The following is a 110868-nucleotide window of genomic DNA, read 5'->3' on the forward strand; positions in this document are numbered from 1 at the left end:
CGCGTTTCCGGCGAGGAGCGCCATGTCGAACTCGAAGGCATCTTCGTCCAGATCGGCCTCTTGCCGAACACCGACTGGCTGAAGGGCACGCTCGAGCTGTCGAAGTTCGGCGAGATCGTCATCGACGCCAAGGGCCACACCTCGGTGCCCGGCGTCTTCGCCGCCGGCGACTGCACGACGGTGCCCTACAAGCAGATCATCATCGCCATGGGCGCCGGCGCCACCGCATCGCTCAGTGCCTTCGACCACCTGATCCGCAGCTGACCGGCGCCGTTACAGATCACCTCTCTTCCCCCGTCATCGCTGCGGCGACGGCGGGGGCTTTTTCGTCTACCCTGCGTTTTCCCCAACCCGAGTGACCCGACCATGAAATACCTGATTGCCCTGCTGGCCTGCGCCGGCACCCTTTCAGCCCAGGCCCAGACGACCCCGCTGCGTGCCGGTGACGCACTGCCGACGCTGGCCCTGACCGACCAGCACGACAAGCCCGCCTTCGTTCCCGCCGACTTGCGCCAGGTCATCTTCGCCGGCGACAAGGCCGGCTCGGAACTGGTCACCGACTGGCTCGACGCGCAGCCGAAGGACTGGCTGACGCGCAGCAAGCGCGTGTACCTGGCCGACATCCACAAGATGCCCGGCCTGATCACGCGGATGTTCGCGCTGCCCAAGCTGCGCGACAAGGCCTACCCGATCGTGCTCGGCCGCGAGGCCGGCGATCTCGCCGCCTTCCCGCACAAGAAGGACTGCGTGACCTTGCTGCCGGTCGACGGCGGCAAGGTCGGCCAGGCGGCCTTCGCCTGCGATGCGGCGGCGTTGAAGGCGGCGCTGCAATAAAAAAAGGGCGGGGATGACCCCGCCCCAACGACGCAAGCTGCTTGCCCGCTTCAGGGCTTGTGCTGTGTCCCGTCGACTTCCTCCCAGCCGGTGATCATCGCCTTGATGTGGGCGAAGACGGTGTGGCCGGTGGTCGTCAGGTAGACGTGGATGAAGAAGAAGGCGGTGATCAGGAAGGCGCCCAGCGTATGGGCGACGGCGACCCATTCGAGGTTGAGGTAGGCGTCGATGCCGAGGCGCTGCCAGTCGCCGTAGAACAGGTAGAACAGCCCGGAGACCCAGATCAGCGGCGAGATCACCGCGAGCAGCGCGAGGTAGGCCAGGCGCTGGAGCGGGTTGTGTTTCTGCACGACGGTCTTGCGGAAGGGATGCGGCGCGTCGCGGAAGATGCCGATCAGGTAGTAATTGACCATCGCCAGCACGTTCTTCAGCGACGGGATGTACTGCCGCCATTCGCCGGTGGTGAACTGCCAGAAGATGGTGAATGCCCACAGCGTCAGCAAGGTCCAGGCGGCCAGCGTGTGCAGCCGGACCGCGCTCTCGAAGCCGAGCAGCGTGTAGCTGCCATGGACCTCGAAGCCGGTGATCATCATGCCGATGATCAGCAGGGCTTGCGACCAGTGCCAGAAGCGCTCGTAGCGCTTGTAGATGTAGATGCGTTCGGCGCTCATTGTGCGTTCTCCTTGCGACGGGTGAGGATGCGGACCAGGCCGTGCACCAGCCCGCCGCCGATGGCGCCGGCGATGGCCAGGCTGCCGAAGAGGTCGACCCAGGCGTTGCGGTCGCGGCCGGGCAGGTAGAGATCGGTGATCACGGCCAGTCGGCCGTCGTTGCCGCGCGTGTGGCATTCGGCGCAGGGCACGGCCTTTTCCTTGGGCGCGACCATGTGGGTGATGAACCAGTTCATCCGCGTCTCGATGAAATCGAACTTGCCGCTGTAGGGCAGGCCGGCGTAATCCATCCCGGCCTGGATCGACTTGGCGAAGTCGTAGTTCTTCCACAGCGCGGTGTCGTCGTCGCCGAACACGTGGTTGACCACCAGCGTGTCGTTGACCGGATCGTAGGCCTGCTTGCCGCGCATCACCTTGAACGGCCAGATGCGGGCGTTCGGGTCGGCGGCCGAGCCGTCGACGCGGTTGAGCTCGAGCACGCCGTCGGCGGCACGGTGGCCGGCCAGCTTGTCGGTGATCGTCACCTGGCTGACGCTGCCGTTGTACCACTTGTATTCCGGGCGGACGTTCTCGCCGTAGGCGAAGTCGCCCTTGGCCGCGGAATACTTGAGGTGGCCGTGCTCGTCCTTGACGAACAGCGGCTTGCCGTCGGCGTCGCGCTTGCCGGCCGTCGACCAGTCCCAGCGCATCTTGGTGGCAACCCCGCCGCGCGCGAATTCGGGGATGTGGCAGGTCTGGCAGGCAACCTTGCCGGCGTGGTGGTTGATCTTGGCTTGCCGGTGCGGTGTCAGGCCGTGGCAGGACTCGCAGGTGGCGCGGTTGTGGTCGTCCTTGGGCAGGTCGAGGCCGTGCGTGTCCCGGGCGGTGACCGCGTAGCGGCTGCCCGACGGCTGGTGGGCGTTGAAGGTGTGGCAGTCGGCGCAGACCATGTTGGCGCCGTCCCTGGCCATGTGCACGTCGACGTCGCGCGGCGGGTTCTTCAGCGACGAATCGAGGTCGCCGTGCTTGACCGCATCGCCGCCGCCGCCGTTGAAGTGGCAGTTGCCGCAGTTGTCGCGGCCGGGACGGCCGACGTGCTGGGCGATCCGGGTCAGGTCCGGGGCCTTGAACAGCTTCTTGCCCGGCGGGCCTTCCATCGGTTCGAATTCGCGGTCGGCGTAGAGCGGGTGGCCGGCGTCGGTGCTGAACTTGCGGTAGCTGCCGGTGTTGTCGTGGCAGGCCAGGCAGTCCACGTTGTCCTGATCGGCGAAGTCGAAGCTCTTGTCGTGCCAGCCGTAGCCGGCGTGACAGCTGGTGCAGCGGGCTTCGTTGGAGAGCGGCGAGCCGCAGAAATTGTTGGCCGCCCATTTCTTGCCGAGCAGCTTGCCGTCCGTCTTGCTCGGGGCTTCCCAGGTCCAGTGCACGCTCTTCATCACCTGGTGCCCGGCCATGTTGTGGCAGGAGAGGCAGGCCTTGGTCACTTCCGGACCGGTCTTGAACGGGCCTTTCAGTGCTTCAAGCTGGCTGTGGTCGGTGGTCGAGTGCGATGCGGCCTTGGCGGCGAGGGCAGGGGGCGGGGCATCGGCCGCGCTGGCAATGGCAACGCAGAAGGACAGGCAGAGGCCGGCGAACAGGGGCACATGAGCTTGCATGTGGTCTCCAGGATTTTCTTGGCGCGGGGGCCGGCCTCCCCAAGCCGGATGATCCCGCAAGCGCAGGCTTGCCAGGCGGCATTATAAGGATGTGCTGATATTTGGCAACCGGTAGCCCGGAATTTGGCGAAATTTGACGGTCGACCGTGCGCGGGCTTGAAAAACCGGCCGGGCGGCCGTAAATGAAGTCGTGACAGCAGAAACAAGGAGCCTCGTCATGAACCTCGTGTACAACAGCGAACATTTCACCGTCGTCGCCTACCCGGCCTGGCAGGGTTTCGAACTGGTCGACAAGGAAAACGGGCGCATGCTCTTCCTGCACGGCGCCGAGGCGTCGTGCTTCCGCGCCGCGATCGACGGCATTCCGGAAGCGACGCGCGACGTCGAGACCATCGACGCCTTCCTCGACGACTACTGCGCCGGCACGGCACAGCCGATCGTCCTGCACTGACGTGCTAGAATCGCGGCCATCGCAAATCAGTCCGAGGTTCGAGAAAATGGGTGTCGTCGATAGTGGTTACGTCTCCGATCACACGCGCTGGATCAACGAGCAACTGGCACAGAACCCGCAGTGGGTCGAGGACCAGAAGGCCGGCCGCGCACTGTGGTGGGACAAGAAGCAGGAAGTCGAGACGAGCGCGCGCAACGCCGAGTCGAAGGTGGCCCAGAAGCCTTATCCCTACGACGTCAATTTCTTCGGCGAATAAATCCCGCCGGACGTAAAAAAGCCGAGGTCGCTGCCTCGGCTTTTTTGTGCCCGGTGAACCGGAGATCAGCCGGTCAGCGGCTTGACCACGCGCTTGACGGCGGTGTCGTCGGGGTGCGGGTGGATGGTGAAGCCGAGGCTGGTCATCAGGCGGAACATCTTGCTGTTGGTCGACAGCACATCGCCGACGACGGCGCGGTAGCCCTTCAGGCGGGCGCAGTCGATCAGCGCCGTCATCAGCTTGCGGCCGACGCCGCACTTCTGCCATTCGTCGCCGACGGCGAGCGCGAACTCGACCGATTCGCCGTCCGGGTTGAGCACGTAGCGGGCGACGCCAAGCTGCGATTCCTTGCCCGTGGCTTCGTCGATCGAGGTCGCCACCAGCGCCATCTCGCGGTCGTAGTCGATCTGCGTGAAGCGCACCAGCATCGTCTGGGTCAGTTCGCGCAGCGTGTCCATGAAGCGGTAGTAACGCGATTCGTCGGACATGTTCTTGACGAAATCCTGCGTCATCTCGGCATCTTCCGGACGGATCGGGCGGATGGTGACGATCTTGCCGTCGTTCATCGTCCATTCCTGGATCAGGTGCACCGGATAGGGGTAAATCGCCATGTGCGCGTAGCGGTCGCCGCTGCTGTTGGCCGCGTGGTCGATGACGATGCGCGCGTCGGCGGCGATGGCGCCGTGCTCGTCGACGATCAGCGGGTTGAGGTCCATCTCGATGATCCACGGCAGTTCGCAGACCATTTCCGAGATGCAGAGCAGGACTTCCTTGAGCGCCTCGCGGTTGACCGGCGGCATGTTGTGGAACTGGTCGAGGATCTTCGAGGTGCGCGTCGAATCGATCAGGTCCTTGGCCAGGAACTTGTTCAGCGGCGGCAATGCGACCGAGCGGTCGCTGAAGATCTCGTTGTCGAAACCGCCGGCGCCGAAAGTGATGACCGGTCCGAAGATCGGGTCGCGCAGCACGCCGATCATGATTTCACGGCCGTTCGGACGCGACAGGAAGGGCTCGATCGAGACGCCGTTGATGCGCGCCTCGGGATGGCGCTTCTGCACGGTGTCGATGATGTCGTGGTAGGCGTTGCGGACCGCCGGCGCATTCTGGATGTTGAGGCGGACGCCGCCGGCGTCGGTCTTGTGCGGCAGTTCCGGCGAATCGACCTTCATCGCCACCGGGAAACCGATCTGCTCGGCGAGCAGCAGGGCCTCGGTGGCGGTGCGGGCGACCATGGTCTGGGCGACCGGCACCTTGAAGGCGCGCAGGATCGCCTTCGATTCCATTTCCGAGAGCACCTTGCGCCGCTCGGCGAGCAGCGCCTCGATCAGCATCTTGGCGCCCTCTGCCTCGGGCCGGCCGTGCTGGCGGGTCGGTTCCGGCGTCTGCAGGAGCAGCTTCTGGTTGCGGTAGTACTTGGAAATGTGGTGGAACAGCTCGATCGCGGTTTCCGGCATGCGGAAGGCGGGGATGCCGGCATCCTCGAGCAGCTTGCGGGCGGCGGCGACCTGGGCTTCGCCCATCCAGCAGCAGATGATGCGGCGGTTGAGCTTGTCCGAGATCGAGATGATCGCCTCGGCGACTCCCATCGGGTCGGTCATCGCCTGCGGCGAGAGCATGACCAGCGTGGTATCGACATTCGGGTCCTGCGAGATCGACAGCAGCGCGTCGCGGTAGCGCTCCGGTGTCGCGTCGCCACCGATGTCGATCGGGTTGCTGTGCGACCAGCTGGACGGCAGCACCTTGTTCAGGTTGCCGACCGTCTCGGCCGCCAGCTCGGCGAGCGGGATGCCGAGGTCGCCGGCGCGGTCGGCCGCCATCGCGCCCGGGCCGCCACCGTTGGTGATGATCGCCAGGCGGTCGCCTTGCGGGCGGAACTTGGACGCCAGCGCCTTGGCGGCGTAGAACAGCTGACCGACGTTCTTGACGCGGACGACGCCGGCACGGCGCACGGCGGCATCGAAGACGGTGTCGGAGACGGCGGCCATGCCCGAGTGCACGCGCGCGGCGTGCGAGCCGGCCTCGTGGCGGCCGGCCTTGAGCAGGATGATCGGCTTGATCCGCGCCGCCGAACGCAGCGCGCTCATGAAGCGGCGGGCGTGGCGGATGCCTTCGACGTACATCAGGATGTAGTGGGTGCGGCTGTCGTAGATCAGGTAGTCGAGGATCTCGCCGAAATCGACGTCGGCGGTCATGCCCAGCGAGATCACCGAGGAGAAGCCGACCTGGTTGGCCGTCGCCCAGTCGAGCACGGCCGAGCACATGGCGCCCGATTGCGAGACCAGGGCGAGGTTGCCGGGGGCGGCGGAGGTCTTGGTGAAGGTGGCGTTGAGGCCGAGTTCGGGGCGGATGATGCCGAGGCAGTTGGGGCCGAGCACGCGGACGTTGTAGGAGCGCGCGATTTCCATCGCCTTGCGCTCGAGCGCGGCACCGACATGACCGGCTTCGGAGAAGCCGGAGGCGATGACGATGACGTTGCGCACGCCGCTGCGGCCGCATTGCTCGATCAGTTGCGGCACCGTCTGCGGCCGGGTGGCGATCACCGCCATCTCGACGCGGGCGCCGATTTCCTCGATCGACTTGTAGGCCGGCTGGCCCTGGATCGTCTCGTGCTTCGGGTTGATCGCGTAGAGGCGACCCTTGTAGCCGGAGCCGAGGATGTTCTTGAAGATGATGTTGCCGACGGAGTTCTCGCGGTCGGAGGCGCCGATCACGGCAACCGATTTCGGCTCGAAGAGCGCGGTGAGATAGTGCTGTTCCAACATGGCGTTTCCCGCTTTAAGGCGATTGTTTTATCTGGATCATCCGGTGCGCGATTCTCCCACAGTCATGCCGGCAATACCATGCGGCGACCATGGGGAATACCCTCAGCCGGCCAGTGCGCAGTTCAGGACGAAGGATTGCGACAGGGCCCGATGCACCGGGCACTTGTTGGCGATCTCGAGCAGGCGCTGGCGCTGTTCCGGGCTCAGCTCGCCGTCGAGCGTGATCCGGCGCTCGATGCAGTCGCGGCTGACGCCGTCGATGTCGACCTTGTGGTGCGCGAGTTCGACCGAGACCCGGCGCAGCGGCAATTCCTTGCGCTCGGCGTACATCCGCAGCGTCATCGAGGTGCATGCGCCGAGGCCGGCCATCAGGTAGTCGAAAGGTGCCGGGCCGGCATCACCGCCGCCCATGCTTGCCGGCTCGTCGGCGAGCAGCCGGTGCTGGCCGGCGACGACGTCCTGCTGGTATCTTCCCTGTCCGTTTTCGCTGACTACGACGGTTCCCGACATGTCTTCCTCCTCGAATGATAGCCACGGCATCATACGCCCATCGCGCTGGGTCGAACATTACAGCGCCCTGTTGCCGGATTTCGCGCCGGTGCTCGACCTGGCCTGCGGCGGCGGGCGCCACGCGCGCCTGCTGGCGGCGCAAAATCGCCGGATTTTTGCGGTCGACCGTGATCTTTCGGCAATTTCCGCGCTCGACGGCCTGCCTGGCGTCGAAACCGCCTGTCTCGACCTCGAAGCCGGCGACTGGCCGCTGGCTGGGCGCCGTTTCGCCGGCATCGTCGTCACCAATTACCTGTGGCGGCCGCGGCTGCCCGACCTGCTGGCGACACTGGCGCCCGGCGGCGTGCTGATCTACGAGACCTTCATGGACGGCAACGCGGCCTACGGCAAGCCGTCGAATCCCGAGTTCCTGCTCCGCCCGGGCGAACTGCGCGCCGTCGCGACGGCGGCCGGGCTCGAGGAAATCGCCTGCTTCGAGGGTTATGCCGGCGAGCCGAAACCCTGCGTGCGCCAGGCCATCGTCGCCCGCCGGCCTACCTGAGCAGTGGCCGCAGCGCCGGCCAGAGATGGTCGAGCAACAGCGGCTGAGCCTCGGCGGTCGGGTGCAGGCGGTCGGCCTGGAACAGTTCCGGGCGGGTCGCCACCGGTTCGAGCAGGAACGGCAGGTAGGCGGTTTTTTCCGCCTTGGCGACCTCGCCGAAGCGCTGGAAGAACTGCTCGGCGTACGGTCCGTAGTTCGGCGGCAGGCGCATGCCGGCGACCAGCACGCGGGCGCCGGCCTTCCTGGCGGCGGCGATCATCGCCGCCAGGTTGTTTTCCATCTGCTGCAAGGGCAGGCCGCGCAGGCCGTCGTTGGCGCCCAGCGCCAGAACCACCACCGCCGGCTGGTGTTCCTTGAGCGCGGCGGCAAAGCGGGAACGGCCGCCGGCGCTGGTTTCGCCGGAGATCGACAGGTTGGCAACGCTATAATCGAGGCGCAATTCGCGCAGACGCTCCTGCATGAGCGACGGCCAGGCCTGCTGCGGCCGGATGCCGTAGCCGGCGGAGAGCGAGTCGCCCATGACCAGGATGGTCCTGGCGGCGAAGGCCGACGGGGCGACAACAAGCAGCGACAACAGGAACAGGATGGTACGCATGGCGGAAAAACCGGTGGTTGAGGTGAATGGACTGGGCAAGACCGTCGATAACGGCGGCGTGCCGCTGACGATTCTGCAGGATATTTCCTTCACGGTCATGCCGGGCGAGACCGTGGCCATCGTCGGCGCTTCCGGTTCGGGAAAATCGACCTTGCTCGGACTGCTCGCCGGGCTCGACGTTCCCACGGCCGGCGAAATCCGCCTCGACGGCGTGTCGCTTGCCGCGCTCGACGAGGATGCGCGCGCCGTCCAGCGCGGCCGGCTGCTCGGTTTCGTCTTCCAGTCCTTCCAGCTGCTGCCGGCGCTGACCGCGCTGGAGAACGTCATGCTGCCGCTCGAACTGGCCGGCCGCAAGGACGCGGCAACGTTGGCGCGCGACTGGCTGGAACGCGTCGGCCTCGGCCATCGCCTCAAGCACTACCCGAAGCACCTTTCCGGCGGCGAGCAGCAACGCGTCGCCCTGGCTCGCGCCTTTTCGCCGGCGCCGCGGCTGGTGCTGGCCGACGAGCCGACCGGCAACCTCGACGCGGCGACCGGCCAGCAGGTCATCGAGCTGATGTTCGACCTCAATGCCAAGCAGGGGACGACGCTGGTGCTGGTCACCCACGACGAGGCGATTGCCGCCCGCTGCGGTCGCGTGCTGCGGATTCAGGCGGGGAGGCTGGCCGACTGAAGGACGGTCGCGGCGGCGCGCCGGCCGCTCCTGACGGCGCCTTCGAGCGTCGCCGGGTAGTCGGCCCAGGTGTAGTCGCCGGCGAGGATGAGGCGCGGGTCGGGCGTGCGCCAGTTGGGCCGTGCCTGTTCGGGGCGGCAGGAAAAAGTCGCCCTTTTTTCGCGGATCACCTGTTGCGATTGTGCCGGACCGAGGCCGAGCGCGGTTTCCATGCTGGCCGCCAGTGCTGCGTCGGACCAGGCATCCCAGTCGCCATGGCCGCTGATCGCACAGCCAAACAGGCCGTTACCGCGGTCGATCGCCCAGGCGCCGGTGGTGCCGCCGAGATGCAGCAGCGGGAAGTCGAGCCTGGTTTTTGCCGAAAATTGCAGGTAGACCGTGACAATCGGCTCGTACTCGAAGCAGGCGTCGGCTTCCGGCAGCAGCGCTTGCAGATGTTGCGGCGCGACGGCGATGACGACTGCATCGTGGGCTTCGCCATCGACGCAGGTGTCGGCGACGCTGCGCACCCGGTGGCCGAAGCGCAGCGTCGCGCCGTGTGCCGCCAGCCAGCGGCAGGCCGGTTCCGGCAGCAGTTCGCCGAAGGGCACGCGCGGCAGTAGCAGGTCGGTGTCGGCGCGGCGTGGGCTGCCCAGGCTGTCGCGCAGGACGTTCGCAAACAATTGCGCCGACGCGCGTTCGGCCGGGGTGTTGAGTGCCGCCAGGCAGAGCGGCTCCCACAGTTTCCGGCGCAGGACGCCGGTCTGGCCGGCGGCGTCGAGCCAGTCGGCGACGCTCTCGTCGCGCCTCAGGCGAAAGCCGCGCCATTTGACGCGCTGCATCCAGAGCGCGGTTTTCAGCTTTTCCGGCAGGTCGACCGTGGCTGCCGTGAGCAGCCCCCAGGCGACGTTGAGCGGCGCCGGCCAGGACGGCAGCGCCAGGCGGAAGCCGTCGCGGTCGACGACCTGCAATGGGTGGCGCTCGAACAGCGCGTCGGGGTCGGCGCCGACGCTGCGCATCAGCGCCAGCGTCTCGCGGTAGGCGCCGAGCAGCAGGTGCTGGCCGTTGTCGAGCGTGCGCCCGTCGATATTGACCGAACGCCCGCGACCGCCGGCGACGCGGCCGGCTTCGTAGAGGGTGACGGCGGCGCCGCGCCGGGTCAGGTCGACGGCGGCGGCAAGGCCGGCCCAGCCGGCGCCGACGACGGCGACCTTCATTCCCGGCGCGACCGTGTCGCCGCCGCCTGCTTCAGTCCGGGGTGGCGTTTTTGCCCGTCAGGCGGCGTCGACCGCAGCATTCGTTCAGCCCTTGATCCAGGTCTTCGCCGCCAGCCACAGCTTGCGCGTCGCCGGCAGCGAGATGCGCTGGTGCAGCACCTGAAAGTTCTCGCCGCGGATTTCCTCGAGCAGGGTGCGATAGATCGCCGCCATGATCAGGCCGGGGCGCTGGTTCTTGCGATCGACCGCCGGCAGCAGGGCGAATGCCTGTTCGTAGTAGCGCTGGGCGCGCTCGTACTGGAACTGCATCAGCGCCGTGAAATTGTCCGAATAGCGGGCGTTGAGGATGTCGGCGGCGGGGACGTTGAACTGCTTGAGTTCGTCCATCGGCAGGTAGATGCGGCCGCGCCGCGCGTCCTCGCCGACGTCGCGAATGATGTTGGTGAGCTGGAAGGCCATGCCCAGGTCGTGCGCGTACTTCTGCGTCTGCCGGTCCTGGTAGCCGAAGATTTCGGCGGCGAGCAGGCCGACGACGCTGGCGACGCGGTAGCAGTAGAGCGATAGCCCTTTGAAGTCGAGGTAGCGCGACTGCTGCAGGTCCATCTCCATGCCGTCGATGATTTCCAGCAACTGCTCGCTCGGCAGGTTGATGCCGGGGGCGACCGCCTGCAGTGCCAGGCCGACCGGGTGGGTGGCCTGTTTCTCGGCGATGCGCTGCACCTCCATCCGCCACCAGACCAGCTTGGTCGAGGCGAGCGAAAGGTCGGAGCATTCGTCGACGACGTCGTCGACCTCGCGGCAGAAGGCGTACAGCGCCATGATCGCCTGGCGGCGTTCGGGCGGTAGGAAGAGGAAGCTGTAATAGAAGGAGGAGCCGCTCTTGGCGCACTTCTCCTGGCAGTATTGGTCGGGGCTCATGGGCTCACATTCTAATGGAACGGGCGAGCAGCACGAACCAGTCGGCCTTGCCCAGCTTGGGCCGGTGGCGGAAGACGTCGCCGCGCACGCGGGCTATGCGCTCCAGGATGCGCAGGCCGCCCTGCACGGTGAGGCGGATTTCCCAGCCGATCCGCCCGGGCAGCGCATGGACCAGCGGCGCGCCGCGCAGCATCAGGGTGCGTGCACGGTCGACCTGGAAATCGATCAGTTTTTCCCAGCCATCGCCGCAGCGGCAGGCGGCGATGTCGTCCTCGCCGACGCCGAAGCGCTGCATCTCGACCTGCGGCAGGTAGATCCGGTCCTTCTGCCAGTCGATGGCGATGTCCTGCCAGAAGTTGATCAACTGCAGCGCGGTGCAGATGCAGTCGGACTGCATCAACTGCGTGTCGCCGGTGCGCTTGAACAGCGCCAGCACCAGCCGGCCGACCGGGTTGGCCGAGCGCCGGCAGTAATCGACCAGCTCGGGGTAGTCGGCGTAGCGCGTCTTGACCACGTCCTGGGCGAAGGCGTCGAGCAGATCGCGAAAGAGCTGGACGGGCAGGGCGTGGGCGGCGATGACCTCGGCCAGATCGACGAACAGCGCTGTCTGCGGCGGGGTGCCGGCGGCGATGCGGTCGAGTTCGGCCTGGTAGGCGGCCAGTTCGGCCAGACGCTGCTCGGGCGGAGCGTCCCCCTCGTCGGCAATGTCATCGGCGCTGCGCGCGAAGCGGTAGATCACCTCGATCGGCCGGCGCAGCGGCGCCGGCACGAGTAAGGAGGCGACCGGGAAGTTCTCGTAGTGATCGACGGGCATGGGCGTTACTCCGGGGCGGTGTTAGAATGCGCCCCGCCCGCCCAGGTGGCGAAATTGGTAGACGCACCAGATTTAGGTTCTGGCGTAGCAATACGTGGGGGTTCGAGTCCCTTCCTGGGCACCAGGCCTAGCACTTCCTCAAGGAATTGCCCGGCCGGCAGGCGAAAGCCGGCGGCATTGCGGTGACCGCCGCCGCCGTAGCGAACGGCAATCGCGGCGACGTCGTAGTCGCCATTCGAGCGTAGCGAAATCTTGGCGTCGCCGTCGGCGGATATCTGCCAGATCATCCCGAAACTTCCCGATTTTTCTGCCAGCAGGTTGCCCAGTTCGGAGGCGAACAGGCCGTTTGCGTTGACCGCCAGCCCTGTGCAGGCCAGCCAGCTACCGGCAGCGTCACTGATGATCTCCTGGCCGTGGCGAAGGGCTTGCACCCCGTCCACCGGCTCACCGCGCAGGCGGGCGCGACACAGCAGCTGGCTGTCGGCCAGGCGGGCGGATTCGATGCGGAAGAACTGGTCGATGGCTTCGCCTTGCAGCACCATCTCGCGATAGCGCGGCGTTTCCGTATTTTCCGTGGCTTCGACCAGTGCCTGCCAAACGGAGAAGTCGAAAGGCAGCAGACGCAACTGGCGGCAGAAGGGCCGGGTGTTGGCCAGCGCAAAGCGCCACAGGTCGAGGTCCTCGATGTGCTGTAGCAGCAAGGGCATGTTCCCGGTGGGGTGGAAATGCTCCCAGGCCAACCGGGCCCCCGATTTTTCCATGTGGAAGCGGACATCGAGCCCTTTGGCCGCATCATAGTGGCCTTGCATGCCGCCGGCCTGTGTCTGCAAGCGGCCGGCCCAGTGCCGCATGGCCGAGGCGTGATGATCAAGCTGGGTGACCGAAGCGGCGAGCGTGCTCATTTCGCCGAGGGTTTCCGGCGTGAAGGAAAAGTCCAGTATGTAAACGTCGCGTCCGCGGATTTCGTCGGCCAGCCAGCCTTCGCCATGATGCAGCGGGCGGTAGATGGCCTTGTCGCCAAAGTGCCGCCAGGCAGCGAAGGCTGCGCCGAAGCCGTCGAGGCAATCGGCGTGATAGTAGATCGTCCCCGGCATGCCTAGTAATGCGGGGGAATCTCGTCGCGCAGGCTGCGGAACTCGGCCGGCTGCAGGCCATTGACCTGCTCGCGCAAGGTCCGGACTTCGTTGACCAGTAGTTCGATCTGCTGTTGCTGGCGGTAAACGATCTTGTTCAGCTCCTCCAGCTGATCCTCAGTGAAGCTGATCTTGATTTCCAGATCGGTCAGGCGTGATTCCATGTTGTTCTTCCGTTGGGCTGGCCGGTGGCCGTTGGTCATCCTTGCGCCGCATCTGGCGTCGTTCGTGCAGCAGCGGCAGGGTTGCACCGATCAGCGTCAGCGCGCACAGTCCGAAGATCAGCCAGCCGGTGTTCATGTATCGATACGATGGTGTCGGGAAGGGCGCATGTTACTTCGGATCAAAATAGTTCGCGCAAAATGTTGACAAATCCCTTGGTGGGTCTATAATGCGCGCTTCTTCAGGCGGTTAGCTCAGTTGGTTAGAGCGCCACGTTGACATCGTGGAGGTCGTTGGTTCGATTCCAATACCGCCTACCAAATTCCTGACGGAGTCGTTTTGATCACTTTCCGAACTTGCACTGCAGTTCAGAAACTCTAATCGAGTCGGCTTTCGTTCATCCAAAAAAAGTGCGGCTCAGCCCGCACTTTTTTTTCGTCCAGAGAATCCTGTCATGCCCGATATCAAACTTCCCGATGGTTCCATTCGTTCCTTCGAGCAGCCGGTCACCATCGCCGAAGTCGCTGCCAGCATCGGCGCCGGTTTGGCGCGTGCGGCGCTGGCCGGCAAGGTCAATGGCAAGCTGGTCGATACCTCGTACCTGATTGAAGAAAATATCGATCTGGCCATCGTCACCGATCGTGACGCCGATGGCCTGGAACTGATCCGCCACTCGACGGCGCACCTCCTGGCTTACGCGGTCAAGGAATTGTTCCCGGAAGCCCAGGTGACCATTGGCCCGGTTGTCGAAAACGGCTTTTATTACGACTTCGCCTACAAGCGCCCGTTTACGCCGGAGGATCTGGTTGCCATTGAAAAGCGCATGGCCGAACTGGCGAAAAAGGATATCCCGGTCAGTCGTGAAGTCTGGAATCGCGACGACGCGGTCAATTTCTTCCTTGGTCAGGGTGAAAAGTACAAGGCCGAGCTGATTGCTGCGATTCCTGCCGATCAGCAGGTCTCGCTGTACCGCGAAGGCGATTTCATCGACCTCTGCCGCGGCCCGCACGTGCCGTCGACCGGCAAGCTCAAGGTGTTCAAGCTGATGAAGGTGGCCGGTGCCTACTGGCGCGGCGATCATCGCAACGAGCAGCTGCAGCGTATCTACGGTACCGCCTGGGCGAAGAAGGAAGATCTCGATGCCTACCTGCACATGCTGGAAGAGGCGGAGAAGCGCGATCACCGTCGTCTGGGCAAGCAGTTCGACCTGTTCCACATGCAGGACGAGGCTCCCGGTCTGGTCTTCTGGCACCCCAAGGGCTGGTCGGTGTGGCAGGAAGTCGAGCAGTACATGCGCAAGGTTTACCGCGACAACGGCTATCAGGAAGTCCGCTGCCCGCAGATTCTCGACCGTTCGCTGTGGGAGAAGTCGGGGCACTGGGATCACTACAAGGACAACATGTTCACGACCTCGTCGGAAAATCGCGATTACGCGGTCAAGCCGATGAACTGTCCGGGGCATGTTCAGGTGTTCAATTCCGACCTGCGTTCCTATCGCGAACTGCCGCTGCGTTACGGCGAGTTCGGCTCCTGCCACCGCAACGAACCGACCGGCGCGCTGCACGGCCTGATGCGCGTGCGCGGTTTCGTTCAGGACGACGGCCACATCTTCTGTACCGAAGACCAGATCGAGTCCGAAGTGACCGCGTTCAACGCGCTGGTCAAGCAGGTTTATGCCGATTTCGGCTTCAACGACGTTGCCGTCAAGCTGGCGCTGCGTCCGGAAGGACGGGTCGGTTCCGATGAGGTCTGGGACAAGGCCGAGGATGCGCTGCGTCAGGGCTTGCGTGCTTCCGGTCTGGAATGGACCGAATTGCCGGGCGAGGGCGCCTTCTACGGGCCGAAGATCGAATTCCACATCAAGGACGCGATCGGTCGCTCCTGGCAGTGCGGCACCATGCAGGTCGATTTCTCGATGCCGGGCCGGCTCGGTGCCGAGTACGTGGCCGGCAATGACGAGCGCAAGGTGCCGGTTATGCTGCACCGGGCCATCCTCGGTTCGCTCGAGCGCTTCATCGGCATCCTGATCGAGAACTTTGCCGGTGCGCTGCCGCTGTGGCTGGCGCCGGTGCAGGCCGTGGTGCTGAATATTTCGGAAAAGCAGGCGGATTACGCTGCCGATGTTGCGCAAAAGCTGCACCGGGCAGGCTTCCGGGCCGAGGCGGATTTGCGCAACGAGAAAATTACCTATAAAATTCGCGAACATAGCTTGAACCGGCTGCCTTATCAGCTTGTTGTAGGCGACAAGGAAAAGGCGGACGGACTGGTAGCCGTGCGTACACGCGGCGGTCAGGACCTCGGACAAATGACGGTCGAGGCACTGATCGAGCGACTCCAAGGGGAAGTCGCGGCGCGGAGTGGCACGGCTTAATTATTGATATTTCGGGGGTTTTACCATCGCTCAGAACAAGGCCCATCGTTTAAACGATGAGATTACGGTGCCGGAGATTCGTCTCCAGGGCTTGGAAGGTGAACAGCTTGGCATAGTCAGCATCCGGACTGCGCTGCAGATGGCCGAAGAGGCTGGTGTCGATCTCGTCGAGATCGCGCCGACGGCGAAGCCGCCGGTCTGTCGCATCATGGACTACGGCAAGTTCAAGTACCAGGAACAAAAGCGCGCACACGAAGCCAAGCTGAAGCAGAAACAGGTGCAGGTCAAGGAAATCAAACTGCGCCCGGGTACCGACGAAAACGATTACCAGATCAAGCTCAGGAACATGACGCGTTTCCTGGAAGAAGGCGACAAGGTCAAGGTGACCCTGCGCTTCCGGGGCCGCGAGATGGCGCACCAGGAATTCGGCATGCGCCAGCTGGAACGGATCAAGGCAGATCTCGAGGCGATTGGTGCTGTCGAGCAGATGCCGAAGATGGAAGGGCGTCAGATGATCATGATCATCGGGCCGGCCAAGAAGAAGTAAGTGCAGTAAAAGCAGTTATTAGTGCTTTCGGGTAGTACAAGCGTTCCCGCCGGGAACCACCTGACGGCATGACATTAAGGAGCATCAAAATGCCCAAGATGAAGACCAAGAGCGGCGCCAAGAAGCGCTTTTCGGTCCGCGCTGGTGGTTCGATCAAGCGTGGCCAAGCCTTCAAGCGTCACATCCTGACCAAGAAGACCACCAAGAACAAGCGTCAACTGCGCGGTGCAGTTGGAGTTCACGAGCGCGATGCAGCATCCGTCCGCGCCATGATGCCCTACGCGTAAGGAGATAGCACATGTCCCGAGTCAAACGTGGTGTAACCGCCCGCGCCCGTCACAAGAAGGTCCTGGCCCAGGCCAAGGGTTATCGCGGTCGTCGCAAGAACGTCTATCGCATCGCCAAGCAGGCGGTGATGAAGGCCGGTCAGTACCAGTACCGTGACCGTCGTCAGCGCAAGCGTCAGTTCCGTTCCCTGTGGATCGCCCGTATCAATGCCGCCGCTCGCGAGCTGGGCATGAAGTACAGCACCTTCATGAACGGTCTGAAGAAGGCCAACATCGAAGTCGACCGCAAGGTCCTGGCCGATCTGGCCGTCTTCGATCAGCCGGCTTTTGCCGCCCTGGCTGCGCAAGCCAAGGCCAAGCTCGGCGCCTGAGCTTAAGCTCTTGAAGAAAAAGGAGGCGCAAGCCTCCTTTTTTGTTTGAATATCGTGCAGTCACGTTGGTAGAAGTCCATGGACAATCTCGAGCAGATCGTTAGCGAGGCGTGTGCCGCCTTCGCCGCCATTTCCGACCCGGATGCGCTGGAACAGGCCAAGGCCCGTTTCCTCGGCAAGAGCGGACAGATCACCGAACTCCTGAAGGGCCTCGGCAAGTTGCCGCCCGAAGAGAAGAAAACCGCCGGCGCCGCGATCAACGTCGCCAAGACCGCCGTCGAGACGGCACTCAACGAGCGCCGCGAGGCGATCCGCAAGGCAGCGCTCGATGCGCGCCTGGCCGAGGAAGCGCTCGACGTGACGCTGCCCGGTCGCAGCGAAGCCCGTGGCGGCTTGCATCCGGTGACGCGTACGCTGGAGCGCATCGAATCCTTGTTTGCTTCGATCGGTTTCGAGGTCGCCGACGGCCCGGAAATCGAGGAAGACTTCTTCAATTTCACTGCCTTGAACACGCCCGAGGATCACCCGGCGCGTTCGATGCACGACACCTTCTACCTGCAGAACCCGGACGGCAGTCTTGCCGACAAGGTGTTGCTGCGCACGCATACCAGTCCTGTCCAGGCGCGTTACATGCAGGCGCACGTGGCCCGTTACGGTCAACAGGAAAAAATGCCCGAAATCCGCATCATCGCCCCGGGTCGCGTCTATCGCGTCGATTCCGATGCGACGCACTCGCCGATGTTCCACCAGGTCGAAGGCCTGTGGGTCGGGGAGAACGTTTCTTTTGCCGACCTGAAGGGCGTGATCGCCGATTTCCTCAAGAGCTTCTTCGAGACCGACGACCTGACCGTGCGTTTCCGTCCGTCCTTCTTCCCGTTCACCGAGCCGTCCGCCGAGATCGACGTGGCCTTCATGAGCGGCGCGCTCAAGGGCCGCTGGCTGGAAATCGCCGGTTGCGGCATGGTGCATCCGACCGTCCTGCGCCACGCCGGCATCGACCCGGAAAAATATACCGGCTTTGCCTTTGGCATGGGGCCGGACCGCCTGACCATGCTGCGCTATGGCGTCAATGACCTGCGCCTGTTCTTCGAGGGCGACCTGCGCTTCCTGCGCCAATTCGCCTGATCCATTTTTCGAGACAAGCCCATGAAATTCTCCGAATCCTGGCTGCGTAGCCTCGTCGATCCCAAGCTGTCGAGCGAGGAACTCTCCCATCTGCTGACCATGGCTGGCCTCGAAGTCGAGGAACTGGACGCGGTCGCCCCGGCCTTCACCAGCGTTGTCGTCGCGCAGGTGCTGGAAGTCGTCAAGCATCCCGACGCTGACCGCCTCAACGTCTGTCAGGTCGATATCGGTAGCGGCACGCCGCAGCAGATCGTCTGCGGTGCGCCCAACGTCGCCGCCGGCCTGAAAGTGCCGTGCGCGCTGCCCGGAGCCGAACTGCCCGGCGACTTCAAGATCAAGGTCGCCAAGGTGCGCGGCATCGAATCCTCGGGCATGCTCTGCTCGGCCAAGGAGCTCGGCATTGCCGAGGAAGCCTCCGGTCTGCTCATCCTGCCGGCCGACGCGCCGGTCGGTCAGAGCATTCGCCAGTATCTCGACCTCGACGACCACGTCTTCGAACTCAAGCTGACGCCGAACCGTGCAGACTGCCTGTCGTTGCTCGGCGTGGCGCGCGAAGTCGGCGCCATTACCGGTGCCGCGACCAGTCTGCCTGTCGTCGCAGAAGTGCCGGCCAGCATCGCCGACAGCCGCGCCGTCGTCCTCGACGCGCCGGCGGCCTGCCCGCTCTACTACGGCCGCATCGTCAAGAACGTCGATGCCAAGGCGCCGACGCCGGAGTGGATGAAGCGCCGCCTGGAGCGCAGCGGCATCCGCTCGATTTCCGCGCTGGTCGATATCACCAACTACGTGATGCTCGAACTCGGGCAGCCGCTGCACGCCTTCGACAACACCCGCCTGGACGGTGCCGTGCATGCGCGCATGGCCAAGCCGGAGGAAAAGCTGCTGCTGCTCAACGAGCAGACGATCACGGTCGACGCCGATATCCTGGTGATTTCCGACGACGCCAAGCCGCTGGCCATGGCCGGCATCATGGGTGGCGAGGAGAGCGGCATCACGCTCGAAACCAGCGAACTCTTCCTGGAATCCGCCTTCTTCGCACCGAAAGCCATCGCCGGGCGTGCCCGCCGTTACGGCTTCGGCTCCGATGCCTCGCACCGCTTCGAACGCGGCGTCGATTTCGGCGGCACCCGCCGTGCCATCGAGCGGGCCACGCAGCTGATTCTGGAAATCTGCGGCGGTCAGGCCGGTCCGGTCGTCGAAGCCAAGGCCGAGTTGCCGGCGCGGCAACCGGTGCGCCTGCGTACCGCCCGTGCCGAAAAGGTGCTCGGCCTGCCGCTCGGTGCCGATCGCATCGCCGGCCTGTTCAAGGGCCTGGCGCTCGATTTCGTGCAGCAGGGCGACGATTTCCTGGTGACGCCGCCGTCCTGGCGCTTCGACATGGAAATCGAGGAAGACCTGATCGAGGAAATCGCCCGTCTCTACGGCTACGACAACATCCCGTCGCCGGCGCCGCAGGCGCGCATGGCCATGCTGCGTCAGCCGGAAGCACAGCGGCCGGCTTACCGCGTCCGCCAGATGCTGGCCGACCGCGGCTACCAGGAAGTGGTCAATTTCGCTTTCGTCGAAACCCAGTGGGAAGCTGATTTCGCCGGCAAGACCGCCGAGGCGGACCTGATCCGTCTGGCCAACCCGATCGCCAGCCAGATGGCGGTGATGCGTTCGAACCTGTTCGGCGGCCTGATCGCTAACCTGGTCACCAACCTCAAGCGCAAGCAGACCCGCGTCCGCCTGTTCGAGGTCGGTCGTACCTTCCATCGCGATGCCGCTGCCGTACCGGTGGCCGGTTATCGCCAGCCCTGGCGTCTCGGTGGTCTCGCCTTCGGCGGTGCCTTGCCCGATGGCTGGGCGAGCGGCGGCCGCAAGGTCGACTTCTTCGACGTCAAGGGCGACATCGAGGCGCTGCTGGCGCCCGCCGCGCTGCGCTTCGAAAAGCTGGTGCATCCGGCGCTGCATCCCGGTCGTGCCGCGCGCATCCTGCTCGATGGCGTCGATATCGGTTGTGTCGGCGAACTGCATCCGGAATGGGTGCAGAAATACGACCTGACCGCCGCGCCGGTGCTCTTCGAACTCGATTTCGCCGCGATCAAGGCAGTTGTCGTTCCCGTCTACACGGAGCTGTCGCGGTTCCCGGCGGTGGTTCGCGACCTGGCGGTGGTGGTTGACCGCGACCTTGCCTTGCAGGCCCTTTTCGACGGTCTGAAACAGGACCTTCCGGGGCTTGTCACCGACCTCCAGCTGTTCGATGTATACGCTGGAAAGGGTGTCCCGGAAAACAAGAAAAGTCTTGCGCTACGCATAGTTATGCAAGATACTCAACGCACTTTGCAAGATTCGGAAGTTGATGCTGCGATGCAGCAACTGATCGCCTGTCTGGAGAAGACGTTCGGCGCCCAACTGCGAGCCTGACGAAAGAATTGATAACGATGACGCTGACCAAAGCCGAACTCGCCGACCTGCTGTTCGAAAGAGTGGGACTCAACAAGCGCGAGGCCAAAGACATGGTCGAGGCCTTTTTCGAAGAAATCCGCAACGCCCTGGAAACGGGTGATGGCGTCAAGCTGTCGGGCTTCGGCAACTTCCAGTTGCGCGACAAGCCCCAGCGCCCGGGGCGCAACCCCAAGACCGGCGAGGAAATCCCGATCACTGCGCGGCGCGTGGTGACCTTCCATGCCAGCCAGAAACTGAAGTCCGATGTCGAGCTCGCTTTCGATGGAATCGCGGCCTAAAGCCCCGGGCAGCGAAGATCTGCCCCCGATCCCCGCCAAGCGCTACTTCACCATCGGCGAAGTCAGCGAGTTGTGTGGCGTCAAGCCGCACGTGCTGCGCTACTGGGAGCAGGAATTCAACCAGCTCAAGCCGGTCAAGCGGCGGGGCAACCGTCGCTATTACCAGCACCACGAAGTCCTGCTTGTTCGTCGCATTCGCGAACTTCTTTATAATCAGGGTTTTACGATCAGTGGCGCACGTAATCGCCTGGATGAAGGCGGGGCTGTCGAGTCGCGTTCGACGGTCGACACCGAACACGAGGTAAAAATGCCGGCCAGCCTGCGTGGCGAATTGAAGGCAATTATCGAGATGTTGGCGGTTTGAATTCTGCCGAAATGCAGTATAATGCTCGGCTTGTCGGGGCGTAGCGCAGCCTGGTAGCGCACTTGCATGGGGTGCAAGGGGTCGCGAGTTCGAATCCCGCCGCCCCGACCAAAGAAAATAAAGAAACCGGCCTTGGCCGGTTTTTTTATTTGAATGTTGAAAAATATATTCGGGCAAATTAAATTACACTGCTGATTTGATTATCAACCAGGAGATTATTATGGATTTGTCTACGCTTTCCCTCGTCGAACTTCGTGAATTGCAGGAAAAGATTCCGGCTGAATTGAAGCGCCGTGAATCCGCTGAAAAGGCGAATGTCCTGAATGAAGTCCGCGCTTTTGCCAAGGCCCGTGGTTTTGCAATCGAAGATCTGATCGGCAAGGAAACCAAGATCAAGGTTGCCAGCGGCGGCAAGGTCAAGGTCAAGTATCGCCATCCGCAAAATGCCGAACTCGAGTGGACCGGTCGCGGACGCAAGCCCAAGTGGGTCGAAGCCTGGCTCGCCGAAGGTGCTTCCCTGGATGCACTGCTGGTCTGATCGATGCGCATCCTGCTCAGTAACGACGACGGCTATTTCGCGCCCGGCCTGGCCGCCCTGTACGAGGCTTTGCAAGGGCTGGGCGAGATCGTCGTCGTCGCACCCGAGCAGAACCGCAGCGGTGCCAGCAACTCGCTGACGCTGGACCGGCCGCTGATGCTGAAACAGGCTGCCAGCGGCTTTTATTTCGTCAATGGCACGCCGACGGATTGCGTCCATCTGGCGGTGACCGGCATGCTCGAGGCACTCCCCGATATTATCGTTTCCGGGATCAATTCCGGTGCCAATATGGGCGACGATACGATTTATTCCGGGACTGTCGCGGCGGCGACCGAGGGTTATCTGCTCGGCATTCCTTCAATTGCCATTTCAATGACCAGTTTTGAGGGGCTGAATTTCGCCACTGCCGGTCGTATTGCCCGTGAACTGGTCGAGCGCCATATTGCCAATCCGATTGGCGGGCCGGTATTGCTCAATGTTAACGTGCCAGATATTCCCTACGCCGAATTGCAGGGGCTCGAAGTGACCCGGCTTGGGCGTCGGCACAAGGCCGAACCGGTGGTCAAGATGACTTCGCCGCGCAAGGAGACGGTGTACTGGATCGGCGCCGCAGGCGCCGCCGCCGATGCCGGACCGGGTACGGATTTTCACGCAATCGAGCAGAAGCGGGTCTCGGTGACGCCGCTGCAGATCGACTTGACTCACACCAGCCAGTTGCCGGCGATTCGTCAGTGGGTCCGATGACGGCATTCGGCTTGCAGGGAATCGGCATGACCTCGCAGCGGACCCGGGCGCGCATGGTCGAGCGGCTGCGCGAGAAAGGAATCCGCAGCGAGGCCGTGCTCAAGGCGATGGCAGCCGTGCCGCGCCATGTCTTTGTCGAGGAAGCCCTGGCCTCGCGGGCCTATGAGGATACGGCGCTGCCGCTGGGCATGGGGCAGACGATCTCGCAGCCTTACATCGTCGCCCGGATGATCGAGCTTCTGCTCAACGGTCGCCCCGGCCTTGGCAAGACTCTCGAGGTCGGTGCCGGTTGCGGCTATCAGGCGGCGGTTCTGGCCCAGTTGAGCAAGGACGTCTATGCCGTCGAACGGATTGCGCCGCTGCTCGAGAAGGCGAAGGCCAACATGCGCACGCTGCAGCAGTTCAACGTCCGCCTGAAGCTGGCCGACGGCCATTTCGGCCTGCCCGAGGCGGCGCCTTTCGACAGCATCATCGTTGCCGCCGCCGGTGCGGCGATTCCGCCGGAACTGCTCCGCCAGCTCGCGCCGGGCGGCCGCATGGTCTTGCCTGTCGGGGGCCATGAGCAGTATCTTTGCCTTGTCGAACACACCGCCAACGGTTTCATCGAGACGCGCCTGGACCCCGTCCGCTTCGTCCCGTTGCTGCCCGGAACACAATGACCAGACTTCTAGCCCCGCTTTTCCTGATCCTTTCACTCGGCGCCTGTACCCAGGCGCCGGCCCCGACGGTGGAGCGCTCGCCGAGCGCCCAGGCACGAGCGGCCGGTCCGGGCGAGTACATGGTCAAGCCGGGCGACACGCTGTATCGCATCGCCAAGGAAAACGGCCTTGATCATGTCGAGCTGGCGGCGCAGAACAACATCGACAACCCGGCAGCACTGCGGGTCGGCCAGATTCTCCGCTTGCGGCCGGCCAACGCCGCGAGCACCAGTGCCGCGGCGCCTGTCGCGACGCCGATCGGGGTCGCCACCGGCGTCGAGGCGCGCAGCCTCGACGGCAAGCCGGCGGCACCGGCAGCGGTCGCCGGCGGCAGCCTGCGCGAGCCGCGTGGCGGCAAGGAAGCCTATTCCGACGAAGCCTACGCCCGCCTGAACAACCAGGCGCCGGCCGCGGCGACCCCGCCGGCCCCGACGCCGGCCGCGGCGGCGAGCGAAGCGCCGGCAGCCGCAGCAGCGGCCGGGCCGGCCGAAGTCGAGGGCGTCGTCTGGGCCTGGCCGACGAAAGCCACCATCAAGGCTGCTTACAACGGCAGCAGCAACAAGGGGATCGATTTCGCCGGCAAGCAGGGCGATCCGGTACTCGCCGCCGGCGAGGGACGGGTTCTCTACGTCGGTGACGCGCTCGCCGGTTACGGCAAGCTGGTGATCGTCAAGCACAGTACCGACCATCTTTCGGTCTATGCCCACAACAGCAAGATCCTGGTCAAGGAAGGCCAGCCGGTCAAGCTGGGGCAGAAGATCGCCGAGATGGGCAACAGCGGTACCGACAGCGTCAAGCTGCACTTCGAGATCCGCAAACAGGGCAAGCCGGTCGATCCGACGCCCTTCCTGCCCAAGCGATGAGCGGCATCGACGACGAAGGCGAGGAAACCGTCCTGCCCGTCGTCGGCGACGGCGAGGAGGCGGCCCCCGCCGCGCCCGAGGTGGCACTGGCCGAGGCCGGCCTGCTCGAGGATGTGACCCAGGTCTATCTCAACGAGATCGGTGCCAAGCCGCTGCTGACGCCAGCCGAGGAGCTGGCTACCGCACGCCGGGTCTGTGCCGGCGATTTCGCGGCGCGGCAGAAGATGATCGAGCACAACCTGCGCCTGGTCGTGAACATCGCCAAGCATTACCTGAACCGCGGCATCCCGCTGCTCGACCTGGTCGAGGAGGGCAACCTCGGTCTCATCCATGCGCTCGAGAAATTCGATCCCGAGCGCGGTTTCCGTTTCTCGACCTACGCGACCTGGTGGATCCGCCAGAGCATCGAGCGCAGCATCATGAACCACTCGCGGACGATCCGCCTGCCGGTGCATGTGGTCAAGGAAATCAACCTGGTCCTGCGCGCCATGCGTCATCTGGAATCTGCCGACAGTCGTGAGTCGACCGTCGAAAAGGTGGCCTTGCTGCTCGACCGGCCGGCCGATGACGTCCGCCGCATCCTCTCGCTCAACGAACACATCGCCTCGCTCGATGCGCCGCTCGACATCGATCCCAATCACACGATGGCCGAGTTCATTGCCGACGAAAGCGCCAGCGCCGATCCGGAGAGCCTGCTTCAGTCGAGCGAGGTCGGTTCGCTGCTCGGCGAGTGGCTGGGCGAACTGAGCGAGCGCCAGCGTCAGATCATCGAGCGGCGCTACGGCCTCAACGGCTGCGACATCGCCACCCTCGACACGATCGCCGGCGACCTCGGGCTGACCCGCGAACGCGTTCGCCAGATCCAGATCGAGGGCCTGGAGCGCCTGCGCAAGATCATGCGCCGGGCCAACGTCAGCCGCGACTCGCTGCTCTGAATCTGACGGTCAACGGCCCGCCAGGGCCATTTTTGCCGTGCGGATTTCCTCGGCCAGCTGGAATACCGACATCGCGTAGAAGCTCGAGCGGTTATAGCGGGTGATCACGTAGAAGTTCTCGAAGCCCAGCCAGTACTCGGTGGCGCGTTCGGGCGAGACGAGGTCGACCAGCGTCACCGTCGATTCCGGCGCCGCCGCGGCGACGATGCCGCGCGCGTACAGGTCGCCGGCGCGCAGGCTGGGGCGGATGCCGGCCTGCAGCAGGCCGGCGTCGGGCGTGCCCGGCAACTGCGCCGGTACGGCGACCGGCTGGCCGGCTTGCCAGCCGTGCTGTTCGAGAAAGCGGGCAACGCTGCCGATCGCGTCGTCGACGCTGCCGGCCAGGTCGACGCGCTGGTCGCCGTCGAAATCGACGGCATAGCGGCGCTGGCTGCCCGGCATGAATTGCGGGATGCCGATGGCACCGGCAAACGAACCCTTGACCGCCAGCGGATCGAGGCCGTTCTCGCGCGCCAGCAGCAGGAACTGTTCGAGTTCGGCGCGGAAGAACTCGGCGCGCCGCGGATAGTGGAAGGCGAGCGTGGCCAGCGCCTCGAGCACGCCGAAATTGCCGGTGATGCGTCCGTAGGCGGTTTCGACGCCGATGATCGCGACGATCACTTCCTCGGGCACGCCGTAGAGGGCGCGCGCGCGCGCCAGCGCGACCGCGTTGTCCTGCCAGAAGCGGACGCCACCGTTGATCCGCTGTTCATTGAGGAAGCGCGGCCGGTAGCGCTCCCAGGAGCGTTGCGCCGGCGTGCTCGGCGGCGCGATCAACTGCAGGACGCTGGCGTTCGGGCGGACCGCGGCAAACTGGGTGAGGACGCTGCCGGCATCGAAGCCGTGGCGCTCGGCGATGTCGCGGGCGAAGGCCTGGGCCTCCGGGCTGTCGGCGATGCTCGCCGGGGCGGCGGCGGCAAACGGGGTGGCGAGGGTGAGGCTGAGCGTCAGGGCGGCCAGGAACTTGTTCAAGCGGATCTCCGTCGGGGCAGTCGGGCGACGGCGGCGCGCAGCGCCGCCAGGTACAGGTTCGGGGTGGGCGCGTAGCGGGCGAGCAGGAACAGGCGGACGACCGGGTCGAAGGCCTCGGCGCTCGCCGGGTCGCTGCGGCGCAAGCGCGCGGCCAGTGCCAGCGGCGTTTCCCCGGGCGCGCAGTGTACCCCGATTCGTCGCTGCGCGCGCAGCCACAGGCGCAGCGCCGGCGGCTGCCGGTGCTGCCGGCGCAGGGCGAGTGCGGCGATCAGCGCGAGCGCAGCGGCGCCGGCAAGCGACAGGGCGATCGCCAGTGTCCGCCAGTCGGCATCGGGCAGTCCGAGGTCGGCCAGCAACTGGCGCTGGCGTTGCGCGTCGAAGCCGATCACCCGCTGGTTCCAGGCGTTGTTCAGGGCTTCCCAGCGGTGGCGCATGCCGCGCAGCCAGTCGGCGTGGCGCTGGATGAACAGCGGCAGCGGCTCGCCGGCCGGCAGCGCCTCGGCAATGCCGCGCTCGATCCGTTCCGGGGCGACGGCGGCGGTCGGGTCGACGCGGACCCAGCCGCGTTCGGCCAGCCAGACCTCGGACCAGGCGTGGGCCTCGGACTGGCGGACGACCAGGTAGCCGTCGAGCGGGTTGAACTCGCCGCCCTGGTAACCGGTGACGACGCGGGCGGGCACGCCGGCGGCGCGCATGAGGACGACGAAGGCCGCGGCATAGTGCTCGCAGAAGCCGCGCCGGCTGCGGAAGAGGAAGTCGTCGATGGCGTCGCGACCGAGCAGCGGCGGCTGCAGCGTGTAGTGGAAGGGCTCGTTGCGGAAATGACGCAGTGCACGGTCGACGATGCCGGACGGCGATTTTTCCTCGTCGCGCCAGCGGGCGGCCAGCGCCAGCGTGTGCGGGTTGCCGGTCGGCGGCAGCGCCAGGTTGGCAGTCAGCGTAGCCGGCTGCTCGTGGCGATTGAGGCGGTAGGCCGGGGTCGAGCTCAAGCGGAAGCGTCGGCGTGCCTCGACCGGCTGCGCCAGCTGGGCACTCAGACGGCCGTCGAGGGTGGCGCCGGCGGGCAGCGTGGCGGCTGCGTCGAGGGCCAGCAGCCAGCGCTGGCCATGTGCTTCCAGCGTCGTTTCGTAGTCGATCGCCGGCCCCAGCGCCTCGATCGTTTCGGCCGGCCGGCGCTGCGGCCAGACCTGCCAGCTGGTGCCGTCGTAGCGCTCGAGCACCGGGCCGCGCCAGTAGAGCAGCGGGCGGGCCGGCGGCGTGCCGTCGAAGCGGACGCGGAAGGCGATCTCGCCGCTGCGCACGAGTTCGCCAATGCTGCCTGGCGACATGCTTTCCGACAGGCCGCTGCGCGCCTGGAAAGCGTCTTGCGGCAAGCCCCAGAGCGGACCGCCGACGCGCGGGAAGAGGAGGTAGAGGACGAGCATCAGCGGCAGCGCCTGCAGCCCGATCTGGCCGGCGTAGCGCAGGGTCTCGCCGGGGCCGATGCGGCCGGCGTGGAGGCGGATCAGGGCGGCGGTGACCAGCCACAGCGCGAGTAGCAGCCAGAGGCCGGTGGGGATGTCCTGGGCGTGGAAGTAGTGCGTCAGCAGCAGGAAGTAGCCGAGCATCACGACGACGATGGCGTCCCGCCGCTGGCGCATTTCGAGCAGCTTCATCGCCATGAACAGGACCAGCATGGCGACACCGGCGTCGCGGCCGAACAGCGTGCCGAACTCGGCCACGATCGCCAGACAGCCGCCGATCGCCAGCGGCAGCAGCAGCCAGCGGCCGGGCAGGCGCTGGTCGCGCTGCCACAGCCAGGCGGCCCAGGCCAGCAGCAGGCCGGCCAGGCCACTCAGCCAGGCCGGCTGGTGCAGGGTGTGCGGCAGCGTTGTCGCCAGCGCCACGGCGAACAGCCAGGGCGGCTCTTCGCGGCTGAGCAGGTCGTCGCTGGCGCTCATGGCAGCAAGGCCAGGGCTTCCAGGCAGCGGCGGCAGTGTGCTTCGCCGCTGGCGGCCGGGATCGTGACGCCGGGCAGGGCCAGGCTGTAGTGCAACTGTCGGCGGGCGGCCTCGAGCACCCAGCCGGTCAGGATGGCGATGCGTGTTTCATCGTCCTGTGCCGGATCGGCGGCCTGCCAGGCGAGCGCCAGTTCGGTCTCGCTGCCGCCGGCAAACTGCTTGACCAGCAGGGGCCGCTGGCCGCCGTCGCGGGCGCTGGCCTTCCAGGCGACGTGGCGCAGCGGATCGGCCGGCTGGCGTCGGCGAAAGCCGGCGAAATCCTCCTGGCCGCCGTTGCCGGCGCCGCTGCCTGGCGCCGCGCTGGCGCTCGCCTCGGGCAGCGGAGTGGCGAGCGGGCGCGCATAGACCAGGCAGCGCATTTCGGGCTGCAGGTAGCTCCAGGCGGTGAACAGGCCGAGCGGATAACGCGTGCTCAGGCGCACGCGCGGCAGCACCAGCCAGCCACGCCGCCGGCTCGGGACCGGGATGGCGATTTTTGCCTGCTGGCGGCCGTCGACCGTCAACGTCGCCGGGTGTCCGGGATCCGCCGCGAAGACCAGCATGCGCCGGGCGAGCGGACGCGGGTTGTCGACCAGCAGTTCGAATTCGGCGGTTTCGCCGGCGAATACCGGGGCACAGCGTCCCGGTGTCAGGCGCAGGCCGTGCAGGTTGCGAAAGCCGTGCACCATGCCGACCATGCCGATGCCGGCGAGCAGGAAGACCAGGGCATGGCCGAGCGCCAGGTTGTAGTTGATCGCGCCGAGCAGCATCACGACCAGCGCGGCGGCGAACAGCAGGCCGCTGCGCGAGGGCAGGATGTAGATGCGGCGGCGGTCGAGGACGATCGCCGCGGTGCCGTCGGAACGCCAGCGGAACAGCCAGCGGTGCAGCGCGTCGAATCGGCGCATGTGGCGGTCAGGGAATGGCGACGGCGGCGAGCAGGGCGTCGATGTCGCTGGCAGTCGCCGGGCCGCCGCCCTGGTCCGAGTGCAGGCGATGGCGGGCGACCGCCGGGAAGACTGCCTGCACGTCGTCGGGCAGGACCAGGTCGCGGCCGGCCAGCCAGGCCCAGGCGCGCGCGGCGGCAAGCAGCGCCAGCCCGGCGCGCGGCGACAGCCCGTGGCGGAAGGCCGGCGTGTTGCGGCTGGCCTCGACCAGGGCCTGGACGTAGTCGATCAGCGCCGGCGCCGCGTGCAGGCCGGCAATCTCGGCCTGCAGCGCGGGCAGGTCGGCCGGCGCCAGCAATGGCGTCAGGGCTTCGCTGGCGGTGCGCCGGCCGCCGGCGGCGAGCAGTTCGCGTTCGGCGTCGCGGCTGGGATAGCCGATCTCGATGCGCATCAGGAAGCGGTCGAGCTGCGATTCGGGCAGCGGGAAGGTGCCGATCTGGTGGGTCGGGTTCTGGGTCGCGATGACGAAGAACGGCGAGGGCAGCGGCCGCGTCTCGCCCTCGCAGGTGACCTGGCCTTCCTCCATTGCCTCGAGCAGCGCGCTCTGCGTCTTCGGCGTCGCCCGGTTGATTTCGTCGGCCAGGACCAGTTGCGCGAAGACCGGCCCGGGCACGAAGCGGAAGCCGGCGCTGCTGCGGTCGAACACCGAAACGCCGGTGATGTCGGCGGGCAGCAGGTCGGCGGTGAACTGGATGCGGGCGAACTGCAGTCCGAGCAGGCGGGCCAGGGTGTGCGCCAGCGTCGTCTTGCCGAGGCCGGGCAGGTCCTCGATCAGCAGGTGGCCACCGGCGAGCAGGCAGGCGGCGGCCAGCCGGACTTCGTGCGCCTTGCCGAGGATGATCCGGTTGGCGGCATCGAGGACGGGCACGAAGGCGTGCGGTCGACTGCCCAGCGAGGGGATTTTTGTGGTGGTCATGCAGCTTTCCGTCAGGGGAGGCAGTTGCCCGTCATTCTAATGCTTGAAGCGCCTTGCGAAATAAGACGATAATGATTCTTCGACGAGCGCCCGCCAGGCGCCGCTTCGCAGAGAGAGAACAAGTGACGACCACTGCCTTCATCACCCATCGCGACTGCCAGTTGCACGACATGGGGACGCATCACCCGGAATGCCCGCAACGTCTGACCGCCATCAACGATCACCTGATCGCCCAGGGCATCGACGCCTATTTCGTGTACTACGACGCGCCGCTGGCCACCTTCGAACAGCTGCTGCGCGTCCATCCGGCCTCGCATCTCGAACGCATCAAGCGCGCCTCGCCGGAAATGGGGATCGTCCATCTCGATCCCGACACCGCGATGAATCCGCATACCTGGCAGGCGGCCCTGCGTGCCGCCGGCGCCGGTTGCATGGCGGTGGACCTGGTGGTCGGCGGTGAATGCGAGAATGCCTTCTGTGCCGTCCGCCCGCCCGGCCATCACGCCGAGAAGGCAACGCCGATGGGCTTCTGCTTCTTCAACAATGTCGGCGTCGCGGCCATGCACGCGATCAAGGCGCACGGGCTTGAGCGCGTCGCCATCATCGATTTCGACGTGCACCACGGCAACGGTACCGAGGACTGCTTCGCCGGTAACGATCAGGTGCTGATGTGCAGCATCTTCCAGCATCCCTTCTATCCCTATTCGGGGACCGACAAGCCGGCCGCCAACATGTGCAACGTGCCGCTGGCCGCCGGTTGCGGCGGCGAGGAGTTCCGCGATGCCGTGCTCCAGGTGTGGACGCCGCGGCTCAAGGAGTTCCAGCCGCAGATGATCTTCATCTCGGCCGGTTTCGATGGTCACTACGAGGACGACATGGGCGGCCTCAAGCTGGTCGAGAAGGATTTCGCCTGGTGTACCGACCACCTCAAGAAGCTGGCCGCCGAAATGTGCGGCAAGCGCATCGTCTCGATGCTCGAGGGCGGCTACGTGATGACCTCGCTGGCGCGCAGCGTCGGCGCCCACCTGCGGGTGCTGGCCGATCTCTGACGGCGTCTTCCTTGGGAAAAAGGGCGGGCTGGGGTAAAATCCGGCCCTCATTTTTCGTGTTTCCAACGTTTTTACGGATGAATCCATGGCGTTGATTGTTCAGAAGTACGGCGGCACTTCCGTCGCCAATCCCGAGCGCATCAAGAATGTCGCCCGGCGCATCGCCCGCTTCAAGGCGCAGGGTCACCAGATCGTCGTCGTCGTCTCGGCGATGAGCGGCGAAACCAACAAGCTGATCGCACTGGCCAAGGAAATGCAGGCGGTCCCGGATCCGCGCGAACTCGACGCGGTGGTGTGCACCGGCGAACAGGTCACCACCGGCCTGCTGGCCATGGGCCTCAAGGCCATCGGTGTCGATGCCAGGAGCTATACCGGCGCCCAGGTCAAGGTCCTGACCGACAGCACCTTCACCAAGGCGCGCATCCTGTCGATCGACGAAGCCAACATCCGTCGCGATCTCGATGCCGGCAAGGTGGTCATCGTCGCCGGCTTCCAGGGTGTGGACGCCGACGGCAACATCACCACGCTCGGCCGTGGCGGTTCCGATACCTCCGGCGTGGCGCTGGCCGCGGCGCTGAAGGCCGACGAATGCCAGATCTACACCGACGTCGATGGCGTCTATACGACCGATCCGCGCGTCGTGCCGGAAGCCAAGAAACTCGACACCATCACCTTCGAGGAAATGCTGGAAATGGCCAGCCTCGGCTCCAAGGTGCTGCAGATCCGCTCGGTCGAGTTCGCCGGCAAGTACAAGGTCAAACTGCGCGTGCTGTCCAGCTTCCAGGATGAAGGCGAGGGCACGCTGATTACTGTTGAGGAAGACAAGAACATGGAACAACCGATCATTTCCGGTATCGCCTTCAATCGCGACGAAGCCAAGCTGACCATGCTCGGCGTTCCGGATACCCCGGGCATTGCCTACCAGATCCTCGGCTCGATCGCCGACGCCAACATCGACGTCGACATGATCATCCAGAACGTCGGCCACGACGGCACCACCGATTTCTCCTTCACGGTCAACCGCGGCGACTACGCCAAGGCCCAGGGCATCCTGGAAACCGTCAAGCAGAAGCTGGGCGCCCGTGAAGTCACCGGCGACAACAAAATCTGCAAGGTCTCCGCCGTCGGCGTCGGCATGCGTTCGCACCCGGGCGTTGCCTCGAAGATGTTCAAGGCCCTGGCCGACGAAGGCATCAACATCCAGATGATTTCGACTTCCGAAATCAAGATTTCCGTCGTTCTCGACGAGAAGTACCTGGAGCTCGCCGTGCGCGTGCTGCACCGGACCTTCGGTCTGGATCAGTAAAGGTTTGACCAAAGGGCGCCGAGGCATTATCATCCGCGCCTCATTGCAGTTCGGGAGACGTGGCCGAGAGGTCGAAGGCACTCCCCTGCTAAGGGAGCATACGCGCTAAAACGTGTATCGAGGGTTCGAATCCCTCCGTCTCCGCCAGTACGCTGGTGGTCGACTGCGATGGAAGGAAAGCCCCGGTGATCCGGGGTTTTTTTTCGTCCGCAGATTTGTCGCCGGTTGAAAAATCAGCTTTGGCAAGAGGGGTTTCCCCGATTGTCAGTCTTGCAACAAAAGTTCCTAATCCAGGTTGCTGATTTTTAATGGATATATCCTGGCGCTTTTATTGCTTTTGGCGGACGGGGTGGCGCGCTGTCGGGCGCTGTCGGTTTTCTTGGTGTTTGTAAGTTTTCATTAAGTATCGAGTCGGCTAAAATCGGCGACTTTGTACAATTCTGCAAAGATTGCGCGGCGCTTCGCCGCGTGTTGTTGAACCTCTCTTCGGACTAAGCGAATGATCAGAATTAAACGCGGTCTGGACTTGCCCATCGCCGGTGCGCCGGCGCAGCGCATCGAGGCCGCCAGGCCGGTGCGCAGCGTTGCCGTGATCGGTTTCGACTACCCGGGAATGAAGCCGACGATGGCGGTCCAGGTGGGCGATCGGGTCAAGTTGGGCCAGGTGCTGTTTTCCGACAAGAAAACGCCTGGCGTGCATTTCACCGCACCGGGTGCCGGCGTGGTCAGCGCCATCCATCGCGGCGAGCAGCGGGTGCTGCAGTCGGTGGTGGTGGACCTCGAGGGCGACGATGCGGTCGAGTTTGCCAGTTATCCGGATGCGCAGATCGACGCCCTGAGTCCCGCACAGGTTCGCGACAACCTGCAGCAGTCGGGTTTGTGGACTGCGCTGCGGACCCGGCCGTTCAGCAAGGTTCCGACGGTCGACAGCGTTCCGGCATCGATTTTCGTCACTGCCATCGACACCCATCCGCTGGCTGCCGATCCGGCCGTGATCATTGCCGAGGCGGCCGACGATTTTCGTCGCGGCCTGCGCCTGCTGGCTCGTCTGGCCAAGGTCTTCCTTTGCGTCGGCGAAGGCGGTGCGATTCCCGGTGACGGCCTTGCCAACGTTCATGTCGAATCCTTCGCCGGTCCGCACCCGGCCGGTCTGCCCGGAACCCATATCCATTTCCTTGATCCGGTCAGCGCCCACAAGACCGTGTGGACGATCGGCTACCAGGACGTCATCGCCATCGGCCGCCTGTTCGCCACCGGTCGGCTGCCGGTCGAGCGCGTCGTCGCTCTTGGCGGCCCGGTGGTCAATCAACCGCGGCTGCTGCGTACGCGCCTGGGCGCCTGTCTGAGCGAACTGACCGCTGGCGAAGTGACCGTCGACCAGCCGCTGCGCATCATTTCCGGTTCGGTCTTCGGCGGGCGCACCGCACGTGGTGCCTGCGCCTGGCTGGGGCGCTATCACCAGCAGGTTTCCTGCCTGGCCGAAGGGACCGAGCGCGAGATGCTGCACTACCTGCGGGCCGGCACCGACAAGCATTCGGTGATGAACCTCTACGTCTCGAAGCTGATGTCGGGCAAGTTGTTCAATTTCACCACCAGCACCAACGGCAGCCCGCGAGCGATGGTACCGATCGGCAATTACGAGGCAGTGATGCCGCTCGACATCCTGCCGACCCAGCTGTTGCGCTACCTGATCGTTGGCGACACCGAGATGGCCCAGAAACTGGGTTGCCTCGAGCTCGACGAGGAAGATCTGGCGCTGTGCAGCTACGTCTGTGCCGGCAAGTACGAATACGGTCCCATCCTGCGTGACAACCTCACGCGCATCGAGAAGGAGGGTTGAGCATGGGGCTGCGTTCCTGGCTCGACAGCATCGAGCACCATTTCCACAAGGGCGGCAAGTACGAGAACTGGTATGCGCTTTACGAAGCCGTCGATACCGCACTCTACAAGCCGGCCAATGTGACCCGGACGACCGCCCATGTGCGCGACGGCCTGGACCTCAAGCGGATGATGATCACCGTCTGGCTGTGCACTTTCCCGGCGATGTTCTTCGGCATGTGGAACGTCGGCTTCCAGGCCAATACGGTTTTTGCCGCCAACCCGGAACTGCTCGCCGCCCAGGACAACTGGCGGCTGGCCCTGATCGCGCTGTTTGCCGGTTTCAACCCGGGCAGCGTCTGGGACAACCTGGTGCACGGCGCCGCCTACTTCCTGCCGATCTACGCCGTCACCTTCATCGTCGGCGGCTTCTGGGAAGTCCTGTTTGCGGCGATCCGCAAGCACGAGGTCAACGAGGGCTTCTTCGTCACCTCGGTGCTGTTCGCGCTCACCCTGCCGCCCTCGATTCCCTTGTGGCAGGTGGCGCTCGGCATCAGTTTCGGCGTCGTCATCGCCAAGGAAGTTTTCGGCGGTACCGGCAAGAACTTCCTCAACCCGGCGCTGGCCGGCCGTGCCTTCCTGTTCTTCGCCTATCCGGCGCAGATCTCGGGCGACGCGGTGTGGGTGGCGGTCGACGGCTTCACCGGCGCGACGCCGCTGGCGGTTGCCGCGGCCGGCGGGATCGAGGCGGTGATGGCCGGCGGCCTGAGCTGGACGAATGCCTTCTTCGGCCAGTTGCCCGGCTCGATCGGTGAAACCAGCACGCTCGCCATCCTGTTCGGCGGTGCCGTGCTGCTGGTGATGAAGATCGCCTCCTGGCGCATCGTCGCTGGCGTCATGCTCGGCATGGTCGCGACCAGCCTGCTGCTCAACGGTATCGGTTCGGCGACCAATCCGATGTTCGCGATGCCGTGGTACTGGCACCTGGTCGTCGGTGGTTTCGCCTTCGGCATGATGTTCATGGCTACCGACCCGGTGTCGGCGTCGATGACCAACACCGGCAAATGGATTTTCGGTGCCTTGATCGGCCTGATGGTGGTGCTCATCCGCGTCGTCAATCCGGCATTCCCCGAGGGCATGATGCTGGCGATCCTGTTCGCCAACCTCTGTGCCCCCTTGATCGACCACTTCGTGGTTACGGCCAACATCAAGCGGAGGGCGGCGCGCCATGTCCAGTAACAAAGAATCCACCAGCCGCACGCTGCTGGTTGCCCTGACCGTCAGCCTGGTGGCTGCGGTCTTCGTCGCCGGCGCGGCGGTTTCGCTGAAACCGGTGCAGGTCGAGAACCGTCTGCTCGACAAGCAGCGCAGCATCCTGTCGATCGCCGGCCTCGGTGACGAGCTGAGCTCGGCCCAGGTCAAGGACTTGTTCAACAGCCGGATCAAGGCGCGTGTCGTCGACCTGGCGACCGGCGACTACGCCGAGGGCTTCGACCCGGTCAGCTTCGATCCGCTGAAGGCGGCGCGCGACCCGAAAACCTCGAAGGCGCTCAGTGGCGATCAGGACAAGGCGCTGATCAAGCGGCGCGAACAGTACACCACGGTGTACATGGTCGAGCAGGACGGCAAGATCGCATCGCTGATCCTGCCGATCCGCGGCTATGGCCTGTGGTCGACGCTGCACGGCTTCCTTGCCCTGAAGGCCGATCTCAACACCGTGGTCGGTCTCGGCTTTTATCAGCATGCCGAAACCCCGGGTCTCGGCGGCGAGGTCGACAATCCGAAATGGAAAGCGCTGTGGCCCGGCAAGACGCTGTTCGACGATGCCGGCAAGCCGATCATCAAGGTGGTCAAGGGTGGTGTCGATCCGGCCAGTCCGGATGCCGGCCACCAGGTCGATGCATTGGCCGGCGCGACGCTGACCAGTAACGGTGTCGACAAGCTGCTGCAGTTCTGGCTCGGCGAGCAGGGCTTCGGGCCCTATCTCGCGAAATTGCGTCAACAGGGGGTGTGAGCGTGGCACAACAACCTACCGTCAAGGAAGTCCTGTTCAATCCGGTCTTCAACAACAATCCGATCGCACTGCAGATCCTCGGCATCTGCTCGGCGCTGGCCGTCACCTCCAACCTCAAGACGGCGCTGGTCATGGCCATCGCCCTGACGCTGGTGACCGCCTTCTCGAACCTGTTCATCTCGCTGATCCGGGCGCAGATTCCGGGTTCGATCCGGATGATCGTGCAGATGGTCATCATCGCCTCGCTGGTCATCGTCGTCGACCAGCTGCTGCGCGCCTATGCCTTCAGCCTGGCCAAGCAGCTGTCGGTGTTCGTCGGCCTGATCATCACCAACTGCATCGTCATGGGCCGGGCCGAGGCCTTCGCCATGCAGAACCCGCCGCTGCTGTCCTTCTGGGACGGGATCGGCAACGGTCTGGGCTACAGCACGATGCTGGTCGCGCTCGGCGTCATCCGCGAACTGTTCGGTGCCGGCAAGCTGCTCGGCGTCGAGATCCTGCCGCTGATCAAGGACGGCGGCTGGTACCTGCCGAACGGCCTGCTGCTGCTGCCGCCGTCGGCCTTCTTCCTGATCGGCCTGTTCATCTGGGGGCTGCGTACCTGGAAGAAGAACCAGGTCGAGCCGGCAAGCTTCCGCATGGCGCCCCAGGTCAACGAAAGGGAGGCCTACTGAGATGGAACACCTGCTGAGTCTTTTCGTCCGTTCCGTGTTCATCGAGAACATGGCGCTCTCCTTCTTCCTCGGGATGTGTTCGTTCATCGCCATCTCGAAGAAGGTCGAGACTGCCATCGGCCTCGGCATCGCCGTCGTCGTCGTCCAGGTGATCACGGTGCCGGCCAACAACCTGGCCTACACCTACCTGCTGCGCGAAGGTGCGCTGGCCTGGGCCGGCATGCCCGATGTCGACCTGTCCTACCTCGGCCTGCTCACCTACATCGGCGTCATCGCGGCGATCGTCCAGATCCTCGAGATGCTGCTCGACAAGTACGTGCCCAGCCTGTACAACGCGCTCGGCATCTTCCTGCCGCTGATCACCGTCAACTGCGTGATCATGGCCGGTTCGCTGTTCATGGTCGAACGCGACTACAACTTCTCGGAGAGCGTGGTTTACGGCTTCGGTTCCGGCGCCTCGTGGGCGCTGGCCATCGCGCTGCTCGCCGGCATCCGCGAGAAGCTGAAGTACAGCGACGTGCCCGCCGGCCTGCAGGGCCTGGGCATCACCTTCATCACCATCGGCCTGATGTCGCTGGGCTTCATGTCCTTCTCGGGCATTCAACTCTAAGGGGCGGGAATGAACATCCAGGAAATCCTGCTCGCCATCGGCATGTTCACCGGCATCGTGCTGGCGCTCGCGGTCTTCATCATCGCCGCCCGCGCCAAGCTGGTGTCGTCGGGCGATGTCGAGATCGAGATCAACGGCGAGCGCACCATCACCGTGCCGGCCGGCGGCAAGCTGTTGCAGACGCTGGCCTCGAACAACATCTTCCTGTCGTCGGCCTGCGGCGGCGGCGGTACCTGCGCCCAGTGCAAGTGCCAGGTGCACGACGGCGGCGGCGAAATGCTGCCGACCGAGGAATCGCACTTCACCAAGCGCCAGGCCAAGGAAGGCTGGCGCCTGTCGTGCCAGACGCCGGTCAAGCAGAACATGAAGATCGAGGTGCCGGAAGAGGTCTTCGGCGTCAAGAAGTGGGAGTGCACGGTCGAGTCCAATCCGAACGTCGCCACCTTCATCAAGGAACTGACGCTGCGCCTGCCGGAAGGCGAGAGCGTCGATTTCCGGGCCGGCGGCTACGTCCAGCTCGAATGCCCGGCGCACGTCGCCAACTACAAGGACTTCGACATCCAGCCCGAATATCGCGGCGACTGGGACAAGTTCAACATGTGGCGTTTCGTGTCGAAGGTCGACGAGCCGGTCATCCGTGCCTACTCGATGGCCAACTATCCGGAGGAGAAGGGCGTCGTCAAGTTCAACATCCGCGTCGCCTCGCCACCGCCGAACCGCGACGACATCCCGCCGGGCAAGATGTCGTCCTTCGTCTTCAACCTCAAGCCGGGCGACAAGGTCACGGTCTATGGCCCGTTTGGCGAATTTTTCGCCCGCGACACCGAGGCCGAGATGGTCTTCATCGGCGGCGGCGCCGGCATGGCGCCGATGCGCTCGCACATCTTCGACCAGCTCAAGCGTCTCAAGTCGACGCGCAAGATCAGCTTCTGGTACGGCGCCCGCTCGATGCGCGAGGCCTTCTACGTCGAGGAATTCGACAAGCTGGCCGCCGAAAACCCGAACTTCAAGTGGCATCTGGCGCTGTCCGATCCCTTGCCGGAAGACAACTGGACCGGCTACACCGGCTTCATCCACAACGTGCTCTACGAGAACTACCTGAAGGACCATCCGGCGCCCGAGGATTGCGAGTTCTACATGTGCGGGCCACCGATGATGAACGCCGCGGTGATCAAGATGCTGCTCGATCTCGGCGTCGAGCGCGAGAACATCATGCTCGACGACTTCGGCGGCTGAGCGGCGGGGGGCACCATGGAAACCTTCCTCGTCACTTTTGGCGTGATCGCCCTGCTGGTGCTGCTCATGGCCGTCGGCGTGATCTTCGGGCGCAAGCCGATCGCCGGCAGCTGCGGCGGCTACAAGGCGCTCGATCTCGATTGCGCGGCCGGTTGCAAGGAACCCTGTGAAAAGCGCCAGGCCAGGATGCAGGCAGAAGCCGATGCCCTGGCCAAGGCGCAAGCGGAGAACAAGGCATGCTGAAATCGCTGCTGGTAAAAGACTACATGACCGCCGATCCCCTGGCGTTCACGCCGGAGATGGATGTCCTGACCGCGGTTCACCAACTGCTCGAACACCAGCTCAACGGGGCGCCGGTGGTTGATGCCCAGGGGCACCTGGTCGGCTATTTCTCGGAGCGCGACGGACTCAAGGTCGCGCTCAACGCCTCCTACTACGAACAACCGGGCGGCCCGCTGGCGCAACACATGTCGCGCGACGTCGCGACGCTGGCCGCCGATGCCTCGATGGCCGATGCCGTCGAGCGCTTCGTCGGTCACCATTTTCACTGCTATCCGGTGGTCGACGGTGGACGACTGGTCGGCCAGCTGTCGCGGCGCGACGCGCTGAAGGCGCTGGAAAAGCTCTGGTAAGCGGCGCCGGCCGGCGGCCATGAAAGCCCTTCGCCGCTTGCGCATCATCGGTGCCGCCAGCGGCATCGGCGCGCAGGATGCGGCCTGTGCCGACGGCCCGGTCGCCTTCCATCGTTCGCAGGCCTGGCGCGAGCTGGCCGAGCATCCGGCGATCGACTGGGGGCGCACGCTGTTCGCCCCGGCCGCCGACGGGCAGGGGCGGAGCGCCCGCATTGCCGCGCTCTGCCGCCATCTCGCCGACGAAGTCGAGGCGACACTGGCGGCCGGTGACTTTCCCCTCGTCCTCGGCGGCGATCATTCGGTTGCGATCGGTACCTGGAGCGGGCTCGCGCGTTTTCTCGGGGTGCCGTCCGGCTTGCTCTGGATCGACGCCCACCTCGACAGCCACACCCCGGAAAGCAGCTATTCCGGCGCCGTACATGGCATGCCGCTGGCCTGTCTGCTCGGGCGCGGCGACAAGCGCCTGCTCGCCATCGGCCGGCCGGGGCCGCAGATCAGCGCCGCCCATACCGTCGTCCTCGGTGCCCGCAGCTACGAGCCGGAGGAACGCCAGTTCCTGGCGCAAGCCGGCGTGCGCGTGATCATGGCCGAGGAGATCGAAGCTCGCGGCTTTGCCGCCTGTCTCGACGAAGCCGCCGCCATCGTCGCCGCGGCGCCGGCCGGTTTCGGCGTCAGCCTCGACCTCGACGCGGTCGATCCGGCGCTGGCGCCCGGCGTCGGCAGTCCGGCACCGGACGGTCTGCTGGCCAGCGACCTGCTCACCGCCTGGCGTTGGCTGGCCGGGTTGCCCGGTCTGCGGGGGCTGGAAATCGTCGAGTACAACCCGGATCGCGACCGGCACGGGGCGACCGCCCAGCTGATTGCCGCCTTGCTGGCCGAGGCGGCGGCCGCCTGATTCGCCGAAATCCATTCTGGCGCAATGGATTTGCGCGCGACCCGCTTGCCTGATCAGGGGCGGATGACGGAGAATGCCCGGTCTGGCGAAAAATGACCGTTGCAAGTCGTTCGCCCCGCCTTTCCCTTCCGCTGACCTTCAAGGAGCTGGCTGTGACCCCGAACAAGAAGCTTTTCCTGATCTGTAGCGCCGGCCTGCTGGCCATGCTCTCCGGCTGTGCCACCGAAACCTCGCGCGCCATCGAGGCGCCCCAGACCGTTGCCGCCGCCCGTCCCTACGCCGGCGAGCGCCAGCCGATCTCGGTCGGCAAGTTCGACAACCGCTCGAGCTTCATGCGCGGCGTCTTCTCCGACGGTGTCGACCGGCTCGGCAGCCAGGCCAAGACGATCCTGGTGTCGCACCTGCAGCTGAGCAACCGTTTCTCGGTGCTCGACCGCCAGAACATGAACGAAACCAGGCAGGAAGCCGAGATCGCCCGCAAGCAGCAGGCGCTCAAGGGGGCCCGCTACGTGATCACCGGCGACGTCACCGAATTCGGCCGCAAGGAAGTCGGCGACCACCAGCTGTTCGGCCTGCTCGGCCGCGGCAAGCAACAGGTTGCCTACGCCAAGGTGGCGCTCAACGTCGTCGACGTCGATACCTCGGAAGTCGTCTACTCGACCTTCGGCGCTGGCGAATACGTCCTCTCCAACCGCGAGGTGATCGGTTTCGGCGGCACTGCCAGCTACGATTCGACGCTCAACGGCAAGGTCCTCGACCTGGCCATCCGCGAGGCGGTCGACGGCCTGGTCAAGGGCGTCGAGTCCGGCGCCTGGCGTCCGGCCCGCTGAGCGGACGGAGCATTGCGATGATCCGGACGAACCTGCTGGCCGGCGCCTGCCTGGCCCTGCTTGCCGGCTGCGCCAGCCAGCCGCAGTCGTTGTACCACTGGGGGGCTTACCCGGCGGTCCAGTACGCTTATTTCAAGGGCGACAAGGGGCCGGAGGAGGGCATCCTGGCGCTCGAGAAGGTGCGCGAGGAAGCCAAGGCCCAGGGCCGTGCGCTGCCGCCCGGGCTGCAGGCGCACCTTGGCCTGCTCTATGGGATGACCGGGCGCGGCGACCTGTTCGAGCAGAACCTGCTGGCCGAGAAGCAGAGCTTTCCCGAAAGCTCGGTCTATCTCGATTTCCTGCTCAAGCAGAAGACGCCGGGCGGCGAGAAAGCGCAGGGGGCAAAATGAAACTGCGCTGCCAATTCCTGCGTACTCCCTTGCTGCTCGCCGCTTTCCTGTTGCTTGGCGGCTGCGCCACGACCTCGCGTCCGGCCTACGACTATTCGGCCTTCCGCGCGGCGCGGCCGGCATCGATCCTGGTGCTGCCGCCGGTGAACCAGTCGCCGGACGTCAAGGCCAGCCCCAGCATGCTCGCGCATGCCACGGTGCCGCTGGCCGAAGCCGGTTACTACGTGTTCCCGGTGACGCTGGTCGATGAAACCTTCCGCCACAACGGCCTGACCTCGCCGGAAGACATCCACGACGTGGCCCCGGCCAAGCTGCGCGAGATTTTCGGTGCCGACGCCGCGCTCTACATCACGGTCAAGCAGTACGGCACCTCGTACGTCGTCGTCTCCAGCGAAACCCGCGTCACCGCCGAGGCCCGTCTGGTCGACCTGCGCAGCGGCCAGCAACTGTGGTCGGGCAAGGCCACGGCGTCGAGCGCCGAAGGCGACAACAACAGCGGCGGCGGCCTGATCGGCCTGCTGGTCAAGGCCGCCATCCGCCAGATCGTCGAGACGGTCAGCGACCAGGGCCATGTCATCGCCGGCATCACCAGCGCCCGCTTGCTCTCGCCCTACGCCAACGGCGGCATCCTGCGCGGGCCGCGCGCGCCGCAGGTGAAGGACGGCGTGCGCTGAGCGCGCGCCAGTCCCGGGAAACGGCAGCTGCGGCTGCCGTTTTTTTTTGCCCTGGAAAATCGCGCAATTTGACGGTCGACCGTCAAATCCCGGCATTTTCCGGGCGCCTTGCCGCTTGCCGGAAGGCGCGGGATACTGCGGGCAACGACAGGAGGCAGCATGACTCATGATCAAATCCGCCAGGCCATCCGTTCCGGCTGGCCGTTTTTCGGCGTCACCCGCCAGGGCCAGGTGATGGCGCGCTATGTGCCCTATGGTCCGGTATTCCGCTGGCAGCGCAACCAGATGATCCCGACGCCGCTGCAGGGCGAGGATCTGCTGTGGTGGCTGCAGGCCAGCGACGAGGGCGCCGGCGAGGAGCCTTGAGCCGTCTTCAGCCGCGCGGTTGCGGCACGAATTTGTGCTGTTTTTGCAGGTCGACCGTCAAGGTCCGCGTCAGCGGCAGGTCGCGCCAGCGTACCGCCGGTGTGCCGTCGGCGAGGAAGGCGAGCAGGGCGGTTTCGTCGTCCGGCGAGCATTCGGCCAGACAGGCGGCGAGATCGCGGTCGTCGACCAGGCCGATGCCGAGCGCGGTGTCGAGCAGGAAGCTGCCCTCCTCGTCGACCAGCGCGGCGCGGATCTCACCGGCCGGCGCACCGGTATGGGCGACAAAGCTCTCGCCTTCGCGACGGAAAATCCAGGGCGTGCAGGCAAGATCGACATAGACCCGTTGCGGGCCGTTCTGGACGAACCAGCGGCCGGTCTCGTCGGAACCGTACTGCCGGTTCATGAACTCGACCAGGCCGCGGTGCGTCACCCGTTCTCCCTGCAATCGCCAGTCCCCGCGCCGGTCGAGCGAGAGCCACTCGAAACAGGCGGGGACGTTGGGCCATCTGGCGATTGCCGAGAAATCGACCATCAGTCCTCGTACGCCGACAGCGGCGGGCAGGCGCAGTTCAGGTTGCGGTCGCCATAGACGTCGTCGATGCGGTTGACGCTCGGCCAGAACTTGTTGGCGGCCACCCAGGGCAGCGGGAAGACGGCCTGCTGGCGGCTGTACGGATGCAGCCAGTCGGCGTCGATGACGTCGGCCTGGGAGTGCGGGGCGTTCTTCAACGGGTTGTTGTCGGCCGTCCACACGCCGTTCTCGATCTGGCGGATTTCTTCGCGGATGCTGACCATGGCCTCGATGAAGCGGTCCAGCTCGGCCTTCGATTCCGACTCGGTCGGCTCGACCATGATCGTGCCGGCGACCGGGAAGGACACCGTCGGCGCGTGGAAACCGTAGTCCATCAGGCGCTTGGCGATGTCGATCTCGGCGATACCGGTGGCGGCCTTGATCGGGCGGATGTCGAGGATGCACTCGTGCGCCACGCGGCCGTTCTTGCCGACGTAGAGCACCGGGTAGTGGTCCTTGAGCCTGGTCGCGACGTAGTTGGCGTTGAGGATGGCGACCTGGGTCGCCTTCTTGACGCCGGCGCCACCGAGCATCGCTAGGTACATCCAGGAAATGGTCAGGATCGACGCCGAACCGAAGGGCGCCGCCGAGACCGCGCCCTGACCAGCGTGCGGGCCGTCGATGGCGGCGACCGCGTGGTTGGCCATGAACGGGGCGAGGTGGGCCTTCAGGCCGATCGGGCCCATGCCCGGTCCGCCGCCGCCGTGCGGGATGGCAAAGGTCTTGTGCAGGTTCATGTGGCTGACGTCGGCACCGATGAAGCCGGGCGAGGTCAGGCCGACCTGGGCGTTGAGGTTGGCACCGTCCATGTACACCTGGCCGCCGTTGGCATGGACGATGGCGCAGATCTCGCGAACCGCTTCCTCGAACACGCCGTGCGTCGATGGGTAGGTGATCATCAGGCAGGCCAGGTCGTCCTTGTGTTCCTCAGCCTTGGCTTTCAGGTCGGCGACATCGACGTTGCCGTTGTCGTCGCAATCGACGACGACGACCTGCATGTTGCACATCTGGGCGGTGGCCGGGTTGGTGCCGTGTGCCGATTTCGGGATCAGGCAGACCTTGCGATGCGCTTCGCCACGGCTGGCGTGGTAACGCGCAATCGCCACCAGGCCGGCGTATTCGCCCTGGGCGCCGGAGTTCGGCTGCATGCAGATGGCGTCGAAGCCGGTCACCGTCTTCAGCCATTCGGTCAGGCCGGCGATCATCTCGTGGTAGCCGGCGACCTGCTCGCGCGGGGCGAACGGGTGGATGCCGCCGAATTCCGGCCAGGTGACCGGGATCATTTCGCTGGTCGCGTTCAGCTTCATCGTGCACGAGCCGAGCGAGATCATCGAATGGTCGAGCGCCAGGTCCTTGTTCTGCAGCGACTTCAGGTAGCGCAGCATCTCGTGCTCGGTGTGGTGCGTGTTGAACACCGGGTGCGCGAGGATCGCGTCGTCGCGCAGCAGGGCGGCCGGCAGCGCCGGGTCGGCGGCGGCGAGCTGGGCGTCGAAGGTTTCCATGTCGAGCGTGACCTGGGTGATCAGCTTGAACAGTTCGGCGACATCGTTGCGCGTCGTCGTTTCGTCGAAGGAGACGCCGAGGACGCCGGCCGAGACGCGGCGCAGGTTGTAGCCGGCGGCGACGGCCGCCTGATGGATGCTCTCGGCGCGGGCGCCGAGGTCGATATGGACGGTGTCGAAGAACTGCCCGGTGAGCAGCTTGACGCCGGCGCGCTTGAGGCCTTCGGCGAGGATCGCGGTCAGCCGGTGGATGCGCGTGGCGATCGTCTTCAGGCCTTGCGGGCCGTGGTAAACGGCGTACATGCCGGCCATGTTGGCGAGCAGCACCTGCGAGGTGCAGATGTTGGAATTGGCCTTCTCGCGGCGGATGTGCTGTTCGCGCGTCTGCAGCGTCATGCGGTAGGCGGTCTTGCCGCGCGCGTCCTTGGAGACGCCGATGATGCGGCCCGGCATCGAGCGGACGAAGGCTTCGCGGGTGGCGAAGAAGGCGGCGTGCGGGCCGCCGAAGCCCATCGGGATGCCGAAGCGCTGGCTCGAACCGAGGGCGATGTCGGCGCCCATGGCGCCCGGCGACTTGAGCAGCACCAGGGCCATCAGGTCGGCGGCGACGGCGACCGTGGTGCCGCGTGCCTTGAGGCCGGCGATGATCGCGCTGAGGTCGCGCACTTCGCCGTTGTCGTTCGGGTACTGGAGCAGGGCGCCGAAGAATTCCTCGTCCTTGACCGTGTCGACCGTGGCGATCACCAGCTCGAAGCCGAAGTAGGCGGCGCGCGTCCTGACCACGTCGATGGTCTGCGGGAAGCAGGCGGCGTCGACCAGGAAGCGGTTCGACTTCGACTTGGAAACGCGGCGGGCCATCGTCATCGCTTCGGCAGCGGCGGTGGCTTCGTCGAGCAGCGAGGCGTTGGCGATTTCCAGGCCGGTCAGGTCGACGACCATCTGCTGGAAGTTCATCAGCGCTTCCAGGCGGCCCTGGGCGATCTCGGCCTGGTAGGGCGTGTAGGCGGTGTACCAGCCGGGGTTTTCCATGACGTTGCGCAGGATCACCTTGGGCGTCAGCGTGTCGTAGTAGCCCATGCCGATGCACGACTTCTGGATCACGTTCTTGCCGGCGATCGCCTTCAGGTCGGCGAGCGCCTCGTGTTCGCGGCGCGGGGCCGGCAGCGGCAGGTCGGCCGGCAGGCGGATGGCGGCCGGGACGGTCTGGTCGATCAGCTGGTCGAGGCTGGCGGCACCGATGGTGGCCAGCATCTCGGTCATTTCAGTGGTGCAGGGGCCGATGTGACGGTCGATGAACTCGTCGTGCTGCTCCAGGGCGCTCAAGGGCAGGGTCTTCATGGGGTGGTTTCTCGCGGGGGCTATGCAGCGGAACAGCCCGGCCTCTGACGGTCGACCGGGCTGGCGGAGGAAAAACGGCGGGCCGGGATCAGGCGGCGTCGGCGACAGCCTGGTAGGCGGCAGCGTCGAGCAGGGCGTCGACGTCGGCGATGTTGTCCGGGGTCATCTTGAACAGCCAGGCGGCGTAGGCGTCGGCATTGACCGACTCCGGCGCATCGACGGCGGCCTGGTTGACTTCGGTGACGGTGCCGGCGATCGGCGCGTACACGTCGGCGGCGGCCTTGACCGACTCGACCACGGCGATTTCCTTCTCGGCGTCGTAATGGGCGCCGACTTCCGGCAGCTCGACGAAGACCAGATCACCCAGGGCTTCCTGCGCGTGGTCGGAAATACCGACGGTGACGGTGCCATCGGCGTTCTTCAGGACCCACTCGTGGGAGGCGGCGTACTTGAGGTTGGACGGGACGTTGGACATGGTTTTCTCCTGATTGGGTGAATTTGAATTAGATGACGGCTTTGCCGTTGCGGGCGAATACGGGTTTGGTGACCCTGGCCTTGAGCAGCTTGCCGCGGATGTCGACCTCGACTTGATCGCCGATGGCGACGCCGAGCGGCAGGCGGGCGAGGGCGATGGACTGCTGCAGGGTCGGCGAGAAGCTGCCGGAAGTGATCTCGCCGTCGCCGTGGGCGGTGACGACCTTCTGGTGGCCGCGCAGCACGCCCTTGTCGAGCAGGATCAGGCCGAGGAACTGTTTCTGCTGGCCGTTGACGGTCAACGCCGCCTTGCCGACGAAATCGCGCGCGTCCTTCATGGCGACGGTCCAGGCCAGGCCGGCATCGAGCGGCGATACCGTCTCGTCCATGTCCTGGCCGTAGAGATTCATGCCGGCTTCCAGGCGCAGCGTGTCGCGGGCGCCCAGGCCGCAGGGCGCGACGCCGGCTGCCTTGAGCGCGTTCCACACGGCTTCGGCTTCGCCGGCCGGCAGCATGATTTCGTAGCCGTCTTCGCCGGTATAACCGGTGCTGGCGATGAAATACTGATCGACCTCGGCGGCGAAGAAGGGCTTCAGGCCCTCGCTTGCTGCCTTCACTTGCGGCAGCACCTGCCACACCTTGGCGCGCGCGTTCGGGCCCTGGACGGCGATGATGGCGAGATTGCCGGCACCGTCGCGGCGCTGGGTGATGCTCACGTCCATCTTCCATTCGGCGGCCTTGGCCTGCATCCAGGCCAGGTCCTTGTCGGCGGTGCCGGCATTGACCACCAGGCGGAACCTGGTGTCGGTGAGGAAATAAATGATCAGGTCATCGATGACGCCGCCGGCTTCGTTCAACATGGCAGCGTAGAGCGCCTTGCCGGAAACAGTCAGCTTGGCGACGTCGTTGGCAACGAGGCGCGAGAGGAAGGGGCGGCAATCGGCGCCGACCAGATCGACCGGGCACATGTGCGAGACGTCGAACATGCCGCAATCCTTGCGCACCGCGTGGTGCTCCTCGATCTGCGAACCGTAGTTGACCGGCATGTCCCAGCCGCCGAAATCGACCATCCGGGCGCCAAGTGCGCGATGGGCGGCATTCAAGACCGTTTGCTTCAGCATATCAATCCTTTACTGACGTTCGTTGACGTCGATTCTGGAAACAGAAAAGGGGTGAAACGTAAAACTCGCGTTTTGCGTTTCACCCCTCTGTCCTCGATACCTGAGAGATTTGCCCCATCGGTGGGCGCTGTTTACGCCGCTCTCCAGAGTTTGACCGGCTTGCCGGCCGATCCGCGGTCCTTTTGCCTGAGCGTTTTCGGGTGAAATTGCGCCTTCGGCGGCAGACGGGTCTGCGCTCTCCCACGGAACGGCTGGCACTATAGCCGGACATCGTTGTCCGAGCAACATGCTGCGCCGCACAAGGCGCGCCGGCCGCCTGGCGGCTTCGTGTTAAACTCGTCGTTTGCTATCGACGCCTTCGCCGTGATCCCCGCCAACTTCGATTTTCATTGCCATTCCTCGGTTTCCGACGGCTTGCTGCCGCCCGCGGAGGTCGCCCGGCGGGCGGCGGGCAACGGCGTCGACCTGTGGGCGCTGACCGACCACGACGATCTCGGCGGGCTCGACATCGCCCAGGCGACCGCCCGCGAAGCCGGCATCCGCTTCGTTCCCGGTGTCGAGATTTCGATCGAGTGGCGCGAGATGCCGATCCACATCGTCGGCCTCGGCTTCGACTGGCACCATCCGGCACTGGTCGATGGCCTCGCCGAACTGCGCAGCGGCCGTCTCGAACGCGCCCGGCGAATGGGCGAGGCGCTCGACGCGATCGGCATTCCCGGTGTCTTCGCCGGGGCGATGGGCTACGTCACCAACCCGAACCTGATCTCGCGCGCGCATTTCGCCCGCTACCTGGTGTCGATCGGCATCGCCCGCGATACCTCGGGCGTCTTCCAGCATTACCTGACGCCGGGCAAGCCGGGCTACGTCGATCACCGCTGGGCCTCGCTCGCCGATGCGATCGGCTGGATCACCGCCGCCGGCGGTGTCGCCGTGGTCGCGCATCCCGGCCGCTACAAGATGTCGGGCGGCGACATGCGCAAGTTCCTCGACGAGTTCAAGGACCTCGGCGGCCAGGCGATCGAGGTCACCAGCGGCAGTCATTCGCCCGACCATGTCCTGCATTTTGCCCGGCTGGCCCGGCATTACGCTTTCCATGCCTCGCGCGGCTCGGATTTTCACGGGCCGGAGGAAAGCTATGTCGACCTCGGCCGCCTGCCATCCCTGCCGCAAGACCTGAAGCCGGTCTGGCGCCTTCTCGACCTGTCATGAGCCGCGTCGTCAACATCCATCCGGATTCACCCCAGCCGCGCCTGCTCGTACAGGCCGCAGAATTCATCCGCAACGGCGCCGTCGTCGCGCTGCCAACCGATTCCTGCTACGCGCTGGGCTGCCATCTCGGCGACAAGGAAGCGCTCGACCGCATCCGGCTGATCCGCCAGATGGACGAGCGCCACCACCTGACGCTGATGGTTCGCGACCTTTCCGAGATCGCCCATTTCGCCCGCGTGGACAACGCCCAGTACCGCCTGCTCAAGGCGGCGACGCCAGGCAGCTATACCTTCATCCTCGAAGGCAGCAAGGAGCTGCCGCGGCGCGTGATGCACCCGAAGCGCAAGACGATCGGCGTCCGCGTTCCCGATCATCCGGTCGCACTGGCGCTGCTCGCCGAACTCGGCGAGCCGCTGCTGACGACGACGCTGCAACTGCCGGGCGACGAACATCCGCTGACCGAGGGCTGGGAAATCCAGGACCGCCTCGAGGAGCAGATCGAACTGGTGCTCGATGCCGGCACCTGCGGTATCGAGCCAACCACGGTCATCGACCTGACCGGCAAGGCGCCCGAACTGGTGCGCGCCGGTCGCGGTCCGCTGGCACCTTTCGGTTTCGAGTGACATGCTCGACATCAACGCGCTGATCCAGACCATCGCCATCGCCGCGATACCGGTGATCTTCGCGATTACTCTGCACGAGGTGGCGCACGGTTATGTCGCTCGCTATTTTGGCGATCCGACCGCCTGGCAGCAGGGGCGCATCACGCTTAATCCGCTACCCAATATTGACCCCGTGGGTACTGTACTGATCCCGCTGGCGGTTCTGCTGGTCTCGGCAGGTAACTTTGTGTTCGGCTATACCAACGTGCCGGTCGATTACACCCGCCTGCGTCAGCCTAAGAAAGACATGCTCTGGGTCGCAGTCGCAGGGCCGGCGGCCAATTTGGTAATGGCCTGCTTCTGGGCGCTGATGTTCAAATTGTCTTGGTACCTAACGGATTTCTTCGCCGTGCCGCTGGCACGCATGGGCGAGGTAGGTATAAAGATAAACTGTTTGTTTATGGTCCTTAATCTACTGCCGTTGCTGCCGCTCGACGGTGGTCGCATCGCCGTCAGTCTGTTGCCGAACCGGCTGGCCTGGCAGGTCGCCCGAATAGAACCTTGGGGTTTTCCGATTTTGCTGCTCCTACTATTCACCGGTATCCTCGGCAGCATTTTGAATCCTCTGGTGCTCTTTTCGGCAAGCGCCATCGAAACCATTTTCGGTCTTTACTAAACAAGAAACCATGTACGCAGAACGTGTCCTTTCCGGCATGCGCCCGACCGGCGCCTTGCATCTCGGCCATTACCACGGGGTTCTCAAGAACTGGGTCAGGCTCCAGCACGAGTATCCCTGCCTGTTCTTCGTTGCCGACTGGCACGCGCTGACGACCAATTACGACAATCCGCAGAACATCGAGAAATCGACCTGGGACATGGTCATCGACTGGCTGGCCGCCGGTGTCGATCCGAACCAGGCGACGCTGTTCATCCAGTCGAAGGTGCCCGAGCACGCCGAACTGCACCTGCTGATGTCGATGATGACGCCGCTCGGCTGGCTCGAGCGCGTGCCGACCTACAAGGATCAGCAGGAGAAACTGGCCAACAAGGACCTGTCGACTTACGGTTTCCTCGGCTACCCGCTGCTGATGAGCGCCGACATCCTGATCTACCGCGCCGACAAGGTGCCGGTCGGCGAGGATCAGATTCCGCACGTCGAATTCACGCGCGAACTGGCCCGTCGCTTCAACCACATGTACGGCCGCGAACCCGGTTTCGAGGACAAGGCGCGCGAGGCGGTGAAGAAACTCGGCGGCAAGAAGGCCCGCCTCTACGAGGAACTGCGTACCCGTTTCCAGCAGGAAGGCGACAAGGAAGCGATCGAGCAGGCGCGGGCGATGCTCAACGATATTCAGCATTTATCGACGGTCGACCGTGAACGCCTGTTCGGCTTCCTCGAAGGCACCGGCAAGATGATCCTGGTCGAACCCGGCTACCTGCTCACCGAGGAATCGAAGATGCCGGGCCTCGACGGGCAGAAGATGTCGAAGTCGTACAACAACACGATCACGCTGCGCGAATCCGAGGAGTCGGTAGCCAAGAAGGTCAAGTCGATGCCGACCGACACCAACCGTGTGCGTCGTACCGATCCGGGCGATCCGGCGCGTTGCCCGGTGTGGCAGCTGCACCAGGTCTACTCCGACGATGCCACGCGCGAGTGGGTGCAGCAGGGCTGCCGCAGCGCCGGCATCGGCTGCATCGACTGCAAGCAGCCGGTGATCGCCGGCATCCTCAAGGAGCAGGCGCCGATGCGCGAGCGTGCCCAGCAGTATCTCGACGATCCGACGCTGGTCAAGAACATCATCGCCGACGGCTGCGAGAAGGCGCGCGAGCTGGCGCGCGAGACGATGCGCGACGTGCGCGAATCGATGGGCCTGGAATACCACTGATGTCCGCTGCGTCGTTCCGCTACCGCGATCCGGCGGTCGACGCATGAATCTTGCGGTCGACCTGCCGCAGGCGGCACTTTTCGAGCCGGTTGCCCGGATCTACGGCGAACCGCTGGAGGCGCTGCCGCAAGACCTGTACATCCCGCCGGATGCGCTGGCGATCATGCTCGACGCCTTCGAGGGGCCGCTCGACCTGCTGCTCTACCTGATCCGCAAGGCCAACGTCGATATCCTCGACATCCCGATGGCGCCGCTGACCCGGCAGTATCTCGACTACGTCGAGGCGATGCGTGCGCAGAACCTGGAGCTGGCGGCCGAGTACCTGGTCATGGCGGCGATGCTGATCGAGATCAAGTCGCGCATGCTGCTGCCGCGGCCGAAGATCGGCGACGACGGCGAAGTCGAGGACCCGCGCGCCGAACTGGTCCGCCGGCTGATGGAATACGAGCAGATGAAGCTGGCCGGCCAGCGGCTCAACGAAATGCCGCAGGCCGAGCGCGAGTTCTTCTGGGTCGAAACGCTGGTCGAGAAATCGCTGCTGGTGCGCTTGCCGGAGGTCTCGGTCGACGATCTCAAGGAGGCCTGGATGAATGTGGTCCGCCAGGCCGTGCTCAAGCGCAACCACAAGATCAGCCGCGAGGAATTGTCGGTGCGCGAGCACATGGGCATCATCCTGCGGCAGTTGCAGGAGCAGGGCGGCTTCGTCCAGTTCGAGACGTTGTTCGACCCGGCCATGGGGCCGCCCGGGCTGGTCGTGCATTTCATCGCCATGCTCGAGCTGGGCCGGGAAAAACTGATCCGGATCACGCAGAATGAGGCCTTCGCGCCGATCTACATCAACCTGCGTGATGGCGAGCCGGAATCGCCGATGGAGGAAGACGATGGAAGCCAGCCAGGTCAGCCGGATTCTTGAGGCGGCGCTGCTTGCGGCGCAAGCGCCGATGACCACGCACGAGATGAAGAAGATGTTCGACGAGGAACTGTCTTCGGATACCCTGCGCAAGCTGCTCGACCAGTTGCGCGAGGCCTGGGCCGAGCGCCCGGTCGAGCTGGTCCAGCTGGCTTCCGGCTGGCGTTTCCGGACCCGCGCCGAATACCTGCCTTACCTCGAGCGGCTGAATCCGGAAAAGCCGCCGAAATATTCGCGGGCCGTGCTGGAGACGCTGGCGATCATCGCCTATCGTCAACCGGTGACCCGCGGCGACATCGAGGAAATCCGCGGCGTCGCGGTCAACGCGAATGTCGTCAAGACCCTTGAAGAGCGTGGCTGGATCGACGTCGTCGGCCACCGCGACACCCCCGGTCGGCCGGCACTGTTTGCCACGACCAAACAATTTCTCGATGATCTGGGCCTGCGCAGCGTCAGCGAACTGCCGCCGCTTGAACAAATCAGCCAGACACTGGAGCTGAACCATGAAAACCAATAAACGCACGCCCTTCCGGGCGCCCGATGCCGCCAGCGGTGGCGAAAAACGCCCGCGCCGGGGCGTCGACCGTAACACGCCGCCGCCGCGCGAGTTTGCCCCGCGCCAGGAAGGCGACGATGCGCCGCTCGACGAGGTCGCTGCCAAGCCGACGCCGCGTCGCCGCCAGGGCATCCCGCAGACCGGTCGCGCCAATCGCGGCAACATCGGCCGCAACGGCAAGCCGCTGATCGAAGCCAAGCCGGAGCGTCTGCAGAAGGTGCTCGCCCAGGCCGGTGTCGGCTCGCGCCGCGAGATGGAAGAATGGATCGCCTCGGGCAAGGTCAGCGTCAATGGCGTCGTCGCCACCATCGGCCAGTCGGTGATTCCGACCGACAAGGTCAAGATCGGCGGGCGCCTGATCAACATCCGCTTCACCGGCAGCAGCTCGCGCCCGCCGCGGGTGCTGATGTACCACAAGCCGGAAGGCGAGATCGTCTCGCGTGACGATCCGGACGGCCGTCCGTCGGTCTTTGCCGCGTTGCCGCGGATGCGCGGTGGTCGCTGGATCAATGTCGGCCGGCTCGACTTCAATACCTCCGGGCTGCTGCTGTTCACCACCTCCGGCGAACTGGCCAACAAGCTGATGCACCCGAGTTCGCAACTGGTCCGCGAATACGCCGTACGGGTGCTCGGCGAACTGACGCTGGAAGCGCAGCAGCAACTGCTCTCCGGTGTTCAGCTCGAGGATGGTCCGGCGAGTTTCTCCGGTCTCGTCGATGCCGGTGGCGAGGGGGCCAACAAGTGGTACCGGGTGAGCCTGTTCGAGGGGCGCAACCGTGAAGTCCGGCGCATGTTCGAGGCGGTCGGGTGTACGGTCAGCCGCCTGATCCGCGTCCGCTACGGGCCGTTCACGCTGCCGCCGCAACTCAAGCGCGGGCGCTGCCGCGAGCTCGACGAAACCGAGGTCAAGGCGCTGATGCGCGAACTGGCGCGCAGCGAAAAGGCGCAGACGGCCTGATCTGCCGGCATGATCATGCCCAGCCTGGTGCATGGCGATTGTGAGGGAGGAATAAACCCGTTATAATTCACGGGTTTGTTTCTCCCGCTGTTGTTCTGGCGGGCATCTTATTTTTCTGAGGTGGGCGTTTCGCCCATTTTTTATTTGTGCCTATGGATTTGAATACGCTGCTTGAAACGACGGTGACCGGTCTGGGTTACGAGCTCGTTGATATCGAAATGTCGCCGCGCGGCCGCACCATCCGCGTCTTCATCGACGCGCCCGGCAAGGAGAGCGGTGTCGACGTCGAAGACTGCGCCAAGGTTTCGAATCAGCTGACGCGCCTGTTCGAAGTCGAGAACATCGACTACGACCGTCTCGAAATCTCGTCGCCGGGCATGGATCGCGTGGTCAAGAAGGAAGCCGATTTCGAGCGCTTCGCCGGCCAGTCGATCCAGATCAAGCTGCGCATCCCGCACAACAACCGTCGCAATTTCCAGGGGCAACTGCTCGGCTGCAAGGATGGCCGCGTCGCCCTGCGCCTCGAGAAGGACGACGTGGAACTCGAATTCAACAATATCGAAAAGGCACGTCTGGTGCCGAAATTCGACTGAAGTACCTGGAGGTCTTAGCCCATGAGCCGTGAACTGTTGTTGCTGGTCGATGCCCTGGCCCGCGAAAAGAACGTCAACAAGGAAATCGTCTTCGGTGCCCTTGAGCTGGCGCTTGCATCCGCGACCAAGAAGCGTATCCACGACGAAGCCGAAGTGCGTGTCTCGATCGACCGCGCCACCGGCAATTACGATTCCTTCCGCCGCTGGCAGGTCGTCGCGGACAGCGAATACGTGAACGAGTACCAGCAGATTCCGCTGTCGGAGGCGACCAAGGACGATCCCGAGATCGAGCCGGGTGACTATCTCGAAGAGTCGCTGGAGCCGATCGATTTCGGCCGCATCGGCGCCCAGGCTGCCAAGCAGGTGATCCTGCAGAAGATCCGTGACGCCGAGCGCGAGCAGATCCTGCAGGACTTCCTCGACCGCAAGGAACACATCGTCTTCGGCACGATCAAGCGCATGGAGCGCGGCAACGCGATCATCGAGGCTGGCAAGATCGAGGCGCTGCTGCCTCGCGACCAGATGATCCCGAAGGAAAACCTGCGCGTCGGCGACCGCGTTCGCGCCTACCTGCTGCGCATCGACCGCGGTGCCCGCGGTCCGCAGATCATCCTGTCGCGTACCGCGCCCGAGTTCGTCATCAAGCTGTTCGATCTCGAAGTGCCGGAAATCGAAGACGGTCTGATGGAGCTCAAGGCTTGCGCCCGTGATCCCGGCATGCGTGCCAAGATCGCCGTCAAGTCGAACGACCCGCGCATCGATCCGATCGGTACCTGCGTCGGCCTGCGCGGCTCGCGCGTCACTGCCGTGCGCAACGAGATCGGCGGCGAGAACATCGATATCGTGTTGTGGTCGGCTGATCCGGCCCAGTTCGTGATCGGCGCGCTGTCGCCGGCCGAAGTCACCTCGATCGTCGTCGATGAGGAAAAGCACGCGATGGACGTCGTCGTCGACGAGGACAACCTGGCCATCGCGATCGGTCGCAGCGGCCAGAATGTCCGCCTGGCGTCCGAATTGACCGGCTGGACGATCAACCTGATGACCCAGGATGAATCGGCGAAGAAGGCGGAAGCCGAATACGCGGTCACCCGCGTGATGTTCATGGAAAAGCTGGACATCGACGAAGAGCTGGCCGACCTGCTGATCGAGGAAGGTTTTTCGACGCTGGAAGAAGTCGCCTACGTGCCGCTGGCCGAAATGCTCGAGATCGACGGTCTCGACGAGGACATCGTCAACGAACTGCGCAACCGTGCCCGCAACGTGCTGCTGACCGAAGCGATCGCCACCGAGGAAAAGCTCGAGAGCGTCGCCGAGGATCTGATCGGCCTCGAGGGCATGAGCAAGGAACTGGCCGCCAAGCTGGCCGAACATGACGTCAAGACGCGCGATGACCTCGCCGAACTGGCGGTTGATGAACTGACGGAAATGACCGGCATTGATGAAGAGCGTGCCAAGGAACTCATTCTCAAGGCACGCGCTCACTGGTTCGAGTGAGCAGGGAGGTAGCAAGTATGTCCGCAACAACTGTTTCACAATTCGCCGTTGAACTGAAAATGCCCGTCGAGGCGCTGCTCGAGCAACTCGGCCGCGCCGGCGTCGGCAAGTCCGGCGGCAGCGATACGCTGACCGATCAGGACAAGACCAGCCTGCTCGACTACCTGCGCCGCTCGCACGGCGAGGCGCAGCCGCAGAACAAGATCACGCTGACGCGCAAGCAGACGTCCGAGATCAAGGCCACCGATTCGCACGGCCGTGCCCGTACCGTTCAGGTCGAGGTGCGCAAGAAGCGCGTGCTGGTCAAGCGCGACGTCAATGAAAGCCAGGTCGAGACGACCGGCGAGGAAGCCGAGGAACTCGAAGTGCTCGAGACGCCGCTGGAGGCTGTCAGCGAGGCAGTGGTCGAGCCGATCCCGGAGCCGGTGGTCGAAGTCGTGCCGGAGCCGGTCGTCGAAGTGGCCCCGGAACCCGAGCCTGAACCCGAACCGGCGCCGCAGCCGGAACCCGAGCCGGTCGAGGCAGCAGCCGAGCCGGCGCCCGCCGCGCCAGCCGCGCCAGCCGCGCCAGCCGCACCGGTCCGGCGCACCCTTGATCGCGCAGCGATCATCGGTGAGAAGGAACTCAAGTCGCGCGAGGAGGAAGCCCGTCGCTTCAACCGCCTGCGCGAGATCCAGGAACGCGAACTGAAGGAAAAGCAGGCCCGTGAAGCCCAGCTGGCGGTGATGCGCCAGCAGGCCGAGGCCGCCGCCGCCGCCGCCAAGGTGGCCGAGCAGGCGAAGCAGCAGGCTGCTGCCCAGGCGCGCACCGGCGAAGGCGAGAAGGGCACGCTGCACAAGAAACCCGACGCCGGTGCCGGCAAGAAGGGCGACAAGGGCGGCCGCGCTGCCGACGACGGCAAGAAGAAGGGCGGCATCAAGACCCGCGGCGCCGATAGCGGCAGCGGCTGGAAGGACAATCGCCACGGCCACAAGAAGTCGCACAAGTCGGACGACGGCCAGGGCAGCTTCCAGGCGCCGACAGAGCCGATCATCCGTGAAGTGCACGTGCCGGAAACCATTTCCGTCTCCGACCTGGCGCACAAGATGGCCATCAAGGCGACCGAGATCATCAAGGCGATGATGAAGATGGGCTCGATGGTCACCATCAACCAGGTGCTCGATCAGGAAACGGCGATGATCGTCGTCGAGGAAATGGGTCACAAGGCGGTCGCCGCCAAGCTCGACGATCCCGATGCCTTCCTCGAGGAAACCGGCGAGCACAAGGACGTGCCGCTCGAGCATCGTGCACCGGTGGTCACCGTCATGGGTCACGTTGACCACGGCAAGACCTCGCTGCTCGACTACATCCGCCGTGCCAAGGTGGCTTCCGGCGAAGCCGGCGGCATCACCCAGCACATCGGTGCCTACCACGTCGAAACCGAACGCGGCATGATCACCTTCCTCGACACCCCGGGTCACGAAGCCTTTACGGCGATGCGTGCGCGTGGTGCCAAGGCGACCGACATCGTCGTCCTGGTCGTCGCGGCCGACGACGGCGTGATGCCGCAGACCAAGGAAGCGATCCACCATGCCAAGGCGGCCGGCGTGCCGCTGGTGGTTGCGGTCAACAAGATCGACAAGCCGGATTCCAACCCCGATCGCGTCAAGCAGGAACTGGTTGCCGAAGGCGTCATTCCGGAAGAGTACGGTGGCGATTCGCCGTTCTGCCCGGTGTCGGCGAAGAAGGGTACCGGTATCGACGAACTGCTCGAACAGATCCTGCTCCAGGCCGAAGTGCTTGAACTGACGGCGCAGAAGGATGCCCCGGCCAAGGGCCTGATCATCGAAGCGCGTCTCGACAAGGGGCGCGGTGCGGTGGCCACCATGCTGGTCCAGTCCGGCACGCTCAAGCGGGGCGACATCGTGCTCGCCGGCCAGGTCTTCGGCCGCGTCCGCGCCATGCTCGACGAGAACGGCAAGCCGATCGCCGAGGCCGGTCCTTCGATTCCGGTCGAGATCCTCGGTCTGTCCGACGTCCCGGCTGCCGGCGAAGAAGCGATCGTGCTCGCCGACGAAAAGAAGGCGCGCGAAATCGCGCTCTTCCGTCAGGGCAAGTTCCGCGACGTCAAGCTGGCCAAGCAGCAGGCGGCCAAGCTGGAGAACATGTTCCAGCAGATGGAAGAGGGCGAGGTCAAGACTCTGCCGCTGATCGTCAAGGCCGACGTCCAGGGTTCCCAGGAGGCGCTGGTCCAGACGCTGCAGAAGCTGTCCAACGAGGAAGTCCGGGTCAACGTCATCCACGGTGCCGTCGGTGCGATTTCCGAATCCGACGTCAACCTGGCGCAGGCTTCCGGTGCCGTCATCATCGGTTTCAACATCCGTGCCGATGCCGGTTCGCGCAAGCTGGCCGAAAGCTTCGGCGTCGATATCCGTTACTACAACGTGATCTACGACGCGGTCGACGAGGTCAAGGCGGCCCTTTCCGGCATGCTGGCGCCCGAGAAGCGCGAGCAGGTCACCGGCATGGTCGAGATCCGCCAGGTCTTCCACGTCTCCAAGGTTGGCGCGATTGCCGGCTGCTACGTGCTCGAAGGGGTCGTCAAGCGTGCCTCGCGCGTTCGCCTGCTGCGCAACAACGTGGTCCAGTGGGACGGCGAACTCGATTCGCTCAAGCGCTTCAAGGACGACGTCAAGGAAGTCCGCTCGAACTTCGAGTGCGGTCTGTCGCTGCGTGGCAATAACGACATCCAGGAAGGCGACCAGCTCGAAGTGTACGAAATCCAGGAAGTGGCGCGTTCGCTGTAATGAAGAAGCAGGCACGAGGATTTCAACGGGGAGACAGGGTCGCGGAGCAGGTGCGCCGCGATCTGGCCGACCTGATCCGCAGCGAACTGAAGGATCCGCGGGTTGGCATGATCAGCCTGACGGCGGTCGAGCTGACGCCCGATTACGCCCATGCCAAGGTCTTCTTCACGACGCTCAACAGCGAGCATCTGAAGGAGATCGAGCAGGGGCTGAAGCGGGCTTCGGGTTTCCTGCGCCGCGAGCTGGGGCGGCGGATTCACATCCACACGCTGCCCGAGCTGCATTTCATCTATGACAGTTCGCTCGAGTACGGCGCCAGCATGTCGGCGCTGATCGAAAAGGCGAACGCGATCAGCGACCAGACGCCGGAAGACTGACCGGTCGTGCAGCCGCGAGTCAAGAAGGTCTGGCAGCAGGTCGACGGTGTCCTGCTGCTCGACAAATCCCTGGGCATGAGTTCGAACGATGCGCTGCAGAAGGCGCGTCGCCTCTTTTCGGCAGCCAAGGGCGGTCACACCGGCACTCTCGATCCGCTGGCAACCGGGCTGTTGCCGCTGTGCTTCGGCGAGGCGACCAAGTTTTCCGCCGACCTGCTCGATGCCGACAAGACCTACGAAGCCGAACTCCGCCTCGGCGTCGTCACCGACTCCGGCGATGCCGAAGGCACCGTGCTGTCGACGTCCACGGTCGACGTCCGCGAAAGCGACATTTTGCCGGTTCTCCAGGCCTTGACCGGAAACATCCTGCAGGTGCCGCCGATGCATTCGGCGCTCAAGCGCGACGGCCGCCCGCTCTACGAACTGGCGCGCCAGGGCATCGTCGTCGAGCGCGAGGCCCGGCCGGTGACCATCCACGCCATCGAACTACACGAATTCGCCGGCGATCGCCTGCGCATTTCGGTGAGTTGCAGCAAGGGTACCTACATCCGCGTGCTGGCCATGGACATCGGCGCCGCGCTCGGTTGCGGCGCGCATCTGACGGCCTTGCGGCGGACTCGCGTCGGCGATCTGGTGCTCGACCGCGCGCTGACGCTGGCGGCGATCGAAGCGATCGAAGAGGCGGCGCGTCCCGCCAGTCTGCAGCCCGTTGACGCCTTGCTGCAGAGCCTGCCGCGGGTCGACCTCGACGGCGAAGCCGAATCGCGATTCAGCCACGGCAACCCGGTTGACCTGCCGGCCGGCCTCGCCGGCAAGATCCGCGTCTATGCCGGCGGGCGCCTGCTCGGCGTCGGCGAGCCCGGCGCCGGCGGGCGTCTGTGGCCGAAAAGACTGGTGCAATTGGCCGCCTGATCTGCTAGAATCCGACGCTTTCCGGTTCCGGAAAAATTTTCCACTGACGGTCGCTCTATCAAACCGGGGCGCCGTCGCTTCAACCTAGAGGGTTTTGAAAAATGGCAATCACCACCGAACAGAAGGCGAGCCTCGTCGCCGAATACGCACAATCCAAGGGCGACACCGGTTCCCCGGAAGTCCAGGTCGCGCTGCTGACCGCTCGCATCAACGACCTGCAGCCGCACTTCAAGGAGCACCTGAAGGATCACCACTCGCGTCGTGGCCTGCTGCGCCTGGTTTCGCAGCGCCGCAAGCTGCTCGACTACCTGAAGGGCAAGGACGTCGAGCGCTACCGCAACCTGATCACCAAGCTCGGCCTGCGCAAGTAAGCGCGGCTGACGCAAAGAGAAGCGGCCCGGAAACTTCCCGGCCGCTTTTTTGTTTTTTGTCGTACCGTTGTTTTTGTTGTCATGCAAGTTGTTGTTATTGTTGATTAATGTGATGAGAGTGAAAGGAAGTCAATGTTTAATGTCGTGAAAAAGACCTTCGCCTACGGCGAACACCAGGTGACCCTGGAAACCGGCGAAATCGCCCGCCAGGCCGGCGGTGCCGTCGTCGTCTCGATGGAAGAGACGGTCGTTCTGGTGACCGTCGTCGGTGCCAAGAATGCCAAGCCCGGTCAGGATTTCTTCCCGCTGACCGTCGATTATCAGGAAAAGGTTTACGCTGCCGGCCGTATCCCCGGCGGTTTCTTCAAGCGCGAAGGCCGCCCGTCGGAAAAGGAAACGCTGACCTGCCGCCTGATCGACCGCCCGATCCGCCCCCTGTTCCCGGACGGTTTCTACAATGAAGTCCAGATCGTCGCCACCGTCATCTCGCTGAACCCGGAAATCGATTCCGACATCCCGGCGATGATCGGTGCCTCGGCTGCCCTGGCCATCTCCGGCATTCCGTTCGCCGGCCCGATCGGCGCCGCCCGCGTCGGCTACATCAACGGCCAGTACGTGCTCTGCCCGACGCTCTCGCAGCTCAAGGACAGCCAGCTCGACCTCGTCGTCGCCGGCACCGAAGCCGCCGTGCTGATGGTCGAATCCGAAGCCGACCAGCTGTCGGAAGAAGTCATGCTCGGCGCCGTCGTTTTCGGCCACACCGAAATGCAGAAGGCGATCAACGCCATCAACGAACTCGTTGAAGAAGCCGGCAAGCCGGAATGGGACTGGCAAGCGCCGGCCAAGGACGAAGCCCTGGTCGCCCGCCTGAAGGACCTGGTCGGTGCCAAGCTGGAAGAGGCTTACAGCATCACCTCGAAGCAGGCCCGCAGCCAGCGCGTCAAGGAACTCGCCGCCGAAGCCGTTGCCGCCCTGTGCACCGGCGAGGAAGGCGCGCCGGATGCCAACACCGTCGGCAACCTGTTCTTCGAAATCGAAGCCGGCATCGTCCGTGGCCGCATCCTGTCGGGCGCCCCGCGCATCGACGGTCGCGACACCCGCACCGTGCGTCCGATCACCATGCGTTCCGGCGTCCTGCCGCGTACCCACGGTTCGGCGCTGTTCACCCGCGGTGAAACGCAGGCCCTGGCTGTCGCCACGCTGGGCACCAACCGCGACGAGCAGATCATCGACGCGCTGGCCGGCGAATACCGCGACCGCTTCATGCTGCACTACAACATGCCCCCGTACGCCACCGGCGAATGTGGTCGCGTCGGTACGCCGAAGCGTCGCGAAATCGGTCACGGCCGTCTGGCCAAGCGCGCGCTGCTGGCCGTGCTGCCGAAGCCGGAAGATTTCTCGTACTCGATGCGCGTCGTCTCGGAAATCACCGAGTCGAACGGCTCCTCGTCGATGGCTTCGGTCTGCGGCGGCTGCCTGGCGCTGATGGATGCCGGCGTGCCGCTGAAGGCGCACGTCGCCGGCATCGCCATGGGCCTGATCAAGGACGGCAACCGTTTCGCCGTGCTCACCGACATCCTCGGCGACGAAGATCACCTCGGCGACATGGACTTCAAGGTGGCCGGCTCGACGACCGGCATCACCGCGCTGCAGATGGACATCAAGATCCAGGGCATCACCAAGGAAATCATGCAGGTCGCGCTGGCCCAGGCCAAGGACGCCCGTCTGCACATCCTCGGCCTGATGCAGGAAGCCGCTGCCGGCCCGCGTGAAGAGATGTCGGCCTACGCGCCGCGTCTGTACACCTTCAAGATCAATCCGGAGAAGATCCGCGACGTGATCGGTAAGGGTGGCGCCGTGATCCGCAGCATCACCGAAGAAACCGGCACCACCATCGACATCCAGGACGACGGCACGATCACCATCGCCGCCACCTCGGGCGAGGCCGCCGCCGCCGCCCGCGCCAAGATCGATGCGATCACCGCCGAAGTCGAGATCGGCAAGATCTACGAAGGTACCGTGCTCAAGATCCTCGATTTCGGTGCGATCGTTTCGGTCCTGCCGGGCAAGGACGGCCTGCTGCACATCTCGCAGATCGCCAAGGAGCGTGTCAACAAGGTCGAGGACTACGTCAAGGAAGGCCAGGTCGTGCGCGTCAAGGTTCTCGAGACCGACGACCGCGGCCGCGTCAAGCTGTCGATGAAGGCCGTAGCCGAGGAAGAAGGCGGCGTCCAGCAGCAACAGCAGCAACAACAGTAATTCCGCGACAGCGGAATGCAGAAGGGCGCCGCGAGGCGCCCTTTTTTCATCGTGTTTGACGGTCGACCGTCAAATGCCTGCAAAAAAGCCACCTCGCGGTGGCTTTTCCAATCCTGCCCGTTCCGGGCGGGGGGGCGAGCATTACTTCGCCATCTGCTTTTCCTTGAGCTCGTCGAGCGTCTTGCAGTCGATGCACAGCGTTGCCGTCGGACGTGCCTCCAGGCGCTTGATGCCGATCTCGACGCCGCACTTGTCGCAGAAGCCGTAGTCGCCGTCGTCGATGCGACCGAGGGTTTCCTCGATCTTCTTGATCAGCTTGCGCTCGCGGTCGCGGTTGCGCAGTTCGATGGCGATGTCGGTTTCCTGGCTGGCGCGATCGTTGGGGTCGGCGAACACCGTCGCTTCGTCCTGCATCGTATGCACCGTGCGATCGATATCCTCGCTCAGTTCCTTTTTCAGCGTCTCCAGGATCTTGCGGAAGTGAGCAAGCTGCTTGTTGCTCATGTACTCCTCGCCAGCCTTCGGCTCGTAGGGTGCGAAATGTTTGTGAAGCAAGTCTTCTGCCATTTGTGCGCGCTTCCAGTGACGAAAAAAGCGATTAAATATCAGAAAGTCCCAGGCGAGGCAAGGAAAAGCCTTGCTGCAGCGCAATGTGAAAATCCGCCGATTTGCCGGAACGCCGCGCACGTCTGGCGTCCGGGCGGCGGCGCTGATACAATGCGTTCCTTCGTCGGGGCGTAGCGCAGTCTGGTAGCGCATCTGCTTTGGGAGCAGAGGGTCGTGAGTTCGAATCCCACCGCCCCGACCATTTCCTTCTCTTGGCACATCTCGCGCCCGTAGCTCAACTGGATAGAGCAGCCGCCTTCTAAGCGGCAGGTCGGGGGTTCGAGTCCCTCCGGGCGCGCCAATCCCCAGCTCAATCGTGCTTTGATTCGAAGATGTCCACCGTCGCCAGGCGATAGCCGAGGCGGCGCAGTCGTTCCTGGCTAGCCGGCGTGGCCGGCAGGCGGTGCAGGGCGCGGTAGGGGCGATAGGCGTAATCGAGGCAGGCGACCCGCCAGGCGAACGGCAGCAGGCGATCATTGGCGGTCGCGATCAGCGTCAGGTAGGTGCGCTCGAGCAGCGGCCAGGCATCAGCCTGGCCATCGGCGAGATAGTCGGCGAGGTCGACGAAGGCCAGGATGCGTCCCGGTTCGTTGGGGTGCAGGGCGAGCCGGATGCCGGTGCCGAGCATGTCGTAGGTTTCCCGGTGCGGATCGGTGTTGGCGGCATGCCCGGGCATCGTCAATCCTTCTCCGCTGTCTGCGCCGCTTCGGCGTGATGGCAGGGCAGGCCGCTGAGCCGGCACTGCTCGTCGGCCCGCCAGTGGTCGTCGTGGCTCAGGCAGCCGGTGCGGCAGATCACCTCGCCGGCCGCCTCGGCGTCGATCCGCTGGCGCAGGGCACGGACTTCCGCGTCGCGGCGCAGCAACTCGTGTTGCAGTTGCCCGATCCGCGCCTCGAGCCCGGCGATGCAGCGCTGCTGTTCCTGCATCTGGCGGCTGCAACGCTGCTGCACCTCGCCGAGATAGCGCAGCAGCGCCGGCGCTTCGGCGCTCGTCTGCACCGCGACCGAGGTGGTCGCGGTCTGGCGCGTGAACAACAGGGGGAAGCGGGCCAGCGCGCGCATCAGCGGCCGGTCATCTGTGCCGGCACGACCCAGCGGTCGAACTCGTCGCCGCTCAGGTAACCGAGGGCCAGCGCCGCTTCACGCAGCGTGCTGCCCTCCCGGTGGGCCTTCTTGGCGATCTGCGCCGACTTGTCGTAACCGATGTGCGGATTGAGCGCGGTGACCAGCATCAGCGAGCGCTCGAGCAACTCGCCGATGCGCTGGCGGTTGGGCTCGATGCCGACCGCGCAGTGCTTGTTGAAGCTCTTCATGCCGTCGCCGAGCAGGCGCACGCTCTGCAGGAAGTTGTGGATGAGCATCGGCCGGAAGACGTTGAGCTCGAAGTTGCCCGAGGCGCCGCCGAAATTGATCGCCACGTCGTTGCCGAAGACCTGGGCGGCGAGCATGGTCAGCGCCTCGCTCTGGGTCGGATTGACCTTGCCCGGCATGATCGACGAGCCGGGCTCGTTCTCCGGAATGGACAGTTCGCCGATGCCGCAACGCGGGCCGCTGGCCAGCCAGCGGACGTCGTTGGCGATCTTCATCAGGCTGGCGGCCAGGCCCTTGAGCGTGCCGTGCGCGTGCACCACGGCATCGGCACTGGCCAGGGCCTCGAACTTGTTCGGTGCGCTGACGAAGGGGTGGCCGGTGTGCCGTGCCAGTTCGGCGGCGACGCGCTCGGCGTAGCCGCGCGGTGCGTTCAGGCCGGTGCCGACGGCGGTACCGCCGAGCGCCAGTTCGTGCAGGTGCGGCAAGGCGGCGCGGATGTGCCGGTCGGCATGGTCGAGCTGGGCGACCCAGCCGGAAATTTCCTGGCCGAGCGTCAGCGGTGTCGCGTCCTGCAGGTGGGTGCGGCCGATCTTGACGATCCCGGCGAAATCCTCGGCCTTGGCCGCCAGCGTCGCGCGCAGCAGGGACAGTGCCGGCAGCAGGCGGCGGACGATGGCGTCGACGGCGGCGACATGCATCGCGGTCGGGTAGACGTCGTTGCTCGACTGGCTGCGGTTGACGTCGTCGTTGGGATGGACCAGACGACCTTCGCCGCGCGGGCCGCCGAGAATCTCGCTGGCGCGGTTGGCGATCACCTCGTTGAGATTCATGTTGGTCTGCGTGCCCGAGCCGGTCTGCCAGACGACCAGCGGAAATTCCGCATCGTGGCGGCCGTCGATGATCTCGTCGGCGGCGACGACGATGGCCGCGGTGCGCGCGTCATCCTGCAGGCCGAGCGCCTGGTTGGTCAGCGCGCTGGCCCGCTTGACCTGGGCCAGGGCGCGGATGATCTCGAGCGGCTGGCGTTCGCCGGAAATGTCGAAGTTGTGCAGCGAACGCTGCGTCTGTGCGCCCCAGAGGCGGTCGGCGGGAACGGAAACGGGGCCGAAGGTGTCGTGTTCGATGCGTGTCGTCATGGTGGTCTCGGCGGTGCCGCGCGGGCGGCGGAAAAAACGGCTGGCTGGCGTCTGGCTGGCTGGGCCCAAAGCGAGAGATGGAACCCCGGGGACGGCGCGCAGTTTGAGGGAGAGGCTGCGCCCGTTGCCCGGTTGGACAGACTATACCGCGACGAATTCGCAGAGTAAATAGGAATTATTGTTATTTATGCCTTTGCGTTTGCGTCATCGACGCTGTTCGCGCGCCCGCCGCTTTTTCCACCACAGGTAGACGCCGGTGAGCGAGAGCATGGCGATGACCAGGCCGAGCAGGGAAACCGCGATGCGGCCGGGCAATCCGAGGATGCGCCCGGAGTGAAGCGGGTGCTGGACATGCATGAAGATGTCGCCGGCGCTGCCATGGCCCGGATGCTTTTCGCCGGCAAGGGCGCCCGAATTGCCGTCGAAGTAGAGCCAGGGTGGTCCCAGCTTGCCGCCGTGATCGTCGCCTTCGTCGAAGAAGGCGACACCGTAGAGATTGAGCCAGGGGTTGTAGGCGATGGCGCCGGCCGGCAGTTGCCAGCCGCGTCGCCCGGCTTCCTGGCGTGCGAGTTCGATGATCGGTTCGCGCGCGAGCGCCGGCGCATGCGGCTGATCGGCCGGCGCCGGCGTGCGTCCGGCAGCGGGCAGCGGGGTCAGCGGCGAGAATAGCCCGACCAGCGGGCGGACAACCTGTGCGCCGAGATTCATCGAAACCGATGTGAAGGCGAGAATCAGGAGCAAGGCCCAGACCCAGACGCCGCCGGAACGATGCAGGTCGAAATTGAGCCGGTAGCCGCCGGCTCGCCAGCGAAAGGCGAACGATTTCCGCCAGTTGCCGCCGGCCGGAAAACTGATCCACAGCGCGACAAAGGCGTCGATCGTCCACACCATGCCGACGATGCCCATCAGCAGCGTGCCGACCGGTATGCCGGCGATTGCCGGCAGATGCAGCGAATAATGGAGCTTGTAGAGGAAAGCGAAGAATTTTTCCGGGGCCAGGCCGAATTCGCCCCATTGGCGCTGGCCGAGGATGCGCCCGGTGTAGGGGTCGACGGCCATCTGGTTGAATCCGGGAGCGATCGCCGGGCTGCCGTCTGCTGCAGGTCTGGGGGCGACGCCGATGCCCAGCGAGTGCCCGGGTTCGACGCTCAGCGGCAGGTAAGTGAGCTGCAGGCCGGGCATCTCGGCTTCCAGTTGCCGGGCCAGGCTCAGGGGCGCCAGCATTTTTGCCCCGGCGGGCGGGTTGACCGTGAAAATGTCGGGAGCCAGCCATTCCTCGAGTTCGTGGTTCCAGGCGATGATGCTGCCGGTGAGGCCGGAAATGATCAGAAAGAGGGCACAAAAAAGACCGAACCAGCGGTGCAGGCGAACGAGCAGGGGACGCATCGGGATATTCCGTGGGATGACCCCCGCCCGGGTGCGGGCGGGGGGATGACGCTTACCAGGCGTAGCTGGCGGTCAGTGTGGTCATGCGGCCATAGCCGGCGTAGCAGACGCTTTCGAGGCAGGCCGTATCGTGTTTCTTGTCGAACAGATTGCTGACGTTGAGCGCCAGCTTGACCTTGTCGAAGTTGTAGCGGAGCGCCGCATCGACCAGCGTGTAGGCAGCCGATTCGACGTTCGCCACCGCACCCATGCGCTGGGCCGGCGGCAGCAGGGCGTTGTAGGCGGCCAGGGAGTTGACCGCGGTGTATTCGCTGCGTCCGACGTAACGGATGCCGAGGCCGCCGCCGAGGCGGTCGAGACTGCCACCGTGCCGGGTGTAGTCCACCCAGAGTGCGGCGTTGTGTTTGGGGACGTGGTTGAGACGGGCGTCCTGTTCCCACGGATTGCGCGATTCGCTGACCCGGGCGTCGGTGTAGCTGTAGAAGGCGCTGAGCTTGAAGCCGCCCGGCAGTTCGGCCCGGGCCTCGATTTCGGCGCCGCGCGAGGTGACTTCGCCGATCTGGCGGCGCACCCCGGTGCTGATGCTGCTGTAGTCGGTGAGCACGTAGTCCTGCTTGACGATGTCGAAGAGCGCGAAATTGAGCGAGAGTTGCGTCCCTGACGGCTGGTACTTGACGCCGACTTCGTATTGGCGGCCGAGTTCGGGCTTGAAGGTGCGGCCGTCGGCATCGGTACCGCCGACCGGCTTGAACGACTCGCTGTAGCTCAGATACGGTGCCAGGCCATTGGCGAACAGGTAGGTCAGGCCGGCGCGCCCGGTCCACGCGTGGTCGGTGGTCTTGCTGGTGCTGCCGTTGAGGCGGCTGGTGGCTTCGCGGCTGGCATTGTCGTAGCGGCCGCCCAGCGTCAGTCGCCAGTGCTCGTCGAGTTTCAGCTGATCCTGGGCGTAGACGCCAAGCTGGCGGCTATCGATGGTGTTGTCGTAGTTGACCGTGGTCGGGTAGCTGACCGGCAGACCGTAGACCGGGTTGGCGGTATCGAGCGAGGGGGCGTTGCCGCTCCGGCGCAATTCGTCGGCGCGGCTCTTGCGCCAGTCGACGCCGAGCAGCAGCGTGTGGGCGACGGTACCGGTCGCGAAATCGCCCTGGACCTGGTTGTCGACCGCCCAGGCCGCCAGCCGTTCGTCGTTGATGTTGGCCTGGCGCAGCACCACCTGGGCGTTGAAGGGATTGACGCCGGACATCGTCAGGTAGCGATAGTCGAAATCGATGTGGTCGTAACGCAGGTTCTGGCGGAACGACCAGTTGTCGTTGATCCGGTGGTTCAACTGATAGCCGAGCGAAGTGTACTTGCGATCGATGTTGTTGAATTTTTCCTCGCCCTTGTAGAACCCGGCGTCGGTGTCCTTGAGCATGCCGAGCGGGCGAAGATAGTGCAGCGCATAGGGCGAGAAGTGCTCGTTGAAGGCGAAGTCGCCGTCGTCTTGCTGGTACAGCGCGCGCACGGTCAGTTCGGTGGCCTCGCTGATCTGCCAGCTCAGGCTGGGCGCCAGCAGGCGGCGCCGGGCGTAGGTCTTGTCCACCTCGGTGTCGGTCTGGTTGCCGACGAAGATCATGCGGTAGCGCAGCGCGCCGCGCTCGTCGAGCGCGCCGGAAAAATCGCCGGCCAGTTCGGCCAACCGGTGGCTGCCGACGCGCAGCTGCAGTTCGCGTTGCGGTGTTTCGGCCGGTTTCTTGCTGACCATGTTGATGACGCCGCCGGGTTCGGCCTGGCCGTAGAGCACCGAAGCCGGTCCGCGCAGCACCTCGACCCGCTCGAGGGTGTAGGCGTCGGCGCGCGGGATGCCGTAGGTGCTCGTCGCCTGCAGCAAGCCGTCCCGGTACATCCCGCTCTTGGCATCGAAGCCGCGCAGGGTCAGCCAGTCGTAACGGGTATCGAAGCCGTAGGGAACGCCGACACCGGGCGTGTAGCGCAAGGCCTCCTCGACATTGACTGCGCCGCGCGTATCCATTTCCTCGCGGCCGACGACGGAGATCGATTGCGGCACTTCGAGCAAGGGCGTGTCGGTCTTGGTTGCCGTGGCGCTGCGTTTGGCGACGTAGCCGCCAACCGGGCCCCAGGCATCCTCGCGGGCGCTGCGGCTGGTCACGGTGAGCGGCGCCAGCGTCGCTTCCTCGCCGCTTTTCAGCCGGCGCAGGCCGAAGCTGCCGTTGTCGCTGACCGTCAGCCCGAGGCCCGAGCCGGCCAGGGCGCGGGACAAGGCCTGTTCGGCCGTCAGTTCGCCATGCACCGGTGACGACTTGAGATTGCTCACCAGTTGCGGGTCGATGACGATGACCCGGCCGGCCTGGCGGGCAATCCGCGTCAGCGACGCATCGAGCGGCCCGCTCGGCAGGTCGTAATGCTTGAGCGGGCGCTGGTTTTCCTGCGCATGGACGAGGGCGGCGCCCGGAACGGCGAGTGGTGCGAGCAGCGCGATGGCCAGTGCGAGCGGGCGCAGTCGTCGGACGGACGTGGTGTCGGGGTGGTGCATCTTGGTTCTCCGCAGTTGGGTTCGGCCGGGAATTCGAGCCTTCACTTGCCTTGTGCAACCAGCGGCGGGTTTTTATAGGGGGCGGTGCGGATTTTTACGGTCGACCGTCGAAATGCGGCGATTTTCAGCGGCAGCGGGCCGGGCTCAGGCAAGCTCGATCATCACCCACAGATCGGTGCGCCGGCTGATCTCGATCGGGAGTGCTTCGGCCAGTGCATCCAGGCTGCGTTCGCTGTCGTCGAGCGGAAAGGTGCCGGTCACCCGGAGCGCCGCCGCGGCCGGCGAAATCCGCAGAAAACCGCGGCGGTAGGGGCGTAGCGCGGCAATCACTTCGCCCAGGGGGCGATCATGCACTTCGACGAAACCATCCTCCCAGGCGCTTGCCGTCGCCGGCGAGACAGGACTGCCGTGGATCGAGGCGAGGTCGAAGCGGGCGCTGTCGCCGGCTTGCAGCACGCTGTGCTGGCCGCCCAGGGTGTCGATGCGGACGCTGGCGTGAAGCACGGCGGCGAGGCTGGCGCCGTCTTCCTGGCGGACCAGGAAGCGCGTGCCCAGCGCGCTGACCGTTCCTTCGGCGGTGTGCACGATCAGTGGCCGGACCGGATCGGTGGCGACATCGACGATCAGTTCGCCGCCGACCAGGCGGATATGCCGCGCCGTGCTCGAAAACGCGACGTCGATGGCACTGCGGGCATTGAGCCAGACCTGGCTGCCGTCGGCGAGCTGGAGGCTTCGCCGTTCGCCGGTGGCGGTCGAGAATCCCGCCAGCAGGCCGGGCAGCGGCTGCTGGCGATGGGCGATCAGGGCGCTGCCCAGGCCTAGCCCGGCCAGGCCCAGCGCTGCCTTGAGCAGGTGGCGGCGCGGGTTTGCCGGCGCCGCCAGGGCCCGGCGCAGGCTGGTTCGCGTGGCGGCCGGTGCGGGCAACTCGGCGAAGGCGCCGAGCGAACGTTCCAGGTGGGCGAGGGCGGCTTCGTGGCGCGGGTCGCTGGCGCGCCAGTCGGCGAAGGCGCGGCGCTCGGCATCGGAGAGCTCGCTGGCGCCCTGGCGGACGATCCAGTCGATGGCCTGGCGTGCGACCGGGTCAAGTGAGCGCTTGGCTGGGCTGGGCATCGTCTGTTCAGGTCGCGAGATAGCAGCGGGTCAGCGCCTGGGTCATGTATTGCTGGACCCGCGGCACGGAGACCCCGAGTTCGGCGGCGATCTGGGCGTAGGTCATGCCGTCGATCTGGCGCATCAGGAAGGCGCTGCGGGCCTTGGCCGAGAGACCGTCGAGCAGCTTGTCGATCGCCAGCAGCGTTTCGAGCACGATCGCCTTTTCTTCCTCCGACGGCGCGCTGGCTTCCGGCAGGCGCGCCAGCTCGTCCAGCCAGGCGCGCTCGAGATCGCGCCGGCGCCAGCTTTCGAACATCAGCCGCCGGGCGATCGTCAGCAGGTAGGCACGCGGTTCGTCGGCCGCACAAGGGCGGTTGAGCAGGCTGAGAAAAGTGTCCTGGGCCAGGTCGGCGGCCTGGTGCTGGCAGCCGAGTTTGCGGCGCAGCCAGCCTTGCAGCCAGCCGTGGTGGTCGGCATAAAGCGCGGCAACGGCGTCGGATGCGGTCGGGTTCAAGCGGGTTCTCCGGGAGATCCAGGGGCTTGGCTGGGCCGCCGGGAGGCTGGCTTGGCTAAAATAATAATGGTTCTTATTTTGCTACCAAGGCCGAATCGGGTCAAGGTCTTCCCGGGTGTGCCTTGCGCCCTTGTCGTTTCCGCCACCACAGGTAGACGCCGGTGAGCGAGAGCATGGCGACGACCAGGCCGAGGCCGGTGACCGCCAGGCGGTAGGGCAGGCCCCAGCGGTGGGCGAGATGCAGCGTCAGCAGCCAGCTGGTGACGGTATCGCCGGCGGCGGCACCGGTCGGGCGGAAGCTGCCGAGCTGGCGGCCGTCGTTGGCGTCGAAGACCAGGCTGGTGTTGCCGCGTTTTTCGTTGACGTCGAGATCGCTGCGCACGCGGTAGTGGAAGCTGGCGCTGCGCGGGTCGTAGCGCAGGCTGCTTTCCTCGATCACGGTGAAGCCGTGGCGATGGCTTTCTCCGGCCATCAGGTGGCGGGCGCGGGCCAGTGCCGCCGGCCAGTCCAGCCCCGGTTGCGGCTGTGCGGCCGCCCGTCGCGGCGCCAGCGCCCTCGGTTCCGGCTGGCGGGCGAACAGCGCGTCCATCACCGGCTGGTAGACCGCCGGCAGGTTGAAGGCGACGCTGCTCCAGGCGAAGACGAAGAGCAGTGCCCACGGCCACAGGCCGCCGGCGCGGTGGAGATCGTAGTGGCGCTGGTAAGTGCTGGCCGGTTGCCGCACTCGCCAGGCCGGCCGCCAGCGCCGCAACCAGGCGCGCCAGCCGGCCTGTGCCGGGTGTCGGGCGGGCGCCGGGAAAGTCAGCCAGGCGCCGGCGAAGCAGTCGATGGTCCACAGCAGGGCGACGATGCCGAGCAGCAGGACGCCGGTCCGGCCCAGCGCCAGCGACTGGTGCAGTTCGTAGATGAAGGGCGCCAGGTTGTGCAGGCCGTCGCCAATTGCGCCGTGCCGGCGGGCGCCGAGCACGGCGCCGGTGTAGGGATCGACGAAGACGGTATCGACGGCCGGTGGCGGTGCCTGCACCCAGAAAATCGCCGCCCGCCCGGGTTGACCGTGGAGCATCAGGTAGTTGCTGGCGGCCTGCGGGTAGTGTTCGAGCACCGCCGCCCGCAACTGCAACGGCGGCAGCGCCGGCCGCCCGTCGGCGGGGACGGCGACCCGCAGCCAGCCGGGATTGATCGCCGCGTCGATTTCCTCGTACCAGACCAGCAGGCTGCCGGTCAGCCCGGCGATGACCAGGAACAGCGCCATCGCCAGACCGGCGACGCGGTGCAGCAGGACGATCTGCCGCCGCACGACGATCAGAAGCGGGCGCTCAGGCCGATCCTGAATTCGCGTCCGGGTTCGCGCGAACCGACCACGCCTTCGTAGCCGGGAATGTGCTGGAAGTCCTCGGTGGTCGCGTGGTCGAGGTAGTCCTTGTCGAACAGGTTGCGGATGCCGATGGTGACCGTGTAGTCGTCGCGGCCGGTCGGGCGCCAGCGGGCATAGACGTCATGGACGCCGTAGCCCGGCTTGTCGACCCGGCCGACGCTGGTCCGCTGGTCGTCGATGCCGCGCACGAAGCGGCCCTGCCAGCCCATTTCGAGGCGGTCGTTGAGCGCGTAGTCGAGGCTGGCGGTGACGGTGTTGCCCTGGCTGATGCCGAGCCCGTTGTTGGCGTAGCCGTTGGGGATGTCGTCGTTGAGGCGGAGCAGGTTGCGGTGGAAATTGACCGCCATGCTGACGCGTTCCAGCCGGTAGCCGGTGTGCAGCACGAAGCCGCGCGATTCGAGCCGGCCGACGTTCTCGTAGCGGTTGGGATTGCCGAGCGGGTCGGCGATCGCATTGTCGATGCGGGTCTGATAGACCTTGCCGCCGAAGCGCAGCCGCGGCGCCTCGTATTCGAAACCAACCTCGTTGGAGCGGGCCTTCTCCGCCTTCAGGCCGGGGGCGTTGGTCGCCACCGACATCTTGAAGGCGTCCATGTTGCCCGGTCCGCGCAGCGAGCGCGAATGCCCGGCGAGCAGCAGCAGTTCCGGGGTCAACGCGTAGCTGAAGCCGATATTCGGGCTGTAGCCGCTGGCCGTCAGGCGCTTGCCGCTGTCGTCGACCACTTCGTAGCGGTCGTGGCGGACGCCGATGTCCATGTGCAGCGGCTCGGCCAGCTGGATGCGGTCCTGGACGAAGACGCCGCGCACCTTGCCGTGGCCGTTCTCCTCATGCGGATTGGCCCGCGAACCGGCGTTGACCTTGTCCTTGCGGTAGTCGGCGCCGTAGGTCAGGCGGTGGTTGGCGAAGCTGCTGGTGTTGCGCAGGTCGAAGCCGCGCGATTCCATCTGCGCAAGATAGAGGCCCCAGCGGTCGGTGATGTCCTGTTCGAAATCGGTTCTGGTCTGGTACACGTTGGCGGCCAGGTCGATCAGCGGATTGTCCGACTTCCAGGTGTAGCCGGCGTTCCAGGTCTGGCGCTCGCTGTTCATCGGGTAGGCCTTGTTCCACGAGCTGCGTACCCATTGCGGGCGCTGGTTGCGCATGCCTTCGTTCTGGTGGCGGTCGTAGGTCAGGCGCAGGGTCTGTTCGCGGGTCAGCTTGCCGACCACCTTGAAGAAGTTCGAGTCCTGCTCGGCGCCGGTGCTGTATACCCGCTTGCCGCCGCCGTCGCGGTAGTCGGTCTGGTCCTGGTGGGTGAGCGAGGCCATCGCCGACCATTGTTCGCCGAGGCGGCCGAAGACCGTGGCGTGCGCCTTGTAGCCTTCGGCGTTGCTGGTGTATTCGGCCTTGACCAGGGCGCCGGCCCGTTCGCCCTGGCGCAGCAGCTCCTCCGGGTCCTTGGTGATGAAGCGGACGGCGCCGCCGAGGGCACCCGGGCCGGCGGTGGCGTCGACGACGCCGGGCATGATCTCGACCCGGCTGATCAGCTCGGGCTCCAGTTGCAGGCGGCCGGCGTGGTGAAAGGCGCGGTTGCCCTGGACGGTGCCGTCGATCGAGACGCTGACCAGGGTGTCCTCGATGCCGCGCACGAAGATCTTCTGGGCGATGCCGTGGCCGCCGCCGACGGCGACTTCCGGCTGGCCGGCGAAGATGTCCTCGAGGTCGTTGGCGGCGTGGCGCTGCAGGGTCCGGGCGGTGACCCGACCGGGCGTCGCGGCGCTGCCGGCGAGCCCGGCGGTGACCCGCACCGGCGCCAGCGTGGTTTCGCCGGCAGCGGTCGGCGCGCGGACAACGCGGCGCAGGCCGTACTTGCCGGCGGCGTCGCGGAAGCCTTCGAGGCCGCTGCCGTCGAGCAGCCGGTCGAGGCCTTCCTGCGGCGTGTAGGTGCCGCGCAGGCCGGCGCTGTTGAGGCCGCTCACCAGTTCGCTGGGAAAGGCGAGCAGGATGCCGGCCTCGCGGCCGAAGCGGTTGAGCGCGTTTTCCAGTGAGCCGGGGCCGATGTCGTATTTCTTGCGCGCGCTGGCCGCGCTGCTGGCGGCGGCATCGGCAAGGGCGGCCGGCGGCAGGCCGGCACAGACGGCGAGGGCGACGGCGACGCCGATCAGGGTGCGGCGGCAGGGATGGTCTTGGGTCATGGTCGAATCCTTGAATGGGTTGGCAAGCATCGAGGCTTACCCTCCATGTCTCTTCAGATCCGCAAACAGCTCAGCCCGGCGAAAATATTTTTTCAGCCGCGCGCCGCCGGCCTGACCGTTGCCCAGTAGCGGGTCAGGTAGTGGATCTCGACCGGCAGCGTGCTGCGCAGTGCGTCGAGGATGCGTTCGGGGTCGGCCAGCGGGAAGGAGCCGGAGATGCGCAGTTCGCCGACCGCCGGGTCGCAATGCAGGCGGCCGCGGCGGTGGCGGTCGAGTTCGGCGACGAAATCGGCCAGGCGCATCCGGCTGGCGACCAGCATCTCGTCCTGCCAGGCGATCCGGTCGGCGTCGGCATGGCCGGTGGCGAGCACCGCCGGCTCGGCGAATTCGGCGCTTTCGCCGGCGTCGACCGTCAACCGGCGACGGTCGCCGGCCGGGCGGATCTCGACCGCACCGGCAAAAACGTCGAGGCGGGTGCGGTCGTCGTGCAGGCGCACCGCGAAGCGGGTGCCAAGCGGCGTCAGCTCGCCGTGCGGCGTCGTCACCCGGAAGCGGCGGGGCGGCGCGTGGGCCTCGTCGCGGCCGGTATCGACCAGGATTTCGCCGCGCAGCAACTGGACTTCGCGGGTTTTTGCCGAAAAAACCAGGTTGACCGCCGAATCGCTGTTGAGCAGCAAGCGGCTGCCGTCGGCCAGTTGCAGGCGCCGCCGCTGACCGGTGCCGCTGCGCTCGTCGGCGACCCAGGCCGGCCACGGCGTCTGGCGCTCGACCGCGAGCAGCGAGCCGCCGGCAAACAGGGCGCCGGCGAGCAGCTTGATCGCCTGCCGCCGGCTGCGCGACGCCGGCCGGCTCAGCGCCGCCCGGGCCAGCGCCGAACCGAGCGGCGAAGCCAGGCTGCCGAGCCGGGCATTGACCGTCTCGATGTGCTGCCATGCCGCTTCGTGCGCCGGGTCGCGGGCGCGCCAGTCGCGGATCGCCTGCTCGATGCCGCTGCCCGGCGCCGCCGTCTGCAGTTCGACCAGCCAGGTCACCGCCTGCCGGGCAATTTCACGGTCGACGGCGGTTTTCGGCAAAAAACCGTCGGCTGGCGGCAAGTGTTCGATCATTCGAGATCCAGCGCGAAATAGCAGCGGGCGCCGGCCTTGACCAGGTAGCGCTTGACCGAGCTGAGCGAAATCCCCAGCTCGGCGGCGATTTCGCCGTGGCTCATGCCGTCGAGCTGGGCGTGCAGGAAGCAGCGCTTGACCACCGCCGGCAGCCCGTCGAGCAGGCGGTCGATCTCGACCAGTGCATCGATCAGGCAGGCCTTTTCCTCGGCCGACGGCGCCAGGGCCTGCGGCCACTGCGCCAGCGTCTCGAGGAAGGCCCGCTCGATCCGCTGGTGCCGCCAGTGGTTGGCCAGCACGCGCTGGGCGACGGTGAGCAGGAAGGCGCGCGGCTCCTCGAGCCGCGGCATCTCGTCGCGGCGGAGCAGGCGCAGGTAGGTGTCGTGCACCAGGTCAGCGGCCTGGTGCGCGCAGCCCAGCTTCTTGCGCAGCCAGGCATGCAGCCAGCGATGGTGATCGGCGTACAGTTCGGCGACGGGATGGGCAGCGGACACGGGCGACTCCGGAAGGGGAACAGGACCGTTGGCTGGCTACCCGAGGGTTGGCTGGCTATCGAGAATTGTTCTTATTTTCCGATGCGCAGCGGCTTGCCGTCAATCCTTGAAAATTGCCCGAATCTTGCGGTCGACCGTCGGATTGCCCGGTTTTTCAAGGCTCGGCGCGTTTTCGTCCACGCTCAGGCGCAGGCTGAGCGTGCCGATGTCGGCGCCTTGTTCGAGCGCGTGCTGGTCGATGCAGGCACGCAGGACGCTGTCGTCAATGACCAGTTCGCGGCCGTCGGGCAGGCTCAGGCGGAGCCGACTGAGCGCCGGCTGGTTGGCGGCGAGGCGGTACACCGCCTGGCCGCTGGGATTGCGCGCGCGGTGCAGGAGGCCGCCCTGGGCGAGTTCGGCGAGCACCCGGTAGGCGCTGGAAATGCGCCCGGGCTGGCCGTCGTGCATCCAGGCGCGGAGGATGTCCTCGGGGCGAAAGAAGCGCTGCGGCTGCTTGCGCATTTCGGCGAGCACCGCGAGGCGCGAGGCGGTGACGCGCAAGCCGTGTTTCTGCAGCAGGCGTTCGGGTGACAGGGTCTCACTGGGCATCAGGATCTTTCCTCCGGGGAAGGCCGCTGCCAGCCGCCGCCGAGGGCGCGGAACAGCGCGACGGCGGCGCGCTGGCGGGCGAGGCGGTCGGCGAGCAACTGGTGGCGGGCGGCGTGCAGGGTGCGCTGGCTGTCGAGCAGGTCGATCATCGCCAGCGCGCCGGCACGGTAGCGGGCCTCGGCGCGTTGCCAGGCGATCTCGGCCTGGCGCACGACCTCGGCCTGGGCGGCGAGCTGCGCGGCGCTGCCGGCGCCGGCGTTGAGCGCCGTCTGGGTGTCGGCGAAAGCGGCGACGATGGCGGCGTGGTAGGCGTGCACCAGGCCTTCGCGGCGCGCCTGCTCGGCTGCGTGGCGGGCGCTCAGGCGGCCGCCGTCGAAGAGCGGCCGGGCCAGCGTGGCGAACAGGCTGCTGGCCGGGCTGGCGAAGAGGTCGGCCAGCTGGCTGCCGCCGGCGAGGACGCTGGCGCCCAGGTTGATGCTGGGCAGCAGGGCGGCACGGGCGGCGGCGACGTCGGCGTCGGCGGCAGCCAGTGCCGCCTCGGCGCGGGCCAGGTCGGGGCGGCGGCGCAACAGCTCGCTGGGCAGGCCGGCATCGACCGCCGGCAGCGGCAGTTGGTCGAGGTCCACCGCCTGCGGCTCGACGCTGGTGCTGCGGCCGAGCAGGGCGCCGAGGGCCAGGCAGCCGTTGTCGTATTCGAGGCGCAGCGCCGCCAGGCTGCGCTGGCGCTCGCCGAGCAGGCCGCGCTGGCGGGCGACGTCGAGCGGATCGGCACTGCCGGCGCGCAGGCGGATTTCGGTCAGCGCCAGGGTGCGCTCGACGAGCAGCCGGTCGGCCTCGGCGATGGCGATCTGGGCGCGCAGCGCCTGCACCCCCAGCCACAGGTTGGCGACATTGGCGGCCAGGCTCAGGCGCAGCGCCGCCCGGTCGTGGCGGCTGAAATCGACGCCGGCGCGGGCGGCGTCGCGCAAGGCCTGCTGGCGGCCCCAGAGGTCGAGCTCGTAGCTGGCGGCAAGGCTGGCGCCGTGGCGGGTGCGCTCGTTGTCGCCGCTGCCGCCGTTGCGCGCGCCGCGCAGCTCGAGGTCGAGACCGGGCCAGCGGCCGGCGCCGGCGGCGCGGGCGACCGCCTCGGCCTGGCGCTCGGCGGCCGCGGCGACGGCCAGGTCGGGGGCGCGCGCCAGGGCTTCGTCGATCAGCGCCGCCAGTTCGGCGTTGCCGAAGGCCTGCCAGTCGAGGCGCTCGGGCGGCGTTGCCGGCGCTGCCGGCTGCTCAAGCCGCCACTGCGCCGGCAGCGCGAAGTCGGGAAGGGCCGGCGGCGCGCTCGCGCAGCCGCCGAGCAGGGGCAGCAGCAGCCAGGAAAGACGGGACGGGGCAGGGAACATCGCTTCACTCTCCGGCAAGCGCGACCACAGGGTCGAGGCGCGCGGCCTGGCGGGCCGGCAGCCAGCCGAACACCAGGCCGGTGGCGATGGCGCAGGCGCAGGCGCCGACGATCGCGGTCAACGAGAAAACCACCGGGATGTCCCAGAGCAGCAGCGCGAAGCCGATCGCCAGGCCGCTGCCGGCACCGACCAGACCGCCGCTCAGGGCGATCAGAACGGCCTCGGTCAGGAACTGGCGCTGGATGTCGCGCTGGCGGGCGCCGGTAGCCATGCGGATGCCGATCTCGCGGGTGCGTTCGCGCACCGTCATCAGCATCACGTTCATCACGCCGATGCCGCCGACGACCAGCGAGACGGCGGCGATCAGGCTGAGCATCATGGTCATCGCGTCGCGCGTGCGCATTTCCGCCTTGATCCTGGCGGCGGCGTTGCCGATGCCGAAATCGACGCGGCCGTGGCGTTCGGCGAGCAGGCGGCCGATCGTCGCCTCGGCCTGGTCGACGAGATCGGCCGAGACGACGTCGACGATGCTGTAGTCGGGCTGCGTCTGCGTCTTGTACACGCGGGCGCGGCCGGCGCGGTAGGGGATGTACACCATGTCGTCGTAGTTCTGCCCCCAGCCGTCGGCGCCGCGGCTGCTCATCACGCCGATGATCTCGAAGGGCGCGTTGCCGATCAGCAGGTGGCGGCCGATCGGGTCGGTGCCGCCGGGAAAGAAGTTCTGGTAGGCCTTGTGGCCGACGACGACGACCGGGGCCAGCTCGTCGTGCTCGCGGCGGTCGAAGAAGCGGCCGCGTTCGACCGGCCAGCGGAAGATTTCCGGCAGCGCCTCGCTCCCGGCGAAAACGTAGAGGTTGCGGTCGACGTTGCCGTGGCGCACCGAAATCGGGTCGCCGATCACCGGCATCAGTTGACGCACCTCGGGCAGGGCGCGGATCGCCTCGAGGTCGTCGTCGCTGATCGTGCCGACCGGGCCGCCGGTGTCCGGGGCCTTGCTGCCCAGGTACATGATCGTCGTGCCCATGCTGCCCATCTGCTCGACGACGCGTTGGCGGGCGCCGGCGCCGATGGCCAGCATCAGGATCACCGAGGCGACGCCGATGACGATGCCGAGCAGGGTCAGCCCGGTGCGCCCGCGGTTGATGCGCATCGCCCGCCAGGCGGTGCGCGCCGCCTCGGCCAGCTCGTCGCGCAGGCGGGCGGCCGGGGCGCTGGCGGCCGGCAGTTCCGGGACGCTCACGGTCGACCCCGGCGGCGGGCCGGAATCGCGGGTGATGCGGCCGTCGTGGATTTCGATGACGCGTTCGGCCTGGGCGGCGACCTCGCGGTCGTGGGTGATCAGGATGACGGTGTGGCCGGCGGCGGCGAGTTCGCGCAGCAGCGCCATGACCTCGGCGCCGCTGTGCGAGTCGAGGGCGCCGGTCGGTTCGTCGGCGAGGATGATGCGGCCGCCGTTGATCAGCGCGCGGGCGATCGAGACGCGCTGCTGCTGGCCGCCGGAAAGCTGGTTGGGGCGGTGTTCGAGGCGCTCGCCGAGGCCCAGGCGGGCGAGCAGGGCGCTGGCCCGGGCGCGCCGCTCGGCCTCGGGAATGCCGGCGTAGAGGGCGGGGATCTCGACGTTCTCGCGGGCGCTTTCGCTGGCGATCAGGTGGTAGCCCTGGAAGACGAAGCCGAAGGCCTCGCGGCGCAGCCAGGCCAGGCGGTCGGCGTCGAAGCCGGCGACGTCGCGGCCGGCGAAACGGTAGCTGCCGGCGCTCGGCCGGTCGAGGCAGCCGATGATGTGCATCAGCGTCGACTTGCCCGAGCCGGAGGCGCCGACGATGGCGACGAACTCGCCGGCGGCGATGCGCAGGTCGATGCCGTGCAGGACCTCGACCTCGGGCCGGTCGCCGCCGCCGTAGCGCTTGCGGATGCCGGCCAGTTCGATCAGCGGCGTCACCAGGTGAATCTCCGCGGGCCGTCGGCGACCGCCTTCTCGCCGAGGACCAGGGCCTCGCCCTCGCTCAGTCCGGCAGTGACTTCGGCGACATGGCGGTTGCGCACGCCGAGCGTCAGCGCCCGGGTTTCGATGCTGCCGTCGGCCCGCTGCACACGGGCCGTGGTTTTGCCCTCGGCCAGGCCGTCGACCGCCGACAGCGGGACGTTGAGCACGCCGCCGGCGCTGGCGGTGACGATGCTGACCTGGGCGGTCATCTGCGGCAGCAGCGCGCCGTCGGGGTTGGCGACGTCGAACAGCACGGTGTAATTGACCGCCTTGCTGCCCTGCGGCTGGCCGGCCGACTGGGCTTGTGCCGGCGCCTGCGGCGGCGCCGGCAGGACCTGGCGGACCTCGCCCTGCCAGCGGCGCGGGCGCGCCTCGGCGTGGCCGCCGAGGGTGGTGAACCAGACCGGCAGGCCGGCCCGGACGCGACCGATGTCGGCCTCGGAAACCTCGGTCCACACGGTCATGCCGGAGAGGTCGGCGAGGCGCAGGATGTTCGGCGTCTGGTAGGTGGCGTTCAGCGTCTGGCCCTCGCGCGCCTCGACCGAGACGACGGTGCCGGCCATCGGCGCGAAGATCCGGGTGTAGCCGAGGCGGGCCTCGTCGGCCTTGAGCGTGGCCTGGGTCTGCTCGATCTGCGCCTTGAGCTGGTCGATCCGGGCGAGCGCCCCGGCCAGCGCGGCGGTTGCCGTCTGCACGTCCTCCAGGCGGGTGGCGCCGGCGAGCGCCAGTTCCTGCTGGCGTTCGTTCTGCTGCTGGGCGAGCAGGCGCTGCGCCTGCTGTTCGGCCAGCTGGGCGCGCAGGCCGGCGAGCGCGGCGCGGCCGGCATCGACGGTGGCCCGCTGGACGCTCGGGTCGATCTCGACGAGCAGGTCGCCCTGGGCGACCTGGCTGCCCGGCTGGACGTGCAGGCGGACGATCTGGCCCGAGACCTGGGCGCCGACATCGACGTAGCGGCGCGGTTGCAGCGTGCCGATGGCGGTCACCGTGGCTTCGATGTCGGCGCGCACGACCGGGGTCGTCTCGTAGTCGACGCGATCGCCCGCGAGCCAGGTGGCGACACCGCCGAGGACGACGGCAGCGGCCAGTGCCGGGCCGACGCCGCGGCGGCGCAGGAAGGCAGGCAGCGGCATCAGGGTTCGATCCGGAAGCTGAGCGTGGCGACGTGGCGGACGTCGTCGTATTTCTTGCCGTCGACGCTGGCGCTGCCGTTGATCCGGGCAGTCACCTCGAGCACGTAGAGGGCCGGGAAGGCCGGGTCGAAGCTGACCGAACCGTCGGCCGCCGGCCGCAGCACGCGCGACCAGCCGGCCGAGGTGGCGACGTTGACCTGCGAGGCGGCGACCGGGCTGCCCTTCCAGAACAGCCGGTAGGTGTTGCCGCCCGGCGTCGTCGGCACCAGTTCGAGGTCGCTGACGGCCTTGGTTTCCTGGCGGCCGTAGCGGGCGTGGTAGATGACCAGCGTCTTGTCGTCGCCGCGGCGGGCGGTGAAGCGCAGGTCGCCGGCAGCGGCGGCAACCTGGTAGCCGTCGCCGGCGGCGTTCAGGGCGACGGCCTTGCCGTCGGCGGCGAAGGCGCGGGCGTCGCGCGCTTCGGCCAGGGCCTGCGGCTTGCCGAGTTCGCCGGCGACGATGCGGCGGCCGCCGGCATCGGCGTCGATCCAGAAATATTCGGCGTGCACGGTCGACGCCGCGCACAGGGCAAAAACCGGCAGCCAGCGGCGACCGGGCAGGACGGAAAGAAAGCGTTGCATGCGAAAGCCTCGCGGAAGGTCAGAGAAAGAAGGGCGGCAGCGCCAGCAGCGGGCCGACGACGGCCAGCCAGGCGGCGAAGCGCGGCGCATAGGGCAGCAGGAAGACGAAGCCGAGCGCCGCCGTCGACAGCAGGCCGAACCAGGCGACCGGGCCGATCGCCCAGCCCCAGGCCAGGCTGCACAGCCACAGCGCCAGCGCCAGCAGGCTCCAGCCGGTGAGGCGCAGGGCGCGGCGCAGCAGCGGCGCCGGCTTGCCGTGGCGGATCTGGCTGTGGTGGCGGTCCATCGCCAGGCTGAGCGCGAGCAGGCCGGCGTAGCAGACGAAGAAGACCAGGTAGAGCGCGAAGTGCGGGTCCATTTCAGCGTCCTCCGATGGCGTCGATGGCCGCGGTTTTTGCCGTTTCCGGGCGGTCGACCGTCAGCGTTGGGGCGCGCCGGCGCAACTGGCGCAGCATCGCCAGGAAGATCAGGCCGAAGCCGATCGCGCTCAGCTCGACGCCGGCGGTTTCGCCGTCGCCGCGGGCCAGGGCGGCGACCAGCCAGTCGCCGGTGGTGGCCAGGTTGAGCAGCGGCAGCCCCAGGCAGAGCAGGGCGCAGGCCGCCAGCTGTTCGCGCCAGGCGGCCAGCGACGGACGCAGCGCGGCGTGCGCCAGGCTGGCCAGCCAGACCGCGAAGAAGAGCACGATCTCGCGCGTGCCGCGCTCGGCGACGTCGAGCGGGAGCAGCCGGTTGATCCAGAAATAAGCCGCGCAGGCGAGGATCAGGCCGGCGATGGCGGCGACGTTGAGCACCTCGATGCCGCGATAGACGCGCGCCGTCGCGGCGCCGAACTCGTTGGCCGATTTCTTGCGCCGCTTAACCATGAACAGGATCGCGCCGGTCGCCAGCATCGCCGAGGCGGCCATGCCGCAGATGAAATACAGCCACTTCATCGGATAGCCGCCAAAGCGCACGAAATGCAGCGCGTTCATCGTCCGCTGCGTCTGCAGCACGCTGCCGCCGCGCACCGTGTTCGGCAACTGCACGTCGAGCGTCTCCAGCGTGATCGCGTCGTAGAGCGCGCTGCCGCTGCCGCGCCCGACCAGGCGGTTGTTCTCGGCGTCGGGGTCGAAGCGGCCGAAGACGCGCACGGCGGCACTGCGGTCGCCGGCATGCTCGACGACGACGAAGCTCGCCTCACGGCCGATCGCCGCCTCGCCGCGCCGCATCAGCGGCGCCAGCTCGGGCATCGGCGCGTCGATGTGCTGCAGCGGCCGCGGCGCTGGCTCCTCGCTCAGGCGCGCGAAGAAGGCCTCCTCGCTGCCGTCGTAGCGGGCGAGGACGCCGGCCGGCATGTAGGTCGCCCAGAAGATGGTCAGGCCGGTATAGGAAATCACGAACAGGAAGGGCAGGGTCAGCACGCCGAGCGCGTTGTGGCCGTCGAGCCAGGAGCGCTGGCCCTTGCCCGGGCGGAAGGTGAAGAAGTCGGTGAAGATCTTCTTGTGCACGATGATCCCGGAAACCAGCGCGACCAGCATCGCCATCGTCGCCGCGCCGACGATCCAGATGCCGGCCATGCCGGCGTGGAACTCGAAGTGCATGTGCACGAAATGGTGGCCGCCCTCGGTCTCGCGGCTGGCGCCCGGCTGCAGCTCGGCGCCGGTGAGCGGGTCAAGCTGCGCCTGCTTGAACGGCGCATCCTCGTCGGCGCGCCAGAACACGCGGAGGTTCGGGTTTTCGTCGCCGGGCAGGGCGATCGACCAGAAATCGGCGCGCGGCGAGACCGCTGCCAGGTGGCGCTGGCCGAGCTCGACCGCACGGCTGCGCTGGTCCACGGTCGACGGCGCGATTTCGCCGATTTTCCCCTGCTCGCGCATCCAGTGCGAGATCGGGTCGTCGAAGACGCCGAGCGTGCCGGTCAGGAAGATGGCGAAGAGGATCCAGGTAAACCACAGGCCGCCCCAGGTGTGCAGCCAGGACATCGATTGGCGCAGCGTCTGCTTCATGCTGCTGCTCCGCCGAGTTGCAGGGCGGCAGCCATCAGGCCCATTGCCGCGCCGGGCAGGAGCAGGCCGAGCCAGGCGCGGGCGGCGCTGGCGGCGGCGAAGACCCAGATGACGGCGGCGGTGTAGACGGCGAAGCTGAACAGCGTCGCGCCGAGCACCGCTTCGGGCAGCTCGGCCGGCAGCAGGTAGCTCAGCCAGATCGAAAAGACGGAAGCCAGCGCGTAGCCGCCGACGACGGCGGCAAGAACGCGCGACCCGAGGGCGAGGCGGGGATGGGCGGGGGATGGAACGGACATGGCGAACCTCGGCTGTTGGGCGTGTCGGGGAAGCGTCCGGGGCGGACGCTGCGCGGCACCATTTTTTCGGTGCTCTCAATAGACATGTCGTTTGAGAAGCGAAAAAAGGTCGTTTTGGTTACACGCCGTTACAAAAATGTTTGCCGCCGGGGCAGACCCGGCGATCGCCGGGATGCGTTATCGTCATGCTTCACCCACGCTCTCTGGAAAGGAGTACGCAGATGGACTGGATCGTTTCCCTGGTGATCGGCGGCATCGTCGGCTGGCTGGCCAGCATCGTCATGAAGACCAACGCCCAGATGGGGATCGTCGCCAACGTGCTGATCGGCATCTTCGGTTCGTCGCTCGGCTACTGGCTCGCCGGTCTGCTCGGCATGGCGCCGACCGGCGGCCTGCTGCGCTTCGCCATCGCCATTGCCGGTGCCTCGCTGCTGATCTTCATCCTCGGCAAGCTGGGGATGTTCCGCAAGGGCTAGATGCCGGCGGGAAATTGCCCGGATTCGACGGTCGACCGTCAACCGGCAAGAAAAACGGCGCCCTGGCAGGGGCGCCGTTTTTGCTTGTGGCCTGGTCCGGGTCAGAACTTGTACTTCAGCGTCAGCATCGCGCTGCGCGGTTCGCCCCAGGTGTAGGTGCTGTACCAGTCGAACAGCGTGTAGTACTTCTTGTCGAGCAGGTTGCTGACGTTGAGGTTGACCGAGAGGTGCTTGTCGATCTGGTAGCTGGCCATCGCGTCGAGCAGCCAGTAGTCTTTGACGGTGTGCTTGACGGTGTTCGAGTTGTGGTCGGAGACGTTACCCCAGGTCTTGTCCTGCCAGCGTGCTCCGCCACCGATGCTTAGGCCGGGAACGAACGCTGGCTTGTAAGTCGTGCTCAGCGTGACCTGGTTTTCAGGCGTCAGCGTGGCCACCTTGTTGCCCTGCTGGCGCGAGATCTTGTGGTTTAAGCCGGCGTGCACCTGCCATTGCGGCGTCAGCTGGCCGGAGATCTCGGCCTCGAAACCCTTGGTGCGGACGCCGCTGATCGCCCGGTAGGCGGTGCCGCCGCTCGGCGTCAGGCCGCCGGTGGCTTCGGCGTAGTTGTCCTGCTCGAGGATGAAGTAGGCGAGGCTGGCGTTGAGGCGACCGTTGAAGAAGCTGCCCTTGATCCCGGTCTCGTAGTTGAGGCCCTCGAGCGGGTCGAGCGTCTTGCCCTGGGCGTCCTGCTCGCCCTGCGGCCGGTAGATGGTGGTGTAGCTGGCATAGACCGAATACTGGTCGTTCAGGTCGTAGACGGCGCCGAGATAGGGGACGATGACGCCGGATTTCTTCATCGTCTCGTTTTCGTAATTGAGCACGCGGCTGCCGGCGATCAGCTTGAGGTCGTCGCGCAGGTTTAGGCGGGCGGCGGCGTATACGCCGCTCTCGCGCGTCTCCTCGTCGTTGGCGTACTTGTTGCCAGCTGGCAGGTTATTCCAGTCTGGCTCGGGAAGATTGCCGTTCCACCCGTAGTAATCGGTTATCGCTGTACCGCCCGTCCAGTACCCGCGATTCGTCCAGCGCCGTTTCGATACGCTGCCACCGAGGACCAGTTCGTGCTTGCGCCCGAGCAGTTCGAACGGCCCGCTGGCGTAGAGGTCGACGGCGTCGGCGACGGTCTTGCCTACGTACTTGCCTTCCCAGGTCGAGATGCCGCCGCCGGTCGCCGGGTCGGGGTTGCCGGAAGCGGCCGCGCCGAGCGGCGCGTCGTAGCCGTTGATCTGGTGGTTGAACTGGGCCTTGACCAGCCAGTCGTTGGCGAAGCTGTGTTCGAGCGTGGCGAAGGCGGTGCGCGTGTATTGCTGCCAGCTGCTCCAGTCGGCGCCGTTGTTGAACGAGCGCGGCATCTTGTTGAAGTTGCCGTTGGCGTCGTAGATCGGGATGCCGCCCCAGGTCGAGCGTGTCGGGTCGTTGTCCTGGGCGTCGGCGCCGACGGTGAGCAGCGTCGTCGGGCCGAGATCGGCTTCGAGGATGCCGTAGAAGGTCGCCGTCTGGCGTTCGTAGCCGTCGAGGTGCGAGTGCTTGTCCTCGTAGGCGGCGACGGCGCGGCCGCGCAGGCTGCCGGCCGGGTTGAGGGCGCCGCTGAAGTCGAGCTGGCCGCGGTAGGTGTCGTTGGTGCCGGCGCCGAGGCTGATTTCGCCGTGGAAATCCTTGGTCGGTTTCTTGCGGATCAGGTTGATCGTCGCGCCCGGGTCGCCGCTGCCGGTGAGCAGGCCGGTGGCGCCCTTGAGCACCTCGACGCGGTCGTAGATGGCCATGTCGCTGAGCGTGTTGCCGGCTGAGTAGGCCGAGTCGCGGCGCATCGGGATACCGTCGTACTGGAAATTGTTGATGTCGAAGCCGCGAGCAAAGTACACGGTGCGTTCGCTGTCGTACGTGACGATGCTGATGCCCGGCGTGTGCGCCATCACCGCGTCGATCGAGGTCAGGTTGAAGTCGTCCATCTCCTGGCGGGTGACGACGCTGATGGTCTGCGGCGTCTCGCGCGGCGTCAGCACCAGCCGGGTGGCGGTGGCGATCGTCCCCGGCGTGTAGCTGCCGCTGCCTTCGGTGATCTCGCCGAGCTGGTTGGCCGAGACGGTCATCGCCTTGAGCGTCGTTTCACCGGCTGGCGGCGCGCCGGCCGGGCGCAGCACGTAGTTGCCCTGGCCGCGATGCACGGCCTCCAGGCCGCTGCCTTCGAGCAGCCGGGCGAGGCCGCCGGCGGTGGTGTAGGCGCCGTTGAGGCCGGCGCTGCGCAGGCCGCGCGTCTGGGCGGCGTCGAACGATAGGGTGATGTCGGCGGCGGCAGCGAAGGCGGTGAGCGTCGCGTCGAGCCGGCCGGCGGCGATCTGGTAGCTGCGTGCGGCGCTCTGCGCCTGCGCCGGCGCGATCGTCGCCAGCGTCAGCGGGGCGGTCAGGGCCAGGCCGAGCAGGGCGGCGCGCAGGGCACCGGCGATGGGTCGCGGGCGCGACGGGAAGGGTGGCGTCATGGTGAAAATTCCTCTTTTTTCCGGGTTGACCGTGGACGGGCGCGGGCGCGCCTCTCTACTGGTTGGCCGGATGGCGGAAAAAAAGAGCAACCCCGGGATGCAAATAATTCTCAGGCGGCGTCGACGCGAACCCAGTAACGGGTCAGGAAATGCAGCCGGATCGGCAGCGACGCCGCCAGGTTGTCGAGCACGGCATCGCTGTCGGCCAGGCGGAAGACGCCGGACAGGCGCAGGCCGGCGACCGCGGGCGACCAGGCGAGATGGCCGCGGCGGTGGCGGGCGAGTTCGCCGAGGAAATCGTCGAGGCGGCGGTCGATGGCGATCAGGCGGCCGTCGCGCCAGGCGCCGCTGCCGGCCGTCAGGGGCTGGCTCGGGCTGACGCCGGCGGCGTCGAAATCGACCTCTTCGCCCGCCGCCAGCCGGCGCGGCGGGCCGTCGAGCGGGCGAATCTCGACCGCGTGCTGGTGCACCGCCACCCGCGTCGTCGCGCCGTCGAGGCGAACGCCGAAACGGGTGCCGAGGGCGCGGATCGCGCCGTGCCCGGTGTGCACTTCGAAGGGGCGCGGATCGGCGGCGGTGCTGACGAAGATCTCGCCGGCGAGCAGGCGCAGCCGGCGCAAATTGGCACCGTAATCGACGTCGACCGCGGAAGCGCTGTTGAGGTCGAGGCTGCCGCCGTCGGCGAGGACGACGCGGCGCCGCTCGCCGGTGGCAGTACGCAGGTCGGCGGCGGCGACCTGCCAGCCGGCCTCGAGTTCGGGCAGCAGGGCGAGCGTGCCGCCGCCCGAGAGCAGCAGCGCGAGCAATTTGAGCGTGCGCCGGCGGCGCTCGCGGGCACCGCTCAGCGTCGGCCCGGCAAGCTCGCCGGGCACCGCGTGCAGCCGCTGGCTGAGCGCCTGCATCCGCGCCCAGGCCTGGCGGTGGCTGGCGTCGGCGGCGAGCCAGCGTTCCCAGGCGGCGCGCTCGGCGGCCGCGGTCGTCGCGTCGTTCAACTGCACGTACCAGTGCGCAGCGGCCTCCAGGGTTGCCCGCGGCAGTTCGCGACCGGCCATCTCAGCAGCCCTCGGCAAGGATCAGGCAGTGCGCCAGCGCCCGCGCCAGGTGCTTCTTGACGGTCGTCACCGAAACGCCGAGGCGTTCGCCGATGGCGGCGTAGGTGAGGCCCTCGAACTGGGCGAGAAGGAAGATCTCGCGGGCGCGCGGGCCGAGTTCGTCGAGCATGCGGTCGATGGCGAGCAGGGTTTCCAGGATCAGGGCCCGCGTCTCCGGCGAAATGGCCAGCGGTTCCGGCCGCGCCGCCAGCGTTTCCAGCCAGGCGGCCTCGATGCTCTGGCGGCGGAAGCGGTCGACCACCAGGCCCTTGGCGATCGTCGCCAGGTATTTGCGCGGTTCCTCGATCGCCGCCGCGTTGCGCGCCGCGAGGATGCGCAGGAAGGTGTCGTGGGCGAGATCGGCGGCGTCGTGGCCGTTGCCGAGCTTGCGTCGCAGCCAGCCGGCCAGCCAGCCGTGGTGGTCGCGGTAGAGCGTCGACAGGGAATCGGACGGGGCAGCGCAGGCCAAGGGAAGCTCCGGAAAGGAATGCTGGCTGGCCCGATGGGCGTGGCTTGCGTTAGTTTTTAAGAATGGTTCTCATTGTCTGATATTGCCGCGGCAGCGTCAATGCTCAGCAGCGGCTGCCCTGCATCCGCGAGAAGCCGAAATCGCCGTCACCGCTGCCCGGCCGGATGCAGATGGTGATTCCGAGCGAGCGCGCGGCGCGGTCGATGTCCGGCGGAAAGGGTGAAAACGGCAGCGAGCGCTCGATGATCGCCTTGATGAAGGCGATTTCCGCGCCCTGGTCGCCGGCCTTGAGCACGACGAAGCTCTTCAGCGTGCCGTCCGGGTTGAGGCGGAACTGGATCGCCGCCGTCTGCACGCCGAGCGCGCGCTTGTCGTTGCGGACGTAGCCGGCGCTGCGGTTGAGCCGGCGGATCATGCCCTCGAGATAGCTTTCGAGGCTGAACGGATGGATCGGCGGCGCGTTCGGGCGCAATTCGAGCAGCGCTTCCTCGGCTTCGTCCTGCGCTGCCAGCCGCCGGCCTTCCTCGCGCGCCATCGCCCGCGAGCGCTGGGCCAGCGTCGGCCGCGGGGCGCGCGCCAGTTCGTCGAGGAAATCGTTCATCTCGGCCTTTTCGGCGGCGCTCCAGGTCGGCGCACTCGTCGCGCCGGGCCGCTTGCTGCTCAGGACCGGGCGGCGCGCTGCCGGCCTGGCGGCGGCGGGCGGCGGTGGAGCGGCGATGCTGGCCGGGGCCTCGGGCAGGCTCGCCGGACGCGGCTGCAGCCTGGCCTCGAGCCGCGACGGCGGGCGCTGCCCGGCCGCCGGCTCATGGCGCGGCACGAACAGGACCAGCAGGTGCAGGGCGATGGAGAGCAGGCAGGCCAGGTAAAAGGCCCGTTGCGGCGGAGGGGGCGGAGCGAACATCGCCGTCATTGTAGTCGGAGGTTTTGGCCAGCGGTTTTCAGGATCGCGCGATGCGCAATGTTCTTGTATCAAGAATTATTCTCAATTAGAATCATGGCATCACATCGATCCTCATGGCTGGCTGGGAAATGTTCATGATGCAAACGAATGCACAAGCTCACGGGACGGCGTCCTCGGCGCCGGGGCGCCCGGCCCCCGGCTATCTGGGAAAATGGCAGGCGCAGATGGCTTGCTCGGTCAACGCGCTGCAACAAGGCGATTTCCAGTGCGCGCTGGGGCACCTGATGCAGGCCGGGATTCTCGCCAAGGCCATCCTTTCCGATCCGTCGCGCCGGATCAGCGATGACGATCGTGTTGCGGCCTATGTCGTGACCCACTTGAACCTGGCCGACGTCAGCGTCCAGGAAAACTACGGCGAACTGGCCCTCGACTACCTGTGCCGGGCGTATCGCGCCCTGGCCACCTTGATCGCCGACCAGCAGGCAGCAATTTCCTTGCGCCAGAGTGCCTTTCGTCACATTCGCGAATTGCGGGCGGCGCTTGCGCGATTTTCCGCAGGGCATGCCGATCAGGCCCGCCTGGCTGAATTGACCGAGCGTTACCCGGTCCGCTGGCCGGAAGCCGGCAGCTAGCCAAGGCGCCCGGGCAACGCCGGCCAGCCTGAATGCCGGCTCCATCAATCGAGGATGTTCATGGACAACATGATTCTTGCAGTCCGGCGTTACCCCAGGCCGATGCGTGCCGTCATCGGCGGCGTCATGACACTGGTCGCCTGCATTCATCTCGGGGTCGAAGGCCTGGCCCTGGTGCGCGGCAACCCGCTCGTCGAGCGCTCGCTGGTGGCCGGCCTGGTGGCGGCGCTGGCGACGGCGCTGGGAACCCTGCCGGTGCTGCTTGCGCAGCGGCTGTCGGCGCGTACCCAGGATACCCTGTTCGGCTTCGGAGCCGGGGTGATGCTCTCGGCTTGTGCCTTCTCGCTGGTGATGCCGGGTCTGGCGGCGGCCAGGGAGAGTCTGGTCGGCGCCGGCGCGTGGTCGGCGGGCGCCGTGGTCGGCAGCGCCATGCTGCTTGGCGGGCTGGTCCTGTTCGGGCTGGAGCGGCTGCTTCCGCACGAGCATTTCATCAAGGGCCGCGAGGGCGCGAGCGCGCAGAAGCTGCGCCGGACCTGGCTGTTCGTCATTGCCATCACCTTGCACAACCTGCCCGAGGGAATCGCAATCGGAATCAGCCAGGCCGGTAGCGAGGGCGTGCGCGCCAACGCCCTGGCCATCGGCATCGCCATCCAGGACCTTCCCGAAGGCCTGGTGGTGGCATCGGCGCTGCTGGCTGCCGGGTACCGCAGGCGCTTTGCCGTCCTGCTTGGGGTCCTTTCCGGCCTGGTCGAGCCGCTCGGCGCGGTGGCGGCGGCGCTTGCCATCAGCGTTTCCCAGTCCTTGCTGCCCTGGGGGCTCGGTCTGGCGGCCGGTGCGATGTTGTTCGTGATCAGCCACGAGATCATTCCGGAATCGCACCGGAAGGGGCATGAGGCCTACGCGACCGCCGGCTTGATGGTCGGTTTCGTGATCATGATGCTGCTCGATACCGCCCTGGCCTGAGCGCCAGGGACGCCCGGAAATCGCCCGGATTCGACGGTCGACCGTCGAATTCAACGAAAAACGGCATCCGCACGGGATGCCGTTCGGCCTTGGTCCGGGGGCTGGCTTTCAGAGGTCGGCGCGGAAGGTCAGCATGAGGTTGCGCGGGTCTCCGTAGTAGTTGCTGATCCCGGTCGGGGCAAATTTCTTGTAATAGACCTTGTCGAACAGGTTGTTCACGTTGAGCTGCAGCGAGTAGGCCTTGGCGAAGCGGTAGGCGAGCATCGCGTTGTAGATCGCGTAACCGCTCTGGCGGGCGACCACGCTGCCCGAGCGGGCGTAGGCATCGCTCTGGATCTGGGCGCCGCCGCCGACGGTGAGGCCGGGGAGCCAGCTGCTCAGGTTGTAGGTGGTAAACAGGCGCAGCTGGTGCTTCGGGTCGATGCTGCGCAGCGGCTGGCCGGTGTTGGCGGCGGTGTCGCGCAGGTACTTGGTGCGGGTGTTGGTGTAGCCGGCGAAGACCTGCCATTTCGGCTGGATTTCGCCGGAGAGTTCGAGTTCCCAGCCTTCGCTGCGTTGCTCGCCGCCGGCGACGCGGCAGTAGCCGGTCAGGTTGGAGGGCGGGCAGGGGGTGGTCGACGCGGTGTCCTCGACGGCCTTGCCATTGTTGTCGATGCGGAACATCCCGAGCGTGGCGTTGAGCCTGCCGTTGAGGAATTCGCCCTTGAAGCCGATTTCGTAGTCTTCACCGGTGATCGGGGCGAGCATGTTGCCGCTGGCGTCGAGCACGTTCTGCGGCTGGAAGATCTCGGTGTAGCTGGCGTAGGCGCTGAGCTGCGGCGTCAGGTCGTAGACCAGGCCGGCATAGGGTGTGACTTCGCGGTTGATCTTGTAGTGGGTGACCACCGAGGCATTCGCCGGCGGCACGTGCGAGTCGTACTCGTACCAGTTGGCGCGGGCACCGAGCAGGGCGCTCAGCCGGTCGGTCAGCGATAGTCGGGTGGTCGCGAAGGCGGCGGTCTGGGTGGTGTAGACCGGTTTGCTCGGGGCAATCCCGGAGAGGTCGACAGCTTGTTCCGGATAGCTGCTCCTGGGGTCGAAGTCGCGGATGTCCACGGTCACCGGGAACAGGCTGCCGCGCCCCCAGCTGTCGCGCGACTTGATGCGCAGCTTTTCCAGGCCGACGACCAGCCCGTGCTTGCGGCCGAGCAATTCGAACGGTCCGTTGGCGGTCAGCCCGGCGGCGAGCTGGTCGCTTTGGGCGCCGACGTATTCGGCGGTGGTGACGCTGAACTGGTAGGGGTTGGTGGTCGAGTTGCGGGTGAAATAGCTCTGCTTGAAGTCGTTCAGCTTGAGCCGGGCGTAGGCGGTGTTCAGCTTGAGCGTCCATTCGTTGTCGAACTGGTGCTGCAGTTCGACGTAAGCCTGCTGGTTCTCGCGGTTCCACTTGTTCCAGTCGGCGCCGAGGAAGGTGCTGCGCGGCAGGTCGAGCGAGCTGCCGTCGAAGTTGCGCGGCAGGTTGCCCCAGCTGCCGGTGGCCTTGAGGTCGGCGTGCTGGAGGCTGGCGGTGAGCGTGGTGCGCGGGCCGAGGTCGGCCTCGATGACGCCGTAGAAGACTTCGCGGTCTTCCTGCTTGACGTCCTGGAAGAAGCCTTTCTTGTCCTTGACCGCGACGAAGCGCGAGCGCAGCGTGCCGGCTTCGTTGAGCGGCGTCGACAGGTCGGCCTCGAGGCGGCGGCGATCCCAGGAACCGAGCGTGAGCCTGGCCGAGGCCTGGCTGTCCTTGGTCGGGCGCTTGCGCACCAGGTTCATCGCGCCGGACGGGTTGCCGGTGCCGCGGATCATCCCGGAGGCGCCGCGCAGCACCTCGACGCGGTCGAGCACCGCGGTGTCGGGCTGGATGAAGGCGGAGCCGCCCGGGTTGAAGGTCAGGCCGTCAACCTGGATGGCGTCGAGCTGGAAGCCGCGCGAGTAGTAGGTGACCCGCTCGCTGTCGACGTAATCGACGGCGATGCCGGTGGTGTTCTGGAGCACGTCGTGGAGGTCGAGCAAGGCCCGGTCGTCGATCAGCTGGCGGGTCATCACGGTGACCGGCTGCGGGATCTCGCGGATCTTCTCGACGCCCTTGAAGACGCTGGCGCCGCCGCTGGCGTAGCTGCCCGAGTTCTCGGTCGTGCTGCGCGGGCCGCTGGCATTGACGGTGACCGCCGGCAGCGTCGCTTCGCCCGAGCCATGGACGACCAGCCGGCGCAGCGCGAAGTTGCCGCTGCTGGTCTGCACCGCTTCCATGCCGCTGCCGGCCAGCAGGCGGTCGAAGCCTTGCTGCACACCGTAGCTGCCCTTGAGACCGGGCGACTGGATCTGACGCAGGCTGGCGGCGTCGAACGAGAGGGCGACGCCGGCGCTGGCGGCGTAGCGGGCGAGGACTTCGCTGAGCGGTCCGGGGCCGATGTCGACGGCGCGGGCTGCGCTCGTCGCCGCCGGCGGTTCGGCCGCGATTGCGATGGGCACCTGGCCGGCCAGGCCGGCCAGGCAGAGCAGCGTGCAAAGCTGGCGTTGGAAGGGGGGCTGATGCGCGTGTTGATGCATGGTTTTCCTCGGTGAATGGGGGGCTTCTACCGGGGAGCCGAAACAGCGGGCGAAAAAGTGCACGCTGCGGCAAAAAAAATCAGGCGGCGGCGACGTCGATCCAGTAGCGGGTGCGGCTGATGGTCTGCAACGGGAAAGTCTCGATCAGCAGACGCAAGGCCCGGTCGGTGTCGTCGACCGGGAAGGCGCCGGAAATCAGCAGGCCGGCGACGGCCGGGTGGCAGGTGAGGAGGCCGTGGCGGTAGCGGCCGAGTTCGGCAAGCAACTCGGCCAGCGGCATGTCCACCGCGACCAGGCTGCCGCCGGCCCAGGTCGCCGCTGCCGGTAGCGCGGCCTCGATGCTGCCGGCGCCGTTGTCGTCGAAGACCAGCTGCTGGCCGGCGGCGAGCAGCAGCGGCCGGGCCGGATGCGCCGCCGGGGCGACGCGGACCTGCTCGTCGAGCACCGCGACGCGGCTGCGACCGTCGCCGGTGCGCACGCTGAAGCGCGTGCCGAGTGCCTCGCAGAGACCGTGCGGCGTCGCCACCAGGAAAGGCCGGCGTGGCGTGTCCAGGCGGGTTTGCGGATCGTCGGCGGTGGTCACCATGAGTTGTCCGCGACGCAGGCGCAGCAGTCGCTGGCGGGCGTCGAAGGTGACGTCCACGGCGCTGTCGGTGTCGAGGATCAGGCTGCTGCCGTCGGCCAGCCTGAGCGTGCGCCGTTCGCCGACCGCGGTGCGCAGGTCGGCGCCGAGGCCGTGGGCGTCGGCGATGCGGTAGCCGAACCAGGCCAGCGGCGCCGCTGCGGCGATCCCGGCGAGCGCGCGCAGCGCCTGGCGGCGGCTGGCCGAGACCCCGCGCAGCGCCGGCCCGGCGATCTGGCCGGGCAGGCTGCCGAGGCTGGCGCAGACGCCTTCGACCTGCCGCCAGGCCTCGCGATGCAGCGGCGAGGCGGTGAGCCAGGCCTGCCAGGCGGCGCGTTCGGCAGCGGCGAAGCTGCCCGAGCACTGGCGCGCGTACCAGGTCGCGGCGGCGCGGATGGCGGCGCGTTCGTCGCCGGCGACGTTGACGGTCGACGGCCTCATCGCGCGGTTTTTCCGTGCTGCAGCCGGTACAGGCAGCAGTGCTCCATGGCCGTCGCCATGTACTTGTTGACGGTGCGCAGCGCGAGTTGGGTGCGCTCGGCGATTTCCCGGTAGGTCAGGCCGTCGCATTGCGCCAGCAGGAATACCTGGCGGACGCGGCTACCCAGGCCGGCGAGCATGGCGTCGATTTCGAGCAGGGCTTCGACGGCCAGCGCCCGGGTTTCCGGCGACGGCCATTCCGGCTCGGGCAGCGCCGCCAGCGCGGCGAGGTATTCGGCTTCCAGCGCCCGGCGGCGGAAGAGGTCGACGATCAGCCCCTTGGCGATGGTCGTCAGGTAGTTGCGCGGCTCGCGGATGTCCGACGCGTTGCGCGCCTTGAGCACACGCATGAAGGCGTCCTGGGCGAGATCGGCGGCGTCGTCGGGATTGCCCAGCTTGTGCCGCAGCCAGCCGCGCAGCCAGCCATGGTGCGCCTGGTAGAGACAGGCGATGTCGTCGGGCGTGGTGGCGTGATTCAAGAGATTCCCCGGGGCTGGATGGCTGGCTGGCCCCGGGGAAGGAAGACGGGGTTGGCTTGCGGCAGTTTTTGCGAATGGTTCTCATTGTAACCGATTGTCCGGCCGCGTCAAAGCCCGGAAATTGCCTGGATTCGACGGTCGACCGTCGAATTCAACGAAAAACGGCCCCGCGATCCCGGGGCCGTCTGTTCGCTGCGGCGGCGCTTCTAGAAGCTGTATTTCGCCGTCACCACGAAATTGCGCGGGGCGCCGAAGACGTTGCCGCCGGTCGTCCAGCCGAGGCCCTGGTAGTAGTGCTTGTCGAACAGGTTGTTGATGTTGAGCCGGATTTCGGTGCGCGCGTCGAGCTGGTAGCTGCCGTTGAGGCCGACGATGGCGTAGCCGGCTTGCTGGATGTTGGCGTCGTCGCTCGACTTGGTCCGGTTCTGTGCATAGACGTTGCCGCCGATGCGCCAGCGCGAGAGCTCGCCGGGCAGGCGGTAGCTGGTGCTCAGCTTGAGCTGGTGGCGCGGCAGGTCGCTGTCGTAGGACTGGCCGATGTTGGCCCGGTCGGCGTCCTTGGTGAATTCGGCGGCGACGTAGGTGTAGCCGGCCATCACCTGCCAGCTCGGCGTCAGGGCGCCGCCGACCTCGAGCTCGACGCCCTTGCTCTCGACCTCGCCGGCGGCCCGCTTGCAGTAGCCCCAGCTGCTGCCGGGGCAGGGATTGGGGCCGGCGAGATCGTCCACGGCGCGGTTCTGCTGGCGGACGACGAAGGTTGCCAGGCTGGCGTTCAGGCGGCCGCCGAAGTACTCGCCCTTGATCCCGAGTTCGTAGTTGGTGCCGGTGATCGGCGCCAGCAGCTGGCCGTTGCGGTCGCGGTTGCTCTGCGGCTCGAAGATCTCGGTCCAGCTGGCATAGAGCGAGTGGCTGTCGTCGAGGTCGAAAACCAGGCCGGCGTAGGGCGTGACTTCGCGGTTGATGGTGAAGCGCGTGCCGTTGCTGTGGTTGTCGTTCTCGTACCAGTTGATCCGGGCGCCGAGGATGAGCTTGAGCGGATCGGCGAGATTGAGGCGGGTGGCGGCATAGACGCCTTTCTGGCGGGCCGTGTAGGCCCAGTTCCAGAGGCTCATGTCGATCGCTGGCTGGGCGACCGCGGACGAATCCCAGTGGTAGGGATCGACCGCCGGGCCGGCGGCGGTCCAGGCGTAGCTCGACCAGCCGCCCCAGTTCTTGTTGTCGAATTCGCGGTAGCTGGCGCCGAACATCAGCTCGTGGCTGCGCCCGAGCAGGGTGAACGGGCCGTTGGCGGCGACGTCGTAGCTGTCCTGGCGGTTGTCGAGCCGGTAGCGCTGGGTGCTCTGGCGGAGCACGCCGCCGTTGCGGTAGAGGCCGGAGAACATCATGTCCTGTTCCGGCCGTTTCCACAGGGCGGCGGCCTTGAGCTGCCAGCCGCTGGCGAACTTGTGGCTGAGCTCGGCGAAGACGCTCTTGTCGGTCTGCTGCCAGTAGTCGAAATCGTTGGCGGTGTTGGCCGAACGGCTCAGGCCGGCAAGGAAGCTGCCGTCCGGATTGGTCGGGTGGCCGGGGACGAAGCCGTCGTTGTCGACGTTGCGGTAGTGGAAGCCCAGCGTCGCCACCGTCGCCGGCGTCAGATCGGCCTCGACGATGGCGTACAGCTGCTGGTTGCGGTCGTGGGCGGTGTCGTAGAACTGCTTGCTGTCCTGCGCCGTGGCCACGGCCCGGCCGCGCAGTGTGCCGGCGGCGTTGAGCGGGCCGCTGACGTCGGCGGTGCTGCGCAAGTTCTGCCAGCTGCCGGCGCTCAGCGTGACGCTGGCCTGGTTTTCCGCGGTCGGCCGCTTGCGCACCAGGTTGATCGCCGCCGAAGGTGTGCCGGCGCCGGTGGTCAGCCCGGTGGCGCCGCGCACCACCTCGACCCGGTCGTAGATGTCGAGCGCGTCGTTGTCGGCGTTGAAGGTGCCGTTGGCGCCGGCGCTGGTCGGCAGGCCGTCGATCAGCAGGTTGGCGACGGGAAAGCCGCGGGCGAAGAAGCTGCCCGATTCGCCGCTGTAGTAACCCTTCTGCATGACCAGGCCGGTGACGTTGTTGACCGCGTCGTCGAGGCTGAGCAGATTCTGCTCCTCGATCTGGCGCCGGCTGAGGACGCTGACCGATTGCGGCGTCTCGCGCGGCGACAGGCTCAGTTTGGTCGCCGTGCTCATCGCGCCGGTGGTGTAGGAGCCGCTATTTTCGGTGGTCCCGCCGAGGCCGCCGGCGGTCACCGTCATCGGCGCCAGGGTCGCCTCGCCGGTGCTGGCCGGTGGCAGGCGGCGCAGTCCGTACTCGCCGCCGCCGTCGCGTACCGCTTCCAGGCCGCTGCCGGCGAGCAGTCGGCGCAGGCCCTCGGCGATGCCGTGCTTGCCGCTCAGGCCGGGGCTTTGCCGGCCGCGGGTCAGTTCGGCATTGACCGCGATCTGGATGCCGGCCTGGCGGCCGAAGCGGCTCAGGGCCTGGTCGAGGCTGCCGGCGGGGATGTCGAAATTGATCGTGGCGCCGGTTTCGGCGGCGTGCGCCCGGGCGGGCAGCAGGCCGGCGCCGGCGGCAGCGCCGAGGAAGACGACGAGCAGCGCTTGCGCGACGGGCGTCAGCGGGTGGCGGGGGAACAGGGCGGGGCGGGACATGCGGCTTTTCCTTTGCGTCGAGATTGAACCGGTGGCCTGCACGCGGCAGGCTTCTATCCGGTATGCCCGGCGACGGGGGAAAAACTGCCAACTATTTTTGTGCCACCGCCCGTCAGCGGGTTTCAACCCTGACCCAGTAGCGCGTCAGCCGCTGGCGGCGGATCGGCAAATGCCGTTCCAGCGAGGCCAGGACGGCTTCGCTCGGGTCGCTGCCGTGCAGCGGCCAGGTGCCGGTGATGCGCAGTTCGCCGGCTTCCGGCGTGCAGGCGAGGTGGCCGCGGCGGTGGCGGGCGAGTTCGCCGAGCAGATCGTCGAGGCGCCGGTTCTCGGCGCTGATCATGCCGTCGGTCCAGGCCTGGCGCGATTCGTCGAGGGGCTGAAGGCGGTCGTCGGCGCGGCCGCCGAAGGCCAGTTGCTGGCCGGCTTCGACGCGTCGGCGGTTGTCTGACCCGCCGCGCAGCACGTCCACCGCCCCTTCGCTGACGCCGAGCAGGGTGCCGTCGTCCAGCTGGCTGACCGTGAACCGGGTGCCGACCGGGACCAGCGTGCCGTCGCGGGCCTCGACCCGGAACGGCCGACCGGCCGGATCACGCGCGGTGGCGATGTGGATTTCGCCGCGGCGCAGGCGAATGCGGCGGCTGGCGGCGTCGAAGCGGATATCGACGGCGCTGTCGGTGTTGAGCTGGAGCAGGGTGCCGTCGGCCAGCCGGATGTCGCGGCGTTCGCCGACGGCGGTGCGATGGTCGGCGGGAAAGGCAGCCTCGTGCACCAGCTCGCGGCCGAGGTAGAGGCTGCCGCCGCCGACCAGGGCGAGCGACAGCAGGCGCAGCGCCTTGCGCCGTTCCAGGTCGGGCAGGCGCTGCAGGACCGAACGGGTGACGGCGGCGGGGGCCAGTTGCGGCGTGCTGCCGTGCAGGCGTTCGCCGATGCGCTGCAGGCGTTGCCAGACGCGGGCATGGTCCGGGTGCTCGGCCAGCCAGCGGCTCAGGCGGGCCTGCTCGTCGGCGCCCATCAGCCCGGAGGCGTGGCGGACATGCCAGGCGATGGCGACATCGACGACGGCCGGTGCGATCGGCGCGTTGTCTTCGGCCGCGTTCATGCGTAGAGGGCCCGGTAGCAGTGGGCGGTGGCGCGCAGCATGGCCTTCTGCACGACGTTGACGCTGATCCCCAGCTGTTCGGCGATGACCGGGTAGGTCTGGCCTTCGAGCTGCGAGCGCAGGAAGATCTCGCGCACCCGCGGCGGCAGGCCGTCGAGCAGGCGGGCGATTTCTTCCAGGGTTTCCAGGATCAGCCGGCGCTCCTCCGGCGACGGACTGCTGACCTCGGGCCGCGCCGCCAGCTCCTCCAGCCAGGCTTGTTCCAGCGCCTGGCGCCGCCAGTGGTTGATGACCAGGCCGCGGGCGACGGTCGTCAGGTAGGCGCGCGGTTCGCGCAGCAACTGCGGTTCCGGCTTGGCGAGCAGGCGCACGAAGGTGTCCTGGGCGAGGTCGGCGGCCTGTTGCGTGCAGTTGAGTTTGCGCCGCAGCCAGCCCTGCAGCCAGCCGTGGTGCTGGCAGTAGAGCAGGGCGATCGAATCGGAAACGGTGGGGGTGCTCAAGCGGGCCTCCGGGGCGAATGCGGCTGGCTGGCCCGGATGCGGCGATCAGGCGTGGCTTGCTTTGTTGCGAATGGTTCGCATTGTTGAGGATTTCGTCACGCGAGTCAATTTCGCCGGAAGTTGACGGTCGACCGTCGGATTCCATGAAAAACGGCACCCGCGCGGGGTGCCGTCCGGGTGCTGCAGGCTGGCTGCTCAGAACTCGTAGCGCAGGCTGGCGCTCAGGCTGCGCGGGGCGCCCCAGGTGTAGAACAGGCCCTGGGCGTTGAAGTTGGTGAGGCCGGCGAAATATTTCTTGTCGAGCACGTTGTTGAGGTTGGCGCTCAGGCTCAGCTTGTTGTTGATCTGGTAGCGGGCCATCAGGTCCACCAGCCAGTAGGCGTCCTGGCTGAGCCTGGCGCTGCCGCGCTCGACCGAGGTCTGGCTCTGCCAACGGGTGGCGGCGCCGACGGTGAGGCCTTGCCAGCCCTCGCTCCGCAGGCGGTAGGTGGTGCCCAGCTTGAACTGGTGCTTGGGGGTCGAACTGGCGCTGTCGAGGTCGCTGCTGTTCTGCACGTAGCTTCCCTGAGCCTGCCAGCCGCGCGCCAGCTCGCCCGAGAGTTCGAGTTCGTAGCCGCGCCGGATGACCCCGGAAACCGCCTTGTAGATGCTGTCGCCCTGGGCGTTGAGGCCGATTTCCTCGGCGACGTTGTCGGTGCGCATCCAGAAATGACTGAGGCTGGCGTTCAGGCGCTTGTCGAAGAACTCGCCCTTGGCGCCGATCTCGTAGGTCAGCCCTTCTTCCGGCGGCAGGGTGCGTTCCGAGGCGTCCTTGGCGCTCTGGGCGTTGTAGATGCTGGCGTAGCTGGCATAGACCGAGACCTCGCGGGCGACGTCGACGACCAGGCCGGCGTAGGGGGTGACCACGCCCTTTTCCTTGAGCCGGTAGTTGTACCAGCTGATGTCGGTGACGTCCTTCTGCTCGTAGTCGGAGACCCGGGCGCCGAGGATCAGCTTGACCGGGTCGGCCAGGGACAGCTGGCTGGCGGCGTAGACGTAGCGGCGCTTGCTGCTGAAGTAGTCGGACGAATAGGTCAGCGGATCGGCCGGCTCGGGAATGACGCTGCCGCCCTGGCCGTAGTCGACGCCGGGCAGTACCTGGTTGGGCTGGTCGCCGCGCAGCAGCGTCGTCCGGCTGCGCGCGGCGCCGGCGCCGAGCAGCAGTTTGTGTTCGCGGCCGAACAGCGAGAACGGTCCCTGCAGATCGACGATGAGGCTCTGGTCGCGCGATTCGATGTCCTTGTACAGGCCGTACTGGGTGGTCACCGCCGGCAGTGCGTAGCGCAGCGAGCCGATGCGCATCTCCGGCGTCTCGATGCCGTCGTGGGTCACCTGCAGCTTGCCGGTCCATCCGTTGGCGAAGCGGTGTTCGAGGCGGGCGAAGGCGTTCAGTGAATCCTGCTGGTAGCCGGCCCAGGGCGCACCGATGTTGTAGTCGCGGGCCATCCGCGGCACCGCATTGCCGTTGCCGTCGAAAGCCTGGATCGGCGTGGTGCCGCCGGCGCCGCGCACTTCGCGCTGGCGCCAGGTGAGGCCGGCACCGACCGTGGTCGCCGGACTGAGGTCGTATTCGACCGTACCGTACAGGGTCGAGGCGTCGCTGTCCTTGCCGTTGAAGGTCTTGCTCTCCTTGTGCGCGGCGACCAGCCGGCCGCGCAGGCTGGCGTCGGCGTTGAGCGGGCCGCTGACGTCGGCGTCGAGGCGATAGGTGTCCCAGCTGGCGGCGCCGACCGTGGTGCTGGCCTGGAAGTCGCGGGTCGGCCGCTTGCGGATCAGGTTGACGGTGGCGCCATAGGCGCCGTCACCGTTGACCAGCCCGGAGGAGCCCTTGAGCACTTCGACGCGGTCGATGTCGGCGAGGTCGTCGAGGGTGTGCACGATGTGCGTGTTCCACCCCCAGCCGGTGCTGATCCGGCGGGCGCCGTCGGTCTGCAGGTTCACCGCAGCGCCGCGCACGTTGAAGCTGTTCATGTCGTTCTGCCGGCTGACGGTGACGCCGGGCGCCTGTTCGAGGACGTCGGTCAGCGTCTCCAGCTTGAAGTCGTCCATGCGCTGGCGGGTCATCACGGTGATCGACTGCGGTGTCTCGCGCAGGCGCAGGGCCAGGCCGGTGGCGGTGCCGCTCGGCCCGGTCGCGGTGTAACTGCCGCTGCCCTCGGTGGTGCCGTCGTTGAGCCCGGCGGCGGTGACGCGCACCGGCGCCAGTTGCGTGTCACCGGCCTCGCCGCCGATCTGCGGCAGTTGCTTCAGGACATAGCTGCGGCCGCTGCCGACGGCGTCCAGGCCGGTGCCGGCGAGCAGCCGGCCAAGGGCCTGGGTGACGGTGAATTCGCCCTGCAGGCCGGGGCTGCGCTTGCCGGCGACGAGGCCGGGCGGCATCGTGATGTTGATGCCGGCGCGGGCGGCGAAGCGGGCCAGGGTGTCGTCCAGCGGGCCGGCGGCGATGTCGTAGCGCAGGCGTTCGCTGCTGGCGGCGGCGTTGGCTTCGGCGGCGACGGCCTGGGCGGGTACCAGGGCGGGGCCGGCGACGGCGGCGAAAAGGACGATCAGGGCGCCGTGCACGGCGCGCGTGAGCGGGGCGGGGCGCAGGTGGCGGGGCAGGGTGGGGCTTCGGGTCATGCCGGGTTCCTCGAGGTGAATGGAAGGTTTCAACTCATTCACACCCGAAGCCGGGAAAAGGGGACAGCGCCAGCGGATTTTTTTTGTCGCTTCAAGCGTCCGGCGCGGTCAGCGTCACCCAGTAGCGCGAGCGATAGACGACCTTGACCGGCAGCGCCTCCGGCAGGCTGGCGAGGATGGCGTCGGTGTCGGCAAGCTCGAAGGCGCCGGAAATGCGCTGTTCGCCGACGGCCGGATCGCAGCGCAGCAGGCCGGGACGGTGGCGGCCGAGTTCGGCGGCGAAGTCGGCCAGGCGCATCTCGCGCACGAACAGCCGGCCGTCGCGCCAGTCGGCGGCGCGCGGATCGGCCGCGGCGAGCGGACCGGCGGCGTCGGCGGCGAAGCTGGCCTGCTCGCCGGCATCAAGGCGAAGTTGACGGTCGACCGCCCGTCGCGGCCGGATTTCGACCGCGCCCTGGTACACCGCGACGCGGCTGTGCGTGTCGTCCTGGCGGACGAGGAAGCGGGTACCCAGCGCACGGATGCTGCCGGCGTCGGTTTCGACGACGAAGGGACGGGCCGGCAGGCCGGCGGCAAGCTGTGGGTCGACGGCGGTGTCGATGAAGATTTCGCCGCGCTGCAGGCGCAGCACCCGACGCTTCTCGTCGAATTCGACGTCGACGGCGGTGGCGCTGTTCAGATGCACGCGGCTGCCGTCGGCGAGCGTGATCCGGCGGCGCTCGCCGCTGGCGGTGCGTTCGCCGGCAAGCAGCTGGCGCGCCGGCTGGCTGTGCCAGGCGAGCCAGCCGGCCGGGGCGGCGACGAGCAGCGCGGCCAGGGCCTTGACCGCCTGGCGGCGGGCATTCGGGCGCAGGCGCCGGTCGAGCGCCGGCAGGGCGATGGCGCCGGGCAGGCCGGCGAAGCTGCCGGCGATCCGCTCGGCCTTGGCCCAGGCGGCTTCGTGGCGCGGGTCGGCGGCGCGCCAGGCGGCACAGGCGGCGTCCGCGGCCGGATCGGCGCCGGCCTCGCGCAGGCGGAAATGCCACTCGGCGGCGGCCAGCGCGATCTTCTGTTCCGGGGTCGTCGCGTTCATGGGGCGAGCAGGATGCAGTGGGCCATCGCCTGGACCATGTAGCGCTTGACGCTGCGTTCGCTGACGGCGAGCCGGGCGGCGATCTCGGCATAGCCGAGGCCTTCCAGCTGGGCCAGCAGAAAGGCACTGCGCACCTTGGCCGGCAGCGCGTCGAGCAGGGCGTCCAGTTCGTTCAGGGTTTCCAGGATCAGCAGGCGCTGTTCGGGCGAGGGCGCCGCCGCCTCGGGCAATTGTGCCAGGGCCTCGAGGTAGGCAGCCTCGAGGCTGCGGCGGCGGTGCAGGTTGACCATCAGGCGCTTGGCCACCACCGTCAGGTAGGCGCGCGCCTCGCGCAGTTGCCAGGCCGATTGCCGTTCCGGCGTGTGCTCCGGGGCGCAGAGCAGGCGCAGGAAAGTGTCCTGGGCGAGATCGGCGGCGTCGGCGGCGTCGCCCAGCTTGCGCTGCAACCAGCCGCGCAGCCAGCCGTGATGGTCGGCGTAGAGCAGGGCGAGGGACTGTTCGGCGGTGGGGTGACGCACGCGGATCTCCAGGGGCGAATGCGGCTGGCTGGCCCGGATGCGGCGATCAGGCGTGGCTTGCGTTGTTGCGAATGGTTCGCATTGTTGGGGATTTCGCGGGCCGCGTCAATTTTTGCCGCGATTTGACGGTCGACCGTCGAATCAGCGCAATTTCGCCGCCAGGGGGCCGCCGCCGTCAATGCGTCGGCGGGCGCTTGTCGCGCGCGCCTCGCGTTTGTGCCGCCAGCGCAGGAAGCCGGTGACCAGGGCGAGCAGCGGCAGCAGGCCGCTCAGGCAGACGACCAGGCGGCCGGCCAGGCCGAAGGCTTCGCCATTGTGCAGCGGGTGCAGCCAGGCGAGCAGGGTGTCGCCGGCGCCCTGGCGCAGTGGGTCGCGGATGGCCAGGATGGCACCGGTGGCCGGGTCGATCCAGACGTGGGTGCGCGGGAAACGGCGGTTCGGTTCGCCTGGCTGGCGCAGTTGTACCCGCCAGGCGGCGTGGCCGCGGCCCGGGGTTTCCAGCCAGCGCGGTTCGGCCGCCGGGAACTCGCGGCGGGCGATCGCCAGCGCCGCGTCGGCCGAGATCGCCGGTGCCGCGGCGGCAGCAGCCGGCGCCTGGAAGGCTGGGGTTGGCGGCGACAGCCAGGCGATCGCCGGCGCGAACCAGTGCGGCACCAGCAGCATCAGGCCGCTGCCGGCGAGTACCAGCAGCAGCGGCAGGGCGTAGACGCCGGGCTTGACGTGCAGGTCGTAGATCCGCCGCGGGCGGCTGGCCTGGCGCTTGATCGCCAGCGCCTGGCGCCAGCGGCCGGGCGCCGGCCACCACAGGTAGAGGCCGCTGGCCAGCAGCGCGATCAGCGCCAGCGTCAGCGTCGCCAGCAGGGTCTTGCCGCCGGCGCCGAGGAGCAGCGTGTAGTGCAGGTCGTAGAGCCAGGTGCTCAGCCCTTCGCCCCAGAAATGCCGGTCGCCGACCGCCAGCGTGCCCGGGTCGATGGTCACCAGCAGCGGCGCGAAGCCGCGTTCGCGGGTTTCCGCCGGCCGGTAGTAGCGGGCCTTGATCGGCGCGTCGGGCGTCGGCGCCAGCTCGATCCGCCAGGGGCCGTCGCGTGCCGGCTCGGCGGCGCGCAAGGCGGCGACGACGTCGGCCAGCGTCGGCGGCGATGTCGCAACGCTGGTCGGCGGCTGGCGCAGGCGGTCGATCTCGGGGTAGAAGGCGAGCCAGCTGCCGGTCAGGCCGAGGACGACGAAGACCGCGCCCAGGCCGAGGCCCAGCCACAGGTGCAGGACCTGCACCAGGGCGCGGCGACGGCGGGCGGCGGACATCGGCGCGGCCGGATCAGAGCTTGACGTCGAGGCTCAGGTAGAAGGCGCGGCCGGCGCCCGGCGAGTACATCGGCTGCGGGCTGGCCCAGATGGTGTCGTACCAGACGTAGGCGTACTCGCGGTCGAGCAGGTTCTTGACCTGGAAGTCGATGGCGAAGGTCTTGCTCAGCGCGTAGCCGACGCCGGCGTCGTAGAGCACGTAGCCGCCGTGCTTGCCCTGGCGGTTCTCGTCGTCGATGTAGTAGCTGCCCTGGGCGCGGCCCTGCAGGTTGAGCCGCCACTTGTCGGCGGGCCGGTATTCCATGCCGACGTTGCTGACGTAGCGGGGGGTCGAGAAGACTTCCTTGCCGGCCAGCGAGCTGCCGCTGGCCGAGGTGCCGCCGACCACCCGGGCTTCCTGCAGCGAATGCGAGGCCCACAGCTTGAGCCGCTCGCTCAGGTTGACGGTCAGTTGCAGGTCGATCCCCTTGCGCCGGGTCTTGCCCAGTGCCTGGGTGGCGTCGGCGCTCGGCAGGTTGGCGACTTCGTCGGTGGCGTCCTGCTGCCAGACGGCGACGCGCGCCTCGCTGCGCGGGCCCGGGCGGAACTTGGTGCCGAGTTCGATGCCGGTGTTGATCGACGGCTGGTAGCTCGGGGTGCCGCTCAGCCGGTAGGCCGGGGCGCGCGAGCCGGTGAGGATCTGGAAGGTCCGGCCCCAGTTGCCGTAGAGGCTGAAGGCCGGCGACGGGCTGTACACCACGCTCAGCTTGGGTTGGTTGATCCAGCCGTAGTCCTGCAGCGAGGCACGGGCGCCGCTGGTGAGCAGCCGGGTGTCGCCGTGGAAGCGGTCGCTGCGCAGCGCCGGCACGATCTTCCAGTGTTCGCCCGGCTTGATCACCGCCTGCAGGTAAATGCCGAAGTTGTCGAGCTGGTAACGGTCGTTGTTCGAGGTGCTGGCCGGCGTCGAGAAATCGGTGGGGACCCCGGCGGCGTAGCGGTAGCGGCGGTAGCGGTTGTTCTGGTGCTCGTAGTTGAAGCCGCCGTCGATGACCAGTTGTGGGCTGAACTGCCAGGTCAGGGTGTTGCTCCAGCCGACCTGTTCCTCGTTCCAGATGCGGCGCTGGCGCGCGGCGTTGCCGGGGGCGCCGTTGTAGGTGACGCGGCGGTCGTCGTCGATGGCGTTGAAATACAGCTTGCTGCTGTAGTTGACCGTCGGTGCCAGCTGGTAGTCGAGGTGCGCGCTCAGCTGCTGCATGTCGCGTTCGTCGCGATCGTTGGCGTTGCGTGCCGGCGACTGGAAGCGGTCGGCGCGCAACTCGGCCTTGGTCAGGTAGCCGGCTTCCTCGGCGTCGTGATTGTAGGCGCGGGCGATGACGCCGGCTTTCAGGCGGCCGTCGTCGGTGGTGTAGAACCATTTGCCGCCGAGGCTGTATTTCTCCGAATGGGCATGCTCGCGGTAGCCGTCCGAGTCCTGGTAGGCGAGCGTGTAGTTCTGGGCGATGCCGTCTGTCTCGCGGCCGACCGCCAGTTGTACCTCGCGCGTGTCGAAGCTGCCGTAGGTCAGGCGGGCGTCGCTGTAGTTGCCGCCCTGGCGGGTGGCGACATTGAGGTTGCCGCCGATGTTGTGCAGGCCGTAGCGCGGATCGTTGGTGCCGCGGACGACTTCGATGTAGTCGATGTCGAGCGGGAAGATCATGTCGAGGTGGCGCATGTTGCCGCTGTTGACGTTGCTCGGCACGCCGTCGATCAGCAGCTTGATGCCGTTGATGTAGCCCTCGCCGTTGAAGGCGCGGAACGAGGGCTTGCCCGATTCGGCGCCGAGGCGGAACTCGGTCAGCTGGATGCCCGGCATCTGGCCGATCAGCTCCCAGCTGTTCATCACGTTCTTGTCCTGGACCCGCTCGCCGCCCATGACGTCGACCGAGGTCAGGATGCGCCGGGCCGGCAAGGCGCCGGTCTCGGGCGAACTGACCGTGATTTCGCCGAGGACGACGGTGGATTCCTGGGCCTGGGCGGCGGAAAACGCCAGGGCGACCAGCCAGGCGATGCGGCTGGGCTTGCAACGGTGGAACATGGCTGAGCTTCTTTCGGGACGCGGTTGGATTCGGGCCTGGGCGTCGCTTCCGGGCGGAAACGAAGGGGGCGAATCTTAGCAACCGGGCGCCGCGGCAAGCTGCGACATATTGTCGCAAGGGGCTCAGCGGCTGGCGTCGATGACGCGGCGGATTTCGCCAGCGCAGCTCTGCTCGATCCGGGCGTATTCCTCCGGACTGTCGATGGCGCGTTGCGCCGCCTTCGACTGGTCGAGCAGGCGGACGATGTAGGGCATCCAGCGCTGGTCGAGTTCCTGACGCAACTGCCCGACGCTGGTGCCGGCCGGCGCGTACCAGGGCGTCTCGCGGGCGAAGCGCTGCTGCAGCGCCTGGGTGATCTCGGCCTCGATCGCCCGGGCCTGGGCCCGATAGACCTCGACATGGCGCAGTTCGTGGCGGTAGATCTCGTCGTGGCCGCAGGTGCCGGGCGGAAATTCGCGGCCGACATAGACGGTGACCGGGTCGAAACCGTATTCGACTTCGATGGCGAAGCTGGCGCATTCGTGGCGCCGGTCGCCGGCCGGGAAGATCTTGCCGCTGACCTTGGCCTTGGCAGTGGCGACCCCGCGGGCCAGGCCGAGCACGGCGATGTCGCGGCGCTGGTGGTCGTCGCCGAGATTGCGCAGGGTCCGGTGGCCGTAGCTGAAGTTCAGCTTGTGCTCGCGCTCGACGCGGACGACCTTGAGCGTGCTCGGCGGCAGGTCGGCGCAGGCCGCCGGCGCCGTGGCGGGCAGGGCGCAGAGCAGGGCAAGGGCGGTGCAGGCGGCGAGGAAGGGCGGACGGGGCATCAGCGAGGCGACGGGCTGTGGCTTTGCCGCCATCCTAGCCGGTTTTCGGCTGACCGCCTGCGCTGACGGGCGATGAAAGTGCGATAATTACGGACTCCGACATCGCCGCCACGCGCCCGTTTCCCGACATGCCCTTTCCCCATCCCAGCCCGACGCCACGCCAGTACGGTTCGGCTTTCCAGCGCTGGCTGGTGATCGGGGTCGTGGCGCTCAACCTGGTGATGGTCACGATCGCCGTGCAGAGCCTGCTCGCCAGCCGCGAACGGGCAATCGCCCAGGCCGGCGGCAATGCGATGAACCTGGCGGCGCTGCTCGAACTGAGCGTCGCCGATTCGGCCCGGCGCATCGACCTTGGCCTGCTCAGCATCGTCGATGTCCTCGAATCGCTGGGCAGCGAGCGGGTTCTTACCGACGAGGCGATCGAGCGCGTGCTGCAGCAGCACCTGGCGCGCCATCCGGCCGTCGATGCCTTTCGCCTCAGCAACCGCGACGGCCTGCTCCTCTGGGGCAAGGGCGTCGACCGCCAGGCGCCGGTCTCGGTGGCCGACCGCGCCTTCTTTCCCGAGCACCAGGCTGCCCCGGGGCAGCGCCTGATCGTCGCCGAGCCGGTGCTCGGCCGGGTCTCGAAAATGTGGGTGGTGGCCTTCACGCGCTCCTACCGCCTTGCCGACGGCTCCTTCGGCGGTGTCGTCACCGCCGCGGTGACGCTCGATCACTTCACGCAGCTGCTCAGGCCGCTGCAGCTCGGCGCGCATGGCTTCGCCGCGATCCACCATCAGGAACGGGCGCTGCTCACCCGCTATCCGGCGCTGGCCGGAGCCGCCGGCGAGCCCGGTTCGCGCGACCTGCCGGCCGAGTTCGTGGCGATGCTCGACACCCGCGTCGATAGCGCCTCCTTCCAGTCCTCGCATCCCGACCAGCGCCAGCGCTTCTACGCCTACCGCCGGATCCAGCACACGCCCTTCGTGCTCTCGGTGGCGATTGCGCCCGAGGATTACCTGGCCGACTGGCACCGCGAGATCCGCCACACGCTCTTCCTGCTGCTGGTGTTCTTCGTCGCCACCGTGTTCGCCGCCTGGATGCTGCGCCGCTACTGGTGGCAGATCAGCAACCAGACGCTGTTTCTCGACACGCTGATCGACAACCTGCCGCTGCCTTTCTTCTACAAGGATGTCGAGGGCCGCTACCAGGGCTGCAACCGCGCCTTCGAGAGACTGCTCGGCAAACCGCGCAGCGAGATCGTCGGCAAGTCGGTGTTCGACATGGCGCCGCCCGCGATCGCCAACCGCTACCACGAGAAGGACGCCGAGCTGTTCGCCCGCCCGGGCACGCAGACCTACGACTGGGTCACCTCAAGCGGCGACGGCGTCCGTCACGTGATCTTCCACAAGGCCACCTTCCTCGATGCCGACGGCAGCGTCGCCGGGATTCTCGGCGGCATCACCGACGTCACCGAGTTCAAGCGCATCCAGGAAGAACTGCAGACACACCGCGACAATCTCGAGGCGCTGGTCGCCGAGCGCACCGAGCAGCTGGCCCAGGCCAAGGAGGCGGCCGAGGCGGCGAGCCAGGCGAAGAGCGCCTTCCTGGCCAACATGAGCCACGAACTGCGGACACCGATGAGCGGTGTCATGGGCATGATCGACCTGGTCTGGCGCAAGACCGCCGACGCCAGGGCGCGCGAGCAGCTGGCCAAGGCCAAGCAGTCGTCGCGCCATCTGCTCGAGCTGATCAACGACATCCTCGACATCTCGAAGATCGAGGCACAGCGGATGACGCTCGAGAAGACCGCCTTCCGCCTCGCCGACGTGCTCGACAACCTGCACGTCCTGGTCGCCCATCGGGCCGAGGAAAAGGGGCTGGCGCTGCAGCTCGCGCCCTTGCCCGAGCCGGCCCGGGCGGTGCTGCTCGGCGATCCGCTGCGCCTCGGCCAGGTGCTGATCAACCTGGTCGGCAACGCCGTCAAGTTCACCGAAAGCGGATCGGTCACGGTCGACGTCGCCGTCAGCGAAGAAACGCCCGAGCAGCTGACGCTGCGCTGCACGGTCGCCGACACCGGCATCGGCATCCAGGCGGAAGACCTCGGCCGGGTGTTCTCGGCCTTCGAGCAGGCCGACTCGTCGATGTCGCGCCGCTATGGCGGCACCGGCCTCGGGCTGGCGATCAGCAAGCGCCTGGTCGAGCTGATGGGCGGCGAGATCGGCGTCGACAGCGAGCCCGGCCGCGGCAGCCGCTTCTGGTTCTCGGTCCGTCTCGACAAGGCCGACGCCGCCGGCGAGCTTGCCGCGAATCCGCAGGAGACGGCCGAAACGCGGCTGCTGCGGGAGTTTTCCGGGGCGCGCGTGCTCCTCGTCGAGGACGAGCCGATCAACAGCGAGGTGTCCTGCTGCCTGCTCGAGGACGTCGGCCTCGTCGTCGATCTCGCGGTCGATGGCGCCGAGGCCGTGGCGATGGCCCGCGCCAACCGCTACGCGCTGATCCTGATGGACATGCAGATGCCCAACCTGAACGGCGTCGATGCGACGCGGGCGATCCGCGCCGACTCGCTGAACAGCGACACGCCGATCCTGGCGATGACCGCCAACGCCTACGAGGAAGACCGTCAGGCCTGCTTTGCCGCGGGCATGAACGAGCACATCGGCAAGCCGATCAATCCCGACCTGCTGTTCGCCTGCCTGCTGCGCTGGCTCGGCCGGCGGGTGACGGGGTGATCGACATGGGTTTTTTGCGCGATTTGACGGTCGACCGTCAAATCCGGCCAATTTTTGCTTCTGGGGAAACGCGATGATTCTGGTAACGGGTGGTACGGGTTATATCGGTTCGCACACGGTGGTCGAGCTGCTCGCCCGCGGCGAGGAAGTGCTCATCCTCGACAACCTCTGCAACAGCAGCCGCAAGGTGCTCGACCGCATCGAGACGATCGCCGGCCGGCGGCCGGATTTCGTCGAGGCCGACATCCGCGACCACGCCGCGCTGTGCGCGCTGTTCGCCGCCCGGCCGATCGATTCGGTGATCCATTTCGCCGGCCTCAAGGCGGTCGGCGAATCGGTCGAGAAGCCGCTCGAGTACTACGACAACAACGTCACGGGCTCGCTCAGCCTGCTCCGCGCGATGCGCGCCAGCGGCGTTCGCCGCCTGGTCTTCAGCTCGTCGGCGACGGTCTATGGCGACCCGCACAGCGTGCCGATCCGCGAGGATTTCCCGCTGCAGGCGACCAATCCCTACGGGCGCAACAAGCTGATGGTCGAGGAAATCCTGCGCGACCTGATGCGCGCCGAGGCCGACTGGCGCTTCGCCATCCTGCGCTACTTC

At 66.8% G+C, this 110868-nt stretch carries 109 protein-coding genes, 6 tRNA genes, 1 pseudogene and 2 riboswitches (1 of these 118 only partly in view); of the genes and pseudogenes, 61 read left to right on the forward strand and 55 right to left on the reverse strand.

Annotated features, from left to right (window positions below; translation table 11 throughout):
- Positions 1-264: FAD-dependent oxidoreductase (locus DFR40_RS15920; protein WP_170160251.1), on the forward strand; the 264-nt coding region annotated here is incomplete at its 5' end.
- A gap of 102 nt (positions 265-366) precedes the next feature.
- The gene (locus DFR40_RS15925) at positions 367-834 is read left to right on the forward strand and encodes a hypothetical protein (RefSeq protein ID WP_121459495.1); all 468 of its coding nucleotides are present in this window, start codon (positions 367-369) and stop codon (positions 832-834) included.
- Positions 835-884: 50 nt separating this feature from the next.
- Here DFR40_RS15925 and DFR40_RS15930 read toward each other — a convergent pair whose 3' ends face one another.
- Both DFR40_RS15930 and DFR40_RS15935 read right to left on the reverse strand, forming a co-directional pair.
- The gene (locus DFR40_RS15930) at positions 885-1505 is read right to left on the reverse strand and encodes a cytochrome b/b6 domain-containing protein (RefSeq protein ID WP_121459496.1); all 621 of its coding nucleotides are present in this window, start codon (positions 1503-1505) and stop codon (positions 885-887) included.
- The gene (locus tag DFR40_RS15935; protein ID WP_121459497.1) at positions 1502-3136 is read right to left on the reverse strand and encodes a tetrathionate reductase family octaheme c-type cytochrome; all 1635 of its coding nucleotides are present in this window, start codon (positions 3134-3136) and stop codon (positions 1502-1504) included. The genes DFR40_RS15930 and DFR40_RS15935 overlap by 4 nt, the downstream gene beginning before the upstream one ends.
- 217 nt (positions 3137-3353) lie before the next feature.
- On the opposite strand from DFR40_RS15935, the gene DFR40_RS15940 reads away from it, so the two are divergent.
- Together DFR40_RS15940 and DFR40_RS15945 are read left to right on the forward strand one after the other, a co-directional pair.
- Positions 3354-3587 carry a DUF3567 family protein gene (locus DFR40_RS15940; protein WP_121459498.1) on the forward strand — a complete coding sequence of 78 codons (234 nt, stop codon included), beginning with the start codon at positions 3354-3356 and terminating at the stop codon, positions 3585-3587.
- A 46-nt stretch (positions 3588-3633) separates the two neighbouring features.
- Positions 3634-3843 (forward strand): DUF3460 family protein, encoded by a 210-nt coding sequence (locus DFR40_RS15945; RefSeq protein ID WP_121459499.1) that lies wholly within the window; start codon positions 3634-3636, stop codon positions 3841-3843.
- Between the two features lie 65 nt (positions 3844-3908).
- On the opposite strand, the gene DFR40_RS15950 is transcribed toward DFR40_RS15945, so the two are convergent.
- Positions 3909-6605: a bifunctional acetate--CoA ligase family protein/GNAT family N-acetyltransferase gene (locus DFR40_RS15950; RefSeq protein WP_121459500.1), complete on the reverse strand. Its 2697-nt coding sequence runs from the start codon at positions 6603-6605 to the stop codon at positions 3909-3911.
- A gap of 102 nt (positions 6606-6707) precedes the next feature.
- Positions 6708-7115 carry an OsmC family protein gene (locus DFR40_RS15955; protein WP_121459501.1) on the reverse strand — a complete coding sequence of 136 codons (408 nt, stop codon included), beginning with the start codon at positions 7113-7115 and terminating at the stop codon, positions 6708-6710.
- Between DFR40_RS15955 and DFR40_RS15960 the strand changes: the two genes are divergently transcribed.
- Complete coding sequence (locus tag DFR40_RS15960; protein ID WP_121459502.1) at positions 7114-7656, forward strand: class I SAM-dependent methyltransferase; 543 nt, start codon at positions 7114-7116, stop codon at positions 7654-7656. The genes DFR40_RS15955 and DFR40_RS15960 overlap by 2 nt on opposite strands.
- Here DFR40_RS15960 and DFR40_RS15965 read toward each other — a convergent pair.
- The gene (locus tag DFR40_RS15965; protein ID WP_121459503.1) at positions 7649-8251 is read right to left on the reverse strand and encodes an arylesterase; all 603 of its coding nucleotides are present in this window, start codon (positions 8249-8251) and stop codon (positions 7649-7651) included. The genes DFR40_RS15960 and DFR40_RS15965 overlap by 8 nt on opposite strands.
- Between DFR40_RS15965 and DFR40_RS15970 the strand changes: the two genes are divergently transcribed.
- Positions 8250-8924, forward strand: a complete 675-nt coding sequence (locus DFR40_RS15970) for an ABC transporter ATP-binding protein (protein ID WP_121459504.1) — start codon at positions 8250-8252, stop codon at positions 8922-8924. The two genes, DFR40_RS15965 and DFR40_RS15970, sit on opposite strands and share 2 nt — an antisense overlap.
- On the opposite strand, the gene hpnE is transcribed toward DFR40_RS15970, so the two are convergent.
- The 3 genes from hpnE to hpnC form a co-directional block, all read right to left on the reverse strand.
- Positions 8900-10120 (reverse strand): hydroxysqualene dehydroxylase HpnE, encoded by a 1221-nt coding sequence (gene hpnE, locus DFR40_RS15975; RefSeq protein ID WP_121459505.1) that lies wholly within the window; start codon positions 10118-10120, stop codon positions 8900-8902. The two genes, DFR40_RS15970 and hpnE, sit on opposite strands and share 25 nt — an antisense overlap.
- Before the next feature lie 84 nt (positions 10121-10204).
- Positions 10205-11038, reverse strand: a complete 834-nt coding sequence (hpnD, locus tag DFR40_RS15980; RefSeq protein ID WP_121459506.1) for a presqualene diphosphate synthase HpnD — start codon at positions 11036-11038, stop codon at positions 10205-10207.
- A 4-nt stretch (positions 11039-11042) separates the two neighbouring features.
- Entirely contained in the window at positions 11043-11852 is an 810-nt protein-coding gene (gene hpnC, locus DFR40_RS15985; protein ID WP_121459507.1) for a squalene synthase HpnC, read from the reverse strand.
- A gap of 39 nt (positions 11853-11891) precedes the next feature.
- Here hpnC and DFR40_RS15990 point away from each other — a divergent pair.
- Positions 11892-11976: transfer RNA gene (locus DFR40_RS15990), tRNA-Leu, on the forward strand.
- Between the two features lie 16 nt (positions 11977-11992).
- Here DFR40_RS15990 and DFR40_RS17525 read toward each other — a convergent pair.
- Positions 11993-12394, reverse strand: a pseudogene (locus DFR40_RS17525) (DHHA1 domain-containing protein); the annotation flags it as partial.
- Here DFR40_RS17525 and DFR40_RS17435 point away from each other — a divergent pair.
- A complete protein-coding gene (locus tag DFR40_RS17435; protein WP_245985709.1) occupies positions 12278-12547 on the forward strand; it encodes a hypothetical protein in 270 nt (89 codons plus the stop codon). The pseudogene DFR40_RS17525 and the gene DFR40_RS17435 overlap by 117 nt on opposite strands.
- Before the next feature lie 66 nt (positions 12548-12613).
- Complete coding sequence (locus tag DFR40_RS17440; protein WP_245985711.1) at positions 12614-12952, forward strand: hypothetical protein; 339 nt, start codon at positions 12614-12616, stop codon at positions 12950-12952.
- Here the strand turns inward: DFR40_RS17440 and DFR40_RS16000 are convergent.
- Together DFR40_RS16000 and DFR40_RS17195 are read right to left on the reverse strand one after the other, a co-directional pair.
- Positions 12949-13149, reverse strand: coding sequence for a SlyX family protein (locus DFR40_RS16000; protein WP_121459657.1), 201 nt, complete (start codon positions 13147-13149; stop codon positions 12949-12951). The genes DFR40_RS17440 and DFR40_RS16000 overlap by 4 nt on opposite strands.
- Positions 13103-13285: a hypothetical protein gene (locus DFR40_RS17195; RefSeq protein WP_170160252.1), complete on the reverse strand. Its 183-nt coding sequence runs from the start codon at positions 13283-13285 to the stop codon at positions 13103-13105. Before DFR40_RS17195 ends, DFR40_RS16000 begins: the two co-directional genes overlap by 47 nt.
- Before the next feature lie 105 nt (positions 13286-13390).
- Here DFR40_RS17195 and DFR40_RS16005 point away from each other — a divergent pair.
- The 15 genes from DFR40_RS16005 (at position 13391) to rpoS (ending at position 24716) form a co-directional block, all read left to right on the forward strand.
- Positions 13391-13467 (forward strand) — tRNA-Val (locus tag DFR40_RS16005).
- Between the two features lie 134 nt (positions 13468-13601).
- Positions 13602-15518, forward strand: a complete 1917-nt coding sequence (gene thrS / locus DFR40_RS16010) for a threonine--tRNA ligase (RefSeq protein WP_121459508.1) — start codon at positions 13602-13604, stop codon at positions 15516-15518.
- A 25-nt stretch (positions 15519-15543) separates the two neighbouring features.
- Positions 15544-16065, forward strand: coding sequence for a translation initiation factor IF-3 (gene infC, locus DFR40_RS16015; protein WP_121459509.1), 522 nt, complete (start codon positions 15544-15546; stop codon positions 16063-16065).
- Positions 16066-16154: 89 nt separating this feature from the next.
- Complete coding sequence (gene rpmI / locus DFR40_RS16020) at positions 16155-16352, forward strand: 50S ribosomal protein L35 (protein WP_121459510.1); 198 nt, start codon at positions 16155-16157, stop codon at positions 16350-16352.
- Between the two features lie 11 nt (positions 16353-16363).
- Positions 16364-16723 carry a 50S ribosomal protein L20 gene (rplT, locus tag DFR40_RS16025; RefSeq protein WP_121459511.1) on the forward strand — a complete coding sequence of 120 codons (360 nt, stop codon included), beginning with the start codon at positions 16364-16366 and terminating at the stop codon, positions 16721-16723.
- Between the two features lie 78 nt (positions 16724-16801).
- Complete coding sequence (gene pheS / locus DFR40_RS16030) at positions 16802-17848, forward strand: phenylalanine--tRNA ligase subunit alpha (protein ID WP_121459512.1); 1047 nt, start codon at positions 16802-16804, stop codon at positions 17846-17848.
- 21 nt (positions 17849-17869) lie between these two features.
- Entirely contained in the window at positions 17870-20254 is a 2385-nt protein-coding gene (pheT, locus tag DFR40_RS16035; RefSeq protein WP_121459513.1) for a phenylalanine--tRNA ligase subunit beta, read from the forward strand.
- 11 nt (positions 20255-20265) lie between these two features.
- Complete coding sequence (locus DFR40_RS16040; protein WP_211329829.1) at positions 20266-20574, forward strand: integration host factor subunit alpha; 309 nt, start codon at positions 20266-20268, stop codon at positions 20572-20574.
- Positions 20558-20938: a MerR family transcriptional regulator gene (locus DFR40_RS16045; protein WP_121459515.1), complete on the forward strand. Its 381-nt coding sequence runs from the start codon at positions 20558-20560 to the stop codon at positions 20936-20938. Before DFR40_RS16040 ends, DFR40_RS16045 begins: the two co-directional genes overlap by 17 nt.
- Before the next feature lie 34 nt (positions 20939-20972).
- Positions 20973-21049: transfer RNA gene (locus DFR40_RS16050), tRNA-Pro, on the forward strand.
- Between the two features lie 85 nt (positions 21050-21134).
- Positions 21135-21476, forward strand: coding sequence for an H-NS histone family protein (locus tag DFR40_RS16055; protein ID WP_245985714.1), 342 nt, complete (start codon positions 21135-21137; stop codon positions 21474-21476).
- Between the two features lie 3 nt (positions 21477-21479).
- Complete coding sequence (gene surE / locus DFR40_RS16060; protein WP_121459517.1) at positions 21480-22220, forward strand: 5'/3'-nucleotidase SurE; 741 nt, start codon at positions 21480-21482, stop codon at positions 22218-22220.
- A gap of 26 nt (positions 22221-22246) precedes the next feature.
- A complete protein-coding gene (locus DFR40_RS16065; RefSeq protein WP_245985715.1) occupies positions 22247-22879 on the forward strand; it encodes a protein-L-isoaspartate(D-aspartate) O-methyltransferase in 633 nt (210 codons plus the stop codon).
- Positions 22876-23781, forward strand: a complete 906-nt coding sequence (locus DFR40_RS16070) for a peptidoglycan DD-metalloendopeptidase family protein (protein WP_121459519.1) — start codon at positions 22876-22878, stop codon at positions 23779-23781. Before DFR40_RS16065 ends, DFR40_RS16070 begins: the two co-directional genes overlap by 4 nt.
- Entirely contained in the window at positions 23778-24716 is a 939-nt protein-coding gene (gene rpoS, locus DFR40_RS16075; protein ID WP_121459520.1) for an RNA polymerase sigma factor RpoS, read from the forward strand. The genes DFR40_RS16070 and rpoS overlap by 4 nt, the downstream gene beginning before the upstream one ends.
- 9 nt (positions 24717-24725) lie before the next feature.
- Here the strand turns inward: rpoS and mltB are convergent, their stop codons facing one another.
- From mltB to DFR40_RS16095, 4 genes are read right to left on the reverse strand one after another with little or no spacing between them, the layout of a single operon-like run.
- A complete protein-coding gene (gene mltB, locus DFR40_RS16080) occupies positions 24726-25727 on the reverse strand; it encodes a lytic murein transglycosylase B (RefSeq protein ID WP_170160253.1) in 1002 nt (333 codons plus the stop codon).
- Positions 25724-27667, reverse strand: coding sequence for a transglutaminase TgpA family protein (locus tag DFR40_RS16085; protein WP_121459521.1), 1944 nt, complete (start codon positions 27665-27667; stop codon positions 25724-25726). Before DFR40_RS16085 ends, mltB begins: the two co-directional genes overlap by 4 nt.
- Positions 27664-28614: a DUF58 domain-containing protein gene (locus DFR40_RS16090; RefSeq protein WP_121459522.1), complete on the reverse strand. Its 951-nt coding sequence runs from the start codon at positions 28612-28614 to the stop codon at positions 27664-27666. Before DFR40_RS16090 ends, DFR40_RS16085 begins: the two co-directional genes overlap by 4 nt.
- A 7-nt stretch (positions 28615-28621) precedes the next feature.
- Positions 28622-29569 (reverse strand): AAA family ATPase, encoded by a 948-nt coding sequence (locus tag DFR40_RS16095; RefSeq protein WP_121459523.1) that lies wholly within the window; start codon positions 29567-29569, stop codon positions 28622-28624.
- Positions 29570-29691: 122 nt separating this feature from the next.
- Between DFR40_RS16095 and DFR40_RS16100 the strand changes: the two genes are divergently transcribed.
- The 16 genes from DFR40_RS16100 to DFR40_RS16175 all read left to right on the forward strand — a co-directional run bounded on the left by DFR40_RS16100 (position 29692) and on the right by DFR40_RS16175 (position 42062).
- A complete protein-coding gene (locus tag DFR40_RS16100) occupies positions 29692-30618 on the forward strand; it encodes a histone deacetylase family protein (protein WP_121459524.1) in 927 nt (308 codons plus the stop codon).
- Between the two features lie 85 nt (positions 30619-30703).
- Positions 30704-31924 (forward strand): aspartate kinase, encoded by a 1221-nt coding sequence (locus DFR40_RS16105; RefSeq protein ID WP_121459525.1) that lies wholly within the window; start codon positions 30704-30706, stop codon positions 31922-31924.
- Positions 31925-31977: 53 nt separating this feature from the next.
- Positions 31978-32071, forward strand: a tRNA-Ser gene (locus tag DFR40_RS16110).
- 352 nt (positions 32072-32423) lie between these two features.
- On the forward strand, positions 32424-33764 hold the full coding sequence (locus tag DFR40_RS16115) for a Na(+)-translocating NADH-quinone reductase subunit A (RefSeq protein WP_121459526.1): 1341 nt from the start codon (positions 32424-32426) through the stop codon (positions 33762-33764).
- A gap of 2 nt (positions 33765-33766) precedes the next feature.
- Positions 33767-34981, forward strand: a complete 1215-nt coding sequence (locus DFR40_RS16120) for an NADH:ubiquinone reductase (Na(+)-transporting) subunit B (RefSeq protein WP_121459527.1) — start codon at positions 33767-33769, stop codon at positions 34979-34981.
- Positions 34971-35756: a Na(+)-translocating NADH-quinone reductase subunit C gene (locus DFR40_RS16125; protein WP_121459528.1), complete on the forward strand. Its 786-nt coding sequence runs from the start codon at positions 34971-34973 to the stop codon at positions 35754-35756. Before DFR40_RS16120 ends, DFR40_RS16125 begins: the two co-directional genes overlap by 11 nt.
- A 2-nt stretch (positions 35757-35758) precedes the next feature.
- Entirely contained in the window at positions 35759-36430 is a 672-nt protein-coding gene (locus DFR40_RS16130; protein WP_121459529.1) for an NADH:ubiquinone reductase (Na(+)-transporting) subunit D, read from the forward strand.
- Between the two features lies 1 nt (position 36431).
- Complete coding sequence (nqrE, locus tag DFR40_RS16135) at positions 36432-37040, forward strand: NADH:ubiquinone reductase (Na(+)-transporting) subunit E (protein WP_121459530.1); 609 nt, start codon at positions 36432-36434, stop codon at positions 37038-37040.
- A 9-nt stretch (positions 37041-37049) separates the two neighbouring features.
- Positions 37050-38276: an NADH:ubiquinone reductase (Na(+)-transporting) subunit F gene (gene nqrF, locus DFR40_RS16140; RefSeq protein ID WP_121459531.1), complete on the forward strand. Its 1227-nt coding sequence runs from the start codon at positions 37050-37052 to the stop codon at positions 38274-38276.
- 15 nt (positions 38277-38291) lie between these two features.
- Positions 38292-38519 carry a (Na+)-NQR maturation NqrM gene (nqrM, locus tag DFR40_RS16145; RefSeq protein ID WP_121459532.1) on the forward strand — a complete coding sequence of 76 codons (228 nt, stop codon included), beginning with the start codon at positions 38292-38294 and terminating at the stop codon, positions 38517-38519.
- Positions 38513-38908, forward strand: a complete 396-nt coding sequence (locus DFR40_RS16150) for a CBS domain-containing protein (RefSeq protein WP_121459533.1) — start codon at positions 38513-38515, stop codon at positions 38906-38908. The genes nqrM and DFR40_RS16150 overlap by 7 nt, the downstream gene beginning before the upstream one ends.
- A 19-nt stretch (positions 38909-38927) precedes the next feature.
- Positions 38928-39803, forward strand: coding sequence for an arginase (locus tag DFR40_RS16155; RefSeq protein WP_121459534.1), 876 nt, complete (start codon positions 38928-38930; stop codon positions 39801-39803).
- Positions 39804-39955: 152 nt separating this feature from the next.
- Positions 39956-40633, forward strand: a complete 678-nt coding sequence (locus DFR40_RS16160; RefSeq protein WP_245985718.1) for a CsgG/HfaB family protein — start codon at positions 39956-39958, stop codon at positions 40631-40633.
- A gap of 17 nt (positions 40634-40650) precedes the next feature.
- Positions 40651-41022, forward strand: coding sequence for a DUF4810 domain-containing protein (locus DFR40_RS16165; RefSeq protein ID WP_121459536.1), 372 nt, complete (start codon positions 40651-40653; stop codon positions 41020-41022).
- Positions 41019-41696 carry a DUF799 domain-containing protein gene (locus tag DFR40_RS16170; RefSeq protein ID WP_121459537.1) on the forward strand — a complete coding sequence of 226 codons (678 nt, stop codon included), beginning with the start codon at positions 41019-41021 and terminating at the stop codon, positions 41694-41696. The genes DFR40_RS16165 and DFR40_RS16170 overlap by 4 nt, the downstream gene beginning before the upstream one ends.
- Positions 41697-41855: 159 nt before the next feature.
- Complete coding sequence (locus DFR40_RS16175) at positions 41856-42062, forward strand: hypothetical protein (protein ID WP_121459538.1); 207 nt, start codon at positions 41856-41858, stop codon at positions 42060-42062.
- Positions 42063-42069: 7 nt separating this feature from the next.
- Here DFR40_RS16175 and DFR40_RS16180 read toward each other — a convergent pair whose 3' ends face one another.
- The 4 genes from DFR40_RS16180 to gcvT form a co-directional block, all read right to left on the reverse strand.
- The gene (locus DFR40_RS16180; protein WP_245985720.1) at positions 42070-42594 is read right to left on the reverse strand and encodes a DUF2946 family protein; all 525 of its coding nucleotides are present in this window, start codon (positions 42592-42594) and stop codon (positions 42070-42072) included.
- On the reverse strand, positions 42594-45473 hold the full coding sequence (gene gcvP / locus DFR40_RS16185) for an aminomethyl-transferring glycine dehydrogenase (RefSeq protein WP_121459539.1): 2880 nt from the start codon (positions 45471-45473) through the stop codon (positions 42594-42596). Before gcvP ends, DFR40_RS16180 begins: the two co-directional genes overlap by 1 nt.
- A gap of 88 nt (positions 45474-45561) precedes the next feature.
- Entirely contained in the window at positions 45562-45948 is a 387-nt protein-coding gene (gene gcvH, locus DFR40_RS16190; RefSeq protein WP_121459540.1) for a glycine cleavage system protein GcvH, read from the reverse strand.
- A gap of 28 nt (positions 45949-45976) precedes the next feature.
- Entirely contained in the window at positions 45977-47068 is a 1092-nt protein-coding gene (gene gcvT, locus DFR40_RS16195) for a glycine cleavage system aminomethyltransferase GcvT (RefSeq protein ID WP_121459541.1), read from the reverse strand.
- 77 nt (positions 47069-47145) lie between these two features.
- A riboswitch (glycine riboswitch) is annotated at positions 47146-47225 on the reverse strand.
- A 7-nt stretch (positions 47226-47232) separates the two neighbouring features.
- A riboswitch (glycine riboswitch) is annotated at positions 47233-47321 on the reverse strand.
- A 20-nt stretch (positions 47322-47341) separates the two neighbouring features.
- On the opposite strand from gcvT, the gene DFR40_RS16200 reads away from it, so the two are divergent.
- From DFR40_RS16200 to pnp, 14 genes are all read left to right on the forward strand, one after another.
- Positions 47342-48277, forward strand: coding sequence for a 3',5'-nucleoside bisphosphate phosphatase (locus DFR40_RS16200; protein ID WP_342767625.1), 936 nt, complete (start codon positions 47342-47344; stop codon positions 48275-48277).
- A complete protein-coding gene (locus DFR40_RS16205; RefSeq protein ID WP_121459543.1) occupies positions 48274-48900 on the forward strand; it encodes an L-threonylcarbamoyladenylate synthase in 627 nt (208 codons plus the stop codon). Before DFR40_RS16200 ends, DFR40_RS16205 begins: the two co-directional genes overlap by 4 nt.
- A 10-nt stretch (positions 48901-48910) precedes the next feature.
- Positions 48911-49555 carry a site-2 protease family protein gene (locus DFR40_RS16210; protein WP_121459660.1) on the forward strand — a complete coding sequence of 215 codons (645 nt, stop codon included), beginning with the start codon at positions 48911-48913 and terminating at the stop codon, positions 49553-49555.
- Positions 49556-49565: 10 nt separating this feature from the next.
- A complete protein-coding gene (locus tag DFR40_RS16215) occupies positions 49566-50768 on the forward strand; it encodes a tryptophan--tRNA ligase (RefSeq protein WP_121459544.1) in 1203 nt (400 codons plus the stop codon).
- Positions 50769-50811: 43 nt separating this feature from the next.
- A complete protein-coding gene (locus tag DFR40_RS16220; protein WP_121459545.1) occupies positions 50812-51681 on the forward strand; it encodes a segregation and condensation protein A in 870 nt (289 codons plus the stop codon).
- Entirely contained in the window at positions 51650-52195 is a 546-nt protein-coding gene (gene scpB, locus DFR40_RS16225; RefSeq protein WP_121459546.1) for an SMC-Scp complex subunit ScpB, read from the forward strand. The genes DFR40_RS16220 and scpB overlap by 32 nt, the downstream gene beginning before the upstream one ends.
- Positions 52182-53192 (forward strand): 23S rRNA pseudouridine(2605) synthase RluB, encoded by a 1011-nt coding sequence (rluB, locus tag DFR40_RS16230; RefSeq protein WP_245985723.1) that lies wholly within the window; start codon positions 52182-52184, stop codon positions 53190-53192. The genes scpB and rluB overlap by 14 nt, the downstream gene beginning before the upstream one ends.
- A gap of 152 nt (positions 53193-53344) precedes the next feature.
- The gene (gene rimP / locus DFR40_RS16235) at positions 53345-53785 is read left to right on the forward strand and encodes a ribosome maturation factor RimP (RefSeq protein ID WP_121459547.1); all 441 of its coding nucleotides are present in this window, start codon (positions 53345-53347) and stop codon (positions 53783-53785) included.
- Positions 53786-53806: 21 nt separating this feature from the next.
- Positions 53807-55279, forward strand: coding sequence for a transcription termination factor NusA (nusA, locus tag DFR40_RS16240; protein ID WP_121459548.1), 1473 nt, complete (start codon positions 53807-53809; stop codon positions 55277-55279).
- Positions 55280-55296: 17 nt separating this feature from the next.
- Positions 55297-58065, forward strand: a complete 2769-nt coding sequence (gene infB, locus DFR40_RS16245) for a translation initiation factor IF-2 (RefSeq protein ID WP_121459549.1) — start codon at positions 55297-55299, stop codon at positions 58063-58065.
- Positions 58065-58442: a 30S ribosome-binding factor RbfA gene (gene rbfA / locus DFR40_RS16250; protein WP_121459550.1), complete on the forward strand. Its 378-nt coding sequence runs from the start codon at positions 58065-58067 to the stop codon at positions 58440-58442. Before infB ends, rbfA begins: the two co-directional genes overlap by 1 nt.
- A gap of 6 nt (positions 58443-58448) precedes the next feature.
- Positions 58449-59354: a tRNA pseudouridine(55) synthase TruB gene (gene truB / locus DFR40_RS16255; RefSeq protein WP_121459551.1), complete on the forward strand. Its 906-nt coding sequence runs from the start codon at positions 58449-58451 to the stop codon at positions 59352-59354.
- Positions 59355-59455: 101 nt separating this feature from the next.
- Positions 59456-59725: a 30S ribosomal protein S15 gene (gene rpsO / locus DFR40_RS16260; RefSeq protein ID WP_121459552.1), complete on the forward strand. Its 270-nt coding sequence runs from the start codon at positions 59456-59458 to the stop codon at positions 59723-59725.
- A gap of 132 nt (positions 59726-59857) precedes the next feature.
- Positions 59858-61984 (forward strand): polyribonucleotide nucleotidyltransferase, encoded by a 2127-nt coding sequence (gene pnp, locus DFR40_RS16265; RefSeq protein WP_121459553.1) that lies wholly within the window; start codon positions 59858-59860, stop codon positions 61982-61984.
- Positions 61985-62125: 141 nt separating this feature from the next.
- On the opposite strand, the gene dksA is transcribed toward pnp, so the two are convergent.
- On the reverse strand, positions 62126-62539 hold the full coding sequence (dksA, locus tag DFR40_RS16270) for an RNA polymerase-binding protein DksA (RefSeq protein WP_170160254.1): 414 nt from the start codon (positions 62537-62539) through the stop codon (positions 62126-62128).
- 176 nt (positions 62540-62715) lie between these two features.
- On the opposite strand from dksA, the gene DFR40_RS16275 reads away from it, so the two are divergent.
- Positions 62716-62792, forward strand: a tRNA-Pro gene (locus tag DFR40_RS16275).
- Positions 62793-62814: 22 nt separating this feature from the next.
- Positions 62815-62891 (forward strand) — tRNA-Arg (locus tag DFR40_RS16280).
- Positions 62892-62900: 9 nt separating this feature from the next.
- Here DFR40_RS16280 and DFR40_RS16285 read toward each other — a convergent pair.
- The 19 genes from DFR40_RS16285 to DFR40_RS16375 all read right to left on the reverse strand — a co-directional run bounded on the left by DFR40_RS16285 (position 62901) and on the right by DFR40_RS16375 (position 83693).
- The gene (locus DFR40_RS16285) at positions 62901-63266 is read right to left on the reverse strand and encodes a FagA protein (RefSeq protein WP_121459555.1); all 366 of its coding nucleotides are present in this window, start codon (positions 63264-63266) and stop codon (positions 62901-62903) included.
- Positions 63267-63268: 2 nt separating this feature from the next.
- Positions 63269-63652 carry a hypothetical protein gene (locus tag DFR40_RS16290; protein WP_121459556.1) on the reverse strand — a complete coding sequence of 128 codons (384 nt, stop codon included), beginning with the start codon at positions 63650-63652 and terminating at the stop codon, positions 63269-63271.
- Entirely contained in the window at positions 63652-65037 is a 1386-nt protein-coding gene (gene fumC / locus DFR40_RS16295; protein ID WP_121459557.1) for a class II fumarate hydratase, read from the reverse strand. The genes DFR40_RS16290 and fumC overlap by 1 nt, the downstream gene beginning before the upstream one ends.
- A gap of 204 nt (positions 65038-65241) precedes the next feature.
- Positions 65242-66423, reverse strand: a complete 1182-nt coding sequence (locus DFR40_RS16300) for a PepSY-associated TM helix domain-containing protein (RefSeq protein ID WP_121459558.1) — start codon at positions 66421-66423, stop codon at positions 65242-65244.
- Positions 66424-66475: 52 nt separating this feature from the next.
- A complete protein-coding gene (locus DFR40_RS16305; protein ID WP_121459559.1) occupies positions 66476-68956 on the reverse strand; it encodes a TonB-dependent siderophore receptor in 2481 nt (826 codons plus the stop codon).
- 144 nt (positions 68957-69100) lie between these two features.
- Positions 69101-70066: a FecR family protein gene (locus DFR40_RS16310; protein ID WP_121459560.1), complete on the reverse strand. Its 966-nt coding sequence runs from the start codon at positions 70064-70066 to the stop codon at positions 69101-69103.
- A gap of 7 nt (positions 70067-70073) precedes the next feature.
- Positions 70074-70562: a sigma-70 family RNA polymerase sigma factor gene (locus tag DFR40_RS16315; protein ID WP_121459561.1), complete on the reverse strand. Its 489-nt coding sequence runs from the start codon at positions 70560-70562 to the stop codon at positions 70074-70076.
- 100 nt (positions 70563-70662) lie between these two features.
- Positions 70663-71859 (reverse strand): PepSY-associated TM helix domain-containing protein, encoded by a 1197-nt coding sequence (locus DFR40_RS16320; protein ID WP_121459562.1) that lies wholly within the window; start codon positions 71857-71859, stop codon positions 70663-70665.
- Between the two features lie 5 nt (positions 71860-71864).
- Complete coding sequence (locus DFR40_RS16325) at positions 71865-74111, reverse strand: TonB-dependent receptor (RefSeq protein ID WP_121459662.1); 2247 nt, start codon at positions 74109-74111, stop codon at positions 71865-71867.
- A 92-nt stretch (positions 74112-74203) separates the two neighbouring features.
- A complete protein-coding gene (locus DFR40_RS16330; protein WP_121459563.1) occupies positions 74204-75217 on the reverse strand; it encodes a FecR domain-containing protein in 1014 nt (337 codons plus the stop codon).
- Positions 75214-75711, reverse strand: coding sequence for a sigma-70 family RNA polymerase sigma factor (locus DFR40_RS16335; protein ID WP_121459564.1), 498 nt, complete (start codon positions 75709-75711; stop codon positions 75214-75216). The genes DFR40_RS16330 and DFR40_RS16335 overlap by 4 nt, the downstream gene beginning before the upstream one ends.
- Positions 75712-75810: 99 nt before the next feature.
- Complete coding sequence (locus tag DFR40_RS16340) at positions 75811-76299, reverse strand: transcriptional repressor (RefSeq protein ID WP_121459565.1); 489 nt, start codon at positions 76297-76299, stop codon at positions 75811-75813.
- On the reverse strand, positions 76299-77678 hold the full coding sequence (locus DFR40_RS16345; RefSeq protein ID WP_121459566.1) for an efflux transporter outer membrane subunit: 1380 nt from the start codon (positions 77676-77678) through the stop codon (positions 76299-76301). Before DFR40_RS16345 ends, DFR40_RS16340 begins: the two co-directional genes overlap by 1 nt.
- A 4-nt stretch (positions 77679-77682) precedes the next feature.
- Entirely contained in the window at positions 77683-79617 is a 1935-nt protein-coding gene (locus tag DFR40_RS16350) for a MacB family efflux pump subunit (protein ID WP_245985724.1), read from the reverse strand.
- Positions 79614-80792: an efflux RND transporter periplasmic adaptor subunit gene (locus DFR40_RS16355; protein ID WP_121459567.1), complete on the reverse strand. Its 1179-nt coding sequence runs from the start codon at positions 80790-80792 to the stop codon at positions 79614-79616. Before DFR40_RS16355 ends, DFR40_RS16350 begins: the two co-directional genes overlap by 4 nt.
- Complete coding sequence (locus DFR40_RS16360; RefSeq protein WP_121459568.1) at positions 80792-81412, reverse strand: hypothetical protein; 621 nt, start codon at positions 81410-81412, stop codon at positions 80792-80794. The genes DFR40_RS16355 and DFR40_RS16360 overlap by 1 nt, the downstream gene beginning before the upstream one ends.
- Positions 81413-81431: 19 nt before the next feature.
- Entirely contained in the window at positions 81432-81770 is a 339-nt protein-coding gene (locus DFR40_RS16365; RefSeq protein ID WP_121459569.1) for a DUF3325 domain-containing protein, read from the reverse strand.
- Position 81771: 1 nt separating this feature from the next.
- Positions 81772-83397 carry a PepSY-associated TM helix domain-containing protein gene (locus DFR40_RS16370; protein WP_121459570.1) on the reverse strand — a complete coding sequence of 542 codons (1626 nt, stop codon included), beginning with the start codon at positions 83395-83397 and terminating at the stop codon, positions 81772-81774.
- The gene (locus DFR40_RS16375) at positions 83394-83693 is read right to left on the reverse strand and encodes a DUF3649 domain-containing protein (protein WP_121459571.1); all 300 of its coding nucleotides are present in this window, start codon (positions 83691-83693) and stop codon (positions 83394-83396) included. The genes DFR40_RS16370 and DFR40_RS16375 overlap by 4 nt, the downstream gene beginning before the upstream one ends.
- Before the next feature lie 221 nt (positions 83694-83914).
- Between DFR40_RS16375 and DFR40_RS16380 the strand changes: the two genes are divergently transcribed.
- The gene (locus DFR40_RS16380; protein ID WP_121459572.1) at positions 83915-84169 is read left to right on the forward strand and encodes a GlsB/YeaQ/YmgE family stress response membrane protein; all 255 of its coding nucleotides are present in this window, start codon (positions 83915-83917) and stop codon (positions 84167-84169) included.
- A gap of 101 nt (positions 84170-84270) precedes the next feature.
- Here the strand turns inward: DFR40_RS16380 and DFR40_RS16385 are convergent, their stop codons facing one another.
- The 4 genes from DFR40_RS16385 to DFR40_RS16400 form a co-directional block, all read right to left on the reverse strand.
- Positions 84271-86682, reverse strand: a complete 2412-nt coding sequence (locus DFR40_RS16385) for a TonB-dependent siderophore receptor (RefSeq protein WP_121459573.1) — start codon at positions 86680-86682, stop codon at positions 84271-84273.
- Between the two features lie 110 nt (positions 86683-86792).
- Entirely contained in the window at positions 86793-87734 is a 942-nt protein-coding gene (locus DFR40_RS16390; protein ID WP_121459574.1) for a FecR domain-containing protein, read from the reverse strand.
- A gap of 1 nt (position 87735) precedes the next feature.
- Positions 87736-88242 (reverse strand): sigma-70 family RNA polymerase sigma factor, encoded by a 507-nt coding sequence (locus DFR40_RS16395; RefSeq protein WP_121459575.1) that lies wholly within the window; start codon positions 88240-88242, stop codon positions 87736-87738.
- A 103-nt stretch (positions 88243-88345) separates the two neighbouring features.
- Positions 88346-89143: a hypothetical protein gene (locus DFR40_RS16400; protein ID WP_147431347.1), complete on the reverse strand. Its 798-nt coding sequence runs from the start codon at positions 89141-89143 to the stop codon at positions 88346-88348.
- A gap of 134 nt (positions 89144-89277) precedes the next feature.
- Between DFR40_RS16400 and DFR40_RS16405 the strand changes: the two genes are divergently transcribed.
- Complete coding sequence (locus DFR40_RS16405) at positions 89278-89775, forward strand: hypothetical protein (protein WP_147431348.1); 498 nt, start codon at positions 89278-89280, stop codon at positions 89773-89775.
- A gap of 60 nt (positions 89776-89835) precedes the next feature.
- Positions 89836-90738 (forward strand): ZIP family metal transporter, encoded by a 903-nt coding sequence (locus DFR40_RS16410; RefSeq protein ID WP_121459664.1) that lies wholly within the window; start codon positions 89836-89838, stop codon positions 90736-90738.
- 108 nt (positions 90739-90846) lie between these two features.
- On the opposite strand, the gene DFR40_RS16415 is transcribed toward DFR40_RS16410, so the two are convergent.
- From DFR40_RS16415 to DFR40_RS16470, 12 genes are all read right to left on the reverse strand, one after another.
- A complete protein-coding gene (locus DFR40_RS16415) occupies positions 90847-93306 on the reverse strand; it encodes a TonB-dependent siderophore receptor (protein ID WP_121459578.1) in 2460 nt (819 codons plus the stop codon).
- 79 nt (positions 93307-93385) lie between these two features.
- Entirely contained in the window at positions 93386-94369 is a 984-nt protein-coding gene (locus DFR40_RS16420) for a FecR domain-containing protein (RefSeq protein ID WP_121459579.1), read from the reverse strand.
- Positions 94366-94887 carry a sigma-70 family RNA polymerase sigma factor gene (locus DFR40_RS16425; RefSeq protein WP_121459580.1) on the reverse strand — a complete coding sequence of 174 codons (522 nt, stop codon included), beginning with the start codon at positions 94885-94887 and terminating at the stop codon, positions 94366-94368. The genes DFR40_RS16420 and DFR40_RS16425 overlap by 4 nt, the downstream gene beginning before the upstream one ends.
- Positions 94888-95093: 206 nt before the next feature.
- On the reverse strand, positions 95094-97547 hold the full coding sequence (locus tag DFR40_RS16430) for a TonB-dependent siderophore receptor (protein ID WP_121459581.1): 2454 nt from the start codon (positions 97545-97547) through the stop codon (positions 95094-95096).
- Between the two features lie 112 nt (positions 97548-97659).
- On the reverse strand, positions 97660-98646 hold the full coding sequence (locus tag DFR40_RS16435) for a FecR domain-containing protein (protein WP_121459582.1): 987 nt from the start codon (positions 98644-98646) through the stop codon (positions 97660-97662).
- Positions 98643-99146, reverse strand: a complete 504-nt coding sequence (locus DFR40_RS16440) for a sigma-70 family RNA polymerase sigma factor (protein WP_121459583.1) — start codon at positions 99144-99146, stop codon at positions 98643-98645. The genes DFR40_RS16435 and DFR40_RS16440 overlap by 4 nt, the downstream gene beginning before the upstream one ends.
- Before the next feature lie 195 nt (positions 99147-99341).
- Positions 99342-101804 (reverse strand): TonB-dependent siderophore receptor, encoded by a 2463-nt coding sequence (locus tag DFR40_RS16445; RefSeq protein WP_121459584.1) that lies wholly within the window; start codon positions 101802-101804, stop codon positions 99342-99344.
- Between the two features lie 91 nt (positions 101805-101895).
- Complete coding sequence (locus DFR40_RS16450; RefSeq protein WP_121459585.1) at positions 101896-102876, reverse strand: FecR domain-containing protein; 981 nt, start codon at positions 102874-102876, stop codon at positions 101896-101898.
- Complete coding sequence (locus DFR40_RS16455; RefSeq protein ID WP_211329832.1) at positions 102873-103400, reverse strand: sigma-70 family RNA polymerase sigma factor; 528 nt, start codon at positions 103398-103400, stop codon at positions 102873-102875. Before DFR40_RS16455 ends, DFR40_RS16450 begins: the two co-directional genes overlap by 4 nt.
- 135 nt (positions 103401-103535) lie before the next feature.
- The gene (locus DFR40_RS16460) at positions 103536-104696 is read right to left on the reverse strand and encodes a PepSY-associated TM helix domain-containing protein (protein WP_121459587.1); all 1161 of its coding nucleotides are present in this window, start codon (positions 104694-104696) and stop codon (positions 103536-103538) included.
- Between the two features lie 13 nt (positions 104697-104709).
- Positions 104710-106749 (reverse strand): TonB-dependent receptor, encoded by a 2040-nt coding sequence (locus DFR40_RS16465; RefSeq protein WP_121459588.1) that lies wholly within the window; start codon positions 106747-106749, stop codon positions 104710-104712.
- A 123-nt stretch (positions 106750-106872) separates the two neighbouring features.
- Entirely contained in the window at positions 106873-107589 is a 717-nt protein-coding gene (locus DFR40_RS16470; protein WP_121459589.1) for a hypothetical protein, read from the reverse strand.
- Between the two features lie 95 nt (positions 107590-107684).
- On the opposite strand from DFR40_RS16470, the gene DFR40_RS16475 reads away from it, so the two are divergent.
- Both DFR40_RS16475 and galE read left to right on the forward strand, forming a co-directional pair.
- Positions 107685-110267 carry an ATP-binding protein gene (locus DFR40_RS16475; protein WP_121459590.1) on the forward strand — a complete coding sequence of 861 codons (2583 nt, stop codon included), beginning with the start codon at positions 107685-107687 and terminating at the stop codon, positions 110265-110267.
- A gap of 73 nt (positions 110268-110340) precedes the next feature.
- A protein-coding gene (galE, locus tag DFR40_RS16480; RefSeq protein ID WP_121459591.1) for a UDP-glucose 4-epimerase GalE crosses the window boundary here: on the forward strand, positions 110341-110868 show its 5' portion. The gene runs 477 nt beyond the window's last position; the window shows 528 of its 1005 coding nt (coding positions 1-528); its start codon is at positions 110341-110343; its stop codon lies beyond the right edge, outside the window.

Source organism: Azonexus fungiphilus (genome assembly GCF_003634965.1).
GTDB lineage: Bacteria > Pseudomonadota > Gammaproteobacteria > Burkholderiales > Rhodocyclaceae > Azonexus > Azonexus fungiphilus.

Excerpts from the sequence above, each read along its gene's own strand:
- DFR40_RS15945 (WP_121459499.1), top strand. The coding sequence starts at position 3,634 with ATGGGTGTCGTCGATAGTGGTTACGTCTCCGATCACACGCGCTGGATC.
- nqrM (WP_121459532.1), top strand. The coding sequence starts at position 38,292 with ATGGAAACCTTCCTCGTCACTTTTGGCGTGATCGCCCTGCTGGTGCTG.
- DFR40_RS16115 (WP_121459526.1), top strand. The coding sequence starts at position 32,424 with ATGATCAGAATTAAACGCGGTCTGGACTTGCCCATCGCCGGTGCGCCG.
- DFR40_RS16125 (WP_121459528.1), top strand. The coding sequence starts at position 34,971 with ATGTCCAGTAACAAAGAATCCACCAGCCGCACGCTGCTGGTTGCCCTG.
- rbfA (WP_121459550.1), top strand. The coding sequence starts at position 58,065 with ATGAAGAAGCAGGCACGAGGATTTCAACGGGGAGACAGGGTCGCGGAG.
- DFR40_RS15960 (WP_121459502.1), top strand. The coding sequence starts at position 7,114 with ATGTCTTCCTCCTCGAATGATAGCCACGGCATCATACGCCCATCGCGC.
- rplT (WP_121459511.1), top strand. The coding sequence starts at position 16,364 with ATGTCCCGAGTCAAACGTGGTGTAACCGCCCGCGCCCGTCACAAGAAG.
- DFR40_RS16310 (WP_121459560.1), bottom strand. The coding sequence starts at position 70,066 with ATGCCCAGCCCAGCCAAGCGCTCACTTGACCCGGTCGCACGCCAGGCC.
- DFR40_RS16290 (WP_121459556.1), bottom strand. The coding sequence starts at position 63,652 with ATGCGCGCGCTGGCCCGCTTCCCCCTGTTGTTCACGCGCCAGACCGCG.
- pheT (WP_121459513.1), top strand. The coding sequence starts at position 17,870 with ATGAAATTCTCCGAATCCTGGCTGCGTAGCCTCGTCGATCCCAAGCTG.
- DFR40_RS15965 (WP_121459503.1), bottom strand. The coding sequence starts at position 8,251 with ATGCGTACCATCCTGTTCCTGTTGTCGCTGCTTGTTGTCGCCCCGTCG.
- DFR40_RS16105 (WP_121459525.1), top strand. The coding sequence starts at position 30,704 with ATGGCGTTGATTGTTCAGAAGTACGGCGGCACTTCCGTCGCCAATCCC.
- DFR40_RS16215 (WP_121459544.1), top strand. The coding sequence starts at position 49,566 with ATGTACGCAGAACGTGTCCTTTCCGGCATGCGCCCGACCGGCGCCTTG.
- DFR40_RS16090 (WP_121459522.1), bottom strand. The coding sequence starts at position 28,614 with ATGCGCCGATTCGACGCGCTGCACCGCTGGCTGTTCCGCTGGCGTTCC.
- DFR40_RS16095 (WP_121459523.1), bottom strand. The coding sequence starts at position 29,569 with ATGACCACCACAAAAATCCCCTCGCTGGGCAGTCGACCGCACGCCTTC.
- DFR40_RS16410 (WP_121459664.1), top strand. The coding sequence starts at position 89,836 with ATGGACAACATGATTCTTGCAGTCCGGCGTTACCCCAGGCCGATGCGT.
- DFR40_RS16045 (WP_121459515.1), top strand. The coding sequence starts at position 20,558 with ATGGAATCGCGGCCTAAAGCCCCGGGCAGCGAAGATCTGCCCCCGATC.
- hpnE (WP_121459505.1), bottom strand. The coding sequence starts at position 10,120 with ATGAAGGTCGCCGTCGTCGGCGCCGGCTGGGCCGGCCTTGCCGCCGCC.
- DFR40_RS15925 (WP_121459495.1), top strand. The coding sequence starts at position 367 with ATGAAATACCTGATTGCCCTGCTGGCCTGCGCCGGCACCCTTTCAGCC.
- DFR40_RS16400 (WP_147431347.1), bottom strand. The coding sequence starts at position 89,143 with ATGTTCGCTCCGCCCCCTCCGCCGCAACGGGCCTTTTACCTGGCCTGC.
- DFR40_RS16405 (WP_147431348.1), top strand. The coding sequence starts at position 89,278 with ATGATGCAAACGAATGCACAAGCTCACGGGACGGCGTCCTCGGCGCCG.
- DFR40_RS16435 (WP_121459582.1), bottom strand. The coding sequence starts at position 98,646 with ATGAACGCGGCCGAAGACAACGCGCCGATCGCACCGGCCGTCGTCGAT.
- gcvP (WP_121459539.1), bottom strand. The coding sequence starts at position 45,473 with ATGAAGACCCTGCCCTTGAGCGCCCTGGAGCAGCACGACGAGTTCATC.
- DFR40_RS16120 (WP_121459527.1), top strand. The coding sequence starts at position 33,767 with ATGGGGCTGCGTTCCTGGCTCGACAGCATCGAGCACCATTTCCACAAG.
- DFR40_RS16445 (WP_121459584.1), bottom strand. The coding sequence starts at position 101,804 with ATGACCCGAAGCCCCACCCTGCCCCGCCACCTGCGCCCCGCCCCGCTC.
- DFR40_RS16205 (WP_121459543.1), top strand. The coding sequence starts at position 48,274 with ATGAGCCGCGTCGTCAACATCCATCCGGATTCACCCCAGCCGCGCCTG.
- DFR40_RS16465 (WP_121459588.1), bottom strand. The coding sequence starts at position 106,749 with ATGTTCCACCGTTGCAAGCCCAGCCGCATCGCCTGGCTGGTCGCCCTG.
- DFR40_RS16340 (WP_121459565.1), bottom strand. The coding sequence starts at position 76,299 with ATGCCCAGTGAGACCCTGTCACCCGAACGCCTGCTGCAGAAACACGGC.
- DFR40_RS16285 (WP_121459555.1), bottom strand. The coding sequence starts at position 63,266 with ATGCCCGGGCATGCCGCCAACACCGATCCGCACCGGGAAACCTACGAC.
- DFR40_RS16325 (WP_121459662.1), bottom strand. The coding sequence starts at position 74,111 with ATGACCCAAGACCATCCCTGCCGCCGCACCCTGATCGGCGTCGCCGTC.
- DFR40_RS16220 (WP_121459545.1), top strand. The coding sequence starts at position 50,812 with ATGAATCTTGCGGTCGACCTGCCGCAGGCGGCACTTTTCGAGCCGGTT.
- DFR40_RS16390 (WP_121459574.1), bottom strand. The coding sequence starts at position 87,734 with ATGGCCGGTCGCGAACTGCCGCGGGCAACCCTGGAGGCCGCTGCGCAC.
- DFR40_RS16450 (WP_121459585.1), bottom strand. The coding sequence starts at position 102,876 with ATGAACGCGACGACCCCGGAACAGAAGATCGCGCTGGCCGCCGCCGAG.
- DFR40_RS16000 (WP_121459657.1), bottom strand. The coding sequence starts at position 13,149 with ATGGAATCACGCCTGACCGATCTGGAAATCAAGATCAGCTTCACTGAG.
- DFR40_RS16415 (WP_121459578.1), bottom strand. The coding sequence starts at position 93,306 with ATGCATCAACACGCGCATCAGCCCCCCTTCCAACGCCAGCTTTGCACG.
- DFR40_RS17195 (WP_170160252.1), bottom strand. The coding sequence starts at position 13,285 with ATGAACACCGGCTGGCTGATCTTCGGACTGTGCGCGCTGACGCTGATC.
- DFR40_RS16175 (WP_121459538.1), top strand. The coding sequence starts at position 41,856 with ATGACTCATGATCAAATCCGCCAGGCCATCCGTTCCGGCTGGCCGTTT.
- DFR40_RS16065 (WP_245985715.1), top strand. The coding sequence starts at position 22,247 with ATGACCTCGCAGCGGACCCGGGCGCGCATGGTCGAGCGGCTGCGCGAG.
- DFR40_RS16385 (WP_121459573.1), bottom strand. The coding sequence starts at position 86,682 with ATGACGCCACCCTTCCCGTCGCGCCCGCGACCCATCGCCGGTGCCCTG.
- DFR40_RS16170 (WP_121459537.1), top strand. The coding sequence starts at position 41,019 with ATGAAACTGCGCTGCCAATTCCTGCGTACTCCCTTGCTGCTCGCCGCT.
- DFR40_RS16180 (WP_245985720.1), bottom strand. The coding sequence starts at position 42,594 with ATGGTCGATTTCTCGGCAATCGCCAGATGGCCCAACGTCCCCGCCTGT.
- rimP (WP_121459547.1), top strand. The coding sequence starts at position 53,345 with ATGGATTTGAATACGCTGCTTGAAACGACGGTGACCGGTCTGGGTTAC.
- DFR40_RS16420 (WP_121459579.1), bottom strand. The coding sequence starts at position 94,369 with ATGAGGCCGTCGACCGTCAACGTCGCCGGCGACGAACGCGCCGCCATC.
- pnp (WP_121459553.1), top strand. The coding sequence starts at position 59,858 with ATGTTTAATGTCGTGAAAAAGACCTTCGCCTACGGCGAACACCAGGTG.
- DFR40_RS16330 (WP_121459563.1), bottom strand. The coding sequence starts at position 75,217 with ATGATCGAACACTTGCCGCCAGCCGACGGTTTTTTGCCGAAAACCGCC.
- DFR40_RS16155 (WP_121459534.1), top strand. The coding sequence starts at position 38,928 with ATGAAAGCCCTTCGCCGCTTGCGCATCATCGGTGCCGCCAGCGGCATC.
- nqrF (WP_121459531.1), top strand. The coding sequence starts at position 37,050 with ATGAACATCCAGGAAATCCTGCTCGCCATCGGCATGTTCACCGGCATC.
- DFR40_RS16365 (WP_121459569.1), bottom strand. The coding sequence starts at position 81,770 with ATGGACCCGCACTTCGCGCTCTACCTGGTCTTCTTCGTCTGCTACGCC.
- scpB (WP_121459546.1), top strand. The coding sequence starts at position 51,650 with ATGGAAGCCAGCCAGGTCAGCCGGATTCTTGAGGCGGCGCTGCTTGCG.
- DFR40_RS16375 (WP_121459571.1), bottom strand. The coding sequence starts at position 83,693 with ATGTCCGTTCCATCCCCCGCCCATCCCCGCCTCGCCCTCGGGTCGCGC.
- DFR40_RS16470 (WP_121459589.1), bottom strand. The coding sequence starts at position 107,589 with ATGGCGGCAAAGCCACAGCCCGTCGCCTCGCTGATGCCCCGTCCGCCC.
- rpoS (WP_121459520.1), top strand. The coding sequence starts at position 23,778 with ATGAGCGGCATCGACGACGAAGGCGAGGAAACCGTCCTGCCCGTCGTC.
- surE (WP_121459517.1), top strand. The coding sequence starts at position 21,480 with ATGCGCATCCTGCTCAGTAACGACGACGGCTATTTCGCGCCCGGCCTG.
- DFR40_RS16345 (WP_121459566.1), bottom strand. The coding sequence starts at position 77,678 with ATGTTCCCTGCCCCGTCCCGTCTTTCCTGGCTGCTGCTGCCCCTGCTC.
- DFR40_RS15935 (WP_121459497.1), bottom strand. The coding sequence starts at position 3,136 with ATGCAAGCTCATGTGCCCCTGTTCGCCGGCCTCTGCCTGTCCTTCTGC.
- DFR40_RS16165 (WP_121459536.1), top strand. The coding sequence starts at position 40,651 with ATGATCCGGACGAACCTGCTGGCCGGCGCCTGCCTGGCCCTGCTTGCC.
- DFR40_RS16475 (WP_121459590.1), top strand. The coding sequence starts at position 107,685 with ATGCCCTTTCCCCATCCCAGCCCGACGCCACGCCAGTACGGTTCGGCT.
- nqrE (WP_121459530.1), top strand. The coding sequence starts at position 36,432 with ATGGAACACCTGCTGAGTCTTTTCGTCCGTTCCGTGTTCATCGAGAAC.
- DFR40_RS16150 (WP_121459533.1), top strand. The coding sequence starts at position 38,513 with ATGCTGAAATCGCTGCTGGTAAAAGACTACATGACCGCCGATCCCCTG.
- DFR40_RS16085 (WP_121459521.1), bottom strand. The coding sequence starts at position 27,667 with ATGAGCGCCAGCGACGACCTGCTCAGCCGCGAAGAGCCGCCCTGGCTG.
- DFR40_RS16370 (WP_121459570.1), bottom strand. The coding sequence starts at position 83,397 with ATGAAGCAGACGCTGCGCCAATCGATGTCCTGGCTGCACACCTGGGGC.
- DFR40_RS15940 (WP_121459498.1), top strand. The coding sequence starts at position 3,354 with ATGAACCTCGTGTACAACAGCGAACATTTCACCGTCGTCGCCTACCCG.
- DFR40_RS16430 (WP_121459581.1), bottom strand. The coding sequence starts at position 97,547 with ATGTCCCGCCCCGCCCTGTTCCCCCGCCACCCGCTGACGCCCGTCGCG.
- gcvT (WP_121459541.1), bottom strand. The coding sequence starts at position 47,068 with ATGCTGAAGCAAACGGTCTTGAATGCCGCCCATCGCGCACTTGGCGCC.
- DFR40_RS16070 (WP_121459519.1), top strand. The coding sequence starts at position 22,876 with ATGACCAGACTTCTAGCCCCGCTTTTCCTGATCCTTTCACTCGGCGCC.
- rpsO (WP_121459552.1), top strand. The coding sequence starts at position 59,456 with ATGGCAATCACCACCGAACAGAAGGCGAGCCTCGTCGCCGAATACGCA.
- DFR40_RS15950 (WP_121459500.1), bottom strand. The coding sequence starts at position 6,605 with ATGTTGGAACAGCACTATCTCACCGCGCTCTTCGAGCCGAAATCGGTT.
- DFR40_RS15970 (WP_121459504.1), top strand. The coding sequence starts at position 8,250 with ATGGCGGAAAAACCGGTGGTTGAGGTGAATGGACTGGGCAAGACCGTC.
- infB (WP_121459549.1), top strand. The coding sequence starts at position 55,297 with ATGTCCGCAACAACTGTTTCACAATTCGCCGTTGAACTGAAAATGCCC.
- DFR40_RS16300 (WP_121459558.1), bottom strand. The coding sequence starts at position 66,423 with ATGCGTCCCCTGCTCGTTCGCCTGCACCGCTGGTTCGGTCTTTTTTGT.
- DFR40_RS16460 (WP_121459587.1), bottom strand. The coding sequence starts at position 104,696 with ATGTCCGCCGCCCGCCGTCGCCGCGCCCTGGTGCAGGTCCTGCACCTG.
- fumC (WP_121459557.1), bottom strand. The coding sequence starts at position 65,037 with ATGACGACACGCATCGAACACGACACCTTCGGCCCCGTTTCCGTTCCC.
- DFR40_RS15930 (WP_121459496.1), bottom strand. The coding sequence starts at position 1,505 with ATGAGCGCCGAACGCATCTACATCTACAAGCGCTACGAGCGCTTCTGG.
- DFR40_RS15955 (WP_121459501.1), bottom strand. The coding sequence starts at position 7,115 with ATGTCGGGAACCGTCGTAGTCAGCGAAAACGGACAGGGAAGATACCAG.
- gcvH (WP_121459540.1), bottom strand. The coding sequence starts at position 45,948 with ATGTCCAACGTCCCGTCCAACCTCAAGTACGCCGCCTCCCACGAGTGG.
- rpmI (WP_121459510.1), top strand. The coding sequence starts at position 16,155 with ATGCCCAAGATGAAGACCAAGAGCGGCGCCAAGAAGCGCTTTTCGGTC.
- thrS (WP_121459508.1), top strand. The coding sequence starts at position 13,602 with ATGCCCGATATCAAACTTCCCGATGGTTCCATTCGTTCCTTCGAGCAG.
- DFR40_RS16305 (WP_121459559.1), bottom strand. The coding sequence starts at position 68,956 with ATGCACCACCCCGACACCACGTCCGTCCGACGACTGCGCCCGCTCGCA.
- hpnC (WP_121459507.1), bottom strand. The coding sequence starts at position 11,852 with ATGCCCGTCGATCACTACGAGAACTTCCCGGTCGCCTCCTTACTCGTG.
- DFR40_RS16360 (WP_121459568.1), bottom strand. The coding sequence starts at position 81,412 with ATGCAACGCTTTCTTTCCGTCCTGCCCGGTCGCCGCTGGCTGCCGGTT.
- DFR40_RS16355 (WP_121459567.1), bottom strand. The coding sequence starts at position 80,792 with ATGCCGCTGCCTGCCTTCCTGCGCCGCCGCGGCGTCGGCCCGGCACTG.
- pheS (WP_121459512.1), top strand. The coding sequence starts at position 16,802 with ATGGACAATCTCGAGCAGATCGTTAGCGAGGCGTGTGCCGCCTTCGCC.
- hpnD (WP_121459506.1), bottom strand. The coding sequence starts at position 11,038 with ATGAGCCCCGACCAATACTGCCAGGAGAAGTGCGCCAAGAGCGGCTCC.
- nusA (WP_121459548.1), top strand. The coding sequence starts at position 53,807 with ATGAGCCGTGAACTGTTGTTGCTGGTCGATGCCCTGGCCCGCGAAAAG.
- rluB (WP_245985723.1), top strand. The coding sequence starts at position 52,182 with ATGAAAACCAATAAACGCACGCCCTTCCGGGCGCCCGATGCCGCCAGC.
- DFR40_RS16380 (WP_121459572.1), top strand. The coding sequence starts at position 83,915 with ATGGACTGGATCGTTTCCCTGGTGATCGGCGGCATCGTCGGCTGGCTG.